Origin of the sequence: Rhodococcus sp. ZPP (assembly GCF_017656075.1) — a bacterium.
Classification (GTDB): domain Bacteria; phylum Actinomycetota; class Actinomycetes; order Mycobacteriales; family Mycobacteriaceae; genus Rhodococcus_F; species Rhodococcus_F oxybenzonivorans.
In genome coordinates this window covers 6,254,330-6,369,672 of the sequence record NZ_CP058638.1, presented here as the reverse complement: position 1 = coordinate 6,369,672, position 115,343 = coordinate 6,254,330, and the positions used below count along the sequence as shown (strand labels likewise).

The 115,343-nt window shown below is 66.1% G+C and carries 108 protein-coding genes, 2 tRNA genes and 1 pseudogene (2 of these 111 running past the window's edge); 25 read left to right on the top strand and 86 right to left on the bottom strand.

Annotated elements, in window-relative coordinates; genetic code table 11:
- From HYG77_RS29345 to HYG77_RS29330, 4 genes are all read right to left on the bottom strand, one after another.
- A protein-coding gene (locus tag HYG77_RS29345; protein ID WP_208961358.1) for an alpha/beta hydrolase crosses the window boundary here: on the bottom strand, window positions 1–354 show its beginning. Its footprint begins 609 nt before the window's first position; 354 of the gene's 963 nt are visible here — the first part of the coding sequence; it begins with the start codon at window positions 352–354; its stop codon lies beyond the left edge, outside the window.
- Between the two features lie 213 nt (window positions 355–567).
- A complete protein-coding gene (locus HYG77_RS29340; RefSeq protein ID WP_109330849.1) occupies window positions 568–1,029 on the bottom strand; it encodes an Hsp20/alpha crystallin family protein in 462 nt (153 codons plus the stop codon).
- A gap of 334 nt (window positions 1,030–1,363) precedes the next feature.
- Window positions 1,364–3,091, bottom strand: coding sequence for an acyl-CoA dehydrogenase family protein (locus tag HYG77_RS29335; protein ID WP_208961357.1), 1,728 nt, complete (start codon window positions 3,089–3,091; stop codon window positions 1,364–1,366).
- A 68-nt stretch (window positions 3,092–3,159) separates the two neighbouring features.
- On the bottom strand, window positions 3,160–4,905 hold the full coding sequence (locus tag HYG77_RS29330; protein ID WP_208961356.1) for a proline--tRNA ligase: 1,746 nt from the start codon (window positions 4,903–4,905) through the stop codon (window positions 3,160–3,162).
- A gap of 89 nt (window positions 4,906–4,994) precedes the next feature.
- On the opposite strand from HYG77_RS29330, the gene yaaA reads away from it, so the two are divergent.
- Window positions 4,995–5,738, top strand: coding sequence for a peroxide stress protein YaaA (gene yaaA / locus HYG77_RS29325; RefSeq protein ID WP_109330855.1), 744 nt, complete (start codon window positions 4,995–4,997; stop codon window positions 5,736–5,738).
- Window positions 5,739–5,790: 52 nt separating this feature from the next.
- On the opposite strand, the gene HYG77_RS29320 is transcribed toward yaaA, so the two are convergent.
- Genes HYG77_RS29320 through HYG77_RS29305 form a run of 4 tightly spaced genes read right to left on the bottom strand, consistent with a single transcriptional unit; the run spans window position 5,791 to window position 9,260 of the window.
- Window positions 5,791–6,177: a universal stress protein gene (locus HYG77_RS29320; protein WP_159926230.1), complete on the bottom strand. Its 387-nt coding sequence runs from the start codon at window positions 6,175–6,177 to the stop codon at window positions 5,791–5,793.
- Window positions 6,174–7,733: a tripartite tricarboxylate transporter permease gene (locus HYG77_RS29315; protein WP_208961355.1), complete on the bottom strand. Its 1,560-nt coding sequence runs from the start codon at window positions 7,731–7,733 to the stop codon at window positions 6,174–6,176. The genes HYG77_RS29320 and HYG77_RS29315 overlap by 4 nt, the downstream gene beginning before the upstream one ends.
- A 1-nt stretch (window position 7,734) precedes the next feature.
- Entirely contained in the window at window positions 7,735–8,274 is a 540-nt protein-coding gene (locus HYG77_RS29310; protein ID WP_208961354.1) for a tripartite tricarboxylate transporter TctB family protein, read from the bottom strand.
- Window positions 8,271–9,260, bottom strand: coding sequence for a tripartite tricarboxylate transporter substrate-binding protein (locus tag HYG77_RS29305; RefSeq protein ID WP_208963563.1), 990 nt, complete (start codon window positions 9,258–9,260; stop codon window positions 8,271–8,273). The genes HYG77_RS29310 and HYG77_RS29305 overlap by 4 nt, the downstream gene beginning before the upstream one ends.
- 66 nt (window positions 9,261–9,326) lie before the next feature.
- Here HYG77_RS29305 and HYG77_RS29300 point away from each other — a divergent pair, with 66 nt between their 5' ends.
- Both HYG77_RS29300 and HYG77_RS29295 read left to right on the top strand, forming a co-directional pair.
- On the top strand, window positions 9,327–10,943 hold the full coding sequence (locus tag HYG77_RS29300) for an ATP-binding protein (protein ID WP_208961353.1): 1,617 nt from the start codon (window positions 9,327–9,329) through the stop codon (window positions 10,941–10,943).
- A 30-nt stretch (window positions 10,944–10,973) separates the two neighbouring features.
- Window positions 10,974–11,648: a response regulator gene (locus tag HYG77_RS29295; protein WP_109330864.1), complete on the top strand. Its 675-nt coding sequence runs from the start codon at window positions 10,974–10,976 to the stop codon at window positions 11,646–11,648.
- A gap of 48 nt (window positions 11,649–11,696) precedes the next feature.
- Here HYG77_RS29295 and HYG77_RS29290 read toward each other — a convergent pair whose 3' ends face one another.
- From HYG77_RS29290 to mqo, 9 genes are all read right to left on the bottom strand, one after another.
- Window positions 11,697–13,229: an NAD(P)/FAD-dependent oxidoreductase gene (locus tag HYG77_RS29290; RefSeq protein WP_109330866.1), complete on the bottom strand. Its 1,533-nt coding sequence runs from the start codon at window positions 13,227–13,229 to the stop codon at window positions 11,697–11,699.
- Between the two features lie 80 nt (window positions 13,230–13,309).
- Window positions 13,310–14,707, bottom strand: a complete 1,398-nt coding sequence (locus tag HYG77_RS29285; protein WP_230990244.1) for an MFS transporter — start codon at window positions 14,705–14,707, stop codon at window positions 13,310–13,312.
- A gap of 131 nt (window positions 14,708–14,838) precedes the next feature.
- Window positions 14,839–16,065: a uroporphyrinogen-III C-methyltransferase gene (gene cobA, locus HYG77_RS29280; RefSeq protein ID WP_109330870.1), complete on the bottom strand. Its 1,227-nt coding sequence runs from the start codon at window positions 16,063–16,065 to the stop codon at window positions 14,839–14,841.
- A gap of 47 nt (window positions 16,066–16,112) precedes the next feature.
- Window positions 16,113–16,478 (bottom strand): cobalamin biosynthesis protein, encoded by a 366-nt coding sequence (locus HYG77_RS29275; protein ID WP_244373300.1) that lies wholly within the window; start codon window positions 16,476–16,478, stop codon window positions 16,113–16,115.
- Window positions 16,479–16,485: 7 nt separating this feature from the next.
- Entirely contained in the window at window positions 16,486–17,886 is a 1,401-nt protein-coding gene (locus tag HYG77_RS29270; protein ID WP_208961351.1) for a cobyrinate a,c-diamide synthase, read from the bottom strand.
- A complete protein-coding gene (gene cobO / locus HYG77_RS29265) occupies window positions 17,880–18,494 on the bottom strand; it encodes a cob(I)yrinic acid a,c-diamide adenosyltransferase (RefSeq protein ID WP_109330876.1) in 615 nt (204 codons plus the stop codon). The genes HYG77_RS29270 and cobO overlap by 7 nt, the downstream gene beginning before the upstream one ends.
- A 67-nt stretch (window positions 18,495–18,561) precedes the next feature.
- A complete protein-coding gene (locus tag HYG77_RS29260; protein WP_109335173.1) occupies window positions 18,562–20,469 on the bottom strand; it encodes a magnesium chelatase subunit D family protein in 1,908 nt (635 codons plus the stop codon).
- Between the two features lie 212 nt (window positions 20,470–20,681).
- Window positions 20,682–21,206 carry a GNAT family N-acetyltransferase gene (locus tag HYG77_RS29255; protein ID WP_109330878.1) on the bottom strand — a complete coding sequence of 175 codons (525 nt, stop codon included), beginning with the start codon at window positions 21,204–21,206 and terminating at the stop codon, window positions 20,682–20,684.
- Window positions 21,207–21,268: 62 nt separating this feature from the next.
- Window positions 21,269–22,816 (bottom strand): malate dehydrogenase (quinone), encoded by a 1,548-nt coding sequence (gene mqo / locus HYG77_RS29250; RefSeq protein WP_208963562.1) that lies wholly within the window; start codon window positions 22,814–22,816, stop codon window positions 21,269–21,271.
- Between the two features lie 122 nt (window positions 22,817–22,938).
- Between mqo and HYG77_RS29245 the strand changes: the two genes are divergently transcribed.
- Together HYG77_RS29245 and mtr are read left to right on the top strand one after the other, a co-directional pair.
- Window positions 22,939–23,949: an alpha/beta hydrolase gene (locus HYG77_RS29245; RefSeq protein WP_208961350.1), complete on the top strand. Its 1,011-nt coding sequence runs from the start codon at window positions 22,939–22,941 to the stop codon at window positions 23,947–23,949.
- On the top strand, window positions 23,946–25,334 hold the full coding sequence (gene mtr / locus HYG77_RS29240) for a mycothione reductase (RefSeq protein WP_109330884.1): 1,389 nt from the start codon (window positions 23,946–23,948) through the stop codon (window positions 25,332–25,334). Before HYG77_RS29245 ends, mtr begins: the two co-directional genes overlap by 4 nt.
- A gap of 15 nt (window positions 25,335–25,349) precedes the next feature.
- On the opposite strand, the gene HYG77_RS29235 is transcribed toward mtr, so the two are convergent.
- From HYG77_RS29235 to HYG77_RS29220, 4 genes are all read right to left on the bottom strand, one after another.
- Window positions 25,350–25,916, bottom strand: coding sequence for an alpha/beta hydrolase (locus tag HYG77_RS29235; RefSeq protein WP_109330887.1), 567 nt, complete (start codon window positions 25,914–25,916; stop codon window positions 25,350–25,352).
- Window positions 25,917–26,027: 111 nt separating this feature from the next.
- Window positions 26,028–27,566, bottom strand: coding sequence for a cobyric acid synthase (locus HYG77_RS29230; protein WP_208961349.1), 1,539 nt, complete (start codon window positions 27,564–27,566; stop codon window positions 26,028–26,030).
- The gene (map, locus tag HYG77_RS29225) at window positions 27,563–28,420 is read right to left on the bottom strand and encodes a type I methionyl aminopeptidase (RefSeq protein ID WP_109330891.1); all 858 of its coding nucleotides are present in this window, start codon (window positions 28,418–28,420) and stop codon (window positions 27,563–27,565) included. Before map ends, HYG77_RS29230 begins: the two co-directional genes overlap by 4 nt.
- 81 nt (window positions 28,421–28,501) lie before the next feature.
- The gene (locus HYG77_RS29220; RefSeq protein WP_208961348.1) at window positions 28,502–30,124 is read right to left on the bottom strand and encodes an AMP-binding protein; all 1,623 of its coding nucleotides are present in this window, start codon (window positions 30,122–30,124) and stop codon (window positions 28,502–28,504) included.
- A gap of 140 nt (window positions 30,125–30,264) precedes the next feature.
- Between HYG77_RS29220 and HYG77_RS29215 the strand changes: the two genes are divergently transcribed.
- A complete protein-coding gene (locus HYG77_RS29215) occupies window positions 30,265–31,143 on the top strand; it encodes a LuxR C-terminal-related transcriptional regulator (RefSeq protein WP_109330895.1) in 879 nt (292 codons plus the stop codon).
- A 51-nt stretch (window positions 31,144–31,194) separates the two neighbouring features.
- Entirely contained in the window at window positions 31,195–32,622 is a 1,428-nt protein-coding gene (locus tag HYG77_RS29210; RefSeq protein ID WP_208961347.1) for an APC family permease, read from the top strand.
- Between the two features lie 4 nt (window positions 32,623–32,626).
- Here the strand turns inward: HYG77_RS29210 and HYG77_RS29205 are convergent, their stop codons facing one another.
- From HYG77_RS29205 to dxr, 6 genes are all read right to left on the bottom strand, one after another.
- Window positions 32,627–32,932, bottom strand: a complete 306-nt coding sequence (locus HYG77_RS29205; protein ID WP_208961346.1) for a hypothetical protein — start codon at window positions 32,930–32,932, stop codon at window positions 32,627–32,629.
- 171 nt (window positions 32,933–33,103) lie between these two features.
- A complete protein-coding gene (locus HYG77_RS29200) occupies window positions 33,104–34,918 on the bottom strand; it encodes a penicillin-binding transpeptidase domain-containing protein (RefSeq protein WP_208961345.1) in 1,815 nt (604 codons plus the stop codon).
- A gap of 53 nt (window positions 34,919–34,971) precedes the next feature.
- The gene (locus HYG77_RS29195) at window positions 34,972–35,808 is read right to left on the bottom strand and encodes a GNAT family N-acetyltransferase (RefSeq protein WP_109330903.1); all 837 of its coding nucleotides are present in this window, start codon (window positions 35,806–35,808) and stop codon (window positions 34,972–34,974) included.
- A gap of 93 nt (window positions 35,809–35,901) precedes the next feature.
- Window positions 35,902–37,059, bottom strand: a complete 1,158-nt coding sequence (gene ispG / locus HYG77_RS29190; RefSeq protein WP_109330905.1) for a flavodoxin-dependent (E)-4-hydroxy-3-methylbut-2-enyl-diphosphate synthase — start codon at window positions 37,057–37,059, stop codon at window positions 35,902–35,904.
- A gap of 41 nt (window positions 37,060–37,100) precedes the next feature.
- The gene (locus HYG77_RS29185) at window positions 37,101–38,321 is read right to left on the bottom strand and encodes a site-2 protease family protein (protein WP_208961344.1); all 1,221 of its coding nucleotides are present in this window, start codon (window positions 38,319–38,321) and stop codon (window positions 37,101–37,103) included.
- A gap of 6 nt (window positions 38,322–38,327) precedes the next feature.
- Complete coding sequence (gene dxr / locus HYG77_RS29180; RefSeq protein ID WP_109330909.1) at window positions 38,328–39,485, bottom strand: 1-deoxy-D-xylulose-5-phosphate reductoisomerase; 1,158 nt, start codon at window positions 39,483–39,485, stop codon at window positions 38,328–38,330.
- Window positions 39,486–39,605: 120 nt separating this feature from the next.
- On the opposite strand from dxr, the gene HYG77_RS29175 reads away from it, so the two are divergent.
- On the top strand, window positions 39,606–39,875 hold the full coding sequence (locus tag HYG77_RS29175) for a DUF2631 domain-containing protein (RefSeq protein ID WP_201453466.1): 270 nt from the start codon (window positions 39,606–39,608) through the stop codon (window positions 39,873–39,875).
- Between the two features lie 84 nt (window positions 39,876–39,959).
- Here the strand turns inward: HYG77_RS29175 and rlmN are convergent, their stop codons facing one another.
- Window positions 39,960–41,069: a 23S rRNA (adenine(2503)-C(2))-methyltransferase RlmN gene (rlmN, locus tag HYG77_RS29170; RefSeq protein ID WP_109330913.1), complete on the bottom strand. Its 1,110-nt coding sequence runs from the start codon at window positions 41,067–41,069 to the stop codon at window positions 39,960–39,962.
- A 114-nt stretch (window positions 41,070–41,183) separates the two neighbouring features.
- On the opposite strand from rlmN, the gene HYG77_RS29165 reads away from it, so the two are divergent.
- The gene (locus HYG77_RS29165; protein WP_109335174.1) at window positions 41,184–41,597 is read left to right on the top strand and encodes a lipopolysaccharide assembly protein LapA domain-containing protein; all 414 of its coding nucleotides are present in this window, start codon (window positions 41,184–41,186) and stop codon (window positions 41,595–41,597) included.
- An 83-nt stretch (window positions 41,598–41,680) separates the two neighbouring features.
- Window positions 41,681–42,535, top strand: a complete 855-nt coding sequence (locus tag HYG77_RS29160) for an aldolase/citrate lyase family protein (RefSeq protein WP_204164767.1) — start codon at window positions 41,681–41,683, stop codon at window positions 42,533–42,535.
- On the opposite strand, the gene HYG77_RS29155 is transcribed toward HYG77_RS29160, so the two are convergent.
- The 6 genes from HYG77_RS29155 to rpsB form a co-directional block, all read right to left on the bottom strand.
- Window positions 42,536–43,246: a class I SAM-dependent methyltransferase gene (locus HYG77_RS29155; RefSeq protein ID WP_208961343.1), complete on the bottom strand. Its 711-nt coding sequence runs from the start codon at window positions 43,244–43,246 to the stop codon at window positions 42,536–42,538.
- 10 nt (window positions 43,247–43,256) lie between these two features.
- Complete coding sequence (locus HYG77_RS29150) at window positions 43,257–44,180, bottom strand: phosphatidate cytidylyltransferase (RefSeq protein ID WP_208963561.1); 924 nt, start codon at window positions 44,178–44,180, stop codon at window positions 43,257–43,259.
- 34 nt (window positions 44,181–44,214) lie between these two features.
- Window positions 44,215–44,772 (bottom strand): ribosome recycling factor, encoded by a 558-nt coding sequence (gene frr / locus HYG77_RS29145; RefSeq protein WP_109330917.1) that lies wholly within the window; start codon window positions 44,770–44,772, stop codon window positions 44,215–44,217.
- Window positions 44,773–44,805: 33 nt separating this feature from the next.
- Window positions 44,806–45,534: a UMP kinase gene (gene pyrH / locus HYG77_RS29140; RefSeq protein ID WP_109330919.1), complete on the bottom strand. Its 729-nt coding sequence runs from the start codon at window positions 45,532–45,534 to the stop codon at window positions 44,806–44,808.
- A gap of 173 nt (window positions 45,535–45,707) precedes the next feature.
- On the bottom strand, window positions 45,708–46,535 hold the full coding sequence (gene tsf, locus HYG77_RS29135) for a translation elongation factor Ts (RefSeq protein WP_208961342.1): 828 nt from the start codon (window positions 46,533–46,535) through the stop codon (window positions 45,708–45,710).
- Between the two features lie 113 nt (window positions 46,536–46,648).
- The gene (gene rpsB, locus HYG77_RS29130) at window positions 46,649–47,527 is read right to left on the bottom strand and encodes a 30S ribosomal protein S2 (protein ID WP_208961341.1); all 879 of its coding nucleotides are present in this window, start codon (window positions 47,525–47,527) and stop codon (window positions 46,649–46,651) included.
- Window positions 47,528–47,909: 382 nt separating this feature from the next.
- Here rpsB and HYG77_RS29125 point away from each other — a divergent pair, with 382 nt between their 5' ends.
- Window positions 47,910–48,383: a M23 family metallopeptidase gene (locus HYG77_RS29125; protein WP_230990245.1), complete on the top strand. Its 474-nt coding sequence runs from the start codon at window positions 47,910–47,912 to the stop codon at window positions 48,381–48,383.
- 9 nt (window positions 48,384–48,392) lie between these two features.
- Here the strand turns inward: HYG77_RS29125 and HYG77_RS29120 are convergent, their stop codons facing one another.
- Complete coding sequence (locus tag HYG77_RS29120) at window positions 48,393–49,466, bottom strand: MinD/ParA family protein (protein ID WP_244373296.1); 1,074 nt, start codon at window positions 49,464–49,466, stop codon at window positions 48,393–48,395.
- Window positions 49,467–49,541: 75 nt separating this feature from the next.
- Window positions 49,542–50,468 (bottom strand): tyrosine recombinase XerC, encoded by a 927-nt coding sequence (locus HYG77_RS29115; protein ID WP_109335179.1) that lies wholly within the window; start codon window positions 50,466–50,468, stop codon window positions 49,542–49,544.
- Between the two features lie 85 nt (window positions 50,469–50,553).
- On the opposite strand from HYG77_RS29115, the gene HYG77_RS29110 reads away from it, so the two are divergent.
- Complete coding sequence (locus HYG77_RS29110) at window positions 50,554–51,723, top strand: multidrug effflux MFS transporter (RefSeq protein WP_109330925.1); 1,170 nt, start codon at window positions 50,554–50,556, stop codon at window positions 51,721–51,723.
- Window positions 51,724–51,738: 15 nt separating this feature from the next.
- Here HYG77_RS29110 and HYG77_RS29105 read toward each other — a convergent pair.
- From HYG77_RS29105 to HYG77_RS29090, 4 genes and pseudogenes are all read right to left on the bottom strand, one after another.
- Window positions 51,739–52,522, bottom strand: a pseudogene (locus HYG77_RS29105) (siderophore-interacting protein).
- 348 nt (window positions 52,523–52,870) lie between these two features.
- Window positions 52,871–54,049, bottom strand: a complete 1,179-nt coding sequence (gene dprA / locus HYG77_RS29100) for a DNA-processing protein DprA (RefSeq protein WP_109330931.1) — start codon at window positions 54,047–54,049, stop codon at window positions 52,871–52,873.
- A complete protein-coding gene (locus tag HYG77_RS29095) occupies window positions 54,046–55,554 on the bottom strand; it encodes a YifB family Mg chelatase-like AAA ATPase (RefSeq protein ID WP_208961340.1) in 1,509 nt (502 codons plus the stop codon). The genes dprA and HYG77_RS29095 overlap by 4 nt, the downstream gene beginning before the upstream one ends.
- Complete coding sequence (locus HYG77_RS29090; protein WP_109330951.1) at window positions 55,554–55,910, bottom strand: YraN family protein; 357 nt, start codon at window positions 55,908–55,910, stop codon at window positions 55,554–55,556. Before HYG77_RS29090 ends, HYG77_RS29095 begins: the two co-directional genes overlap by 1 nt.
- A 299-nt stretch (window positions 55,911–56,209) precedes the next feature.
- Here HYG77_RS29090 and HYG77_RS29085 point away from each other — a divergent pair, with 299 nt between their 5' ends.
- Window positions 56,210–56,584 (top strand): hypothetical protein, encoded by a 375-nt coding sequence (locus HYG77_RS29085; RefSeq protein ID WP_109330953.1) that lies wholly within the window; start codon window positions 56,210–56,212, stop codon window positions 56,582–56,584.
- Here HYG77_RS29085 and HYG77_RS29080 read toward each other — a convergent pair.
- The 21 genes from HYG77_RS29080 to HYG77_RS28980 form a co-directional block, all read right to left on the bottom strand.
- Window positions 56,581–57,630, bottom strand: coding sequence for a patatin-like phospholipase family protein (locus tag HYG77_RS29080; RefSeq protein ID WP_109330955.1), 1,050 nt, complete (start codon window positions 57,628–57,630; stop codon window positions 56,581–56,583). The two genes, HYG77_RS29085 and HYG77_RS29080, sit on opposite strands and share 4 nt — an antisense overlap.
- A gap of 25 nt (window positions 57,631–57,655) precedes the next feature.
- Window positions 57,656–57,973: a DUF2469 domain-containing protein gene (locus tag HYG77_RS29075; protein WP_005240496.1), complete on the bottom strand. Its 318-nt coding sequence runs from the start codon at window positions 57,971–57,973 to the stop codon at window positions 57,656–57,658.
- 59 nt (window positions 57,974–58,032) lie between these two features.
- Window positions 58,033–58,713: a ribonuclease HII gene (locus HYG77_RS29070; protein WP_208961339.1), complete on the bottom strand. Its 681-nt coding sequence runs from the start codon at window positions 58,711–58,713 to the stop codon at window positions 58,033–58,035.
- Entirely contained in the window at window positions 58,710–59,489 is a 780-nt protein-coding gene (gene lepB, locus HYG77_RS29065) for a signal peptidase I (protein ID WP_109330959.1), read from the bottom strand. The genes HYG77_RS29070 and lepB overlap by 4 nt, the downstream gene beginning before the upstream one ends.
- A gap of 81 nt (window positions 59,490–59,570) precedes the next feature.
- Complete coding sequence (gene rplS, locus HYG77_RS29060; protein ID WP_072687550.1) at window positions 59,571–59,912, bottom strand: 50S ribosomal protein L19; 342 nt, start codon at window positions 59,910–59,912, stop codon at window positions 59,571–59,573.
- Between the two features lie 94 nt (window positions 59,913–60,006).
- On the bottom strand, window positions 60,007–60,912 hold the full coding sequence (locus HYG77_RS29055; protein ID WP_208963558.1) for a hypothetical protein: 906 nt from the start codon (window positions 60,910–60,912) through the stop codon (window positions 60,007–60,009).
- Between the two features lie 121 nt (window positions 60,913–61,033).
- Window positions 61,034–63,349, bottom strand: coding sequence for a Tex family protein (locus HYG77_RS29050; protein ID WP_208961338.1), 2,316 nt, complete (start codon window positions 63,347–63,349; stop codon window positions 61,034–61,036).
- A gap of 149 nt (window positions 63,350–63,498) precedes the next feature.
- Window positions 63,499–64,191, bottom strand: coding sequence for a tRNA (guanosine(37)-N1)-methyltransferase TrmD (gene trmD / locus HYG77_RS29045; RefSeq protein ID WP_208963557.1), 693 nt, complete (start codon window positions 64,189–64,191; stop codon window positions 63,499–63,501).
- A 10-nt stretch (window positions 64,192–64,201) separates the two neighbouring features.
- Entirely contained in the window at window positions 64,202–64,747 is a 546-nt protein-coding gene (gene rimM, locus HYG77_RS29040; protein WP_208963556.1) for a ribosome maturation factor RimM, read from the bottom strand.
- Window positions 64,748–64,760: 13 nt separating this feature from the next.
- Window positions 64,761–65,003 carry an RNA-binding protein gene (locus HYG77_RS29035; protein WP_005240479.1) on the bottom strand — a complete coding sequence of 81 codons (243 nt, stop codon included), beginning with the start codon at window positions 65,001–65,003 and terminating at the stop codon, window positions 64,761–64,763.
- Window positions 65,000–65,461, bottom strand: a complete 462-nt coding sequence (gene rpsP, locus HYG77_RS29030) for a 30S ribosomal protein S16 (protein ID WP_159926140.1) — start codon at window positions 65,459–65,461, stop codon at window positions 65,000–65,002. The genes HYG77_RS29035 and rpsP overlap by 4 nt, the downstream gene beginning before the upstream one ends.
- Before the next feature lie 179 nt (window positions 65,462–65,640).
- Complete coding sequence (locus tag HYG77_RS29025) at window positions 65,641–66,726, bottom strand: amidohydrolase family protein (RefSeq protein WP_208961337.1); 1,086 nt, start codon at window positions 66,724–66,726, stop codon at window positions 65,641–65,643.
- Between the two features lie 4 nt (window positions 66,727–66,730).
- Complete coding sequence (gene ffh / locus HYG77_RS29020) at window positions 66,731–68,314, bottom strand: signal recognition particle protein (RefSeq protein WP_159926136.1); 1,584 nt, start codon at window positions 68,312–68,314, stop codon at window positions 66,731–66,733.
- A 76-nt stretch (window positions 68,315–68,390) separates the two neighbouring features.
- On the bottom strand, window positions 68,391–70,934 hold the full coding sequence (locus tag HYG77_RS29015; protein ID WP_208961336.1) for a [protein-PII] uridylyltransferase: 2,544 nt from the start codon (window positions 70,932–70,934) through the stop codon (window positions 68,391–68,393).
- Entirely contained in the window at window positions 70,924–71,262 is a 339-nt protein-coding gene (locus HYG77_RS29010) for a P-II family nitrogen regulator (RefSeq protein ID WP_005240467.1), read from the bottom strand. The genes HYG77_RS29015 and HYG77_RS29010 overlap by 11 nt, the downstream gene beginning before the upstream one ends.
- 4 nt (window positions 71,263–71,266) lie before the next feature.
- Window positions 71,267–72,634 (bottom strand): ammonium transporter, encoded by a 1,368-nt coding sequence (locus HYG77_RS29005; protein WP_208961335.1) that lies wholly within the window; start codon window positions 72,632–72,634, stop codon window positions 71,267–71,269.
- Between the two features lie 177 nt (window positions 72,635–72,811).
- Window positions 72,812–74,227 (bottom strand): signal recognition particle-docking protein FtsY, encoded by a 1,416-nt coding sequence (gene ftsY / locus HYG77_RS29000; protein WP_208961334.1) that lies wholly within the window; start codon window positions 74,225–74,227, stop codon window positions 72,812–72,814.
- Window positions 74,228–74,293: 66 nt separating this feature from the next.
- A complete protein-coding gene (smc, locus tag HYG77_RS28995; protein ID WP_208961333.1) occupies window positions 74,294–77,899 on the bottom strand; it encodes a chromosome segregation protein SMC in 3,606 nt (1,201 codons plus the stop codon).
- Between the two features lie 22 nt (window positions 77,900–77,921).
- Window positions 77,922–78,197 carry an acylphosphatase gene (locus tag HYG77_RS28990; RefSeq protein ID WP_109330975.1) on the bottom strand — a complete coding sequence of 92 codons (276 nt, stop codon included), beginning with the start codon at window positions 78,195–78,197 and terminating at the stop codon, window positions 77,922–77,924.
- A gap of 1 nt (window position 78,198) precedes the next feature.
- Entirely contained in the window at window positions 78,199–79,128 is a 930-nt protein-coding gene (locus HYG77_RS28985; RefSeq protein ID WP_208963555.1) for a hypothetical protein, read from the bottom strand.
- Window positions 79,128–79,568: an OsmC family protein gene (locus HYG77_RS28980; protein ID WP_109330977.1), complete on the bottom strand. Its 441-nt coding sequence runs from the start codon at window positions 79,566–79,568 to the stop codon at window positions 79,128–79,130. Before HYG77_RS28980 ends, HYG77_RS28985 begins: the two co-directional genes overlap by 1 nt.
- A 166-nt stretch (window positions 79,569–79,734) precedes the next feature.
- Here HYG77_RS28980 and HYG77_RS28975 point away from each other — a divergent pair, with 166 nt between their 5' ends.
- Window positions 79,735–80,406, top strand: a complete 672-nt coding sequence (locus HYG77_RS28975) for a pyridoxamine 5'-phosphate oxidase family protein (RefSeq protein WP_208961332.1) — start codon at window positions 79,735–79,737, stop codon at window positions 80,404–80,406.
- Here HYG77_RS28975 and mutM read toward each other — a convergent pair.
- The 10 genes from mutM to HYG77_RS28925 form a co-directional block, all read right to left on the bottom strand.
- Entirely contained in the window at window positions 80,348–81,226 is an 879-nt protein-coding gene (mutM, locus tag HYG77_RS28970; protein ID WP_208961331.1) for a bifunctional DNA-formamidopyrimidine glycosylase/DNA-(apurinic or apyrimidinic site) lyase, read from the bottom strand. The genes HYG77_RS28975 and mutM overlap by 59 nt on opposite strands.
- Complete coding sequence (gene rnc, locus HYG77_RS28965) at window positions 81,219–81,977, bottom strand: ribonuclease III (protein WP_109330983.1); 759 nt, start codon at window positions 81,975–81,977, stop codon at window positions 81,219–81,221. The genes mutM and rnc overlap by 8 nt, the downstream gene beginning before the upstream one ends.
- A 19-nt stretch (window positions 81,978–81,996) precedes the next feature.
- Window positions 81,997–82,179 carry a 50S ribosomal protein L32 gene (gene rpmF, locus HYG77_RS28960; RefSeq protein ID WP_109330985.1) on the bottom strand — a complete coding sequence of 61 codons (183 nt, stop codon included), beginning with the start codon at window positions 82,177–82,179 and terminating at the stop codon, window positions 81,997–81,999.
- Between the two features lie 2 nt (window positions 82,180–82,181).
- The gene (locus HYG77_RS28955) at window positions 82,182–82,742 is read right to left on the bottom strand and encodes a DUF177 domain-containing protein (protein WP_208961330.1); all 561 of its coding nucleotides are present in this window, start codon (window positions 82,740–82,742) and stop codon (window positions 82,182–82,184) included.
- 134 nt (window positions 82,743–82,876) lie between these two features.
- Window positions 82,877–83,650 (bottom strand): DivIVA domain-containing protein, encoded by a 774-nt coding sequence (locus HYG77_RS28950; protein ID WP_109335185.1) that lies wholly within the window; start codon window positions 83,648–83,650, stop codon window positions 82,877–82,879.
- A gap of 108 nt (window positions 83,651–83,758) precedes the next feature.
- A complete protein-coding gene (gene coaD, locus HYG77_RS28945; protein ID WP_109330989.1) occupies window positions 83,759–84,250 on the bottom strand; it encodes a pantetheine-phosphate adenylyltransferase in 492 nt (163 codons plus the stop codon).
- Window positions 84,247–84,813, bottom strand: a complete 567-nt coding sequence (gene rsmD / locus HYG77_RS28940; protein ID WP_109330991.1) for a 16S rRNA (guanine(966)-N(2))-methyltransferase RsmD — start codon at window positions 84,811–84,813, stop codon at window positions 84,247–84,249. Before rsmD ends, coaD begins: the two co-directional genes overlap by 4 nt.
- A gap of 10 nt (window positions 84,814–84,823) precedes the next feature.
- Window positions 84,824–88,228, bottom strand: a complete 3,405-nt coding sequence (locus HYG77_RS28935; protein ID WP_208961329.1) for a pyruvate carboxylase — start codon at window positions 88,226–88,228, stop codon at window positions 84,824–84,826.
- A gap of 176 nt (window positions 88,229–88,404) precedes the next feature.
- Window positions 88,405–90,663: an ATP-dependent DNA helicase RecG gene (gene recG, locus HYG77_RS28930; protein WP_208961328.1), complete on the bottom strand. Its 2,259-nt coding sequence runs from the start codon at window positions 90,661–90,663 to the stop codon at window positions 88,405–88,407.
- 8 nt (window positions 90,664–90,671) lie between these two features.
- On the bottom strand, window positions 90,672–92,363 hold the full coding sequence (locus tag HYG77_RS28925) for a DAK2 domain-containing protein (protein WP_208963554.1): 1,692 nt from the start codon (window positions 92,361–92,363) through the stop codon (window positions 90,672–90,674).
- A gap of 235 nt (window positions 92,364–92,598) precedes the next feature.
- Between HYG77_RS28925 and rpmB the strand changes: the two genes are divergently transcribed.
- Both rpmB and HYG77_RS28915 read left to right on the top strand, forming a co-directional pair.
- Window positions 92,599–92,790, top strand: coding sequence for a 50S ribosomal protein L28 (rpmB, locus tag HYG77_RS28920; RefSeq protein ID WP_109330998.1), 192 nt, complete (start codon window positions 92,599–92,601; stop codon window positions 92,788–92,790).
- A gap of 122 nt (window positions 92,791–92,912) precedes the next feature.
- Complete coding sequence (locus HYG77_RS28915; RefSeq protein WP_208961327.1) at window positions 92,913–93,713, top strand: enoyl-CoA hydratase-related protein; 801 nt, start codon at window positions 92,913–92,915, stop codon at window positions 93,711–93,713.
- Between the two features lie 3 nt (window positions 93,714–93,716).
- Here HYG77_RS28915 and HYG77_RS28910 read toward each other — a convergent pair whose 3' ends face one another.
- The 3 genes from HYG77_RS28910 to HYG77_RS28900 are packed head-to-tail and all read right to left on the bottom strand — an operon-like array spanning window position 93,717 to window position 95,899.
- Window positions 93,717–94,394, bottom strand: a complete 678-nt coding sequence (locus tag HYG77_RS28910) for a uracil-DNA glycosylase (RefSeq protein ID WP_204164974.1) — start codon at window positions 94,392–94,394, stop codon at window positions 93,717–93,719.
- Window positions 94,391–94,912: a gamma carbonic anhydrase family protein gene (locus tag HYG77_RS28905; protein WP_208961326.1), complete on the bottom strand. Its 522-nt coding sequence runs from the start codon at window positions 94,910–94,912 to the stop codon at window positions 94,391–94,393. Before HYG77_RS28905 ends, HYG77_RS28910 begins: the two co-directional genes overlap by 4 nt.
- 9 nt (window positions 94,913–94,921) lie before the next feature.
- A complete protein-coding gene (locus tag HYG77_RS28900; RefSeq protein WP_109331005.1) occupies window positions 94,922–95,899 on the bottom strand; it encodes a thiamine-phosphate kinase in 978 nt (325 codons plus the stop codon).
- 193 nt (window positions 95,900–96,092) lie between these two features.
- On the opposite strand from HYG77_RS28900, the gene HYG77_RS28895 reads away from it, so the two are divergent.
- Both HYG77_RS28895 and HYG77_RS28890 read left to right on the top strand, forming a co-directional pair.
- Window positions 96,093–96,323, top strand: a complete 231-nt coding sequence (locus tag HYG77_RS28895; protein ID WP_109331007.1) for an Lrp/AsnC ligand binding domain-containing protein — start codon at window positions 96,093–96,095, stop codon at window positions 96,321–96,323.
- 2 nt (window positions 96,324–96,325) lie between these two features.
- Window positions 96,326–96,916: a DUF3515 domain-containing protein gene (locus HYG77_RS28890; protein ID WP_208961325.1), complete on the top strand. Its 591-nt coding sequence runs from the start codon at window positions 96,326–96,328 to the stop codon at window positions 96,914–96,916.
- A 37-nt stretch (window positions 96,917–96,953) separates the two neighbouring features.
- Here HYG77_RS28890 and HYG77_RS28885 read toward each other — a convergent pair whose 3' ends face one another.
- The 3 genes from HYG77_RS28885 to HYG77_RS28875 form a co-directional block, all read right to left on the bottom strand.
- On the bottom strand, window positions 96,954–98,060 hold the full coding sequence (locus tag HYG77_RS28885; protein WP_109335186.1) for a D-alanine--D-alanine ligase family protein: 1,107 nt from the start codon (window positions 98,058–98,060) through the stop codon (window positions 96,954–96,956).
- 94 nt (window positions 98,061–98,154) lie between these two features.
- Window positions 98,155–99,279 carry a cystathionine gamma-lyase gene (locus HYG77_RS28880; protein WP_208961324.1) on the bottom strand — a complete coding sequence of 375 codons (1,125 nt, stop codon included), beginning with the start codon at window positions 99,277–99,279 and terminating at the stop codon, window positions 98,155–98,157.
- A 4-nt stretch (window positions 99,280–99,283) separates the two neighbouring features.
- Window positions 99,284–100,282: an NAD(P)H-dependent glycerol-3-phosphate dehydrogenase gene (locus HYG77_RS28875; protein WP_109331013.1), complete on the bottom strand. Its 999-nt coding sequence runs from the start codon at window positions 100,280–100,282 to the stop codon at window positions 99,284–99,286.
- A 123-nt stretch (window positions 100,283–100,405) separates the two neighbouring features.
- On the opposite strand from HYG77_RS28875, the gene cofC reads away from it, so the two are divergent.
- From cofC to HYG77_RS28860, 3 genes are all read left to right on the top strand, one after another.
- The gene (gene cofC, locus HYG77_RS28870) at window positions 100,406–101,122 is read left to right on the top strand and encodes a 2-phospho-L-lactate guanylyltransferase (protein ID WP_348273591.1); all 717 of its coding nucleotides are present in this window, start codon (window positions 100,406–100,408) and stop codon (window positions 101,120–101,122) included.
- A 66-nt stretch (window positions 101,123–101,188) separates the two neighbouring features.
- Window positions 101,189–103,393, top strand: a complete 2,205-nt coding sequence (locus tag HYG77_RS28865; protein ID WP_109331017.1) for an RNA degradosome polyphosphate kinase — start codon at window positions 101,189–101,191, stop codon at window positions 103,391–103,393.
- Window positions 103,394–103,427: 34 nt separating this feature from the next.
- On the top strand, window positions 103,428–104,363 hold the full coding sequence (locus HYG77_RS28860) for an NUDIX hydrolase (RefSeq protein ID WP_109335187.1): 936 nt from the start codon (window positions 103,428–103,430) through the stop codon (window positions 104,361–104,363).
- A gap of 95 nt (window positions 104,364–104,458) precedes the next feature.
- On the opposite strand, the gene HYG77_RS28855 is transcribed toward HYG77_RS28860, so the two are convergent.
- From HYG77_RS28855 to leuC, 3 genes are all read right to left on the bottom strand, one after another.
- Window positions 104,459–105,133, bottom strand: a complete 675-nt coding sequence (locus HYG77_RS28855) for an HU family DNA-binding protein (protein ID WP_208961322.1) — start codon at window positions 105,131–105,133, stop codon at window positions 104,459–104,461.
- Window positions 105,134–105,290: 157 nt separating this feature from the next.
- Entirely contained in the window at window positions 105,291–105,899 is a 609-nt protein-coding gene (gene leuD / locus HYG77_RS28850; protein ID WP_109331021.1) for a 3-isopropylmalate dehydratase small subunit, read from the bottom strand.
- A gap of 27 nt (window positions 105,900–105,926) precedes the next feature.
- Entirely contained in the window at window positions 105,927–107,348 is a 1,422-nt protein-coding gene (gene leuC / locus HYG77_RS28845) for a 3-isopropylmalate dehydratase large subunit (protein WP_208961321.1), read from the bottom strand.
- A gap of 138 nt (window positions 107,349–107,486) precedes the next feature.
- Between leuC and HYG77_RS28840 the strand changes: the two genes are divergently transcribed.
- From HYG77_RS28840 to HYG77_RS28830, 3 genes are all read left to right on the top strand, one after another.
- Entirely contained in the window at window positions 107,487–108,188 is a 702-nt protein-coding gene (locus tag HYG77_RS28840; protein WP_109331025.1) for an IclR family transcriptional regulator, read from the top strand.
- A gap of 40 nt (window positions 108,189–108,228) precedes the next feature.
- Window positions 108,229–108,747, top strand: coding sequence for a PPOX class F420-dependent oxidoreductase (locus tag HYG77_RS28835; protein ID WP_109335188.1), 519 nt, complete (start codon window positions 108,229–108,231; stop codon window positions 108,745–108,747).
- 136 nt (window positions 108,748–108,883) lie between these two features.
- Window positions 108,884–109,027 (top strand): DUF5302 domain-containing protein, encoded by a 144-nt coding sequence (locus HYG77_RS28830; RefSeq protein WP_201453660.1) that lies wholly within the window; start codon window positions 108,884–108,886, stop codon window positions 109,025–109,027.
- A 59-nt stretch (window positions 109,028–109,086) separates the two neighbouring features.
- Here HYG77_RS28830 and HYG77_RS28825 read toward each other — a convergent pair.
- The 4 genes from HYG77_RS28825 to HYG77_RS28810 form a co-directional block, all read right to left on the bottom strand.
- Window positions 109,087–109,159: transfer RNA gene (locus tag HYG77_RS28825), tRNA-Glu, on the bottom strand.
- 92 nt (window positions 109,160–109,251) lie between these two features.
- A tRNA-Gln gene (locus tag HYG77_RS28820) sits at window positions 109,252–109,323 on the bottom strand.
- Window positions 109,324–109,460: 137 nt separating this feature from the next.
- Entirely contained in the window at window positions 109,461–110,936 is a 1,476-nt protein-coding gene (gene gltX / locus HYG77_RS28815) for a glutamate--tRNA ligase (protein WP_208961320.1), read from the bottom strand.
- Between the two features lie 73 nt (window positions 110,937–111,009).
- On the bottom strand, window positions 111,010–111,783 hold the full coding sequence (locus HYG77_RS28810; protein WP_109331029.1) for a fumarylacetoacetate hydrolase family protein: 774 nt from the start codon (window positions 111,781–111,783) through the stop codon (window positions 111,010–111,012).
- A 114-nt stretch (window positions 111,784–111,897) separates the two neighbouring features.
- On the opposite strand from HYG77_RS28810, the gene HYG77_RS28805 reads away from it, so the two are divergent.
- The gene (locus HYG77_RS28805) at window positions 111,898–113,124 is read left to right on the top strand and encodes an MFS transporter (RefSeq protein WP_208961319.1); all 1,227 of its coding nucleotides are present in this window, start codon (window positions 111,898–111,900) and stop codon (window positions 113,122–113,124) included.
- A 14-nt stretch (window positions 113,125–113,138) separates the two neighbouring features.
- On the opposite strand, the gene HYG77_RS28800 is transcribed toward HYG77_RS28805, so the two are convergent.
- Together HYG77_RS28800 and serA are read right to left on the bottom strand one after the other, a co-directional pair.
- Window positions 113,139–114,149, bottom strand: coding sequence for a 3-isopropylmalate dehydrogenase (locus tag HYG77_RS28800; RefSeq protein ID WP_109331032.1), 1,011 nt, complete (start codon window positions 114,147–114,149; stop codon window positions 113,139–113,141).
- Between the two features lie 73 nt (window positions 114,150–114,222).
- Window positions 114,223–115,343 carry the 3' portion of a phosphoglycerate dehydrogenase gene (gene serA / locus HYG77_RS28795; protein ID WP_109331034.1) on the bottom strand. It continues 475 nt past the right edge of the window, so 1,121 of the gene's 1,596 nt are visible here — the last part of the coding sequence; its start codon lies off the right edge, out of view; the stop codon is at window positions 114,223–114,225.

Sequence of the window (115,343 nt, the reverse complement as noted above, 5' to 3'; positions counted from 1 at the left end):
GCCCATCGAGTGTCCGACGAGAACGATCGGACCCCGGGGCGCCACCGCGTTCAGCACCGAACCGAGATCGCGACCGAGTTGGTCGATGGTATACGTCGACGCAGGGGCTTCTCCGGACTCGCCGTGCCCGCGATGATCGTAGAAGACCATGCGCACCTCGTTGCGCCAGAAGCGGACCAACTGCTTGCGCAGCGCCCACCAGGATTCGGTGCGGAGGCAATGCCCGTGGACGAACACCACCGTGGTCGGCGCATCGGGTGACCCGAACTCTCGCACCGCAAGAGGAATCCCGTCTTCGGTCCGGACCGTGAGCCGGCGACCATCGTGCTCGGATGAAACCGGGGTGTTCGACATGAGGGCCTCCTCGGTATCTTCGCTCGGGACGGGTGGAGTGTTACCGCTCCTCGACTGATGTCCACCTTGCCGTCCGGCAACCGAACCCTCCAGCACCCTCAGAGGTGGCGCTCGCCCCCGAAGGTGTCGTCATTTACACCCTTGGTGGGGATGACGACATGGCGAAGCCCCCTCGGAGAGGGGGCTTCCGGGACAATCGTCCACGCCGCTCGATCAGCTCGAGTCACCACCCGCGGGACCGGCTTCGATCGTCCGATGCTCACCGGCACCGAGGCTGGATACTTCGATCCGGCGCGGCTTCGCCCGTTCGGCGACCGGGATGGTCACACTCAGCACCCCGTTCTCGTACGACGCCGAAATCTTTTCGGAGTCGATACCTTCGCCGAGCGAAAGTTGCCTCCGGAATGTACCGGTGAACCGTTCCGAGGCGATCCACTGCACGTTCTCCTCGGATTGAGCGCTCCGATGAGCCGTCAGCGTGAGCGTCCCGTTGTCGACACTGACGTCGACCGATCCCGGATCGACACCGGGCAGGTCGGCGTGCAGAACATAGTGGTCGTCGACCTTGTACAGATCCATCGGCATGAATCGCGGCACCCGGGCGGAACCGACCGGAGAGCCGAGCATGCTCTTCGTCATGGATTCGAGATCACTGAAGGGGTCGAAGCGAAGCACAGCAACACACCTCCCACGTCTCCAACGGTGCCCGCCACCGCGGCGGACATCCACCATCACTGTGCACTTGAAATTTAGCACTCGTCACCCGAGAGTGCCAAGCATGAATCTGTGCGGAAAATCGGCACCCGCCGGTGGCGGTCCACCGCGAAAAAGGCACCCGCCGAGCGCAACCCGCGTCTGCGGCATTCCACGTGAATATCGGCGAGTGTCTCTGCCACACCAGAATGCACTGCCTACACCACCGAGGCCAGCCACCCTGGGATGGCCATTCCCACACCCCTGCCGCGCGACCGACGTCGCCACCACCGACCGTCGAAGGCCGCGACCAACCCTACGGGCTCATCTCGTAGGCGCCGTCGTAACTCTCCACCTGCGTCCACACTCGCGAGAATCGCTCCGCGTGTACGACCGGACGCCGGATCGCTCCGAGCGCCCACTTTTGCTGCCCTTCGGTTGCGGACGACTTTCCGTGCAGCGCAACGGCGTAGCCGGAGAAGTCCCGAATCTGAAAGTGGAAGATCTGGTCGATCAGTTCGCGATCCAGGTGAAGGATGTCCGCCTGCTCGAGGATCAGCTGCCCGTAGACGACGAGCGAGAACAGGTGACCGAGGTCGAGGAGGAAATCGAGATCCTTCTGCTGCGCCGCATCGGGCGGAGCGGTGGTGAGCAGTTCCCGCAACGCCGTTGCCTGCTCGTAGAACCGGGCAACGTTGGGAATGTCCGAGTGCGCCTCGTATGCCTTCGTCCAATCGTGGAACCGGATCTTGCCCGCGCCGCGGGTCGGGCCCTGAGCCCAGAAGAAGGTGTCGTCGACGGCGTCGAGCCGGGTGCCGATCTCCGGGTACTCCGCGGGGTTGAGCAGGTAGCTCGGCATGAACTTCAGAATGAGTCCGACGTTGACGTGCACGGTGCCCTCGAGCTTCGGCAGTGTGCCGATCAGCTGAGCCGCCTCCCGGAAGTAGGTGTTCTTCTCGTACCCTTTCGCCGCGATCACGTCGTGCAGTAGCGCGATCACCTTCTCCCCTTCGGAGGTGACCTTGGCCTTCGTCATCGGGTTGAACAGCAGGTACCGGCGATCGTCGAGACTCGCGCTGCGGAAATAGTCGACTGCGCGGGCACTGAACAGCTTCATCGCGATCAACCGGCTGTAGGCGTCGACGAAGTTCCCGCGCACATGCGGAAAGTCGGTGACCGGGTTGCCGTACAGGACCCTGTTGTGGGCATGGGTGATCGACTCGTAGAACGCGTGCCCGGAGATTCCGATCGACCCGGTGCACAGATTGAACTTCCCGACATTGACGGTGTTCAGCGCCGCCTCGAACGCAGCCACGCCGGTGTGCAGGATGTCTTCCTCGCGCACCGGATACTCCTCGAGCCGGAAGGTGCTGACGTACATCTGCCCGTGCACCACGTTGCCCGCGAGGTGGTAGGCGGGATGCCTGCTGTCGGCGACGAAGAAGACGTACCCGTCGCTGCCCTCGACGTCGGTGCGGCGCCCGAACACCGACACCATGCCGGCGACGTTGCCGTTGCCGATGTAGTACTTGTCGCCGGTCGCGGTAAAGGCGAGGTCCCGGTCCGGAGAGGGTGTGAGAAGCATGTCCGTCGAGTAGACGTCGGCGCCGTGTGCCTTCTCCGACAGACCGAAACCCAGCACCCCGCCCTCGTCGAGGAGTCGGGCGGCGCGTTCCTTCGCCGCCCGGTTCGCACTCATCCAGATCGGACCGAGCCCCAGTACTGTCACCTGCCACGCGTACCAGTACGCCAGCCCGTAGAACCCGAAGATTTCGCTCAGCGCGGCGTTGCGCGCGGCGTCCCAGCGCTTGTCCGGGTTGCCGTCCGCGAGTTCGGCAGGAGTCAGAAAGGTCGCGAACAGCTTCTCCCGTTTCACGAACTCGAGGAATTCGGCCGGCCATACCGCCCCGAGATCGTCCTCGAGCAGCCTCTTCTTGCCCCGCGCTTCGAACCAGTCGATCAGCGACCGCAGTTGCCGTCGCGTCTCGGGGTCGAAATGCTCGGGGTCGTAGGAAGTCGGCTCGAACAGCAGGGAGTTCGTCACAGCGGGCCTTTCGTCCGGACGTGTCAGGCCAAGCTAACAGTCGAGACGAAAGGCGCGCGGCGATTTGATCAGCCCCTGACGGTCTGCACGATCTCGCTCAGCGCGGACTCGGCGGCAACCTCACGGCTCTCGCCGGTGAAGCGATCGCGGACCTCCACCTTTCCCTCACCCCAGCCGCGCCCGACCACCACGACCAGTGGCACGCCGAGCAGCTCGGAGTCCTTGAACTTCACGCCGGGCGAAGCCTTACGGTCGTCGAGAATGACCTCGAGTCCGGCCTTGTCGAGTTGTGCCGCGAGCCCCTCCGCGCCCTCACGCGCGGTGTCGTCCTTGTTGGCGATCACTACGTGCACGTCGGCGGGAGACACCTCCGCCGGCCAGCGCAAACCCTTGTCGTCGTGGTGCTGTTCCGCGATCACGGCGACGAGGCGGGACACGCCGACACCGTAGGAGCCCATCGTGGGCCGGACCGGCTTGCCGTTCTCGCCCAGAACGTCGACGGAGAACACATCCGTGTACTTGCGACCGAGCTGGAAAACGTGGCCGATCTCGATGCCACGGGCAGCCACCAGGGCACCGGCGCCGTCCGGCGACGGGTCCCCGTCTCGAACCTCCGCCGCCTCGATGGTGCCATCTGGGGTGAAGTCGCGGCCGGCGACGAGACCCACCACGTGCTTACCCTGCTCGTCGGCGCCGGTGATCCATCTCGTGCCGTCCACCACCCGGGGGTCCACGAGGTAGCGAACACCGTTCTCCTGCAGAGCCTTCGGTCCCATGTACCCCTTCACGAGGAACGGGTTGGCCTCGAAATCGGCCTCCGTGAGCATCTCGAACTCCGCCGGCTCCAAGGACGCACCGAGGCGCTTGTCGTCGATCTCCCGGTCACCGGGGATGCCGATTCCGAGCAACTGCCACTTGCCGCCGGGCTGCCGGGTCTTGACCAGGATGTTCTTCAACGTGTCGGCGGCCGTCACGGTCCGGCCGAGGTCGGCCCCGTTGGCCCAGTCGACGAGCGTCGCGATGGTCGGTGTGTCCGGCGTGTCGTGCACCTGCGCGGGAGGAAGCCCGTCGAAGGGAATGGGCTCGGGCGCCAGTGTCTCGACCGCTTCGACGTTGGCGGCGTAGCCCGACTCGAGGCAGCGGACGTAGGTGTCCTCGCCGATCTCGCTCTCCGCCAGGAATTCTTCGGACGCACTTCCGCCCATAGCGCCCGAAGTGGCCGACACGATCACATACTTCACACCGAGACGGGTGAAGATCTTCTCGTAGGCGTCCCGGTGGGCCTGATATGAGGCGATGAGACCGTCATCGGTGAGGTCGAAAGAGTACGAGTCCTTCATGATGAATTCGCGACCACGGAGAATCCCGGCGCGGGGGCGCTCCTCGTCGCGATATTTGGTCTGCACCTGGTAGAGGGTGACCGGGAAATCTTTGTAGGAGTTGTACTCACCCTTGACGGTGAGGGCGAACAACTCCTCGTGAGTGGGGCCCAGCAGATAGTCGCCGCCCTTGCGGTCCTTGAGGCGGAAGAGCCCGTCGCCGTACTCGGTCCAGCGGTTGGAGGCCTCGTAGGGTTCGCGCGGCAGAAGCGCAGGCAGGGAAATCTCCTGGCCGCCGATCGCGTTCATCTCTTCCCGCACCACCCGCTCGACCTCACGCAGCACGCGCAAACCCAACGGCAGCCACGAGTACACACCGGGAGCGATACGCCGTACGTAGCCGGCACGGACCAGCAGCTTGTGGCTCGGGACCTCGGCGTCGGCGGGGTCGTCACGCAAGGTGCGGAGGAACAGGTGGGAGAGGCGGGTAATCACGGGTCATCAGAATAGTCCGCTGGTAGCCGCACCACTGCGTCGGCACGGCTTCGGCATCGATGAAAGGGGCGATCGGTAGGGTCTCCACCGTGCTGGTGTTGCTTCCTCCCTCAGAAACCAAGTCCGATGGTGGCGCCGACGCCCCCCTCGACCTGGCCGAGCTGTCCATGCCGCAGCTCACCGACACTCGAGAGGTGCTGGTGTCGGCGCTGGTGGCTCTCGCCGCCGATGCGGAGGCGTCGCAGGAGGCACTGGGCCTCGGCCCGACGCAGGCCGACGAGATCGAGCGGAACGCCAAGCTGTGGGTGTCGCCGACCCGGCCGGCGTTGGAACGATATACCGGTGTCCTGTTCGACGCGCTCGACGCGAAGTCGTTCACCAAGGCACAGAAGTCGAAGGCGCTCTCGCGCCTCGCGATGGGATCGGCACTGTTCGGCGCGGTGCGCGCGGGTGACCTGATCCCCGCCTACCGGTTGTCCGGCGGGTCGAAGCTGCCCGGTCTGGGGACCCTCCGGTCGTTGTGGAAGCCGGAGTTGAGCCGGGCAATCACCGCGGAAGCGGATGGCCTCGTCGTCGATCTGCGATCCGGGACGTATCAGCAGCTCGGCCCGATTCCGGATGCGGTGATCGCCACCGTGCTCACCGAGAAGCCGGACGGCACCCGCACCGTCGTGAGCCATTTCAACAAACACCACAAGGGGCTGCTCGCCCGCGCACTCACCCTTTCCCGCGCCGAACCCCAGGACGTGCGCGGCGTCGCCCGCGTGGCGGCGAAGGCCGGACTCCGCGTCGAGGTCGCCTCGAAGCGGGAGTTGATCATCCTCACCGACTAACCCCTGTGAGTACTTGTCAACCGCGGGCGGTTAACAAGTACTCACAGGGGGTCTACTCCGGTTTGACGGCCAGGACGGGCTTGCGGCAGGACAGCAGCAGGCGTTGCGCAGTGCTCCCCATCAGCAGCTTCCCGACGGGGGTGCGGTCGCGGATACCGATGACGAGCAGCTCGGCGGTCGGTGCTGTCGTCGCCTCGATGATGACGTCGACTACCTCGTCGCCGACGATTTGCCGGACCTCGTGTTCGACACCGCTGTCGGCGAGCTTCTCTTCCAGTTTCTGCAGCTGCGTGTGGTCGGCGAACGACTGATCCGCAAGAGCGTCGCCCTTCGAGGAGTTGATCACCACCAGCGACGTCCGGCGCAGCCGTGCTTCTGCGAGGCCGTGGTCGAGGGCTGCCTCTCCGTACCGGTCCGGGGTGTAACCGACGACGATCATGCGTGCGCCTTCTCTCTGGTGTCGGGGGAGTCGTCGGCGGACGGTCCCTCCGGGAAGTCGAGTGTGGGGACGGGAAGCCGCGAACGGACGAACTTCGCGACGAGTGGGGCGAGAAGCAGAAGCGCGATGATTACGTAAACGATGATTGCCACCGGCTCGGTGAACAGACTCCCCCAGTCGCCGCCACCGAGTTGCAGACTCTGCCGCAGTTGCCGTTCGATGCGCGGACCGAGGATGACACCGATGATCAGTGGCAGCACGGGCAATCCGAATCTGCGCATCATCAGACCCATCAGGCCGAAGACCAGGAGCAGCGCCAGGTCCAGCCACTGGAGGTTCACGGCGAAGGCGCCGAGTGCAGCGAAGAACAAGATGCCCGCATACAGGTAGGGGCGCGGGGTGCGGAGCAGCTTCGCCCACAGCGGCGCGAGAGGCAGGTTCAGGACGAGCAGGAGGAAGTTGCCGATGAACAGGCTGGCGATCAACGTCCAGATGAGGAGCGGTTCCTTCTCGAACAGGGTCGGTCCCGGCTGGATCCCGTACGAGACGAAGGCGGTGAGCATGACAGCCGCGGTCGCGTTGGTGGGCAGACCGAGCGACAGCATGGGCACGAGCGTGCCCGCCGCGGAGGCGTTGTTGGCCGCCTCGGGGCCCGCGACCCCTTCGATGGCGCCCTTGCCGAATTCGTCCTTGTGCTTCGAGAGCTTCTTCTCGGTGATGTAGGACAGGAAGGTGGGGAGTTCGGCGCCACCGGCGGGGAGTGCCCCGAACGGGAATCCGTACGCGGTCCCTCGCAGCCATGGCTTCCACGACCGCTTCCAGTCCTTCTTGCCCATCCACGGCCGGCCGACCGGAATGACCTCGGCCGGCCGGCGGCGCAGGTGCGCCGCCACCCAGAGGGCTTCACCCAGCGCAAAGACTGCGACTGCCACGACGACGATATCGATGCCGTCGGACAGCTGCGGAATCCCGAATGTGGCGCGCGGTTGCCCGGTGAGGAAATCGATCCCGACCAGCCCGATCGCGAGCCCGAGCAGGAGGGAGATGCATCCACGAAGCTTCGAGCTTCCCAGCACCGCGGTGACGGCAACGAGGGCCAGCAGCATGATAGCGAGATAAGAAGGGGCGCCCAAGGTTACAGCGAAACTCGAGACCGCGGGGGCGAAAAGTACGAGCAGCATCGTGCCGATCGATCCGGCGACGAAGGAACCGATCGCCGCGGTCGCCAGAGCCTGCGCCGCTCGTCCTGCTCTGGCCATCTTGTTGCCTTCGATGGCCGTGATCACCGAGGACGACTCCCCCGGGGTGTTCAGCAGAATGGATGTGGTCGAGCCGCCGTACATTCCGCCGTAGTAGATGCCGGCGAACATGATGAAGGCGGCGCTCGGACTGACGTTGTAGGTGACGGGGAGCAGGAGCGCCACGGTCATGGCGGGGCCGATGCCGGGAAGGACGCCGACGGCGGTACCGAGCAGGACGCCCAGGCATGCGTAGAGGAGGTTCATCGGGGTGGCTGCCTGCTCGAACCCCTGCAGCAGCCAGTTCAGATTGTCCATGTCAGAGAATTCCGTCCAGAATGCCTGCGGGCAGCGGGATTCCGAGCCCGACGTAGAACGCGTAGAAGCTACCGAAGCCGAGCACCGCGCCGATGGCGATGTTGCGTACCCAGTGGCGGCTGCCGAGAATCGTTGCCGCCCCGGCGAAGAGGAACGTTCCGGTGATCGCCCATCCGAGGAAGTCGATCAGCGCGATGGTGGCGGCGAACAGACCGACGAGCAGCCCTACCGTTCGCCAGTCACTCGACGAATCGAGGTCGACGTCCTCGCCCCCGTCGGCCTCCCCCGTGGAGCCGCGCAGGATCGCGACAGCGAGGATCGCGGTGAGGACGAGCAGCCCGATGCCCACCGCCAGCGGAAACAGCCGCGGCCCGACCGGGTCCACCTCCGCGAACCCGGCGCTGAGGGTCAGTGCGTCGACGATGAGAAACACGCCCACCGTGAGCATGACCGCACACACGATGAACTGCGCCAGGTCCCGTTTGCGTGGCGCCGGGGCCACGTCGGGGGCGCCGGCGGGCGGTGGCACGGGCGTGGTCATGCCAACCCCAGTTCGGACAGGGTGGACGAGACCCGCTCGTCCTGGTCGCGTAGGAACTGCTCGAAATCCGGTCCCGTCATGAAGGCGTCACTCCAACCGTTCTTCACCAGGGCCTCCTTCCATTCGGGTGTGTCGTGCAACTTCTCCAGCGCTTCCACCATGTCGGCCCGGGCACTGCCCGAAAGGCCAGGGGGCGCAAGGACTCCACGCCAGTTGGTGAAGGTGAGATCGATTCCCGCCTCCGACAGCGTCGGCGCATCGACGCCCTCGATTCGTTCGCTACCCGACACCGCGAGCACGCGCACCTGACCGGCTTCGATCTGGTCGACGTACTCCCCCAGCCCCGAGGTGCCTGCGGTGATCTTCTGTCCGAGCAGCGCCGTCAACAGGTCACCTCCACCGTCGTAGGAGACGTAGTTCACTGCATTGGGATCCACCCCTACCGCGCGGGCGGTCTCCATCGGGAACAGGTGGTCCGGCCCGCCCGGTGACGATCCGCCGCCGATCGTGACCGAGGCCGGGTCGGCCCGCCACGCCGCGACGAAGTCGTCGATGGTGCGCAGCGGCGAATCCGCAGGAACCAGAATGCCTTCCTGCTCTTCCACCACCTTCGCCAATGCGGTCGCGTCGGACACGCGGGCGGACGACCCGTTGGTGTAACCGGCACCGACGACTCCGAGACCCATCATCATCATGAGATCGTCGTTGCCCGACTCGTTCATCAGTCGAGCCATGGCGACCGTTCCGCCTGCACCGATGACGTTGAAGACCTCGACTCGGCCGGTAATGTCCTGATCTTCCATGATCTTCACCGCAGTCCGCGCGGTGAGGTCGTAGCCGCCGCCGGGGCTGTTCGGAACCATCATCCGCACCCTGTGCAAGCCCTCGTCCTCGCCACGGGTAACTCCGCACCCGGCCACGAGAAGGCCTACGAGCGCCAGCAGGAGCACCGCGCGTACGCTGCTTCCGCCACCTGTTCTCGCCATCGTTCCCCATTTCGCCATCGATGTGATCTTCGGCAATACTGTCCCCATTGGTGACGCACGTCACCTATGCGAACGAAATGGAACTTAAGTTCATTGTGGTCACCACGTCACCCCAGAGTGCGAAGTCTTGCCGGGCAGGTCCTGCTGCTCCAGCTGGTGGTCGTCGGCGTCGTCCTTCTCGCGGTCGCTGCCGTCTCGGTTCACCAATCGACGGTGGAGTTTCGCGAATTGCAGGGCCAGCGCATGGTCGCCGTGGCCGAGAACGTCGCCTCGACCCCGGTGGTGCGTGACCGCCTCTCGGACCCGTCGGTCGAGCGGGTCCTCGCCCCTGAAGTGGATCGGGCAGTCAATCTGTCGGGCGCGACACTGGCGGAGATCGTCACACCCGAAGGGGTGACGGCAGTGTCCTCCGACCCCACCCGGATCGGGCTGCCCGCGGAACTCGGCGGCAGCGACGTGCTGACCGGCCGCGCCTGGTCGGGTGATGTCGTGGTCGACGACCGGCGCGCCATCGTCGGCCACGTTCCTATCCTCACGGCCACCGGTGATGTCCTGGCAGCAGTGTCGGTCAGCGACGACTACCCGTCGACCTGGGCCCTGCTCAGCAGTGCCGGTGCGCGCCTGCTCCTCTACCTCGGTATCGGCGCCGGGCTGGGACTTCTCGGTTCGTGGCTCCTCTCACGCAGAATCAAGACACACACCCGGGGGCTGGAGATCGCCGAGATCGCCAGTCTCGCCGACCACCGGGAGGCCCTGCTTCACAGCATCCGTGAGGGCGTAGTGGCGGTGAACACCGACGGCATCATCACGCTCCTCAACGACAGCGCCCAGGAACTACTCGACCTCAGCGGTGACGTCGTCGGCAGGCATGTCGACGACGTCCCACTCGACCCGGGCGTCCGCCGGTATCTCCTCACCGGCGAGGACGGTCGTGACGTGGTGCTCTCGACGTCCTCGCGCATGCTGGCGCTCAGCCGGCGGGCCGCTACCAGCCAGGGCCACAAGATCGGCACCGTCACCACCATGCGCGACAGCACCGAGCTCGCGTCGATGCAGAGCCAGCTGTCGTCCCACAAGAGCGTCACCGACACGCTGCGCGCGCAGACGCACGAATTCGCCAACCAGTTGCACACCATCTCGGGACTCACGCAGCTCGGTGACTACGACGCCGTCACCGAATTCGTCGGAACGCTCACTCGACGCCGCGCAGAGATCAGCGACGCTGTGACGCAAAGGATTTCCGATCCCGCCGTGGCCGCCCTCCTGATCGCGAAGACCTCGTTGGCGGCGGAGACCGGAGTGTCTCTGACACTGGAGCCCGATTCACGCCTGCACGCACTCGACCCCGAACTCGCGACCGACGTCATCACCGTGGTCGGAAATCTCATCGACAATGCCGTCGACGTGTCCGAAGGCGGACCGCACGCGACGATATCGATTCGAATCACGGACGGCGACGGCATTTTGATCGAGGTCGCCGACTCGGGCCCCGGGGTACCCGAGTCGATGCGCGAGGAAATCTTCTCCCGGGGAGTCACGTCCAAGACAGGGGTGCCAGGCGGTCGCGGGATCGGGCTGGCCCTGGTGCGACTGGTCAGCGCGCAGCACGGCGGATTCGCATCGGTGTCGGACGCGCCCGGCACCGGTGGCGCTTTGTTCACCGTCCACGTTCCCCGTAGTTAGACTCTCCGACCATGACCGTTCGGCGGAACGATGTATGAGGTGCTGGTCGTCGACGACGACTTCATGGTCGCGGAGATACACCGCCGGTTCGTCGACAAGACGCCGGGGTTCACCACCGTCGCAGTCGCGCGGACCGCGGCCGACGCCCTCGATGCCGTGCGCTCCCGTCGGCCGGATCTCGTGCTTCTCGACGTGTACTTGCCGGACATGTCCGGACTCGATGTCCTCCAGTCCCTCCGGGCGGAGGGAAATCCGGTCGGCGTGATCATGATCACGGCTGCGCGCGAGATCGACACCGTCAGCCGGGCGCTGCACGGCGGCGCCTCCGACTACCTGGTGAAACCGTTCGAGTACGCCCACCTGCAGGAGAAGCTCGAGAACTTTCGGCGACGGGCACGGGCACTCGAATCGCAATCCGGCGCGGATCAGTCGTTGATCGACTCCCTGTTCGGCAGCGCAGGCAAGAACGCCGACCCGGGCCGCCTCCCCAAGGGGCTCAGCGTCGAAACCGGCAAGTTGGTCCTCGACATCGTGCAGGAGCGGGGCGAGTTGTCGTCCATGGAATGCGCCGAGCTCGCGGGACTGTCCCGGGTGAGCGTGCGCAGGTACCTCGAGCATTACCTGGCCGAGGGTTTACTCGAAGTACGCCTCGAGTACGGGGGCGCGGGCAGACCTGTTCGCCGGTACCGGCCCGTTCGCCACTGAGGCAGTCCGGCATCAGGACGGCATCAGGACAGTGGGCCGTGGCCGCCGCTACCCCACCGGCGTGCCCGCGTCGGCGGACACCTCGTAGGCTGCGATGTCGAAACGCTGTGTCTGGCGGCGGAATTTGAAGGTGAAGTCGGGCCACAGTGTGGTGTTGTTGCCGTGCCGATCGAGGTACCAGCTGGCGCATCCGCCCGTCATCCAGACGCTGTTCGACAGCTTCTCCTGAAGGTCCCGGTTGTAATCGTCCTGAACCTCCTTGCGGACCTCGACCGTGCGAATTCCGTTCTGCTCCAACGCCGCAATAGCATCGGCGACGTAGTTGATCTGTGATTCGATCATGTACACCATCGACGTGTGGCCGAGCCCCGTGTTGGGTCCGACGAGAAAAAACATGTTGGGGAAGTTGGCGACAGTCGCGCCCTTGTAGGCCTGCATACCGGCCTCACCGAAAACCTGCGCCAGACTGCGTCCGTCCCGCCCGAAGATGACCTCGAACATCGGTGAATCCGTCACCTGGAATCCGGTCGCGATGACGATGGCATCCACCGAACGCACGGTGCCGTCCCTCGTCACCACCGCATGCTCTCGTATCTCCGCGATCGGGTCGGTGACGAGTTCGACGTCGTCCCGATCGAGGGCCGCGTAGTAATCGTTGGAAATCAGCATTCTCTTGCAGCCGATCCGGAAGTTCGGAGTGACCTTCTCACGCAGGGCCGGGTCCTTGATCTCTGTCCGGATCTTCATGCGCGCCAGCCACTCCAGCGGTTTCATGAAGACGGGCGCCTTGGCAAGACCGACCACCTGCACTTCCCGGCCTCCGTAGATTGCGGCGCGGAGCAGTCGCTGGACGCCGGGCACGTGGTGGAAGGCCCACCGCTCGATCCGGGTATAGGCCCGGTCGAATCGCGGCAGCAACCAGGGGGCGGTGCGCTGATACACGTCCAGGTGTTGCACCTGGTCGACGATGGCAGGAACGATTTGAATTGCCGATGCTCCCGTGCCGATCACTGCAACGCGTGTGCCGGTGAGGTCGGCATCGTGATTCCATTGCGCCGAGTGGAAGATCTCGCCGTCGAATACTTCGATCCCGGGAATGCTCGGCAGAGAGGGCTCGGCCAGCGCCCCGAACGCGCAGATCACGGTGTCCGCCGAGAAGTGGCCGCGGCTGGTGGTGAGCTCCCACCGCGAGACGCCGCGATTCCAGCGGGCCTCGGTCACGTCGCAATCGAAGACGTGCTTTCCGAGGACGTTGTACTGACGCGCAACCCTGCGAATGTAGTGCTGGATCTCCGGTTGTGCCGAAAACGAACGTGACCATTCGGGGTTGAGTGCGAACGAGTAGGAGTACAGGTGCGAGGGCACGTCACAGGCGGCGCCGGGATAGGTGTTGTCGCGCCACGTGCCCCCGACGTCACTGTCCCGCTCGAGGACGAGGAAATCCTCCCGCCCGTCCTTGCTCAGTCGTATAGCCGCACCGAGTCCCGCGAAACCACTGCCGATGATCACCGTGCGAACGTGCCGCACGCTGTCCTCCGGAACGACGCCGACCGCTGCAGTGTCTGTTACCCGGTCATCCATATAAATGACCCTAGACAGTTACAGAACGCCAGGCACAACGATTACGGATCTTTTCGCCCGCACGCCCCGGGGAGGGAAAGTCAGGACTGCTGCGCTGCCTTCTCGGCCGCTTGCGCCTGCGCAACCTGTTGCGGAGTGAACCGGATGAACAGTGCCGCCAGCCCGGCGATCAGGGCACAGACGGCGCTGCCTACCAGGGCGAAGGTGTAGCCCTCACCGAGCGCAGTGATCTGCGCCGGCGTCATGTCGCCGATCTTGCCCGACACCCCACCGAGGGACAGCGTGCGGGACGTCGCCATCGCCCCGATGAGAGCGAGGGCGAGCGGGCCGCCGAGCGTCTGCGCGACCTGAGCGATGGCGGCCACCGGTCCGATCTCGGTTTCCGGTACTCCCGCGATGGCGCACAGAGGAAGCGGAACAACGGCAAGTCCGACGCCGAAACCGATTCCCACGACCGGCACGAACAGGTTGGCCGGATACGTCGCCGACGCGTCCAGGGTGGAACCGTAGAGCAGGCCCACCACCATGATGGCCGCCCCAGCGATCACCAGCCAGCGCGGCTGGATGCGGACGGCGAGTTTCGACGCCACGAAGGCCGCGGCTCCCAGACCGAACGCGAACGGGATGAAGGCCAGGCCCGCTTCGAGTGGGCTGTAACCGAGGATGTCCTGGACGAACAGCGCCACGAAGGCGGCGACCGTGAACATCACGGCGCCTGCGAAGAAGATGGCGACGAAGGTGGCCACCCTGTTCTTGTCGGTGAACAGCGAGAAGGGAAGCAACGGGTTGTCGGCGGTGCGCTCGACGTATAGGAACGCGACGAACAGCAGCAGACCCGCGATGAGCGCACCGATCACGAAGGGACTGGTCCACCCCAGTTCCGGCCCCTCGGTGAGAGCGAACACCACACCGGTTGCCGCGACCGTCGCCAGAACGGCGCCCGGTACGTCGAGCGCCAGGCGCTCACCGGCCGTCTCCTTCAACGACGTGAAGGCGAACAGCACGATGACCACACCGATCGGCACGTTGATGAGGAAGATCAGCCGCCACGACACTTCGGTGAGTGCACCGCCGATGATCAGTCCCGCGATCGATCCGATCCCCGTCATTGCAGCGAAGATCGCGATGGCCTGGTTGCGCGCGGGACCGGCGGCGAACGTCGTGGCCACCAGGGCCAGCGCGGTGGGCGAGGCCACCGCAGCACCCACACCCTGCAGGAAGCGGGCACCGATCAGCATGAATTCGTTGACCGCGAGGCCGCACAACAAGGAGGCGACGGTGAAGAGCGCGACGCCGCCGATGAACATCTTCTTGCGGCCGAAGGCGTCCCCCAGCCGGCCCCCGAGGAGCATGAGCCCACCGAACGCCAAGGCATAGGAGGTCAGCACCCAGTTACGGCCGCTGTCGGTGAGACCGAGGTCTGCCTGCAGGGGAGCCAGGGCCAGGTTGGCGACGGTCCCGTCGAGGACCACCATCATCTGCAATCCACTGAGGACGATGATGGCGAGACCCAGCACACGGGTCGCCGCGGCCGGGACCGCTGGGGCATCTGCCGCAGAGTTCACTGAAGCAGATTTCGGCACTCGGGAATCAGACACGAGCGTTCACGTTACCCAGCGTCCACGCTAAACCCTGCCACCGGTCCGATGACCACGATGGCGGGCGGCCGAATCTGCTCTTCCTTCACCCGGGCCGCGACACTCTGCAGATCCGCGCGGAGCGTGCGCTGAGTACGCAGTGTGCCCTCCTGGATGACGGTGACCGGGGTGTCCACGGGCCGGCCGCCCGCCATCAGGACCGTGGCGAACGCGTCGATGCGTTCGACGGCCATCAGCAACACGATGGTGCCCTTCAGCCGCGCCAGCGCCGACCAGTCGACGAGAGAATCGGGGTGGTCGGGAGCCACATGACCGCTCACGACCACGAACTCGTGGGTGACTCCTCGGTGGGTCACCGGAATTCCGGCGGCCGACGGGACCGAGATCGCGCTGGTGATACCGGGGACGACCGTGACGGGGACGCCTGCTGCCGCGCACGCCTCGAGCTCTTCGTACCCCCGTCCGAACACGTAGGGGTCGCCGCCCTTCAGACGAACCACGAACTTGCCCGCCTTGGCGTTGTCGATCAGGGCAGCGTTGATGGCTTCCTGCGCCATCGCGCGGCCGTACGGAATCTTCGCAGCATCGATCACGTCGACATCGGGACCGAGTTCGGCCAAAAGCTCCGGCGGCGCCAGGCGATCGGCCACCACGACGTCGGCGCGCGACAGCAGTCGGCGGCCACGGACGGTGATGAGGTCGGGATCACCGGGACCTCCGCCTACCAGCGCCACACCGGCAGCGGGCGCCTCGTCGGTGTCGGGAACGACTCCGGACTGCAGGCCCTCCACCAGGGCGTTTCTCACAGCCGCGGAGCGGCGGTGATCGCCGCCCGCCAGCACACCGATGCTCAAGCCGTCGTAGCCCGCGCTGGCCGGGGTGACGGCCGTGCCGTACCGGGCGTTGTCTGCCCGGACACAGAACACCCTGTTCCGTTCGGCCTCGGCGACGATCGTCGCATTGGTGTCGGGTTCGTCCGTGCAGGCGATGGCGTACCAGGCGCCGTCGAGGTCACCGTCCCGATAGTCGCGCAATTCCAGGGTGATCTGACCGGACGTCGCCATCCCCTCGACCGCGGGAGTGACGGCGCGGCTGATCAGATGCACGCGTGCTCCCGATGCGATGAGCAGGCCCAGTCGACGCTGTGCGACGCTTCCGCCACCGATCACGACCACACGGCGATCGGTTAAATTGAGGCCGACCAGGTAGTTGGTCTCGTCTCCGGTGGCGGCAGTCACGCGCTATCCCCGTTTCTCCAGATTTTCCGGTAAGTCTTGTCTCGAACCTACGAAACTTTACGGGCTGCCGCGACGACGACGCCATTCGCGGACCGTTTGGGAATGATCAGTGGCCCGCAGCCGGCGCTCAGTACCGCCGCCGCCTCCGCGATACTCGGCGACCCGGTGTGTGCATGCACCACGCCGGACGGGTGTGGGACGACGACGCCACCGAGATCTCCGGTGTCGAATCCGAGGACCGGAACCCCGAGTACCGCGGCCGCACCCACGACGGCAGGCTCGTTCGCCTTGCGGTCGAGAGTGCCCAGGCAGATCAATGTCACGGGCGCCTCGACGTTCGCGGACTCCAACGCCGCGCGCACCGCCGAGACGATGTCGGCGCTCGACGCACTCGTGCGGAACCCGATGCCCACGCAGACCTCAACCATGGTCGGCGAAGTCGCGGGCGGCGCTCACGAACCGCGCGACAGAGGTGGGGTGTCCCGCCGGATGCGTGTGAAGGTACGACGCGTGAATGCCCCCTCCGGCGAAACCTTCGCGCGCGGGTGCACCGTCCCACGGCCGCCATCCCCACGCCGGCGCATAGCCGGGCGCCTCTGCCCGGGTGAGCGACGTTCGATGGAATTCGTGCCCCACCACCCGCTCGCCCGCAGCGAAGAGCGGCGAATCGGTCAATGCCACGGCATCGCGGTAGCCCAGAGTCAGGCGCGAGCCGAACGAGGCGTCGACATCGATGACCGATGCCATCGCTGAACCGTCGAGGCTGCGCGCGAGATACAGCAGTCCGGCGCATTCGGCGTGGATCGGTGCGCCGCCGTGGGCCAGTGCGCGTATCTGTGCGAGGAGGCGCCCGTTCCCGGCAAGCGCGGCGGCATGCTCTTCCGGGAAGCCACCCGGAAGGACGACTCCGGACGTGTCCGCGGGCAGTTCGTCGTGCAGCGGGTCGAAGGTCACGACGCGCGCTCCGGCCGCCGCGAGCAGTTCTCGATGTTCGGCGTACCCGAAAGTGAAGGCTCGGCCGCCGGCGATTGCCACCGTCGGGCGAGCACCGGCGGGCACGTCACCCACCTCGACGGTGGGATCCCACGCGGGTCCGTCGATCGCAGAGCTCGCTAGCGCCCGGATCGCCGCCAGATCGAGATGCCGGGCGGCCAGCCGAGTCATTGCCTCGACGGCCTGCATGGCAGCGGCGCCGTGTTCGGCTGCGGGAATGAGGCCCAAATGCCGGCTCGGCACTTCCAGTTCCGCCATCCGGGGAACCGCGCCCAGCACAGGGAGCCCGACGCGCTCGCTCGCCTGCCGCAGCACCTCCTCGTGCCGGGCGCTTCCGACCCGGTTGAGGATCACACCGCCGATGCGCACCGACGCGTCATACGTCGAAAATCCGTGAAGCACAGCGGCCAGAGACTGGCTGTGCCCGCGGGCATCGACCACCAGCACGACGGGAGCGCCGAGCAGTGCCGCGACCTGTGCTGTCGACCCCTCGGCCGACGGCTCCGCAGACGCGGCGTCGATCTTGCCGTCGAACAATCCCATGACACCCTCGACCACGGCGATGTCACACTCGGTGCTCCCATGACGGTAGAGCGGGCCGATTCGGTTGGCTCCCACCATCACCGGGTCGAGATTGCGTCCGGGCCGACCCGCGGCCAAGGCATGGTAGCCGGGATCGATGTAGTCGGGGCCGACCTTGAACGGCGCCACCGCATTTCCCGACTGACCCAGCGCACCCATCAGGCCCGTGGCGACTGTCGTCTTTCCGCTCCCCGAGGCGGGGGCCGCAATGACTACGGCGGGAACCGCAGAGTGCGCAGTCACCACTCGATGCCTCGCTGGCCCTTGCGGCCGGCGTCCATCGGATGGGCGATCTTCGTCATTTCCGTCACGAGGTCGGCCGCGTCGATCAACGCCTGCGGGGCATCCCTGCCTGTGATGACGACGTGCTGAGCACCCGGCCGGTCACGCAGCACCGCGACAACCTCGTCGACGTCCACCCACCCCCACTTGAGGGGATAGGTGAACTCGTCGAGCACATAGAAGCGGTGTTCCTCCGCAGCGAGCCGCCGGGCGATTTCACGCCATCCCTCGGCAGCGGCCGCGGCATGGTCTTCCTCGGAGCCGTGCTTCCGCGCCCACGACCAGCCCTCACCCATCTTGTGCCATTGGACGGCGCCGCCGACCCCGGTGTCCTCGTGGAGTTGCCCCAGGGCACGGAACGCCGCCTCCTCCCCCACCTTCCACTTGGCACTCTTCACGAACTGGAACACCCCGACGTCGAAGCCCTGGTTCCACGCACGCAACGCCATCCCGAAAGCCGCGGTGGATTTTCCCTTACCCGGGCCGGTGTGGACCGCGAGTATCGGTGCGTTCCTTCGCTGCCGCGTGGTGAGGCCGTCGTTCGGGACGTTCTCGGGAACACCCTTGGGCATGTCCTACTCTCCTACCGTTCGATAACACCCGGCTTCTTGTATGCCGGTTCCGTTACGTCGAATGTCGTTATGCCGCAGCGCGAACGACACCTGCGACGTGCTGCGCGGAGAGTTCACCGAGTCGGACGTACCCACCACGCAGGTGCCGAGCCAGTTCTGCCGCCAGACCGAGCCGGACCATTCCGGTCTCGCAATCCACCACCACCGAGGCGACTGCACTGTCGGCGAGCAACCCTGCCGCCACTCTGGCGCGGTGCAGAGCGTCCTTGCCGCCCGTGGCCCGTCCGTCAGTGAGTGTGACCACGAGCGCCCGGCGTTGCGGGTCACGGAGCCGCTCACGCAATACCACCTGCCGAGCCCGCAGAAAGCCTTCCGCCAGAGGCGATTTACCGCCGGTGCGCATCCCGCGCAGCCGACGGACCGCGATGTCCACCGACGATGTCGGTGGCAGAACCAGTTCGGCGTCTCGTCCACGCACGGTGATGACGGCCACCTTGTCCCGGCGCTGATAGGCATCGCGCAGGAGTGAGACGACGGCCCCGGTGACCGCGGACAGTCGATCCCGTGCCGCCATCGAGCCGGACGCGTCCACGACGAACACCACGAGGTTTCCCTCGCGGCCTTCTCGGACAGCGCCTCGCAGGTCGGCGGAGTCCAGAATCATCCGGCCGGCCGTGCGTCCGCGAGCGGCCTGCCGTTCCGCTGCCGCGAACAGCGTGCCCACGAGGTGCAGGCCGTGCCCTTGCTCGTTCGCTGCCCGTACCGCTCGACCGCGCGACGAGCGGGAACGTGAGCGCCGGCCGGGAGCGCCTTCGCCGACACCGGGAATCTCGAGCAGCTTGGTGGTGAACTGCGAGCCCGCAGGCCCGGCAGGCCGCTCCGGCGGCGGCGCTCCGCCCCCGGGTCCGCGCGGGTCGTCGGGTCCGTCGGGATCCTCCGCGGCCTCGCCCGCGGTCGGCTCGGACGAATCCTCGCTCGACGGTGCTTCGGCGGGCGGTTCTTCGGCCGCCCTGGTGTCCTCGTCGGCCTGACGCAACGCATCGTCGAGTTGATCCTGGTCGAGGCCCGGCTCGTCGAACGGGTCCCGCCTGCGCCGGTGCGGCAACGTCAACTCCGCAGCAACCCGCACGTCCTCAGCCGTCACGGCGTCCGCACCGCGCCAGGCGGCGTGCGCGGTGGCCGTGCGAGCGAGGACGAGATCGGCGCGCATACCGTCGACGTCGAACGAGGCGCACAGGAACGCGATCCGGCGCAGCTCGGTGTCGTCGAGCTCCACCGAATCGAGTCGATTCCGGGCTTCCAGGATGGCGGCGGCCAGAGCGTGATCCTGCTCGGCATAGCGAGCGGCGAACGTCTGCGGGTCGCGTTCGAAGTCGAGGCGCCGCCGCACCACCTCCATCCGCACATCGACGTCACGCGACGCAGCGACATCGACAGCGAGGCCGAAACGGTCCAGAAGCTGCGGCCGCAGTTCACCTTCTTCCGGATTCATGGTGCCCACCAGAACGAACCGCGCCGGATGCGAGTGGGAGATGCCGTCCCGCTCGATATGCACCCGGCCCATCGCTGCGGCGTCGAGAAGAACGTCGACCAGATGATCGTGCAGCAGATTCACTTCATCGACATAGAGAACGCCCTGATGGGCGGCGGACAGCAGGCCCGGACGAAAGGCGCGTTCACCGTCGCGCAAGACTTTCTCGAGGTCGAGTGAACCGACCACACGGTCTTCGGTGGCTCCCACCGGCAACTCGACCAGCCGCGCGGGCCGCGGGCCGTTCTCGTCACGGACCGCCGGCAACAACGTGGTGAGCGCCCGGACGACCGTCGACTTGGCCGTGCCCTTCTCGCCCCGCACCAGGACGCCGCCGATGCCCGGGTGGACGGCGCACAGGACGAGCGCCAGACGCAGCTGGTCCTGACCGACCACCGCACTGAACGGGAAACCCGTCGAGGAATCCCGTGGAGACTGGTCCACGTCACGGTTCGTGCGCACGATGCATCCCTTCACGCCCCGGTTTCCTCGCCGAGAGCTGTTGGCTGGTACGAATGCCGCGGCGATCTGGCTGGGACTTCCGATTCGCCGCGCCCGTGGCAGCAGCGAATCAGAGATCCGTCACAGTGGCGGGACCGCGCCTGATTGGAACAGGACTTCCCCGCGGACATTCCTTCGCCGACCCTAGTCGGCGCTCACCGGCCCGCCGTCGACGGGGCACCCTGCGCATCCGATACCGACGCCGTATCCCCCGCACCGCGGGGCGCCCCGCCACCACGCTTCATGGGCACGTGCGGGATACCGTCCTCGACGAACTCCTCGCCATCCGGCGTGAATCCGTGCTTCGCATACATATCCACCAGGTAGGTCTGGGCGTTGATCCGGCAGGGTGCGGACCCCACCTCTGCGAGCGCCGCCCGCAGGAGACGAGTGGTATGGCCCTGCCCACGCGCGGGCCGCGACGTGCACAGTCGCCCGATCCGGAACGAGGTGGTGCCGTCGCCGTGCTCCTCGAGCAGCCGGAGCGTGCAGACCACCTGACCGTCCTGCTCCAACCAGAAATGGCGCGTCTCCGCCAGCAGATCCTGCCCGTCCAGCTCCGGGTACGGGCAGGCCTGCTCCACGACGAACACCTCGACTCGAAGCTTCAGCAACTCATAGAGCGTCTTGTTGTCGAGATCGAGTGCCCACGCACGCTTCAGTGCTGCAGTTGCCGTCATGACAAGCAACTATGGCACAGGCCCGCTCGGCGCGCGCCCGCAGCCGAGCCCGCCCGTCGTCGTCAGACCGCGGCGACCGAGGCCTCTTCCACCGCGATGGTATCGAGCTGAAGAACCTTGGACGTGTGCTCCCAGACCTGCGCGAACAGCCCCGGTTCGTCAGTGAGCTTCACCCCGAGCGACGGCACCATTTCCTGCAGCTTCGGTTTCCAGGACTCGTACCGGTCCGGGAAGCAGCGCTCGAGTACGTCGAGCATGGCCGGCACAGCCGTGGACGCGCCGGGAGACGCACCGAGCAGACCGGCGATGCTGCCGTCCGCGGCATTGACCACGGCGGTGCCGAACTCGAGGACACCGCCCTTGCCCTTGGCCCGCCGGATCACCTGGACACGCTGGCCGGCCGTGATCAATTCCCAATCCTTGCCCACGGCCTTGGGTACGAACTCGCGCAGCGTGTCGATGCGTCCGGCCTCCGACTTCGTGAGCTCGCTGATCAGGTATTTGACCAGGCCGAGTTCACTGACACCGACGCCGAGCATCGACAGAAGGTTGTCGGGCTTGACCGAACCGGGGAGGTCGGTAATGCGACCTTCCTTGAGGAATTTGGGTGACCAGCCGGCGTAAGGGCCGAACAGCAGTCCGGGCTTGCTACCGATCACCCGGGTATCGAGGTGCGGCACCGACATGGGCGGAGCGCCCACGGCTGCCTTGCCGTATACCTTGGCGCGGTGCTGGTCGATGAGTTCCGGATTGGTGCAGCGCAGGAAGGCTCCGCTGACCGGAAATCCGCCGAAGCCCTTGGCCTCGGAGATACCCGACTTCTGCAGGAGATGCAGGGCACCGCCGCCGGCGCCGACGAAGACGAACTTGCTGCGCACCACCTTTTTGGCACCGTTGCGGCGGTTGGCGACCTTGACGACCCAGCTGCCGTCGGACTGCTTGGTGAGATCGGTGACCTCATGACCGAAATGCACGATGCCGCCGGATGCACCGACGTAGCCGAGAAGCTGCTTGGTGAGGGCACCGAAGTCGACGTCGGTGCCGTTCTCGGTCCAGTTCAGCGCGATCGGATCGCTGTAGTCGCGGCCCTTCGCCATCAACGGCAGGCGGCGGGCGAACTCGACCGGATCCTCCACGTATTCCATGCCCGCGAAGAGAGGGTGTCCGGCGAGCGCGTCGTAACGGGCGCGCAGATACTTCACGTTGGCCTCGCCGTGCACGAAGCTGACGTGGGGAATCGGGTTGATGAATTCCTTCGGCTTGGTCAGGACGCCGTTCTCCACGGCGTGCGCCCAGAACTGGCGCGACACCTGGAACTGCTCGTTGACGTTGACGGCCTTCGCGATCTCGACGGTGCCGTCGGGGTTCTCGGGTGTGTAGTTGAGTTCACACAACGCGGAGTGACCGGTGCCGGCGTTGTTCCACGGGTCGCTGCTCTCGGCCGCGACGGCGTCGAGCCGTTCGAAGGTGGTGATCGACCAGTCGGGCTGCACCTGCCGCAGGATCGCCCCCAACGTCGCGCTCATGATGCCCGCGCCCACCAGCACTACATCCGTCTTCGTCTCTACCGCGTTCTGATCTGACACTGGAGAATCGACTTCCTTGTCCATTAGCCGTGCGCGCATCCGCCTGCCGTGTTCGCCGCATAGGTTACCCGCGCGTATGAGCAGAAGTTACCTGCCCCAATTGTGCCCCTCCCCGCGGCCCGGGATCGCCCATTAGATTGTGATCTGTGACTACATGGGCTCCCGACGTCCTCGGCGACGGATATCAGCAGGTGACCATCCCCCTCGGTACCGATCCCGACGGCGAAGGTGAGGTCGAGGCAACGTTGATCCGCTACCAGCCCGCACAGGAGACGAAACGGACCGGCCGGGCCGTGCTCTACGTGCACGGGTTCACCGACTACTTTTTCCAGAAACACCTGGCCGAGCACTTCGCCGACCAGGGATACGCCTTCTTCGCCCTGGACCTGCGCAAGTGTGGTCGTTCCCTCAAACCCGGTCAGACGGCGCACTTCGTGTCGGACCTCACGCTGTACGACGCCGAACTCGACGAAGCGCTCCGCGTCGTGCGCGAGCAGACCGGCGAGGGCCAGGTCCTGCTGGTCGCACACTCCACCGGAGGACTCGTACTCCCGCTGTGGCTGCACCGACGGCAGAAGAAGGCCGGCGGCACCGCGGCCCTCGGCGTCAGCGGCGTCATCCTGAACAGCCCGTGGTTCGACCTGCAGGGGCCGTCGTACCTGCGGAATGTGGGAACGGTGGCCGTCGACGCACTGGGCCGTGTCAAGCGGAAGTCGATCGTTCCTAAGACCACCCTCGACACCTACGGGGTGAGTCTCCACGTCGACGGCAACGGAATTTGGAACTACAACCTGGACTGGAAACCGCTGGGCGGTTTTCCTGTCACCTTCGGCTGGCTCCGGGCGGTGCGCCGCGGGCATGCGCAACTGCACCGGGGTCTCGATATCGGTGTTCCTGCGCTGATTCTGCGTTCCAAGGCGTCGTACTTCGCTCCGAGATACGACCCTCAGGTCGACACAGCCGATGCAGTCCTCGATGTCCGGCAGATCGCCCGGTGGGCCGGGTGTCTCGGCGACCGCACGACGATAGTGCCCATTCCGGGCGCCCGGCACGACGTCTTCCTGTCTTCGGACGAACCTCGCGCCCAGGCGTTCGCCGAGGTGGACCTCTGGCTCGACTGGTTGCACGGCCACAATTCCGCGGAGACGCCGCGATGACCCACTTCGATCTCGCCATCATCGGCTCCGGGTCGGGCAATTCCCTTCCCGACGAACGCTTTTCGGACAAGAAGATCGCACTCCTCGAGAAGGGCACGTTCGGCGGGACGTGCCTGAACGTCGGGTGCATTCCGACCAAAATGTTCGTCTACGCCGCCGAAGTGGCCCGCACGGTCACCGATACCGCGAAATTCGGCGTCGACGCCCAGCTCGAGGGTGTGCGCTGGCCCGACATCGTCAAAAGAGTCTTCGGCCGGATCGATCCCATCTCCGCGGGCGGTGAGCGCTACCGCGCTGAAGACACCCCGAATACGACGCTCTTCCGCGGGCACGCGTCCTTCGTCGGGCCGCGGACGATCGACACCGGAGCAGGTGAGGTCATCACCGCGGATCAGGTGGTGGTCGCTGCGGGATCGCGGCCGATCATCCCGGACGTCGTGCGCAGTTCGGGGGTGCCGTATTACACCAACGACGACATCATGCGGCTAACCGAACTCCCCGAGCGCTTGGTGATCATCGGAGCCGGGTTCATTGCCGCGGAGTTCGCGCACGTGTTCTCGGCACTGGGCACGCGGGTGTCGCTGATCTCGCGGGGCGAGCACCTGTTGCGCCATCTGGACGACGACGTGGCCCGTCAGTTCACGGATCTGGCGGTCTCGAAGTGGGATGTGCACCGTGGCCGGACGGTGGCGTCGGTGCGCCCGGACGGTGCCGGGGTCGCGGTGGAACTCGACAACGGACGGGTCGTGTCGGGCGACGCCCTCCTCGTGGCCACCGGCCGTCGATCCAACGGGGATGTGATCGATGCGGCCGCCGGCGGCATCGACCTCGACCAGGGGCGCGTCGTCGTCGACGAGTTCCAGCGCACCAGCGCCGAGGGGGTGTTCGCGCTCGGCGACGTCTCTTCGCCCTATCAGCTCAAGCACGTCGCCAACCATGAAGCGCGCGTCGTCCAGCACAACCTGCTGCGGGACGCGTGGCAGGACACGTCGGGCCTGCGCCGTACCGACCATCGTGTCGTGCCCGCGGCTGTGTTCACCGACCCGCAGATCGCCCACGTCGGGCTCACCGAGCGCGAGGCTCGGGACGCGGGCTGGGACGTCACCGTGAAGATTCAGGCCTACGGGGACGTCGCCTACGGGTGGGCCATGGAAGACGACGAGGGTTTCTGCAAGATCATCGCCGAGCGTGGCACCGGGCGACTGCTGGGCGCGCATGTGATCGGCGCACAGGCCTCCACGGTGATCCAGCCCTTGATCCAGGCCATGAGTTTCGATGTGACGGCACACCGGTTGGCTCGGGGCCAGTACTGGATACACCCGGCTCTCCCCGAGGTCGTCGAGAACGCCCTGCTCGGGCTCGACGTCGACGACAGCGGCCTGTAATCGACCCGGCGCTCGCTACCAGGGGCTGGTGCGGAGAACGATCTCGGTGGCGAGCGCGGCGGCAGCCGAGGCCGGGACATTGGTGACACCGTCGAGTTCCACGACGCGGAAATCCGAGTAGACGAAGCGACCACTCGCATCGGCCTCGGCTCGCCGCGTGGAGCTTCCGACCATCACGGTGGTCGGGAGCTCCACCGGTGGGCATCCCGCTTCGCGGACCACACCTTTGTCGTCGGGCGCCGCCGGGTGACCCCGATCGGCAACGACGAGACTGGCGAAGCGCCCGAACTGGCGAGCGGCGAGCGTCCAGGCGAGCTCGGCGCCCTCGCGGCTTCCCACGAGGTTGACCCATCCCACCTTCAGCTCGTCGAGCAGCCCCATCACAGCGGAGTCGTCGAGACCTTCGATGGACTCGGGCACGATGGTGCGCAGATCCGAATTGTGCAGGCGGGCGCACACATCGTCGTAGACGTCCGGGGCGTCCCCCGCACCGGGCAGCAGCAGGACAGCGTGCCTGGTCGACGGCCCGTCGAGCCGAACAGTACAGTCTCCGTCTCCCACAGCCACGTGTGTCAGTTCCATGGCAGAAAACCTACGCGATCCGCGCCGCCTTGCGCTCGCGCCCTTATCCGGTCCGGTTCACAAGCTAGTCCGGCAGATCGGAGCATGGCCGATCGTGCGGCGGGCGACTGCCTAGAAAGAGAGGCGGGAGCCGATGGTGGCCAGCCCCTCCGGGGCACCTTCACCGAGCAAGGTGTCCAGGGCGTCCACATCCACGTGCTTCTCGACGAGATCAGCCAACAGGTCGAGCTGCGCGACCCGCACGGCGGCCACGTCGGTGTCGGGGGCGGGGACGAAGCCGGTTCGACCCGAATGCTCCGCGACATCGTCGAGGAGTAGACGGCGGAATCGATCGTTCTCGAGCAGACCGTGCCAGTGCGTTCCGTAGACAGCTCCGCGGATACTCCCCTCCGCCGCCCCGGTGCTCGCGTAGAGCAGCGGCTGATCACCGTTACGCCGGACCCGACCGTGGTGTATCTCGTAACCGTCGACCGGGACCCCGTACGCGTCACCGGTGACCCGGCCCAGCACTTTGTCTGCCGCGAACTCCACCTCGAGGTCGAGCAGTCCCAGACCCGGGGTATGGCCGCGACCGGATTCGACGTCGTCGACGATCACGGAGCCGAGCATCTGGTAGCCGCCGCAGACGCCGAGTACCGGGCGGCCGAGCTTCGCCTGCGCCGCCACGGCATCGGCAATTCCGTTGCGCCGCATCCACTCGAGGTCCGACACCGTCGACTTGCTGCCGGGCAGGACGATCAGGTCGGCATCCTGCAGGCGGGAAGGATCGTTGACCCAGCGAACCGAAACCCCGGGTTCGCACGCCAGCGCTTCCACATCCGTCGAGTTGGAAATTCGTGGCAGGCGGATCGCCGCGACCCGCAGCCATTCGCTTCCCACCGGCGGTCCGGGACGCCCGACGGGGGCGTCGCCCACGACGCCGAGCGAATCTTCCGCGTCCAGCCACAGGTCGTCCGCGAACGGAATGACACCGAGAGTCGGCCGGCCGGTCAGGGCAGTCAACTGCTCGAGGCCGGGGGTCAGCAACGACACGTCGCCGCGGAACTTGTTGACGACGAAGCCGGCGATCAACGCCTGATCTTCGGGCGAGAGCACAGCCACCGTGCCGAAGAGGTGGGCAAGCACTCCGCCGCGGTCGATGTCGCCGACCACGAGCACCGGAATCCGGGCGGCGCGGGCAAGGCCCATGTTAGCCAGATCCGTTGCGCGCAAATTGATCTCGGCAGGTGAGCCCGCGCCCTCACAAATCACCACGTCGAACTCGTTCCGCAGGGACGCCAGTTCCTCGGCCACCACCACCCGGAGATGGTCGCGGTGCTCGATGTAATCGCGGGCACCGACCGAAGTGACGGCGCGGCCACGCACAACCAGCTGGGACGTCCGATCACTCCCCGGTTTGAGTAGCACCGGGTTGAAACGCACGCTCGGTTCCAGTCCACACGCGGCGGCCTGCAGCGCCTGCGCACGTCCGATTTCGCCGCCGTCGAGAGTGACGACGGAATTGTTGGACATGTTCTGCGCTTTGAACGGCGCCACCCGGACACCGCGACGCGCCAGCATCCGGCACAAGCCGGCGACGAGCACGCTCTTCCCCGCGTCCGACGTAGTTCCGGCGACGAGCAGTGCGCCCTTCAGTTGGCCCGGGCTCAAGGCAGGGTGAGAATTTCGGCGCCGGTCTCGGTGACCACGATCGTGTGCTCGAACTGGGCAGTCCACGAGCGATCCTTGGTGACCACGGTCCAGTCGTCTTCCCAGACCTCCCAGGCGATGTCACCGAGATTGATCATCGGCTCGATCGTGAACACCATTCCCGGTTCGATCACCGTGTCGACCGACGGCTCGTCGTAGTGCAGAATGACGAGGCCGTTGTGGAACGTGGTGCCGATGCCGTGGCCGGTGAAGTCCCGGACCACGCCGTAGCCGAAGCGGTGGGCATACGATTCGATGACCCTGCCGATCACGTTGAGCGCGCGTCCGGGCTTGACCGCCTTGATGGCCCGCATCGTGGCCTCGTGCGTCCTCTCCACCAGCAAGCGGTTCTCCTCGGCGACGTCGCCTGCGAGGAAGGTCGCGTTGGTGTCTCCGTGCACCCCGCCGATGTAGGCCGTGACGTCGATGTTGACGATGTCACCGTCCTGGATGACGGTCGAATCCGGGATCCCGTGGCAGATCACCTCGTTGAGCGAGGTGCAGCAGGATTTCGGAAAACCCTTGTAACCCAGCGTCGACGGATAGGCGCCGTGGTCGATCATGTATTCATGGGCGATGCGATCGAGTTCGTCGGTGGTGACGCCGGGCGCCACCGCCTTTCCCGCCTCTTGAAGAGCGCGGGCGGCGATCTGGCTCGCCAGGCGCATGGCCTCGATCGTCTCGGGTGTCTGCACCCACGGCTCGTGGCCCTCGTTGGCCGTCGGCTTCCACGCGTACTCGGGCCGCTCGATACTCGAAGGCACGGCGAGGACGGGTGACACGGTTCCGGGGCTCAATGCTGTGCGGACAGACATGGGTATCAGGGTAGACCTGCCCTTCTCCGTGCGCCTTTCTGGTAGCGGGAACTACCGGAAAGGCGCACGAACGCGAAGCGCCTACCGCTGGCGCAGGAGGTAGCGCTGCACCTTGCCGCTGGGAGTCTTGGGAAGGTGCGGAACGAAGTGCACGGTGCGCGGATAGGCGTGTGCAGCGAACTTCTTCTTCACCAAGGTCTGCAGCTCGGCTTCGAGTGCGTCGGTGCCCTCGACTCCGTCGCGGAGGACGACGAAGGCTTCGAGTACCTCACCGCGCAGGTCGTCGGGCATTCCGACGACCGCGGCCTCGACAACGGAGTCGTGCATGACGAGCACGCTCTCCACGTCGAAGGGCCCGATCCGGTATCCGGCCATGATGATGACGTCGTCGTCGCGGGCCGAGAAGAAGTAGAAGCCGTCCTCGTCGGTCTGGCCCGCGTCACCGGTGAGGTACCAGCGGCCGTCGCCGGTGAAGCGCTGCGCGGTCTTCTCGGGGGCGTCGATATACCCGGTAAACCACAACAGCGGGCTGTTCCGGGTGTCGATGGCGACCCGGCCCGGAGTCCGGGGCGGGGCGATCGCGTCGGAGTCGTCGGCGAGTACCGCGCAGGACCAGCCTGGGAGCGGCTTGCCCATCGAGCCGTCGCGGACCTCGTCCTGCAGACCCTCCGCCCACGCATTGGCGATGAACATTCCGTGCTCGGTCTGCCCGTAGTGATCGCGCACCAGCACCCCGAGGTTGGCCTTCGACCACGAGATCACGTCCGGGGTGAGCGGTTCACCGGCAGACGACGCACGCCGCAACCGCACCGCCTCGGGGATCGGCGTCGGATCCGCCCGCAGACTCCGGTAAACGGTCGGGGCGGCCGCAAAGTTGGTGACCCCGAAGCGTTCCATGACCTTCCAGGTGAGCGGCGCCGAGAATCCCGCGTGCAGCAGGATGCTGCGCGTCCCCGCGGCGAGCGGCCCGAGCAGTGCGTAGTAGAGGCCGTACGCCCATCCTGGGTCCGCGGCGTTCCAGAAGACGTCGTCCTTGCGAACATCGAGCCCGAACTCCTGGTAGGCGTGGAACGACGCCAGCGCCCGAACCGGGACCGGCACGCCCTTGGGGGTTCCGGTAGTCCCACTGGTGAACAACTGGACGAGGGGTCCGTCACCGCCGACGGCAACGGCCGCACCCCGGGCATCGCTGGGATCGTGCGACGCTACCAGCGTCTCGAAGTCGACAGTGCCGGACTTCTCGCCGCCGACGACCACCACCTGCCAGGGCGCGTCTGCCGGAATGTCCTCACCGGGCGTCAGCTTGTGCAGCTGGTTCGCATCGGCGATCACAACCTTCGCTTTGCTCGCCTCGAGTCGGAACGCAATGGCCGGGGAGGCGAACGCCGTGAACAACGGAACGTGGACCGCCCCGCGACGCCAGATCCCGAGCAGGGCTACAACCAGTTCCGCCGACTTGCCCATCAGCGTCGCCACGTGCTCACCCGGTTCGACGCCGAGGTCCGCCAAGGCTGCCGCACACCGCGACGACTGTTCACGAAGGAATCCGTAGGTGAGGTCCGTCGAGGTCAGATCCGCTTCCACAACGGTGAACGCCACGTCGTCGGCAGGGTGTCGATCACACAGCAGCTCCGCCGCGGCGGCGGTCGGCGTGTCGTACTGATCGAGCAATTCACGCACGCGTGCGGTGGGATCGGTGGTCATGCGGTACTCCTCGTATTCTGCGGGCTGGTATATCGGGGTCCGAACGTTCGCGGGGCCGGGTCGGCGACAGCGTGGCCTCATCCGAACTCGCTACGGTTATGATCTAGCTCACAGACCGCCCTGACTACCCCCGGAAAGGGGTGACCCACTTGGTTCTCCCGTCGCTACTACGCCCCCGGGACGGCGACGCCCTGCGCGGTGAGCTGCGCACGATCGCCGCCCAGGGTGTCGTGCCGGTTCTCTTCGGCGGTGAAGTGAGCGACGACACCCTCCATCTCAGCGAGTTCTTCGGAACACGTACCAACAACCTCAAAGGGCTGGCCATCCCACCGCTGTCCGGCCTCGGCGGCCGAGTGGTGGCTCAGCGCAGGCCTGTCTCGGTCAACGACTACAGCTCCTCCCAGACCATCACGCACCACTTCGACCGCCCCGTCCTCAGCGAGGGTCTCCGCTCCATCCTGGCCGTGCCCGTCATTGTGCAGGGCAAATCCCGGGCCGTCCTCTACGCCGCCATCCGCGAGTGCGCCCCGATCGGTGATCGGACCGCGGATGTCGTCGTCGCGGCCTCGCGCCGACTCGGTACAGAGATCGCCATTCGTGACGAGGTCGACCGCCGCCTCCAGATGCTCACGACGTTGGACGCGCAGGGTGTCGACGGCGCCACCACCGAAGAGCTTCGCGACATACACGCTCAGATGCGGAGTGTGGCCCAGACGGTCACCGATCCGTCGTTGCAGGAGCAGTTGCGCGGGTTGTCCCAGCGGCTCGCGGCAGTCGTCCGCCCCGGTGGTGGCGATGGTGCCGACGCGTCTGACGACGCTGGTATCACCCTCACCCCCCGAGAGATCGACGTGCTGGCGCACGTCGCGCTGGGATGCACCAACGCCGAGGTCGCCCAGCGGCTGTCGGTGGGGGCCGAGACCGTCAAGAGTTACCTGCGCAGTGCCATGAACAAGCTGGACGCGCGGTCCCGCCACGAAGCCGTGGTCACCGCACGCCGGCTGGGTTTACTCCCCTAGCGACAAGCGTCTTCTCGGCCGGGAAGCGCGCGCAGCGAAAGGCGGTGGGTCATGGGATCGACAACGGATTCGAACGCGTCGAGCTCGAATGCGTCCGGTGCGAGTTCTTCCGAGCAGCCGAGCCTGAAGCGGGTCATGGGTCCCGGTCTGCTTCTGTTGTTCATCGTCGGCGACATCCTCGGAACCGGCATCTACGCGCTGACCGGCAAGGTGGCGAACCAGGTCGGTGGCGCGGTGTGGTTGCCCTTTCTCATCGCCTTCCTCGTCGCCATCGTCACGGCCTTCAGCTACCTCGAACTCGTCACCAAGTTCCCCAAGGCAGCGGGCGCTGCGCTGTACACACACAAGGCTTTCGGGGTGCACTTCCTGACGTACATGGTGGCTTTCGCCGTGATGTGCTCCGGCATCACGTCTGCCTCCACAGCGTCGCGTGCCTTCGCGGCCAACTTCGTCGAAGCCTTCGATCTCGATTTCACCACCGGAATCGGGATCACCCTCCTCGGTCTCGCGTTCATGACGCTGGTGGGAATCATCAACTTCCGTGGGGTCAGCGAGAGCGTCAAAACCAATGTGGTTCTCACGTGCATCGAGCTGTCCGGGCTTCTGATCATCATCATGATCGGTCTGTGGGCACTCGGCGTGGGCGACGGTGACTTCTCCCGGGTCGCCACGTTCGACACCGGTGAGCGGTCCGCGGTCGGTGCTGTGATCGCGGGTACCGCGCTCGCCTTCTTCGCGATGGTCGGTTTCGAGGATTCGGTCAACATGGCCGAGGAGTGCAAGGAACCCAGCCGGATCTTCCCCAAGGTGTTGCTGACGGGACTTCTCGTCACGGGGGCGATCTACGTGTTCGTCTCCATCACGGCTATCGCCCTGGTACCGGTGAGCGACCTCGGCGAAGGTGACACACCACTGCTCAAGGTGGTGCAGGCCGGCGCCCCCGGCTTCCCTATCGGGATCTTCGCCTTCATCACCATGTTCGCGGTCGCCAATACCGCATTGATCAACATGCTGATGGCAAGCCGGCTGCTGTACGGAATGAGCCGCGAGAAGGTACTCCCTCCTCCGTTCGGGAGAGTGCACGCCCGCCGCCGCACCCCGTACGTGGCCATCGTCTTCACCACGCTCGTCGCGTTCGGCTTGATAACGTTCGTCGGTGAGGTGCCCGAACTCGGCGGCACCACCGCCCTGCTCCTGCTGTGCGTGTTCACGATTGTGAACATCACCGTGCTGGTACTCCGGAAACAGCCCGTGGAGCACAAGCACTTCCGGGTTCCGACGATTCTCCCGATCGTCGGCACCCTGACGTGCGGGTTCCTCGTCACACCCTTCGCCGACCGTCCGATCGTGCAGTATCAGATCGCCGGCGTGCTACTCGGGATCGGCGTCGTCCTCTGGGCGGGCACAGTGCTCGTGAACAAGAGGCTCGGAAAAGGCGGCCCGGAACTCGATCCCGAAAAGCTCGCCGAACACGAGTAGCGCGTCAGAGATCATCCCTCAGAAGGCGGGCGTTGCGGACGCTGACGCAGGGCACCCCACGGGCCCTCGCCTGCTGCATCGCCATGGCTTCCACCGGGGTGCAGAGCCCGTCGAGGACGTCTTCGGTGGCGATGACGCACAGGACGTCTCCTTCGCAGGAGCTGATCGACGCGATTCCGCGGCCCGACGGCCACTCCTTCATCGCGAGCCACTGAGTCAATTCTGTGCCTGGGTCCGGATTGCCGACGAACAACACTGTGCGGACGCCATCCGATGCGTCCACCCGAGTTTCTTCCGAGACGAGTGTCATGTGTGAAAGTTCCTGTCTGCGTAGTCTCTTCGATCCCGCGGTTGCGAAAATCTTCTGCCACCCACTATGGGCGCTCCCGGCGGCGGTGTCTGTCCCCCGAACGGGTCCCTGAACCGACTACACCTGCGTCCCCCGATCGGCCGATGGCGCCTCGGCGACACCGGCGCAGGGTCAATACCCTTCGGGCAACGCTGCAAACATGTCTCGGGTGACGGCGACCGCATTGTCGGAACTCCCGCCCCGGACCACCAGCGTGGCGAAGGCGAGATCACCTCGATAACCGACGAACCAGGCGTGCGAGCCGCCCTCGACCTCGGCCTCCCCCGTCTTTCCGTATACCTCGCCCTGATCCTCGATCCGTTCAGCTGTGCCACTGGTCACCACGAGCCTCATCATCGAGCGCAGCCCCTCGACCATGTCGGGGCTGATCGGCGGATGGTCACCCTCGATGACGGTCTCGCGTCCGGCGATCAACCGCGGAACGGGAGTCGAACCGTGCGCGATCGTCGCCGCGGCCAGGGCCATTCCGAACGGACTGACCACGACCTTGCCCTGGCCGAAGCCGTCCTCTGTTCGTTGCACCAGCTCTTCGGCCGGCGGAACGGAGCCGGAATCGGTCGGCAGGCCCACGACCTGGTAGTCGGGGCCGATCCCGTATTGCGACGCCGCGACCGTCAGCGCGTCCGGCTTCATCTCACTGGCCAGTTTCGCGAACGAGGTGTTGCACGAACGGGCGAATGCCGTGGCCATCGGCACGGTGCCCAGCGCGAACTCGTTGTAGTTGGGAACGCTGCGCTCCCCGATCTCGATACGTCCCGGACACGGCACCATCGTGTCGGGGCTCGCGATCCCCGAAGAGATGGCTGCCCCGGCGGTGATGATCTTGAACGTCGATCCCGGAGGGTAGAGACCTGTCAGGGCGACCGGCCCGTCCCGGTCTGCCGCCTTGTTCTGCGCCACCGCGAGAACGTCTCCGGTCGACGGCTGGATCACCACCATCATGGCCTGGTCGGTCCTGGCGTCGACGGCGTTCTGCGCCGCAACCTGAATGGGCCGGTCGAGGCTGATCGAGAAGGACGGGGAGGTCTGCGGCGGGGTCTCGGTGAGGACATCCGTGTCGACGCCGTTCTGGTTGACGGTGACCACGCTCCACCCGGCCTTGCCGTCGACCTCGTCGATCACCGTCTTCTTCACCTGTCCGACGAGGTCCGGGGCGAAAGTGCGATCCGTGGCCACCAGGTCCGCCTCGTCCGAGACACTGACTCCGGGAAGGGCACCGAGGACGCCCGCGACCCGCTCGTAGTCTTCGGACCGCAGTCGGGTGACGAGGTAGTCACCCTCGACCGCCGTCGCGGATTCCGCGATCGACTGCGCAGTGAGCGTGTTGTCGAACGGGGAGAGCGCGGCGGCAAGCCCCTGCGCCGTGGAGATGACGTTGCCCGACTCCCCGGCGTCGAATTTGACGCGGTACACGACGCCGGGAACCAGAACATCCGAGCCGGAGTGCTCGTTGACGCGAGCGCGGGGAGCCGCAGTCGACCGGAGCGACATCGTCTGCCGGTCGCCGAGCCGAGGGTGGATGTTGGTGGAGCTCCACCGGACCGCCCACTCCCCGTTCCGGCGCCCCATATGCAGCTCACCTGAGTAGGTCCATACCCGATTCTTCGGCAGATGCCATTCGTAGGCGTAGCCGACGGTGGCCGTGTCTCCGTTGATGTCCACGTCGGTCGTCTTCGCCTCGAGCGACTCCGCCTGCAGCGACTCCCAGGCCGACTCGAGAACTCGTTGAGCATCGTCGGGCCGATCGGACAGTTGTGCGGCCTGCTCGGAATCGCGGTCGGCGAAGGCGGTGAGAAATGCCTCAGCGGCGGGCGCGGGGCCGTCGGGCTTCGGTGTGCACGCCGTCGAGCCGAGGATCAGCGCGGCCGCGCCGCCGAGGGCGATGGCCCGCACGACGCGGAATCGAGTGGTTGGCCAGAGGTTCATCGCCGCTCATGGTATGTCTCCGACCACCGTCGGCACGGTAGGCGGCCAGCGAGTCAGTCCAGGAGAATTGTGGCGAACGTCGCGACTTGGCTGAAACCGATGCGTGCGTACGCACTGCGGGCCACAGTGTTGAAGCTGTTGACATACAGACTGGCGATCCGGCCGTCGGCGATGACGGCCTCGGCCACGGTTGCCGTTCCCGCGGCTCCGAATCCTTGCCCTCGATACATCGGGTGGACCCAGACGCCCTGGATCTGTCCCACCCGCGACGACACCGACCCGACCTCGGCCTTGAAGATCACCTGTTCGTCCTCGAACCGGGCCCAGGCTCGGCCGGCGGCGATGAGATTGGCGACCCGGCGTCGGTACCCGCGACCGCCGTCATTGGCGCGGGGGTCGACGCCGACTTCCTCGATGAACATGGCCACGGCTGCGGGAAGGTACTGCTCGAGTTCGTGCATCCGGACTTGGCGGACGAGCGGATCGGGGCGGCAGTGCGGCTTGCCGGCCAACGCGAGGAGGGGCTGGTCGGCCCGGACCTCGCGAGCGGGGCCCCAGTCCATTTCCAGCATCTCCCACAACGGCAGTGTCAGCTCGGCCCGGCCCACCAGCGACGAACACATGCGGGGCGTCCGGCAGGCTCGGTCCGCGAACGCGCGCATGTCGTCGACGCTGCCGCGAAGCGGAACGAAGTTGGCACCGGAGAAACACAGAGACTCGAGCGGGCCCCCTCGACTCCACAACTCCCCGTGGATCATCCGCGGATCGACTCCGCATTCTTCGACGCGCGCGGCGACCATGCAGGCGGCGACAGGATCGGCGTCGAGAACGCGGAGCACATGTGCCGCGTCTCGACTGCTCAACTGTTTGGCACCGAGGAGCTTGAGCATCTACCCAACCTTGTCAGCTAGTGGTTCTGCCCACCAGATTGCCACGAACACGCCAGAAACGGGAGACGTTTCGATGCCCAAGGGGCGGGCGGGTCAGCTGACGGTCACGACGGGGGACCCGGCCGACGCGTCACCCTCCATCTCTTCCGCGATGCGCATCGCTTCCTCGATGAGCGTTTCGACGATCTGCGCTTCCGGCACAGTCTTGATCACTTTGCCCTTCACGAAGATCTGGCCCTTGCCGTTTCCGGAGGCCACTCCGAGGTCTGCCTCGCGGGCCTCGCCGGGACCGTTCACCACGCAGCCCATGACGGCAACGCGCAGCGGGATTTCCATGCCTTCGAGCCCGGCGGTCACTTCGTCGGCCAACGTGTAGACGTCCACCTGGGCGCGCCCACAGGAGGGGCACGACACGATTTCGAGCTTGCGCGGGCGCAGGTTCAGTGATTGCAGGATCTGCGTTCCGACCTTGATTTCCTCAGCGGGCGGCGCCGACAGCGATACCCGGATGGTGTCGCCGATGCCCTCGGAAAGGAGCGCACCGAAGGCGACGGCCGACTTGATCGTTCCCTGGAACGCCGGACCGGCCTCGGTCACGCCCAGGTGCAGGGGGTAGTCGCACTGCGCTGCCAGCTGACGGTAGGCCTCCACCATGATCACCGGGTCGTTGTGCTTCACCGATATCTTGATGTCGCCGAACCCGTGTTCCTCGAACAGCCCGGCTTCCCACAGAGCCGACTCGACGAGCGCTTCCGGCGTCGCCTTGCCATACTTCTGCATCAGCCGGGGGTCGAGCGACCCGGCGTTGACTCCGATGCGGATCGGAATGCCTGCCTCACCGGCCGCCTTGGCGACTTCCTTGACGCGTCCGTCGAACTCCTTGATGTTGCCCGGGTTCACGCGCACCGCGGCGCACCCCGCCTCGATGGCCGCGAAGATGTAGCGCGGTTGGAAGTGGATATCGGCGATAACCGGGATCTGGCTCTTCTTCGCGATAGTCGCGAGTGCGTCGGCGTCCTCCTGGCGTGGGCAAGCGACTCGGACGATGTCGCAGCCGGACGCGGTGAGTTCGGCGATCTGCTGGAGGGTCGCGTTGACGTCGTGGGTCTTCGTGGTGCACATCGACTGCACGGACACCGGAAAATCGCTGCCGACGCCGACTGTCCCGACCTGCAGTTGGCGGGTCTTGCGGCGGGGCGCGAGAACGGCGGCCGGGCCTTCGGGCATACCCAATCCGACAGGGCTGGTCACGTGGGTGCCTTCTTTCGTAGCTTCAGGTCCGAGTTTAGCGATCACTGGAAGAGCTTGATCGGGTTGACGATGTCGGCGGTGAGGGTGAGCAGCATGTATGCGCCGCCGATGACGATCACGACATAGGTCACGGGCAGCAACTTCAGGTAGTCCACGGGGCCGCCTCGGGGCAACCCTCGCCTGCTCCGGAACCAGTCGCGAATTCGCTCGTAGAGCGTCACTGCCATGTGTCCGCCGTCGAGTGGGAGCAGCGGGAGCATGTTGAACATGCCGAGGAAGAAGTTGAGGCTCGCGAGGAGGAGAACGAACGCTTCCCAGATCCCCTGTTCGGCGATCTGGCCGCCGATCACGCTCGCGCCGTACACGGAGATCGGTGTCTCCGGGTCCCGTTCCCCGCCGGTCACGGCGTGCCACAGGTCGACAGCCTTGCTCGGCATCTGCACCAGGCGTTCGGCCGTCATGACGAACATGTCACCGGTGAATCCGAAGGAGGCCGGGACCGCGGACACCGCCGAATGCTCGACGACGGCCGGGGGCGCGGCGATGCCGACAGCACCGACGGTCGCCTCGTGCGGTTGGCTCTCCCCCTCCTCCAGAACCCACCGCTGCACCTGCTGGACCGGAACGACGACGGTCTGCTCGGTGCCGTCCCGTTCGATCGTGAAGTCCACTGCACCCGACAGCGGTCGCGTTGCGGCGGCGACGTCCGCGAAGGTAGGCGTCTCCTTGCCGTCCACCGCGACGATGATGTCGCCCGCCCGGATACCTGCCTCCTCGGCGGGACCGGTACCGGTGCACGGAGACAGTGCGTAGTCGGGAGCGGGCCCCTGGGTGGCGGCCACACAGCCCACCGCACCGACCTCGGCATGGCTGGGCCGGTTGAGGTCGGGCAGACCCCACCCGACGGCAAGGACGTACACCAGGACGAGACCGAGTAGGAAGTTCATGCCGATGCCGCCGGACATCACGACGAGGCGTTTCCAGGTCGCCTTCTTGTACATCGCCCGGTCTTCTTCGTCCGGCGCGAGTTCGTCGAGGGCCGTCATTCCCGCGATGTCACAGAAGCCACCGAGCGGCAGGGCCTTGAACCCATACTCGGTTTCACCGCGGCGGAAGGAGAAGATTCTGGGGCCGAAACCGATGAAGTATCGACGGACCTTCATGCCGGTGGCCTGAGCCACCCACATGTGACCCGCTTCGTGAAGCGCGATCGACAGTGCGATTCCGAGGGCGAAGAGAACAACGCCCACTGCGAACACCATGCAGTTCTAGCCTTCCTGCTTGACGAGCTGACGTGCTCGGTCACGCGCCCAGCCGTCGGCGGCCAGTACGTCCTCCACGGTAGCCGGTGGCGCCGCCCACTCGTCCGCCTCGGACAGCACGGCGGCGACGGTGCGGACGATGGCCGGGAATCGGATGATCCCGTCCAAGAATGCCTGAGCCGCGACTTCGTTGGCAGCGTTGTAGACGGCGGTGAGGCAACCGCCACGCCTGCCGGCTTCCCGCGCGAGGTCGACAGCAGGGAAGACCGCCGAGTCGAGTGGTTCGAAGTCCCAGCGGGAGGCGCTGGCGAAATCGCACGGGGCGGCAGCTCCTGCGACCCGGTCCGGCCAGCCGAGCGCGAGCGCGATCGGCAGCTTCATATCGGGCGGGCTGGCCTGTGCGAGCGTGGAGCCGTCGGTGAAGGTGACCATCGAGTGCACGATCGACTGCGGGTGAACCGTGACGTCGATGCGGTCGTACTCGATCCCGAACAGCAGGTGGGTCTCGATCAATTCGAGTCCCTTGTTCACCAGCGTTGCGGAGTTCAACGTGTTCATCGGGCCCATCGACCAGGTGGGATGGGCGCCGGCCTGCTCGGGAGTGACCGAGTCGAGTTGCTGAGCGGACCATCCCCGGAAGGGACCACCCGAGGCCGTGAGAACGAGGCGGGACACCTCATCTGCACTGCCTCCCCGCAGGCACTGGGCGAGCGCGGAATGTTCGGAGTCCACGGGCACGATCTGGCCGGGGGCCGCGGCGGCGGTGACAAGCGGCCCGCCCGCTACGAGGGACTCCTTGTTCGCGAGCGCGAGCCGCGCGCCGGACTCCAGCGCGGCCAGGGTCGGTTCCAGACCCAGGGAGCCGACGAGGGCGTTGAGGACGACGTCCGCTTCGGTGTTCTTCACCAGTTCGGTGACCGCGCCCGGACCGCTCAACACTCCCGGCCGATCGAGTGTGGCAGCGGCCCGCGGATCGGCGACTGCGACGGATGTCACACCTGTTTCGGTGATCTGCCGTGCCAGAAGGTCGACATTCGCACCACCGGCGGCGAGGCCGACAACGGAGAACTTGCCGGGGTTGGCCTCGATCACCTCCAACGCCTGGGTGCCGATCGAACCTGTGCTGCCGAGCAGCAGGACGCGGGTGGGCCTGGTTTCATCCACCCACCCATTGTTCCTGATCGAACAGCGGTCGCCCGCCATGGATGGCCCCGGTACATACGACGGACGGTCGTATGTCACGATATGGCGAGTAGCGCAACCGAATCTGCAGGAGGATCGATCGTGGCCGGTACCCAGTTGGAGCCCTCGTCCAGCGACCCCGTCGTGGCCGCACACGTCGATACGGCCGAGGTCCCGTCGGCGGCATGGGGCTGGAGTGGTGAAGCGCCCAAGACGTTCCGCTTCCTCGGCTGGTTCTTCGCGCTGTTCCTGCTGCTGATGATCATCGGTAACCACACCGGCCGGGTCGAGGACCTGTGGCTGGTCGGCTGCGCAGGCCTCATGGTCGTCGTCCTGGTCCGCGACATTCTCCAGCGGCGCAAGCCCCGGTAAACTCCCGCTTTCCACGAAACCCCTCGCCCGAAGTCCTCGGCGAGGGGTTTTCGCGTGCCTGTTGTCGCTACTCGTGGCGGCGAATCAGTTTTCGGCGGCGAGTTGGCCGCACGCCGCGGCGATCTCCTGCCCCCGGGTGTCCCGCACCGTGCAGGACACACCTTGCGCGATGACGCGGCGAACGAATTCCTTCTCCACCGGCTTGGGGCTGGCATCCCATTCGCTGCCGGGTGTGGGGTTGAGCGGGATGAGGTTCACGTGCACGAGGGGACCGAGAGCCTTGCGCAGCTTCTTGCCCAGCAGGTCCGCTCGCCAGGGCTGGTCGTTGACGTCCCGGATCAAGGCGTACTCGATCGAGACGCGTCTGCCCGACTTGTCCGCGTAGTAGCGGGCGGCATCGAGGACCTCGGCAACCGACCACCGGTTGTTGACAGGCACCAGGGTGTCGCGCAGTTCGTCGTCGGGTGTGTGCAAGGACACCGCGAGGGTTACGCTCAAATCCTCGTCGGCGAGCTTGCGGATGGCAGGCGCCAGTCCCACCGTCGAAACCGTCACCGAACGCTGCGACAACCCGAGGCCCTCGGGGGGCGGGGCAGTGATACGACGCACTGCCGCGACGACCCGCTTGTAATTGGCGAGCGGCTCCCCCATACCCATGAACACCACATTCGACAGGCGCCCCGGACCTCCGGCAACCTCACCGTCGCGCAGGGATGCGGCCGCGGCCCGCACCTGGTCGACGATCTCGGCAGTCGACAGGTTGCGTTGCAGACCGCCCTGGCCGGTCGCGCAGAACGGACACGCCATTCCGCACCCGGCCTGACTCGAGATACACAGGGTCGCACGGTCGGGGTATCGCATCAGAACACTCTCGAGAAGTGTTCCGTCGTTCGCCTTCCACAGAGTCTTCCGGGTATCTCCACCGTCGCACGCCAGATGTTTGACGGGTGTCAGCAGCGTCGGGAAGAGGGCGGCCCCCACCTGCTCCCGGACCGCAGCCGGAAGATCGGTCATTCTCTCCGGATCCGCCTCCAAGCGCGCGTAATACTGCCGGGCCAGCTGGTCGGCACGGAAACCGGGCAGACCCAGTTCCTGGACGACCTTCCGGCGTTCGGCGGAGTCGAGGTCCGCGAGATGCCGGGGCGGCATCCCGCGCCGGGGCGCGGTGAACACGAGGGGGAGCGAGACAGCCATAGTTTTCCCATTGTCCCATTGATTCGGGGGCCGATGTCGCGCGGATACGTGATCGACGCCATTCCGCCGTCCGATGCGGGTGCAGAACCGCGCCGAGTGGGTGAAGATCGAGTTATGTCGACAACACCGGACGACCCCTCGCATTCCCCTACGGATGTCCCGGCCGGCGGTGGCCCAGTCGGCGGGCCCACGCCTGGCGATCCGCCCTACCCGGACACCACCCACCCAGGACCCCAGCATCCGGACGTCGCACGGAAGAAGGGCATCAGACACACCCGGGCGGGCGCGACCTGGACCGGCCTCGTCATCGGAATCATCGTTCTCGTACTGCTTCTCGTGTTCATCCTGCAGAACCTCGACAGCGCAACACTCGAACTGTTCGCCTGGGAGTTCACGCTTCCGCTCGGCGTGTCGTTGTTGCTGGCGTCGATCGCCGGCGCCGTGATCATGGCCCTCGCCGGGGGAATCCGGATCATCCAGATCCGGCGAGCGGCAAACCGGCAGCAACGCCTGAACACTAATTACTGACTGAACAATAGTTACGCAAGTGGATCGGCTCGGCGCCGACCGCGCATGATGGTTGTCGTGGATATCACCGGAACGGTACGACTGTGAAGGCCGACATGGAGACGACTGTGGCACCGCGCATCGCTGCCGAACAGGCGCGATCCTGGCTGCTGGTTCCCGCCGGCAAGCCCGAAGGTTTCGAGGCGGCGCATGCGAGCGCCGCGGACGCCGTCATCCTCGACCTCGAGGACGCCGTCACCCCCGACCGTAAGCCTCGCGCGCGCGCCGACGTGGTCGCCTGGCTCGGCGACAATCGGCGGGCGTGGGTCCGCATCAACGATGCAACCACCCCTTTCTGGGCCGACGACCTCGCGGCACTGAACGACGTTCCCGGCCTCGAGGGCGTCATGCTCGCCAAGACCGAGAGTGGAATGCAGGTCGACGCCACCGCCGATCGCCTTCCCGCCGGGACGAAGGTGCTCGCTCTCGTCGAATCCGCCATGGGTCTCGAGGCTGCGCCGGAGATCGCTCGCGCCGAGGCGACTTTCCGGCTCGCCTTCGGCAGCGGCGACTTCCGGCGCGACACGGGGATGGACGATTCGCCGCTGGCCATGGCCTATCCGCGCTCACGGCTGACGATCGCGAGCCGCGCCGCCCGGATCGCCGCACCGATCGACGGGCCTACCCTCGGTTCGGACGTCGAGGCGCTGGCGCGCGCGTCGGCGCTCACGCTGTCGATGGGAATGACCGGGAAGCTGTGCATGACCATCGCTCAGACGGCGTCCGTGAATGATGCGCTCAGCCCCTCCCCCGCCGAAGCCGAGTGGGCGATGGATGTGATCGCCGACCTCGGCGAAGACGGATCGCGGGTACGCGATGGTAGTGACCTGCCCAAACTCGCGAAGGCGAAGAAGATTCACGCGCTCGCGAAGCTGTTCCACATCGCGCCGCGGCGGTAATCACTCGGTGCGCGGTACTTCCAGCCCGGCCGGCTTTCGGCGAATGTGCACGCGGTAGCGCACGTCGACGGCCAGGCCGGGCGTCTGCGCATAGGCTTTCGCGGCCGTGCTTCGGGTGAACTCGATGCCCAGGACTCGGCGCAGCGACTCCCGGTCCGGGAAGAGCCACCGCGTCTGAACCCGGGTCAGGTCGAACCCCTGCGCCGCGAAGAAGGCTTCGACCGCGGCCGGTCTGTAGTGCGGCATGTCGGCACGCATCCATGCACCGTAGGGCTCCGCCGTCGCGTCGAGATCGATGACCGCGAGCACTCCTCCCGGTCGGAGCACCCGCATCGCCTCGAGTATTCCCGGTCCGCATCCTGGGCCGAAGAAGTAGGCGGTTCGGGCGTGCACCAGGTCGACGCTCGAGTCTTCGAGGGGAATCCGCTCGGCCGATCCGGCGAGTATTCGCACGTGGGACAGGCCGGAGACCCGCTGCCGGGCGAGGTCGAGTAGAGGCGGATGCGGTTCGACGCCGATCACCGTGCTCGCTGCTTCGGCAAAGACCGGAAGATGAAAACCGGAACCGCAGCCGATGTCGACGACGGTCTTGCCTTCCCAGTCCAGGGTGGACCGTAGATGCCGGAACAGCGCACCGTCGACGTCCTGCGCCCGGTTCTCGAGCTCGTAGGTGTCGGGCCAGTGCCAGATGTTGGGGCTGGGAATGGTCACGGCCGGTCGGTCACACGAGGACCGTGAGCACCAGCCACGTCACGAACGCCGACGGCAGCACGGAATCGAGACGGTCCATGATTCCGCCGTGTCCGGGAAGAAGGGTGCCCATGTCCTTGATCCGCAGTTCACGTTTCACCTGGGATTCGATGAGGTCACCGAGCGTGGCCGTGACCACCAGGACCACACCGAGCAGTACACCGATCATCGGGTTCTCGCCGAGGATGAGGGTGACCGTGAGCAGACTGCCGATCACGCAGAACAGCAGGGAACCGAAGAAACCCTCCCACGACTTCTTCGGGCTGATCGCCGGCACCATCGGATGCTTACCGAAGAGAACTCCGGCGGCGTAACCACCGACGTCGGAGCAGACCACCCCGATCATGAGGCAGAGCACCCGGCCCGCCCCGTCGTCCTGCAACACCATCAGCACCGCGAACGAGGCCAGAAGGGGAATCCACGCGGCCACGAATACGGTGATCGCCGTGTCCCGCAGGTAATTCCGAGGGGTCGCCTTGAGTCCGTGGTCGAACAGGCGCCACACCATGCACACGAGAGCGGTTCCCGCGAACGCGCTGAGCACACCCTCCGGACCGAATGGCCAGCCCAGCCACAGTACGGCTTGCCCGCCCACGAGCAACGGTATCCGAGGAGCGCTGATGTCCGCTTCCCGCAACCGCTTGGTGACCTCCCAGGTGGCCACGGCCATCGCGACGGACACGACACCGATCCACACCAGTGGTACGTACACGAGTATCAAGATCAGCGAGACACCGAGGCCGACGCCGACAGCGATCGCGGCGGGAAGATTCCTTCCCGCTTTCGATCCTGTGGCCGGGGGCACCTCCGACTGTGCGGGGCGCGTTCCCTCCGACTGCGCGGAAGGCTCGCCCTCGGACGCTGGCCCCCCTGGCGTCCCGTGTTCTGTTGGCACGGTCACTGTCCCCGATCCACTCCTCGTCCCGCGCTCAAACCTCGAGCAACTCGGCTTCCTTGTGTTTCACCAGCTCGTCGATCTGCGCGACGTAACGAGCAGTCGTCTTGTCGAGTTCCTTCTCGGCGCGCCCGACCTCGTCCTCGCCGGCTTCACCGTCCTTCTGGATGCGGGACAGTTCGTCCATCGCCTTGCGGCGGACGTTGCGCACCGACACCTTCGCATCCTCGCCCTTCGCCTTCGCCTGCTTCACGAGTTCACGGCGGCGTTCCTCCGTGAGCTGCGGCACGGAAATGCGGATCAGGTTGCCGTCGTTGGACGGGTTCACGCCCAGATCAGAGTTACGGATCGCGTTCTCGATCGGTCCGAGCTGAGAGGCCTCGTAGGGCTTGACCACCACGAGCCGCGCTTCCGGGACGTTGATGCTGGCCAGCTGCGTGATCGGGGTGAACGCACCGTAGTAGTCGATACCGATGCGCGAGAACATTCCAGGGTTCGCCCGGCCCGTCCGGATGGAACCCAGGTCATCCTTGGCCACCGTGACAGCCTTCTCCATCTTCTCCTCGGCTTCGAAGAGAGCTTCATCAATCACGGCTGTTCCTCCATGTCGTTCTGCATCGATTCGTCATGACTTGACGAGCGTTCCGATCTTCTCACCAGATACCGCCCTGGCAATATTGCCCTCGGTGAGCAGATTGAACACCATGATCGGCATTTCGTTGTCCATGCAGAGACTGAATGCGGTCGCATCGGCCACCTTGAGTCCCTGTTCGATGACCTCGCGGTGGGTGATCTGCGTGTACATCGTCGCGGTGGGGTCGAGATTGGGGTCCGCCGTGAATACGCCGTCGACCGCCTTCGCCATCAGCACCACCTCGGCGCCGATCTCGAGAGCCCGTTGAGCAGCCGTCGTGTCGGTCGAGAAATAGGGCATTCCCATCCCCGCCCCGAAGATCACGACGCGACCCTTCTCCAGATGACGCTGCGCGCGCAGCGGAATGTACGGCTCGGCCACCTGCCCCATGGTGATCGCTGTCTGCACGCGGCTGTCGACGCCTTCCTTCTCCAGGAAATCCTGAAGGGCAAGGCAATTCATCACGGTGCCGAGCATGCCCATGTAGTCGGAACGAGCACGGTCGAGTCCTCGCTGCTGCAGTTCGGCACCGCGGAAGAAGTTTCCGCCGCCTATCACTACCGCCACCTGCACGCCGGACCGCACGACTCCGGCGATTTGTTCGGCGACCTTGGTCACCACGTCAGGGTCCAGGCCGACCTTCCCACCACCGAACATTTCGCCACCGAGTTTGAGAAGGACTCGATGAAATCCTGGACGTTCGCTGGCTGGTTCGGACATTGCTCTCCTCGGTTCATCCGCACTCGTCGGTTCCACTACAGCCGAGCGGACCGACGGGCCGGCTCGACACCTACAGACGGCCATCCTCATCCTGCCTCATCGAGGCAGTGGCGGCACACGTAGACCCCGCCGGGCGAGCGCACTCGTCCGACGGGGTCATACGACTGACACGACTAGCTCGAAGAACCGACCTCGAAGCGCACGAAGCGCTTGATCGCCACGCCGGCCTCGTCGAGGATCGCCTTCACGGACTTCTTGGAATCCTGAACCGAAGACTGCTCGGTCAGCACGACGTCCTTGAAGTACCCGTTGACACGGCCTTCGATGATCTTCGGCAGCGCCTGCTCGGGCTTGCCCTCCGCGCGGGCGGTCTCTTCGGCGATGTGGCGCTCGTTGGCGACGATGTCCTCGGGGACCTCGTCGCGCGTCACGTACTTGGCCTTGAGCGCAGCAACCTGCATGGCTGCGGCGCGAGCGGCCTCGGCCGCAGCGTCGCCTTCGCCGGTGTACTCGACGAGAACGCCAACGGCGGGCGGCAAGTCGGCACTGCGCTTGTGCAGATAGACGGCAACCGGCCCGTCGAAGGACGCAATCTTGCTCAGTTCGAGCTTCTCACCGATCTTCGCGGACTGTTCCTGCACGACGGTGTCGACAGTCTTGCCGTCGAGCTCGAGCGCCTTGAGGGCGTCGATGTCAGCGGGCTTCTCCGCGGCGGCGACCGAAACGATCGACTCGGCCAACTTCAGGAAGTCTTCGTTCTTGGCGACGAAGTCCGTCTCGCAGTTGATCTCGAGCAGGACGCCGTCCTTGGCGACGACCAGGCCCTCGGCCGTGGTGCGCTCCGCACGCTTACCCACATCCTTGGCACCCTTGATGCGCAGCTGCTCGACAGCCTTGTCGAAGTCGCCGTCGGCCTCGGCGAGAGCGTTCTTACAGGCCATCATTCCGGAGCCGGTCAGCTCGCGGAGCCGCTTGACGTCAGCGGCGGTGTAGTTCGCCATGGTGAGCGAGCCTCCTCATATGTCTGTCGGGACGTAAGTCAGGGTAGTACTCGGTGCAGACCGTGAAACGGCCCTGACCACTCGAGCTTCTGGTCAGGGCCGTTGTCATCGGATCAGGCCTCGGTGGCCGGTGCCTCTGCTGCGGGAGCTTCGGCTGCGGGCGCCTCGGCTGCGGGCGCCTCGGCTGCCGGAGCGGCAGCGGCCTCGTCCGCGGGGGTCGCCTGGGACAACAGTTCCTGCTCCCACTCGGCGAGGGGCTCACCGGCGCCGGCTTCGGGCTTCGCGTCCTTGTCGGCGCTCAGTCCGGCACGGGCCTGCACACCCTCGGCCACTGCGGAAGCGACGACCTTGGTGAGGAGCGCGGCACTGCGGATGGCGTCGTCGTTACCCGGGATCGGGTAGTCGACGAGGTCGGGGTCGCAGTTCGTGTCCAGGATCGCGATGACCGGGATGTTGAGCTTGCGAGCCTCGGCAACCGCCAGGTGCTCCTTGTTGGTGTCGACGACCCACACCGCGGAAGGAACCTTGGCCATGTCGCGGATACCGCCGAGGGTGCGGTCCAGCTTGGTCATCTCACGCGTGAGCATGAGGATTTCCTTCTTGGTGCGTCCCTCGAAGCCACCGCTCTGCTCCATCGACTCGAGTTCCTTGAGGCGGAGCAGACGCTTGTGGACGGTGGTGAAGTTGGTGAGCATGCCGCCGAGCCAACGCTGGTTGACGTAGGGCATCCCGACGCGAGTGGCCTCGGCCGCGATGGACTCCTGTGCCTGCTTCTTGGTGCCGACGAAGAGAACGGTGCCACCGTGGGCAACGGTCTCCTTGACGAATTCGTACGCCTTGTCGATGTACGTCAGCGTCTGCTGCAAGTCGATGATGTAGATGCCGTTGCGGTCAGTGAAGATGAATCGCTTCATCTTCGGGTTCCAGCGACGGGTCTGGTGACCGAAGTGCGTGCCGCTGTCGAGCAGCTGCTTCATTGTTACAACAGCCATGGCTGTGTATCTCTCTTTCATTGCCGGTTGATGCACAGCACCGGTGATGCTGTGCCCTGACGCCCGTGACCACCGGAACTCACACCGAGATGCGAGACCAGCCGATGGCCGATAACCTGCGCGGGCGCGCGAAGTCGGACTGTGCGAGCACAGACCGCTCGATCAGTGTACGGCCTCGGCGGCGTTCGCCCTAACCCGCCGTCTCCCGGGCACACACGCGCCCGTCGCGCAAGTGGTGCCCGCGCATCTGTGGATCGACCCGGACCTGTCCACAGATTCCCCGGCGCCGGGTTCGGGCCCCCGGAACTGCGGCATGGTTCCAGCCGTGACGATGATCGGTGCAACCCTTCGGACGCTGGTGTCGGCGGTCGCCGTCGCCACCATGCTGTGCGGCTCGGTCGTCGCCGCCACGCCCGCCGACGCGGTTCCCACCGCGGAGTTCGATTGGCCGCTCCACCCGCGACCACGCGTCGTCCGGGTGTTCGACAATCCGGAGCACGACTGGCTTCCCGGTCACCGCGGCGTCGATCTGGGCGGCGTGCCCGATCAAGCGGTGCTCTCTGCGGGGGAAGGGGTCGTGGTATTCGCCGGCACGGTGGCCGGCAAACCCGTCGTGTCCGTCGACCACCTCGGTGGGCTACGCACCACGTACGAACCGGTCACCGCCCGCGTCACCGCCGGTCTCCGGGTAGGCAGGGGAACCGTGCTCGGCACGCTCGAACCCGGGCACCCGGGCTGCATCGCGCCTGTCGCCGCGTGCCTGCATTGGGGCCTTCGCCGCGACCGCGTCTATCTCGACCCGCTGGGTCTGGTCCGGGTGGCACCGATACGGCTGAAACCCGTCGTTCCGCGGTGATCCGGGGAGCTATCGCCATTCCGCGACGGCGTGCCGGCCAGCCGACTCGGGGAAGTCGTCGGCCACCATCGCTGCCAGTTCGACGAATGCCTGACGTGTCTGCGGTCGCACGAGGTCGAGATCGACGACGGACCCCTCGGCGAGATGCTCGTCGAAAGGCACCACCTTCACAGCCCGGCAGCGCTGCAGGAAGTGATTGGCCAGCTCTGTCAGATCGATTCCGGACGACCCCGGCCTGGCGGCACTGATCACCACGACGGTGCGGGAGACGAGGTGACCGTAACCGTGATGCCCCAGCCAGTCGAGAGTGGCCGCCGCGCTCCGCGCTCCGTCGATCGCGGGCGAGCTGACCAGAACCAACGAATTTGCCAGTTGCAGAACGCCGTTCATCGCAGAGTGCATGATGCCTGTGCCGCAGTCCGTCAAGATGATGTTGTAGTACACCTGCAGGATGTCGATCACGCGGCGGTAGTCGTCCTCGCTGAAGGCCTCGGAGATGGCCGGGTCCTGTTCGCTCGCGAGCACCTCGAGCCGACTCGGCGCCTGCGACGTGTGCGCCCGGACATCCGAATAGCGGCGGATCGTCGGCTCAGCCGCAATGAGATCGCGGACCGTCGAATGGGTCTGAAGAGGTACCCGCTGCGCCAGCGTCCCGAAGTCGGGGTTTGCGTCGACAGCGATGACGCAGTCTCCACGCAAGGACGCGAATGTCGAGCCCAGTCCGATGGTGGTCGTCGTCTTGCCGACACCGCCCTTGAGGGACAGGAACGCTATCCGGTAATCCCCCTGAATCGGTTGACGAATACGGGCGAGGAGTGCGGCGTCGCGCGCTTCCCCCGCGGACTCCCCCGGATTCAGCGTTCCGCCCGTCAGCCGGTGCAGACCCCGCCGCCACCCGCGGGCGGGGGCACGTCGCGGCCGCCTGAGCAGGGCATCCGCCACCAGGTCCTGGTTGCTGATCTGATGCTGGCTCGTCGCCGGAGGGTGTTCGTCCCACGACTGTTGCCCCCACGGATCCGTAGCCGCGGTCCCCCTCGGTGCTTCGCCGCCGTCGTTCAGCCACGCCGGCTGTGGCCCTGTCACATTTTCGCGGTCCACGATTCCCCCGGGATAGTGCAGAAAAACTGCAGATTCGTGGGGCGACGCTACCAAACGGGCTCAGGCGCGGGGATGCGCCTGATCGTGCACGGCGCGCAACCTCGCCACGGACACATGCGTATACAGCTGAGTTGTGGCCAGGCTCGCGTGACCGAGCAGTTCCTGAACCACGCGCAGATCGGCTCCACCTTCGAGCAGATGCGTTGCCGCAGTGTGCCGGAGTCCGTGCGGACCGAGGTCGGGGGCACCGGGCACGGCGGACAGAACCTCGTGAACGGCTGTCCGCGCCTGACGTTGATTCAGCCGCCTCCCGCGCTTCCCGAGCAGCAATGCCTGCCCGGACGACTCGGTCGCCAGAGCCGGACGGCCGATATGCAGCCAGACGTCCACCGCCTCGGCCGCCGGCTTGCCGTACGGCACGGACCTTTCCTTGTCGCCCTTGCCGATCACACGCAGCAGCCGCCGCTCGCGATCCACCGAGCCGAGGTCCAGCCCGCACAGTTCACCGACCCGAATACCCGTGGCGTAGAGCATTTCGACGATGAGGCGATCACGCAGGGCAAGGGGGTCCTGCTCCCGCGCACCCGTTTCTGCGGCGTCCATGGCGTCGGCGGCCTGCGACTGTCGCAGAACCGCCGGCAACGTCCGGTGCGCTTTCGCCGCGCCCAGCCTGGCGCCCGGATCGACCGGGATTCGCCTCGTACGTAACAACCAGGCTGTGAAGTTTCGCACGGACGACGTCCGCCGAGCGAGTGTCGTGCGCGCGACTCCCGCAACGGACTGGCCGGCCAGCCACGAGCGCAGCACCCGGATGTCCAATTCCGCGAGTTGTGCGCCGGGCGCTGTCGACAGCCAGTGGCGCATCAGCGATCTCGCGTCCGCGAGGTACGCCTTCACCGTGTGCGGGGAGCGTCCGCGTTCGAGCCCGAGATGCCGCGCGTACTCGTCGAGTACCGTCTCGAGATGCGGCGGCAAGGCGGTACTCATGGTGGCAAGAGTCGCCGCGCAGGGACGACGAGTCAAGCGGCCGCGCCGGTAGAGTTCATTCGTGCAGCGAACGATCTCCATTCCCATGTTGTGTGTGCTGGCATTACTGTCGGCGATCGCCCCGCTGGCCACCGACATGTATCTCCCCGGACTACCCGTCATGGCGGAGAGCCTGCGCACGTCGGCGCCCAGTGTTCAACTCACACTCACCACCTTCATGGCCGGGCTCGGCATCGGCCAATTGGTGGTGGGTCCACTGTCGGATGGTCTGGGTCGACGACGACTTCTCCTCGCGGCCACGGTAGTCACGACGATCGCAGCGATGGTGTGCGCTCTGGCACCGAGCGTCGAGACTCTGATCGCGGCACGACTTTTCCAGGGCCTCAGTGGTGGCGCCGCGATCGTGCTCGCACGTGCCTGCATTGCGGACCGCGCCCGCGGCGACAACGCCGCGCGGCTCTTCAGCATCATGATGATCATCGGCGGGGTCGCGCCCGTTATCGCTCCGCTGATCGGAGGAGCGCTACTGGGCCCGGTTGGCTGGCGGGGAATCTTCTGGGTGCTCGCCGGCGCAGGGTTCGTGATGGTGCTCGGCGTGCTCACGCTCGTGCCGGAAACACTTCCCGTCGAGAAGAGGCACGCAGGCGGTCTCGCGGCTCTCGCCCGGAATCTCCGGTATGTGGTCGGCAACCGCGTGTATCTCGGCTATGCGTTGACGTTCATCTTCGGATTCGGCGCACTCTTCGCCTATATTTCCGCTTCACCCTTCGTCGTTCAGAACGTGCTCGGGCTCAGCCCCGGCCAGTTCTCTATTGTGTTTGCGATCAATGCTTCGGGCATGGTGATTGCCGCGATCGCGAACACGCGCCTGCTCGGCACGTTCCGCGCCCGTCAGCTGCTCGGGTTCGGGGTCACGGTGCTGCTTGTCGGCGGCACGGTACTGCTCATCGCCGCGACAACGACCGATGCTCCGTCGTGGTGGATGATCCTGGTTCCGTTGTTCGTCTCGGTGGCGAGCCTCGGGTTCGTCATGGGAAATGCGACCGCGCTTGCTCAAGGCGAGGTGACCAAGGCATCGGGAACTGGTTCCGCCCTGTTGGGTGCCGGCCAGTTCGGGCTGGCGGCACTCGTCTCCCCTCTGGTCGGAGTCGCCGGCCCCGCCACCGCGGTCCCGATGGCTGTAGCGATTCCGCTCTCGGGCGCCATCGCGATGCTCGCGCTCATGCTGCTGACGCGGCGGACGCACACGGCGTAACGTCCACCGCGAAAATCAGCGTGCGGCGCCCTCGCTGGCGGCGAGTTCGGACTTCCACACGCGGAAGCCTTCCTCGGTGCGCCCGCGACGCCAGTAGCCGGAGATCGATGCGGAGGAGGCCGGCACTCCGCGCTCGTGTCGCATATAGGACCGCAGATTGTGCATGACGGCCTGGGCTTCGCCGTGGATGAAGACCTGCGGATTGCCTGCCGGACAACCAGTCGGCGTTCTTCACCGCCTCGATAAGGGGCGCGCTGTCTCCGGACGCGTCGTCACCGATTCGGTCTGCTGTGTCACCGCGGTGTATCCACGCTATGTCGACCCCTGCCGGTGCGTCGAAGCCGACCTCGTCTTCCGGTCCTGCCACCTCGAGGAAGACGTACCCCTTCGCCGCCGCGTCGAGCTTCTCGACCGCCGCCGAGATGGCGGGGATCGCGGTCTCGTCGCCGGCGAACAAGTACCAGTCGGCAGCGGTGTCCGGAGCGAAGGCGCCGCCGGGACCCCGAAGCCGCACAGTGTCACCCGCCGTGGCGGCTGCCGCCCACGGCCCTGCGACGCCGGCGTCGCCGTGGACCACGAAGTCGATGGCGATCTCGCGCTCGACAGAGTTCACCGAGCGGATCGTGTACGTGCGGAGCGTGGGCTGTTCGCTGGGGCCGAACTCGAGCTTCGCGTAGGCGTCGGTGAATGCGTTGGGCACAAAGCTGTCGAATCCCGGGTCACCCAGGAAAACGCGAACCATGTGGGGGGTAAGCCACTCGGTCCGGCGGACGGTCAATGTGGCACTCGGCTTGGCCATACGTCACCTCTACACTACACATCAAGTTGGTTAGTCTTACCTAACTACGGTACAGGAGGGGTAACCAACGGCCTCGCACAGCGGGATTCCGACCCGTTCCGAAGAGGATCGGACCCCACTGCTTTCGGCTCTACGAGCCGGACGCAATCAACAAGCTCAACACGTGTGCGACGAAGTTCCGCCACAGATCACCCGCTGATCCCATGTCTCACTCCTTACGTGATCCCGAACCTTTTCCCGGTTCGTCTGCGATTGGGAGGTGCGCACTACGAAAGTTGTACCTCAGCTCGTAGCCGATCGGGTGCTTCGACTCGCACTTCACGCCGTCGAACGAAGCGCCGACCATCTTCATCGCTGCCGCGACCACCCCGTGTCGCCGGAGTCCACGAAACCTTCCATTTCGAGCATCGGCAGCACCGCCCGCACCTTGTGAACCGCGATACCCGAGGCCTCCGACAGCTCTCGCACTCCGCTGGCACCGAGCGCCGGCAACGCCTCATACACCAGTAACGCATCCCCCGACAGTCCGTCGAGAGCACGCACGGCATCGAGATCGCGTTCGACATCACCATCGACTCCCGCACGCAACCCGATCGGACCCGCCTCGTCGACCACATCCACCGCATTCGCCACCAGACGCGCCTCCCCCTCCCGGATCATGCGATTGCACCCTGTCGAGGACACCGACGTCACCGGCCCCGGCACCGCCATCACCGGGCGCCCGAGCTTGCGCGCCCAACTCGCCGTGTTCCGGGCACCACTGCGCCACCCTGCCTCCACCACGACGACACCGTCGGACAAGCTCGCCACAAGCCGGTTCCTGGCAAGGAACCGGTACTTCGCCGGTGTCGTCCCCGGCGGATACTCACTGATCACCGCGCCGTTCTGCGCGATCTGGCGCAACAAGCGGGCATGACCGGCCGGATACGCCCTGTCCACTCCGCATGCCAGCACCGCCACGGTCAGACCACCGACACCCAATGCCGCCCGATGCGCGGCGCCATCGATCCCGAACGCCGCCCCCGACACAATGGTCCAACCGTCGACGGCGAGGTCACCCGCCAGCTCTGCAGTGACGTGTTCGCCGTAGCCACTCGCCGCGCGGGTGCCCACAACAGAGATCGCGCGTTCAGTCAGCTCGGTCAGCGAACGTGAACCCAGCACCCACAGCGCAAACGGCGCGCCGTCCTCCCGCGACGCCGACAGAGTGTCGAACCCGAGTAGCCGCCACTGTGGCCACTCGTCGTCGTCGGGAGTGATGAGCCGACCACTCATCCCGGTCACCAGATCGAGGTCATGGGCGGCAGTATCTACGTGCGCCCGCGCAACAGTCTTCTCCCCCAGCAACTCCGACAGATCCCGTTCACGCACCGCGCGCGCAGCCTCCTCCGGCCCCACCTCGTCGACAAGTCGCGACAGCGCCGGGCACGGACCTTGCACCACCTTCGACAGATAGGCCCAGGCCAACCGACGCGGATCGTGTGCACCCGGCCGATTATCGGTACCGCCGCGGATCTCCACAGTCATTGAAAACTCCGATCACGAAATCCCAAGGCGGTCACCACTTGCTCCGGTCCGGGCATCGCGAGACCGGCCAGATCGCCTACCGTCCATGCCACCCGCAGTGCCCGATCGGCGCCACGCGCGGTGATCATTCCCTTCTGCAGCGCACGCTCCACCGGTGCGAGTGCGGGCCGGGACAAGCGGAACTTCTGGCGCAGAGCCGGCCCCGGCACCTCCGCGTTGGTACGCCAACCGTGGTCGTACCAGCGCTCCCCAGCCGCGGCGCGGGCAGCGGCCACCCGCCGGCGGACGTTCTCGGTGCTCTCACCGATCTCATCGATGAACGCGCCGGTCGCCACCGCCTGCATCCGCACACGCAGGTCCACACGATCGAGGAGCGGCCCCGACAGTTTCCCCAGATACCGCCTCCTCGCCGTCGGAGCGCAGATGCAGTCGGCCTCACGGGCCGGGGCACACGGACACGGGTTCGCGGCGAGGATCAACTGGAAACGAGCGGGGTAGCGCGCCACACCGTCCCGGCGGGCGATCCGCACCTCGCCGTCCTCCAGGGGCGTGCGAAGGGCCTCGAGTACCTTGGTGCCGATTTCGGCGAATTCGTCGAGAAACAGCACGCCCCGGTGTGCACGACTCACGGCGCCCGGCCTCGCGACGCCACTGCCCCCGCCGACGAGAGCGCTGACCGTAGCCGTGTGGTGTGGCGCGATGAAGGGTGGGACGTCGATCAGCGGCCTATCCGGTGGCAGCAGGCCCGCCACCGAGTGAATCGCGGTCACCTCGAGCGACTCGCCTTCGGTCAGCGGTGGCAGTATGCCCGGAAGCCGCTGTGCGAGCATCGTTTTGCCGACACCGGGTGGACCGGTGAGCATGAGGTGGTGCGCACCCGCCGCAGCAACTTCGATGGCCCAGCGCGCCTCCGCTTGACCGACAACCTCGCTGAGGTCACCGCGCACAGGCTGAATCAGACGCTCCGTCGGTTCGGGATACTCGAGTTCGTACTCGCCGCGCATCCATGCAACAGCGGACCGCAGATCACGCGCGCCCAGGACCTCGATCCCGCTGACGAGTCCGGCCTCGGGCAAGGTCTGCACGGGTACCACGACCGTCGACCATCCCGCGTTCTTGGCCGCGAGAACCGCAGGGAGCACACCGCGCACCGCACGAAGCCGGCCGTCGAGCGCGAGTTCGCCGAGCAACACCGTCTCACGGAGCCGATCACGCTTGACCTGCTTTGCCGCATCGAGCACCGCCGCCACCAGTGCGAGGTCGTATACGGACCCGACTTTCGGCAAGGTCGCCGGCGACAAGGCCAGGATGACCTTCGAATCCGGCCACTGCTCGCCCGAATTGGTCACGGCGGCGCGAATTCGGTCGCGCGCCTCCTGTAGCGCCGTGTCCGGCAATCCCACGAGGTGCACGGCCGGAAGACCGCGCCCGATGTCCGCCTCGATTTCCACCAGCTGACCGTCCACCCCCGTCACCGCTACCGAATGCGCGCGCCCCAGCGCCATCAAAACGCGTCCCGGACATGCTCGATCTGTGGTTCCCCGGCACGGTTCACCATGATCGCAACGACATCGAAACGCACCCGGGACCAGTGCCGGCCCGAGTCGCGCAGCCATTCCACCGCCAGCAATCGGATCCTTCGCTGCTTGGAGAACGTCACCGCCTCGGCCGGGCTACCGAAACCGAGACCGCGGCGTGTCTTCACCTCGACGAATACGAGCCAGTCAGCCTCTGCTGCAATGAGATCGACCTCCCCGTACCGCGACCGCCAGTTGCGGTCGACGATCTCCATACCCGCATCGGTGAGATACCGGGCCGCCAGATCTTCCCCATGTGCGCCGAGCGCAAGATTGTGCGCCATCGCAGCCTCCGTCGACTCCCCCGGCGGTCCACCGATGCGGACCGCGCCCCTCCATCACTGTGCCGCAGGGCGAATCGTGCGAGACCCTGCGAGCTGGTCGAAAAAATTGACCTGTGGAGCAACCACAGGTTGTGGACAACTAGGCGATCTACGCCTCGGATCAGCACTCGAACCGCTGGTCAATCGTGTCAAGCTCGGAAAACACGCCCACGATTCGAACTTCGCTGGCGGCCGACCGCACCGGGCGGAATGCTGGACGAAAGAACGTGCACCGGACAACGAGAAGGAGAGTCGGCGCCATGGTGGTCGGATTCGACTATTGGCAGGTCATCAGCCACTATCCCGAGTATTTTCGCGAGCTCGCCGACATGCATCGGTCGGCCGGCCACGACGTGGTCATCATCTCCGCCGTCGGGGATCGCACCGCAGGCACCGTCGAACGTGACGTCCGGACACTGGGATTCAGTACCGCCATACCGGTGTACGAGGTCAGGTTCGACCATCCGCGCCAAGCACCCGAACTGAAACTCGACAAGTGCCGGGAGCTACGGGTGAGCGTCTTCTACGACGATCGCGACGACGTGTGCCGGCTGATGAACGCCCACGGTATCCTTGCTCTGCGTGTGACTCGCCGAGACGGCTCGACGTACGACCTCGGTTCGGAGCGGGGCTAGGTCCCCGACATGCCGGTGTCCGATCCAGTGAAGCCGGCAGAGTCCTTGACCGTGGCAGTCAGTCCGGCGTCAGCAAGAGCACTTTCGGTGCGGGCGCGACCCAGTTCGATCATCTCCGCCGCGCGATGGAAGTCAAGACTGCGACATGCGGTGCGCGGAATGCGGACGAGGACGTCCGGTGGGTACGCAGCGAGCTGGTATCGAGCCAGTGTTGCCTGCATCATGTCCAGCGAGCGGTTCATCACTGCGAATCGGCTGAACTTGGGAACAGCCATCGCCCCGTCCGCATTCACGCTGTCCCCGCCCGGCACCTCGACCGTGTCGTCCAGCGAATCGAGCTCCGCATGGGCAGTACCGAATCGGCCGACGACCGATCGCACGATATCCAGTTCACGGAGCTGGGCAGTACTGCGGCGGAACCTCGCGAGCCACTCGTCGACAGGTCGCGAGTCCGCGCTCGCGTTCTCGGGAGCCTGAGACCGGTTTTCCCTGTCGTCGGCACCCAGACTGACCGCGATTCTGAGCGCCGGCCCCGCAGCCACGAGGGGGGCCAACGGCAACGGATCGAGCACCCCGCCGTCGGCAAGTACGCGACCATTGAGCACGGAGGGCGTGATAACTCCGGGGATGGCGATCGATGCTCGGATCGCGGCGTCGACAGGCCCCCGCTGGAACCAGACCGATCGTCCCGCTGCCAGATCGGTCGCGACCGCGGTATACGGAATAGGAAGGTCCTCGATCCGGACCTCGCCCAGTACCTCACGAACTCTGTGGAGAATTCTCTCCGCGTGAATGGCACCGGGAGCCGAGACCGACAGATCCAGCAGGCGCATCACATCGAGCTGAGTCAGGCTCAACGCCCAGCGCGTGAAGTCGTCGAGCTTTCCGGCCGCGTAGACACCCCCGACAAGAGCGCCCATGGACGACCCTGCAATCCCGACGATCTCGAAACCGTGCTCCTCGAGCACCTGAATCGCTCCGATGTGCGCATAACCGCGCGCTCCCCCGCTGCCCAGAGCGAGCGCAACGCGCCTCTGTTCGGCCATCGGCTGATCGTACGTGGACGAAACCTCAGGACAACCCGTTGTCGGGCAGCCGCAGGTCGGGTTTGTCCAGTTCCTCGATGTTCACATCCTTGAAGGTGATGACCCGGACATACTTCACGAACCGCGCGGGCCGATACATGTCCCAGACCCACGCGTCGGACATGCGCAGCTCGAAGTAGATTTCACCGTCCGCGTTGTGCGGCAGCAACTCCACCGAGTTGGCCAGATAGAACCGGCGCTCGGTCTCCACGACATAAGAAAACTGACCGACGATGTCCCGGTACTCGCGGTAGAGCGACAGCTCCATCTCGGTTTCGTACTTCTCGAGATCCTCGGCACTCATCGGTCTCGGAGTCCTCCTGCTCTGGTGTGAATAGTCATCATCTCGCACTTTCCGAACGGTTATCCACTCGGTGCCGCGGTGCCCTGCACTCGGTTCCGTACCGCGGCGACGTTCGCCCACGACCGGCGGTGCTCGCGACAGGGGCCCAACGCCTCGAGCGCGCTCGTGTGTGCGGATGTGCAATAGCCTTTGTGGATCGCGAACCCGTAACCCGGATACTCGTCGTCCATCTCCACCATGACGCGGTCGCGGGTGACCTTCGCCAGGATGCTCGCGGCCGCGATGCATGCCGCCGCGCCGTCACCACCGATGACCGGCAAGGAGGGAGCGGGGATGCCCGGCACGCGGAAACCGTCGGTGAGGACGTAACCCGGCGTGGTGGACAACCCGGCAACCGCCCGACGCATGCCCTCGATGTTGGCCACGTGTACTCCGATGCGGTCGACCTCCTCGGCCGTAATCGACACGACACTCCATGCCAGGGCAAGCCGGGTGATAGCTGGGTAGAGCTCCTCACGCGTCCGCTCGGTGAGCTTCTTGGAGTCGTCGAGCCGAGCCAGGGCGGGATAGGGCTTGGGGGCCAGGACGCAGGCCGCTACGACGAGTGGACCCGCACATGCCCCCCGGCCGGCCTCGTCCACGCCCGCCACCGGCCCCAGCCCGCTACGAATGAGGGCCGATTCCATCGTCCGCAGACCAGCCGACCTGCGGATGACGATACGTGGCGGCCAGGAAGTCACTTGCCCTGAATATCGGGGGAGCTGATGGTGCCCATCCGCGACGGTGGCAATGCGATGACGACCGCCTTGCCGATGACGTTGTCGAGCGGAATGGTGCCCTGCATGTCGTCGCCGACGTGATACCGCGAGTCCGCCGAATTGCTGCGGTTGTCACCCATCACCCACACGTGCCCCTCCGGGACGGTAACGGGACCGAAGCAGCGCGCCGATTTCAGAGCGGTGTCGCAGGCCTGCGAACCGGGCACGAACGGGAAATCCGTCACGACGTACGGCTCGTCGAGGGGTTTGCCGTCGACGAGGATGCGTCCCTGTTCGTCGCAGCATTCGACGGTTTGGCCGCCGGTGGCAATTACTCGCTTGACCAGGTCGTTCTCGTCCGGCGGCACGAGGCCGACCAATGAACCGAGTTCCTGGGCGCCGCGAACCACCACATTCGAGGAACGAATGGAGACGAAATCCTGCGACCAGGAGTCGGGACCACGAAAAACGATGACGTCACCCGGCTGAGGTTCGCCGAAGTGGTAACCGACCTTTTCGACGACGATGCGGTCGCCGGTGCACCCGGCACATCCGTGAAGGGTGGGTTCCATCGACTCCGACGGGATGAGATAGACGCGGGCGATGAAGGTCTGCAGAAGAAAACTCAGCACGAGCGCGACCAGAATGAGGATCGGCAACTCGCGCAGGAAAGAGCGGGGCTTCTTCTCCGGCTTGGTCGCACCTGCAGGGGCGGATGCGACCGCGGGATCGCCGGTGGTATCGGATTCCGACGACAATGCCCGCTCCTTCGAAGAATCTGTCACGAAATCAGATTAGCCCGGCACTGCGCGAACGCAGTGCCGGGCTTCTGGGAAAGCTCAGCGCTTTTCCTTGATCTTGGCAGCCTTGCCACGGAGATCGCGGAGGTAGTACAGCTTGGCGCGACGGACGTCACCGCGGGTGACGACCTCGATCTGGGCCAGGTTGGGGCTGTGCACGGGGAAGGTGCGCTCGACGCCGACGCCGAAGGACACCTTGCGGACGGTGAAGGTCTCGCGGACGCCGCCGCCCTGGCGGCGAATGACGACACCCTTGAAGACCTGCACACGCTCCTTGGAGCCTTCGATGACCTTGACGTGCACGTTCAGGGTGTCACCGGGACGGAAGTCGGGGATGTCGTCGCGGAGGGACTTCTTGTCCAGGAAATCGAGCGTGTTCATCGGTGTTCCATCCTTGCGTATTCGCAGGAGCAGAGGAACCGAGCGGCACCCGGACGTTCGTGAAACGCCGTTGCTCGTCTGGTTCGTGCCCAGTTCACGTAATGCTGCCTGGTCCAGGCAACCCGTCCATTGTGCCAGACGCGACCGCGCGGGACGAAATCGGCGGGGGCGCCGGATGCACCACCTCGTCGAGTTCCGCCTCCGCGGCCACCTTGGCGTGCTCGGCAGCCTCCTTCACGTGCTCGGCGCTCGGAGTCCCCGCGATGAAGTCCTGCACGAAGATCTTGGCTCGGATCACCGGCCGGCGCAATCTCCGCTCGCGCTCGAGCGCGCGAAGCATCCGCTTGGGCTTGCTGGTGTATCGCCAGCGGGCCCACGGCGCGCTCGGCCTGCTCAACCGGATGGCACCGACCAGCAGGATCGGAAAAATGAACAGACCCAGCAGCCCAGTCCAAATCTTCCCTTTGAGCAGCACCACGCCGGCGATGAGCAGATTGACCACGGAGAGCACGCCGATCGCCACCCGAACCCACGGATCGGGTGAGTCGCGGAAGCTGGTGACGTCCATCAACTCGAGCGGTCTGAGTCCGAGCAGCAGCAGGCCTGTGACGGCGATCGCCACGAAGACGGCGTCCACCGACGCCCTCCCCTCGTCGGCCCAGTACACGTCCTGCAGATAGAAGATCAGTGCGAACTCGTCGAGCACCAGGGCGGCGCCGATTCCGAAGAAGGTGGCGAGCACCGCGCCGGTGGTCTGTGTCCCGTCCACGTAGACGGCGATGAGCGCGACACCCGAGATCAGCATGGTGACTACACCGAAGACGACGTGGTGCACATGGTGCCCGCCGGGCTTGACATTCCCCGGCCACCACGACACCTCCGCGCGGATCATCCGGACGCTCAGTCGAATGAACAGGAAGGCCCCGAGAAACCCCAGCAGGAAGAAGAGCAGGGGCAGGCGCCCGTGCCCGACGATCTCCCGATCCAGCCATTCGTACATGGACATCCACTATCCCAGCAAAAAACTGGTCACTCCATCGAAAAGCGAATGCTCGTGCCCGACCCGATGCTGATTAGACACGGTGCCGATTAGACACGGTGCTGATTAGACACGGTGCTGATTACTTGCCGAAGCCTGCCTTCCGCAAAGCATCCGCCATCGAGCCACCGGCGGGGGCCGGGCGCGCATCCCGACCGCCGCGTTCGCGGCCACCTTGCTGGGGCTTACCGCCCCCGCGGCGATCCTGCCGTTGTCCCCCGCCGCGTGGGCCCTCGCTCTTGCGCGCCGCCGCGCCCACCTCGTCATCGAGCCGCAGGGTCAGCCCGATCCGCTGGCGCGCCTCGTCCACCTCGAGCACCTTCACTTTCACCACGTCGCCCGACTTCACGACGTCGCGCGGGTCCTTCACGAAGTTGTGAGACATGGCGGAGACATGGACGAGACCGTCCTGGTGCACGCCGATGTCGACGAAGGCGCCGAACGCTGCCACGTTGGTGACCACGCCTTCGAGTGTCATCCCGGGCTTCAGGTGCGCCACTTTTTCGATGCCCGCGGCGAACGTCGCCGTCTTGAACTCCGGCCTCGGGTCGCGCCCGGGCTTCTCCAGCTCACTGATGATGTCGGTGACCGTGGGCAGTCCGAAGCGGTCGTCGACGAAGTCTGCGGGATTGAGGCGGCGGAGAACCGCCGTGTTGCCGATGACGTCGCGCACACCGCTGCCGCTGGCGCCGACGATCTTGCGCACCACCGGGTACGCCTCCGGGTGCACGCTGGATGCATCGAGCGGATCGTCGCCGTTGGGAATGCGGAGGAAGCCGGCGCACTGTTCGAACGCCTTGGGCCCGAGTCGAGCTACATCCTTGAGTCCCTTGCGGCTCCGGAACGGGCCATTCTGGTCCCGGTGCGCGACGATGCTCTCTGCCAGGGAGCCTGCGATACCGGACACGCGGGACAACAACGGCACGGACGCCGTGTTCACATCGACACCGACCGCGTTCACCGCGTCCTCGACCACAGCGCCGAGGGACCGGGCGAGCAGCGTCTCCGAAATGTCGTGCTGGTACTGCCCCACACCGATCGACTTGGGGTCGATCTTCACCAGCTCCGCGAGGGGGTCCTGCAGTCGACGGGCGATCGACACGGCGCCGCGGATGGAGACGTCGAGGTCAGGTAGTTCCTGCGACGCGTATGCGGATGCCGAGTACACCGACGCGCCGGCCTCGGACACCACGATCTTGGTGAGGTTGGTAGCACCGGACTTCGCGATCAGTTCGGTGGCGAGCGCATCGGTCTCACGCGAGGCGGTGCCGTTTCCGATAGCGATCAACTCCACACCGTGGCGAGCCACCAGGTCGGCGAGGGTGGCGAGCGCGGCGTCCCACTTGTTGTGGGGCTGGTGCGGGTAGATGGTGTCGTGCGCAACTACCTTGCCGGTCGCGTCGACGACGGCCACCTTCGTTCCGGTGCGGAAACCCGGGTCGAGACCCATCGTGGCGCGGGTGCCTGCCGGCGCCGCGAGCAACAGGTCGCGGAGATTGTTGGCAAAGACGTCGACAGCGTCCTTCTCTGCCGACTGACGCAACCTCATCCGGACGTCGATGCCCAGCGTGATGAGCAGCTTCGTCTTCCACGCCCACCGCACCGTGTCGAGCAACCACTTGTCGGCCGGCCGGCCACGGTCGGCGATCCCGAACCGGCTCGCGATTCGGCCCTCGTAGACGGTCGGTTCACCGGGAACCGGCTCGTCCCTGTCCGGTGCCAGCGTGAGCGTCAGTACCTCTTCCTTCTCACCACGCAGCACGGCAAGGATTCGGTGCGAGGGGAGGGTGGTGAACGGCTCGGAGAACTCGAAGTAGTCGGCGAACTTCGCGCCTTCTGTCTCTTTGCCCTTGCGGACGACGGAAACCAGCTTCCCGCGCGTCCACATCAGCTCGCGCAGATCGCCCACCAGGTCGGCGTCCTCGGCGAAACGCTCGACGAGAATCGCTCGCGCACCCTCGAGTTGCTCGGCCGTATAGGACGCGGGGTCGGTAGCGGGGTCCGTGATCAGCGCATCGGCGACAGGCTCGTGACCCGCCTCGCGGGCGATCTGCGCCTTGGTGCGCCGCTTCGGCTTGAAGGGCAGATAGATGTCTTCGAGCCGGGCCTTGGTCTCGGCCGTCATGATCTGTCCGCGCAACTGGTCGTCGAGCTTGCCCTGCGATTCGATCGATTCGAGTACCGCGACACGCCGTTCGTCGAGCTCACGCAGGTAGCGGAGCCGCTCTTCGAGCTGGCGAAGCTGAGCGTCGTCGAGGGTTCCGGTGACTTCCTTGCGGTAACGGGCAATGAAGGGAACGGTGGCCCCGCCGTCGAGGAGGTCCACAGCGGCCGCGACCTGTCCCTCCCGGACGTCGAGCTCCTCGGCAATGCGTTGGTTCACGGTCTTCAGAGTCACAAAAATGGACCCTACCGCTACCGGGGGACACCCTCGTCGGCGGAGAGGCGGTCGGGAGTGCGAAAGCGGCGTTTCGTGCCGGCCGTCGCCTCCGGGGAGCAGATCCGGTGCGCGGGGCATCGACGACCGGGTACAGCCGCTGGGCTGACTCAGGGCAACAGGTCCGGCCGGCGCTCCGCGGTGCGCTCCAACGATTGCTCGTGGCGCCACTGGGCGATCTTGGCGTGGTCACCCGACAAGAGCACCGGTGGGACGTCGAGTCCTCGCCACGTGGCAGGCCGGGTGTAGCTCGGGCCTTCGAGGAGCCCGTCGCTGAACGAATCTTCCTGGTGTGACAGCTGATTGCCCAGGACACCGGGAATCAGCCGGACGAAGGCCTCGACCATGACGAGCACTGCCGCCTCACCCCCGATGAGGACGTAGTCGCCGATGCTGACTTCTTCGACCCGCACGCGCCGGGCAGCGTCGTCGATGACTCGTTGGTCGATGCCCTCGTATCGCCCACAAGCGAAAACGATGTGGTGCTCCCCTGCCCAGCGTTCCGCCGTCGCCTGGGTGAAGGGGACGCCCGCCGGTGTGGGGACCACCAGAAGTGTGTCGCCATCGTCCCCGCCCCTGGCGAGGACGTCATCCAGGGCCGGTCCCCACACACTGGGTTTCATGACCATTCCGGGGCCACCGCCATAGGGCGAGTCGTCGACAGCTTTGTGGACGTCGTGCGTCCAGTTCCTCAGATCGTGCACGTCTACCGAGAGGAGTCCCTTGTCGATCGCCTTGCCGAGCAGGGCAGCGCGAAGGGGCTCGAGATACTCCGGGAAGATGGTGACCACGTCGAGACGCATGTTTACCGGCTCATTCACCGACAGGAGATTCACCGAAGTCAGGGTCGAGCAACCCTTCCGGTGGGTCGATCTCGACGACACCGTCCGCAACGGACACCGAGGTCACGATCGCGGCGACGAACGGAACGAGTAATTCCGGCGCCCCCTCACGACGGACGGACAGGAGTTCGCCTGCCGCCGAATGCAGTACCTCGACGACGGTACCCACCGGAGTGCCGTCCGCCAGCCGAACGGCAAGGCCCTCGAGTTCGTGATCGTAAAACTCGTCCGGGTCCTCGGACGGTTCGAGTTCCGCGCTGTCGATGACGAAGAGCGTGCCGCGCAACGCATCGGCGGCAGCACGATCTGCTACACCCTCGAGGCGCAGCAGAAGCCGCCCGGAATGCTCCCGGGCGGCTTCTACCGTGTACGTGGTGAGCTTCTGCTCGCGCGGCTTCCGTCCCCGCAGCACGGCACCGAGAGCGAAACGCTGTTCGGGTTCGTCGGTGCGAACCTCGACGACGACTTCCCCTTTGATGCCGTGTGACTTGGCGACACGGCCGACGACGAGCTCCACTGCTGTGCGGCCGCTACTGATCGGTGTCGACGACGTCGACACGGATCCCGCGGCCACCGATACCGGAGACCAACGTGCGCAGCGCTGTCGCTGTGCGACCGCCACGTCCGATGACCTTGCCGAGGTCGTCAGGATTGACGTGAACCTCGACAGTGCGCCCCCGACGCCCGGTGATCAGCTCGACACGAACGTCGTCGGGATTGGCGACGATGCCACGAACGAGGTGCTCCACGGCATCGGCGACGACGGCACTCACTTGTCAGCAGCCTCGGAGTTCTCGGCCTCTGCACCCGACGCGTCGGCAGCAGCCTCGGCGTCGTCGGCCTTGGCCTTCTTCTTCTTCGGGGTGATGGCCTCGGACACCGGCTCGTTCTCGGCCTGCGCCAGCGCAGCCTGGAACAGCTCCAGCTTGGACGGCTTGGCTTCCTTGACGCGGAGAGTGCCCTCGGTACCCGGCAGGCCCTTGAACTTCTGCCAGTCGCCCGTGATCTTCAGGAGTGCCTCGACGGGCTCGGTGGGCTGCGCGCCCACGCCCAGCCAGTACTGCGCCCGCTCGGAATCGATGTCGATCAGCGAGGGCTCTTCCTTGGGGTGGTACTTGCCGATGGTCTCGATCGCGCGGCCGTTGCGACGGGTGCGGGCGTCGGCAACGACGATGCGGTACTGCGGGTTCCGGATCTTGCCGAGCCGGGTGAGCTTGATCTTGACAGCCACTGCTGTACTTCTCCTTCGGTGCGCACACCAAGTGCACACATTGTCACGTGCAATTCAGCGACGCACAGGAATAGTGCGTCCGGTTTTGCCTCTCACCTGTGACCGCCGCGCGGTACGGAACCGGATGCGACGAACAGCGGATCATTCTGCCAGACGAGCACCGTCAGGGTAAAACCAGGTCATCGCGTCTTGACGACATTTCCGCGCAACACCACGATGGCGGGTGCGGCGAGGGCATCGCTTCCGGTACGTGGGTCGTCCCGGTAGACGAGCAGATCCGCGGGTGCGCCCGGTTCCAGCCCGGGATGCCGCAGCCAGGTCCGGGCGTTCCAGCACGCAGCGCCGAGCGCGTCGGTCGGCGACAGCCCGACGGCTTTGAGCTCCTCGACCTCGTCGGCGATCCGGCCGTGCACGATGGATCCGCCGGCATCGGTGCCCGCGTAAATCGGAATTCCGGCCTCGTGGGCCGCGCCGATCGTGTCTTTCACCCCCGAGTGCAGGTCCCGCATATGAGCCGCGTACACCGGGTACCGCGTCGCAGAGTCGGCGATCTCGGGGAAGGTGGCGATGTTGATGAGCGTCGGGACGAGGGCAGTACCGTGCGCCACCATGAGCTCGATCGTCTCGTCGGTGAGCCCCGTACCGTGCTCGATGCAGTCGATACCGGCGTTGATCAGACCGGGAAGCGCGTCCTCGGCGAAGACGTGGGCCGTGACCCGTGCGCCTTCTCGGTGGGCGGCGGCGATGGCTTCCACCAGAATGTCGTCGCTCCACAAGGGTGCGAGGTCACCGATCGACCTGTCGATCCAGTCACCGACCAGCTTGACCCAGCCGTCACCGGCGCGCGCCTGCCGCGCAACCTCGGCCGGCAACTGCTCCTCGTCCTCGAGGTCTACCGGCAGCCCCGGTATGTATCGCTTGGGTGCGGCAATGTGCTGACCTGCCCTGACGATCCGCGGCAGGTCGACCCGCTCGTCGAGGAATCGGGTGTCCACGGGAGACCCGGCGTCGCGGATCAGGAGGACACCGGCATCGCGCTCGGTCTCCGCCTGCGCGATCAGCCCCTCGATGCTCTCACCACCGCCGCCGCCGAACTTGATCCCGACGTGGCAGTGCGCATCGACCAGTCCGGGAACGATCCACCCCGAATCACAGATGGTCTCGGCACCGGCGATCGGCTCGGTGGAAACGACCCCTTGATCCACCCAGTATTCGACGGGCTGTTCGCCGGGCAGGCCGATACCCCGCAAGTGCAGTGCGCTCATCGCTCTACTTCTTCGGCAGCTTCAACTGCGACAGGTCGATGCCTTCGAGACCGGGCGGTAGCTCGTCCAGCCCCTTCGGCATGCTCGACAAATCCGGCATGCCCGCCGGAAGGCCACCGGGCATTCCGGGGAAACCACCCGGCATGCCCCCGGGGAATCCTCCGCGCACCTTCGGCGGCGTCGGACCCTTCCCGCCCTTCTTGCCTTTCTTGCCCTTCTTGCTGCGCTGCGGCTTGCGGGATCCGGGCATGCCCATCCGACCGGCCATCGCCGCCATCATCTTGCGGGCTTCGAAGAAGCGGTCGACGAGCTGATTGACGTCGGACACCTTGACACCCGAGCCGTTGGCGATCCGCAGCCTGCGCGAAGCGTTGATGATCTTGGGGTCTTCGCGCTCCGCCGGCGTCATGCCCCGGATGATGGCCTGCACCCGGTCGAGTTGCTTCTCGTCGACGTTGGCGAGGGCGTCCTTCATCTGTCCAGCGCCGGGAAGCATCCCCAGGAGGTTGCCGATGGGCCCCATCTTGCGGACGGCCATCATCTGTTCGAGGAAGTCCTCGAGGGTCAGCTGCCCCGAGCCGATCTTCTGCGCGGTGGCCTCCGCCTGCTCGGCATCGAAGTGCTGCTCGGCCGCCTCGATGAGGCTGAGGACGTCACCCATGCCGAGGATACGGCTGGCCATCCGGTCGGGGTGGAAGACGTCGAAGTCCTCGAGCTTCTCACCCGTGGAGGCGAAGAGGATGGGCTGTCCGGTGACCTCACGGACGCTCAGAGCCGCGCCACCGCGGGCGTCACCGTCGAGCTTGGTGAGCACGACACCCGTGAATCCGACGCCTTCACGGAAGGCTTCGGCGGTACTGACCGCGTCCTGGCCGATCATCGCGTCGAGAACGAAGAGAGTTTCGTCCGGATCGACAGCATCACGGATGCCCGCGGCCTGCGCCATCAGATCGGCATCGATACCCAGGCGGCCCGCGGTGTCGACGATGACGACGTCGTACTGCTTGTTGCGGGCCTCGTCGATACCGGACCGCGCGACTTCGACCGGGTCTGCCGCGGTGATCCCGAGCGGGTTGTCACCGCCGCCGATCGACGTGCCCGGGTGGGGCGCGAACACGGCGGCGCCTGCGCGTTCACCGACGATCTGCAGCTGGGTGACGGCACCCGGACGCTGCAGGTCACACGCCACCAGCAGCGGGGTGTGCCCCTGATCGCGCAGCCACTTGGCGAGCTTGCCGGCGAGAGTGGTCTTACCGGAACCCTGCAGACCGGCGAGCATGATCACGGTCGGCGGTGTCTTGGCGAACGCGAGTCGACGGGTCTCACCGCCGAGAATCCCGACGAGTTCCTCGTTGACGATCTTGACGACCTGCTGCGCCGGATTGAGCGCCGCGGACACCTCGACGCCCTTGGCCCGCTCCTTGATCCTCGCGATGAACGCGCGCACCACGGGCAGCGCGACGTCCGCCTCGAGCAGAGCCAACCGGATCTCACGACACGTGGCGTCGATGTCGGCCCCGGAAAGGCGACCCTTGCCACGCAGATCCTTGAGGGCTCCGGTCAACCTGTCGGAAAGGGATTCGAACACCGAGTGCGCTCCTGAAGTCGTGCGAGTATGCGGTGGATATTCTCGGGCACCAGCGTAACCGCTCCGGTCCGGCCGATCACTCCCGCCCGCTGCCCGCCTGCTTCTTCGGCTTCGGCAGCGGAACGACGGCGAGGATGGCCCGCTCGACCTCTTCCCTGCTCGCCCGCGTGTCGTGATCACCGAGATCGAGGCAGAACGAGTCGACGACCGATGATCCCAGCGTCGTCACCTTCGCCCACCGGACGTCCGCGCCGCAACTGTCGAACGCGGCGGCCAGCCGGCACAGGAGACCCAGCCTGTCTTCCGCGCGCAGTTCGAGAATCACCTCGCCGGGGGCCGCGGTGTCGAACCAGATGACCCGCGGCGGGGCCTGCGCGTACAACACGGGAACGGCGTCTCCCCGCTCTTCCTCCGCCGCGACGCGCTGGCTCTCGCGGGCCTCGTCCTCCTTGGCCGTGAGCATGTCCAGCAGATCCAGTTCGCCGGCCAGCGCCCGGATCAACTCCTGCCGGAGCAGCCCTGCCTGCGGCGGTGCTCCGAAGCGCGGCGACACGACGAAGGAATTGACGGCCGAATCGCCGGAGCTGCCCAACGAGGCCGAATAGACCCGAAGGGAATGCAGCGCAAGCACTCCGGCGGCTTTCGACAACAGTCCGCGCTCGTCGGGGGCGATCACGGTGACCACGTAGGTGTGGGGACTGTCGGCCGGGTTCAGCGCGACATGGACCCCACCGCCCGCCGCCAGCGCGACATGTTCCGGATCGAGCGGATCCGGCGCGGGAAGATCCTCACCCGCCATGACCATGCGGCACCTGCGGACCAGCTCCCCGATGAGCGACGACTTCCAGTCGCCCCACACGCCGGGACCCGTCGCGAGCGAATCGGCCTCGGCCAACGCGTGCAGCAGCTCCAGGAGTACCCCGTCCCCGCCGAGCGCCTCCACGACCCGTTCCACCGTTTCCGGATCGTCGAGGTCGCGTCGGGTCGCGGTCTGCGGCAACAGCAGGTGATGACGCACCATCGCCGTCAACGTCGCGATGTCCGACGGCCACAGCCCGAGCCGCTTACCGATCTGGATCGCCAGTTCGGCTCCCACGACGCTGTGGTCACCTCCCCGCCCCTTCCCGATGTCGTGGAGCAGAGCGCCGAGCATCAGCAGGTCGGGCCGGGCGACACGCGTCGTGAAACCGCTCGCGTACGCCGCGGTTTCGACGAGATGACGATCCACCGTCCACGTGTGCACGGCGTCCCTCGGCGGTAGGTCGCGGACGGCTCCCCACTCCGGCAGAAGCCGCCCCCACAGTCCCGTACGGTCGAGCGCTTCGATCGCGGCGACGGCCCTGCTTCCCGAGCCGAGGAGGACCAGAAGGTCGTTGACCGCCTCCTTGGGCCATGGTTCCCGCAGTTCCGGCGCGTGGTCGGCCAGGCGGTTCAGCGTCGAAGCGGACATCGGCATGCCCGTGGTGGCCGACGCTGCCGCCACCCGCATGACGAGACAGGGATCCTTGCCGGGCCGGGCATCGCGCGCCAGAACCACTTCGCCGGCATGCTCGACCACACCCTCGTCGAGAGGTCGCCGCACAGGCGGCCTTCGCAGTCGCGCGAGACCACGGCGGGGCAGGGCATTTCCCGCCGTCCGCACCCCGACATCCACCGAGTAGCTGATGGTGCGGGCGGCGTCGCTGAGCATGCGGGCCAGATCGAAGCGATCCCCGATCCGCAGTGCCGCGCCGATCTCGTCGGCGTCCTGGGCCCGCAGCTGGTCACGGGGGCGTCCCGCAACCCGGTGCAGCTCGGTACGCACGTCGAGGAGACGACGATGCGCCAATGCGAGTCCGCCACCGGGCGATTCGGGTCCGAGTCCGGGCATGCCGTCGGTGAGCTGCGCGATGGACAGCGCGTTGAGCAGCTGTACGTCCCGCAGTCCACCGCGACCGCTCTTGAGGTCCGGTTCGGCGCGATGGGCGATTTCACCGCTACGTTCCCACCGCGACCTGGTCTGGGCGATCAGCTCGTCGAAGCGGTTGCGGATGTCGGTGCGCCATTGGCGCCGGACTCCGCTGATGAGAAGGTTGCTCAATTCGACGTCGCCGACGATGTGCCGCGCCTCGAGCATTCCCAGTGCGGCAGTGATATCCGTGGATGCGACCTGCAATGCCTGCGGGATGGTGCGGACACTGTGGTCGAGTTTGATGTGCGCGTCCCACAGCGGATACCAGAGCTGGTCCGCAACCCGCGACACCACGGCGGGATCCATGTCGTCGTGGAGGAGCACGAGATCGAGGTCCGAGTACGGCAGCAGCTCGCGGCGGCCGAGCCCGCCGACCGCGACGAGCGCGAACCCGCAGTCGGGCTTGATACCGAGCTCGGCGCCTTTCGTGGTCAGCCAGAATTCGTGCAGGTCGACGAGGGCGTGCCGGAGCGCGGGCGCGTCCAGCCTTCGGCCGTGTCCTCCCCTTGCACCCGGAGTGCTCTCCGAACCGCCGCTGAGGAGCTGTCGGCGTGCGCGGGCCAGGTCCGCAGCTTCGTTCGATCCGCCTGACGCAACCGGCCCTGGTTCCGTCGCCTTCGCGACGGGACCAGGGCCGGTCTTACCGGACCCGTTGGGGTCAGAGCGCATCCGCGCCGCGTTCCCCGGTGCGTACCCGGATGACCGACTCGACGGGTGACACCCACACCTTGCCGTCACCGATCTTTCCGGTGCGGGCTGCTTCGACGATCACCTCGACGACCTTGTCCACTGCCGCATCGTCCACGACGACCTCGACTCGAACCTTCGGTACGAAATCGACCGAGTACTCGGCCCCGCGGTAGACCTCGGTGTGACCCTTCTGGCGGCCGTAACCCTGGACCTCGCTGACGGTCATTCCGAGGACGCCCGCCTGCTCGAGTCCCGTCTTGACGTCCTCGAGAGTGAACGGCTTGACAATTGCGGTGATCAGCTTCATTTCCTCATCCCTCCTTGCCGGACACGCGAGCGGTTGACGAATTTCCGCCGAGTGCAGCGAAATCGTAAGCCGTTTCTGCGTGTTCCGACTCATCCACTCCCAGTGATTCACCCTCGTCGCTGACCCGCAGACCGATGGTGAACTTCACGATCAACGCAACGATGGCCGTACCGACGAGCGAGTAAAGCAGTACTGCTCCGGCGCCCACTGCCTGACGCCAGAGTTGATCGAAACCTCCACCATAGAACAGTCCGTCGACGCCCGCGGGTGCCTCCGTGGTTGCGACGAGTCCGACCATCAGCGTTCCGACGATGCCGCCGACGAGGTGCACTCCCACCACGTCGAGTGAATCGTCGAAGCCGAGGCGGTACTTGAGCCCGACGGCGAGTGCGCAGAGGGCACCGGCGACAACACCGATCGCCAACGCACCGAGGACGTTCACGGACGAGCAGGAGGGGGTGATGGCAACCAGACCGGCCACGATTCCGGACGCGGCACCGAGGGTGGTCGCATGCCCGTCGCGGATGCGTTCGACGAGAAGCCACGCGAGCATCGCTGCACACGTTCCGACGACGGTCGTGATGAAGGTCGCTCCGGCAATTCCGTTGGCGCCGACGGCAGAACCTGCGTTGAAGCCGAACCAGCCGAACCACAGCAGGCCTGCGCCGAGCATCACGAAGGTCAGGTTGTGCGGGCGGAAAGGCGTGCCCGGCCAGCCCTGGCGCTTCCCGAGGATGATGCAGAGGACGAGTCCGGCGGCGCCGGCGTTGATGTGCACGGCCGTACCACCGGCGAAGTCGATGGCGGCGAGTTTGTTGGCGATCCAGCCACCGGTCTCGGCGGTGACGCCGTCGAAGGCGAAGACCCAGTGCGCTACCGGGAAGTACACGACCGTCGCCCAGAGGCCGGCGAACAGCAGCCAGGGACCGAAGCGCAGGCGATCTGCGACGGCACCCGAGATCAGTGCAACGGTGATGATGGCGAACATGGCCTGGAAGGCCACGAAGACCGTCGCGGGAATCGTCCCGACGAGGGGGATCGCCGAGTCGGCGACGACCGAACCGGCGTCATCGGTTTCCGCGAGGTACGAGCCGCCGATCAGCCCCTTCAAGCCGAAGTACTGGAACGGGTCACCGAAGAGGTTCGACTGGTCTTCACCGAACGCGATGGAATAGCCGTAGAGCACCCAGAGGATGCCGACGACGCCCATGGCGCTGACGCTCATCATGACCATGTTGAGCACGCTCTTGGCACGAACCATGCCGCCGTAGAAGAACGCAAGACCCGGAGTCATGAGCAACACGAGCGCGGCGCTGGTCAGCATCCACGCTGTGTCCCCGGTGTCCGGTGCACCGATAGTGGGGAAATCCACCTTGAGCCTCCTCCTTCTCAGCCCAGCCCGTTGCTGGCTGACGACCTGAGAAGAAGGGTGCTCATGCGGTGTTTCAGCCGTGCCACTGCACTGTTTCGCGCAGGTGAACGCATCACCCATTTGTGTTGCGTACAGGTTTCGTCACGGCAGTTCCATGTTTTTTCGGGGTCGTTCCGCTCAGCCCAACAGGGCGTCGACGAATGCACCCGGCTCGAACGGGGCGAGATCGTCGGCGCCTTCACCGAGTCCGACGAGCTTCACCGGAACACCGAGTTCGTGTTGCACCTGAAAGACGATGCCACCCTTGGCCGTGCCGTCGAGCTTGGTGAGCACCACTCCGGTGATGTCGACGACCTCGGCGAACACGCGTGCCTGCGCCAGACCGTTCTGGCCGATCGTCGCATCGAGAACCAGAAGCACGTCGTCGACCGACGCCTTCTTCTCGATCACCCGCTTCACCTTGCCGAGCTCGTCCATCAATCCTGTCTTGGTGTGAAGGCGGCCCGCTGTGTCGATCAGCACGGCGTCGACGCCGTTCTCGATGCCCCTTGATACGGCGTCGAAGGCGACGGCAGCCGGATCCGCTGCTTCCTTACCCCGAACCACCTCGGCACCCACCCGTTCCGCCCACGTCTGGAGCTGGTCCGCGGCCGCGGCGCGGAACGTGTCCGCTGCCCCGAGCAGGACGCGTCTGCCGTCGGCAACGAGCACACGCGCGAGCTTGCCGGTGGTGGTCGTCTTGCCGGTGCCGTTGACGCCGACGACCAAGAGGACCGCAGGGTGATCATCGTGCGGCAGCGCACGAATCGACCGATCGAGCTCGGGCCGCAGCTCGGCGATCAACACTTCGCGCAACAGTGCCCGGGCGTCCGCCTCGGTACGGACGCTCCGCGCCGCCATCTGCTCACGCAGCGCGGTGACCACCTTCGTGGTGGTCGCCGAGCCGAGGTCCGCGATCAGAAGAGTGTCCTCGACCTCCTCCCACGAATCCTCGTCGAGGTCGCCGCCACCGAGCAGGCCCAGCAAGCTCTTCCCGACAGCAGACTGGGAGCGGGACAGCCGACCACGCAGGCGGTCGAGTCGGCCCTCGGTCGGGGCGATCTCGTCGAGCGCGGGCACGGGCGGCGCTGCCGGTTCCGGCGTGACCACCGGCTCGGGTGCGACCACGGTTTCGGGTGCGACCACCGGCTCGTATGCGACCACGGGCTCCGGCGCGACCACGGGCTCGGGTGTGATCACGGAATCCGTGTCCGCGGGCTTTTCGGGAGCCGGAATCACCTCGTCCGGCGTCGTCGTCGGCTTCGCGGGCGTGACCACCTCGGGAGTGGGCGCCGGTGTGGGGGCCTGGGGGCGTGGCGCCGGCGCGGGTTCGCGCGGCGGAGCGGTCGCCGTCGACCCCTCACTGAAACTGAAACCGGTGCCTGCGCGATAGCCGCCCGACCGGTCCTTCTCCGCGGCGATCTGTGGAGTGTCGGGCGCCTTCAGGGAGACCCGGCGTCGCCGGTACAGCACTGATCCGACAACGAGAACGACGAGAAGAACGGCCAATGCGGCCGCGATGGCAATCCAGGCTCCGGTAGTCACGTCGCCCATTGTTTCAGGCTCCGGTTTCGCCCGCGCAGTGCCTTCCCACGTGCGAGGGCTCCCACCGCAGCCGGATCAGGCCCCGGCGGCGGCCATGTCCTGACCCCGCAGACGCTGGGAGATGACGGTGGTGATGCCGTCACCGCGCATGCTCACACCGTAGAGAGCGTCCGCAACTTCCATCGTCGGCTTCTGGTGGGTGATGACGATCAGCTGCGACTTCTCCCGCAGCTGCTCGAACAAGCCGATGAGACGACGCAGGTTCGTGTCGTCCAGCGCAGCCTCGACCTCGTCCATCACATAGAAGGGTGACGGCCGGGCCCGGAAGATCGCGACCAGCATGGCGACCGCGGTCAGTGACTTCTCGCCACCCGACAGCAACGACAGTCGTTTGACCTTCTTTCCGGGAGGACGGGCCTCGACCTCGATGCCGGTCGTCAGCATGTCGGACGGGTCGGTGAGCACCAACCGTCCTTCACCACCGGGGAACAATTTCGCGAACACCTGCACGAACTCCCGTTCGACGTCGGCGTACGCCTCGGTGAACACCTGCAAGATCCGGGCGTCCACATCGGCGACGACACCGAGCAGGTCCTTGCGGGCTGTCTTGACGTCTTCGAGCTGAGTCGACAGGAAGTTGTACCGCTCCTCGAGTGCCGCGAACTCCTCGAGGGCCAGCGGGTTGACCTTGCCGAGTGTCGCCAGATCTTTCTCCGCACGTTTCGCTCGACGCTCCTGCGCAGCCCGGTCGTAGGGGATCGGCGCAGGCATCGTGACCTGCTCCCCCCGCTCCTTCGCCTGCTCGTACTCCTCCATCTCCAGCGGCGAGGGCGGCAACGGCACATCCGGCCCGTATTCTGCGATCAGGTCGTCCAACCCGATGCCGTGCTGTTCGAGGATCGATTCCTCGAGCTGCTCGATGCGCGTCGCGGCCTGGGCGCGGGCCACCTCGTCGCGGTGGACGGCGTCGGTCAGTGAAGCCAGCTGTGCAGTCAACTGACGCACCTTCTCCTTGACCTGCTCGAGCTGCTCGGTCCGCTCGGTGCGCGACCTGGCGAGTTCGTCGCGGTGCGCCATCGCCGCTGCGACCACCTCACCGAGATGGTCGGCCACCCGCTGTCCCGATTCGGCCACCGCAGCCGCGACCGCGGCAGCGTTCTGCCGTGCCTTCATCGCACGTTCCGCACGCGCCCGGGCGTCGCGTTCCACCTGCGCTGCCCGGCGCAGCGAATCCGCCTTTCCGCGCACCGACTCCGCCCGCTCCTCGGCTGTGCGAACCGCGAGCCGGGCCTCCACCTCGACGGCGCGCACTTCGGCGAGCGCCGCGGCCGCCATCTCGCGCTCGTAGCTCGTGGAGTCTGACCCACCAGATTCGGTGCCGCCGGGCGTGGCGTCCTGCTCGGCCAGGCGCAGCCGCTCTTCGAGTTCGGCGAGAGCCGCCAGGGTCTCCTCGCGCCCGCTTTCCGCCTTCTCCCGCTGCCGGGTGAGGCGATCGGATTCGGCATGTGCCGCGCGTGCCGCCTGCCCGAGGCGGCCGAGTCGCTCGTAGATGGCGGACATCGCGGCGTCGGACTCGTTGAGGGCGGCGAGGGTCTGCTCGGCGTTCTCCTGTCGGGCGACCTGTTCGGCAAGCGCTCCCGACAACGCCGCGGACAATTCCTCGGCACGCCGTTCGGCGTGCGCCAGATCGCTCACCGAGTTGTCGATCGCGGCCTGAACCTCGAGAGTGCTGGGCTGCCTGTCCGAACCGCCACTGATCCACCCGGCACCGAGCAAGTCTCCGTCTCGGGTGACGGCGCGCAGTTCCGGTGCCGAGTCGACAATCTCGACGGCGTCGTCGATCGAGTCGACCACCACTACACCGGCGAGGAGCGCGAACAAGCCTGTTCGGAGCTCTGCCGGGCACTCGATGACGTCGGCCGCCCAACGAGCGCCGAGGGTGAGCGCGGCACCGGACGAGGGAATCCGGTCACTTCCGATCACCAGAGCGGCCCGTCCGCTGTCGGTATCTTTCAGCGCGCCGACCGCTGCGCGGGCCGCATCGAGTGAGTCGGCGACGACGGCATCGGCTGCCGGACCCAACGCCGCTGCGACCGCGCCTTCGTACCCCTTCTCTACGGTGATGAGGCCACCGAGCGTTCCCGCAATGCCGTCATCGCGGCGATTCTCGACGAGCCAGCCTGCCCCGTCTTTGCGTTCGAGTCCCATAGACAGGGCGTCGATCCGGGCGCGAAGCGATGCCACTTCCTGACCTGCCGCGCGTTCGGCGCTCTGCAGTTCGGTGACACGCTCGGTGACCAGGCGCAGCGCTTCGACGGCTCGCTCGTGGTGGGAGTCGAGTCCGACCTCCCCCGCGTCGAGGTCACCGATCTCGTCCTGGACCACTTCGAACTCGGCTTGCGCGGCGTCGCCGCGCGCCCTGGCTTCCTCGATCGCCACCGTCAACCGCGACACCTCGGCGTCCACCGAGTCGGCGCGCGTCCGCAGGGTGTCGACCTGGCCCGACAGCCGGGCAAGCCCCTCGCGGCGGTCGGCGATGGCACGGACGGCGGCCATGTGCGCGCGTTCCGCTTCTGCGGCCGCCTCCTCCCCCGCGGCGAGCTGCTCCTTGGCCGCGTCGAGTGCCGCGCGCGCCATCTCGACAGCCTCGGCCAGTTCTTGTTCCTCCGCCGCGAGCCGATCGGCACGCGCCTCCATCTCGTCGGGATCCTGACCGCGATGCGCCGAAGGCTCCGAATCGAGATGCCGAGCCCGTTCGCGGGCGATCCGAATAGTGGCATTGACGCGCTCCGCGAGGGCAGACAGCCGAAACCACGTCTGGGCTGCCGCCTCGGCGCCCGGCGTCAACCGCGACAGCTCCTGCTCGTGACGGCCGAGCTCGAGAGTGGCCTCGTCGAGTGCCTCGGTGACGGCATCGTGCTGCTCACGGGCTCTCTTCTCGTCCTGCGCCTGATTCGCCAGCTCCGCCCGGCGGGTCACCAGGTCATCGGCAGCGAGCCGCAGCTTGGCATCGCGAAGGTCGGCTTGCACGGTCTGCGCGCGCCGAGCCACCTCCGCCTGCCGCCCCAGTGGCTTGAGCTGACGACGCAACTCGGCCGTCAGATCGTTGAGCCGGGCGAGGTTGGCCTGCATGGAGTCGAGCTTGCGGACGGCCTTCTCTTTACGTTTGCGGTGCTTGAGCACCCCCGCTGCTTCTTCGATGAACGCACGCCGGTCCTCGGGCCGCGACTCGAGGATGGCCGCCAGACGCCCCTGCCCGACGATGACGTGCATTTCCCGTCCGATGCCGGAGTCGCTGAGCAGTTCCTGCACATCCATCAGTCGGCAGGAGCTGCCGTTGATCTCGTATTCGCCCGCACCGTCGCGGAACATTCGACGGGTGATCGAGACCTCGGAGTAGTCGATGGGGAGTGCGCCGTCGGAGTTGTCGATGGTGAGCGTGACCTCGGCGCGGCCCAGCGGCGCCCTGCCCGCCGTGCCCGCGAAGATGACGTCCTCCATCTTGCCGCCGCGCAGGGCTTTCGCGCCCTGCTCCCCCATCACCCAGGTGAGGGCATCGACCACATTGGACTTTCCCGATCCATTGGGTCCCACGACGCACGTGATACCGGGTTCGAATCGCAGAGTCGTTGCGGACGCAAAGGATTTGAATCCCTTCAGCGTCAGACTCTTCAGATGCATGACGGACGACTTTACCTTCGGTTCACCGTTCGACGAACCCGGTGACGTCTCCGCGAGCGGAATCCCATTGCTCGACCACCAGGTCCACGGTGCCCGGTGTGTTGCCCGAACGCAGGAGTGCGAGCAGCGCGTCCAGCTTGTCGCGCGGGCCCTCGGCGATCACCAGCACCCGGCCGTCCGCCTGGTTGGCCGCATAACCGACGAGACCGAGTTCCAGCGCCCGCGCGCGCGTCCACCACCGGAACCCCACGCCCTGCACGTATCCGTGAACCCATGCTGTCAGTCGTTCCGTCGTCATGTCACGGCCGTTCCAGTCGGTAAATGGTCCCGGTGAAACTCGTCACGTACAGCGCGTCCGCGTTCCAGCCCGGTCCGGCGCCGAACCGCACCGACGACACCAGCGGGAGCCCGGACGCGAGTGCACAACTCTCCCCGGTCGCCGGATCGACGCGCACCACCTTGCCACCGCCGTTGTACGCGACGTACACGATGCCGTCCGGTCCTACGGTGAGGTCGTCAGCGGCATTGAGCGGACCGGCCCCTGGCAACGGTATCGACACCACCGCCCCGGTCAGGTCGTCCTCTCGCAGAATGCGCAACGTGGTGGTCGTATCGAACGTCGTCACCGTGTAGATGTTCCCGTCGTGGGCAGCGAGGCCGTCGACGGTTCCCAAGTCGGTACGCACCACTTCGGGTGTGTGTGGATCCGCGGCCGGAACACGGGTCACTCCTGCGCCCGACCCCAGATTCCGCGCGGTGAGGAGGTCGCCGTTCCCGAGCCGCACCAGCCCGTTCGGCATGACGAGTCCCTTGGCCACCGTGTGCGTATCCCCGGTGTCGAGATCCACGACGTCTATCGTTCCACTTTGCGTCCCGGCAACTCCGGCGGAGAACGAATTTCCGGTGGCGAAGTAGGCGTCGGAGCCGTGCATCGCGATTCCGCCCGGCGCGTCGACATCGGGCACGATCGAGCGGACCGTTCCGTCCGGCTCCACGCCGTCCAGGGCGCCGCCGCCGACGAGACCGGTCCGGGACACCAGCATCGTTCCCGCCCCGTCGAATGCGAGGTTCTCGAGGATGCCCGCGCCGGAGATCACTTCGGACACCGACCAGGGCGTGCACGCTCCGACCGGCGGCGCGAACGCCGGTCCGGCAGCGGCGGGCGCGGCCGCGAGAAGGCCGGCGCTCACTACCAACCCTCCGGCGAGGGCGGTCAGCTCACGCCGCATCATGCGTCGCTTTCGATGGTCAGTGTGACTTTCGTTCCCGTCTTCAGAGTCCGGCCCACGGTGCATACCTTGTCGATCGAGCGCTCCACCAGCGCGACGAGACGCTCCTGCGCGGCAGCGTCGAGCTCGCTCAGGTCCAGTTCGAGGACCTCGTCCAACTGCGGGTACACCTCGTTCTCCCGGTCGGCCGCACCCGACACCCGGATCGTGGCGTCGTAGTTGTCACCCAGCCGTCGAGAGAGAGGGAAATCAGAGCTCATCCCGCTGCACGCCGCGAGCGCGATCTTCAGCAGTTCACCCGGAGTGAATACACCTTCGACGCCCTCCGAGCCGATCAGGACCTCGGCGCCGCGTGAGCTGCGTCCCGTGTAGCGGCGGGTGCCCGTTCGCTCGACCCACAACGAGGTAGTGGCCGGCGTGTCGGAAGTCTGTTCTGCCATGCGCACAATCCTGCCACTCGGGGCCGACGGACCTGCACCGTGGGCGTCCATCCTCCCGACGGGCAGTCGGGGGGGCGGCTGTGGATTGCAGGCACCGAAGCACGGCACGGTCGTTCGGTGCACCGTAGGGTGAACCGACCAATGACGCCGACACGTAAGCGGGGCAATGCAGATGGGCCAGATCGGTAGCGCGGGTGAGCGAACCCTTCAAGTCGAGTACGGCACCGAGGATCGCGCCGCGAAATTCTACTCTGACCAGGTGCTCGACCACCTCAATCCGACGATGATCGATTTCGTCGGCCGCCAGGAACTCGCGTTCGTCGCTACCGCCGACGCGTCCGGCGAATGTGACAACAGCTTGCGCGCCGGCGCACCCGGTTTCATGCATGTCATCGATCCGAAGACGGTGGCGTATCCGGAATATCGTGGCAACGGAGTGATGGCGAGTCTCGGCAACATCCGGGAAAATCCCCACGTGGGAATCATGCTCGTGGACTTCGTCCACGACCTGATCGGCTTGCACGTCAACGGTTCCGCCCGGATCGTGGAAGACGCGGACCTGCGTTCCGAAATCCCGGATCTACCAGCAGATCACACCAAGGGCCGGGTGCCAGAGCGATGGGTCGTGGTCGACGTGGAGGAGGCGTATATCCACTGCCGCAAGCACATTCCACGAATGGCGCCCGTACCGCACCACCGGGAGTGGGGCACGGACGACGTCAAGCGCAAAGGCGGCGACTATTTCGAGGCCAAATCGACCCTGCGACACGATGAAGAGCTCAGGCCGGGCGTTTCGGCGGACTTCGCCGCGGCGCAGGCTGGCACCTCGGGCAGCTGAACGACGAGCGATTCATGAACTTCTCACGACGAATTGCAGTGCCGCACCGCGGGCAGGGACGATCCTCCTGCCCGTATGCGGACAGCGATCGATCGAAGTAACCGGACTCGCCGTTCACGTTCACGTACAAGGCATCGAAGGACGTACCGCCCTGATCCAAGGCTTCGCGCATGACCTCCTGAGCGGCCCCGAGCAGCTGGCGGAGGGTCGCAGCAGTCAATCGATCGGTGAGGCGGGTCCCGTGGATCTGCGCGCGCCACAGGGCCTCGTCGGCGTAGATGTTCCCGATCCCCGACACCACCGTCTGATCGAGAAGAGCACGTTTGATCTCGGTGTGCTTGCGGCGCATCACCGTAACGGTCGCCGCAGAATCGAATCTCGTGTCCAGTGGATCCCGGGCGATGTGCGCAACCGAATCAGGGACGAGCGAGCCGTCGACATCGACCAGAGGCGCGAGCGCCCATCCGCCGAAGGTGCGTTGATCCACGAACCGCAGATCGAGTCCGGAATCGAGCCGCGCCCGAATGCGCAGATGTTTCTCGGTGACGGCCTCGGGTGGCTGCACGAGCATCTGCCCGCTCATCCCCAGGTGGACCACGAGCGCGACGGCACTGGGCTCGAGGACCAGCCACAAGTACTTTCCGCGGCGGTCAGCTCGCGCGATTCGTTCGCCCGTGAGCTGTCCGGCGAGATCCTCTGCGCCGAGGATATGCCTCCGGATCGCGCGGGGATGCAGGACGTCGACCGAATCGATGGAAGCTCCGACAATGTGCCGTTCGAGTCCGCGGCGAACTACCTCGACCTCGGGAAGTTCAGGCACTGACGCCGTCGGCCGCTACGTCCGGGCCACCGTCGGACAGAGCGTTCCACGCAGTACTCGCGGCCTTCTGCTCGGCTTCCTTCTTGGATCTGCCGATTCCGACACCGAACGCCTTGCCGCCCACTACGACGGTGGCGGTGAATTCCTTGTCGTGGTCCGGTCCCGTTGCGGTGATCTCGTACGAGGGGACCCCGACACCACGTTCGGCAGTGAGTTCCTGCAGGCTCGTCTTCCAGTCGAGCCCTGCGCCGAGACGCGGAGCCCGTTGGAGTAGGTCGCTGAACAGGTCGAGTACCACTCGCCGCGCTGTCTCGATCCCGTGCTGCAGATGGATCGCCCCGAGTATCGACTCCATGCCGTCCGCCAGGATGCTCGGCTTGTCGCGCCCGCCGGTCATCTCCTCGCCCTTGCCGAGGAGCAGATGCGCTCCCAGGCCGCCGTCACCGAGTGCACGAGCCACCTCGGCGAGCGCGTGCATGTTGACGATGCTCGCGCGGATCTTCGCGAGGTCGCCCTCGGATTTCTGCGGATGCGCAAGGTACAGCTGCTCGGTGATGGTGACTCCGAGCACGGAGTCACCGAGGAACTCGAGTCGCTCGTTGGTGGGAAGGCCACCGTTCTCGTAGGCATACGAGCGGTGGGTCAACGCCAACGTGAGCAGCGAAGGTTCAATTTCTACGCCGAGAGCGGCGAGGAGGGAAGCATGATCCTCCTCGCCGCCGGCGGGTGTATTACTGATGTCGCTCGTCACGACGCCTCTCCGTGGCGAACTAGACGGCGGCAGTGACCTGGCGGCCCTTGTATGTGCCGCAGGACGGGCACGCGATGTGGGGCAGCGTCTTCTCGCCGCAGCCACGGTTGGGGCAGGTAACGAGGGTGGGCACAGTGGTCTTCCACTGGCTGCGACGCGACCTCGTGTTGGATCGCGACATTCTGCGCTTGGGGACAGCCACTTCTAGTTCTCCTCGGCTTCGTTGTTCACAAGATTCTTGCTGGGATCTGATTCCACGCCAAATTTGGCTGCAAGACCAGCCCAGCGAGGATCAAGTATGTCATGCCCATGACCAGATTCGGCAATCGCCAGGCGAACGCCACATTCTGGGCACAGTCCTTGGCAGTCGTCGCTGCAGAGCGGCTGCAGAGGAAGCGCGAGTCCGACCGCGTCGATGATGACGGGCTCGAGGTCGATCTCGTCGTCCTCGACGCGGTAGATCTCATCCTCGTCCGTGGTCTCCTCGGTGGCGCTGTCCGGGTAGGCGAACAGCTCGGTGAGGCTGAGATCGACAGATCCGCTGAACGGCTCGAGGCATCTCGAGCACTCGCCGACGGTGTCGGCGCTGACGGAACCGGTGACCAGGACGCCTTCGGACACGGCTTCCAGACGGAGATCGAGATCAATCTCCGATCCCTCCTCGATTGCAATCATGTCGAGTCCGATGCGCCGCGGCGCCGTCACCACCCGTTCGACGGTGCGCATCGAACCAGGACGACGGCCTAGCTTGACCGTGTCCAGCACGAAATCCGCGTCCCTACGGGAACGCGATGAGCTGCGGCGATGGGTTGACAAGACACTTCACTTTCGAGATGAGGAGAACGACTTTGGGCAACCACTCCACGATACGCAATCGGCGTGGATGATCCAAATGCCGGTCAGCGGCGGCGCTCGGCCCGCCGGTCGTCTGCGTCGTAGTCGGAAGCGTAGTCGGGCACGCCCGAACCCGTCCGCAGCTGCTGGCGTCCCCGTCCGACGGAGCGAATAGTGCCGGACAGGAACTCCTCGAACTCGGCGAGTTTCGTGTCGACATACAGGTCACAGTCCGATCGGAGCCGGTCGGATTCGGCGTGTGCTGCGTCGATCACCCTGGCGGATTCGGCATGCGCCTGCTGCACGACCTCGGTCTGCGATACCAGGCGTTCCTGCTCGGCGGTACCTTCCGCGACCGAGCGCTCGTACGACGCCTTCCCTGCCTCGATCATGCGATCGGCTTCGGACCGGGCGCGGGTGGTGAGAGTGTCGTACTCGCGCTGCCCCTCGGCGATGGTCGCCTCGGATTCTGCCTCTGCGTCGGCGACCAGCTGCTCGGCGTGCGCACGCGCCTCGGCGACCATCCTGTCGGCCTGAGCTTTTGCGTCCGCGAGGATGCGATCGGCGTCGTCCCGTGCATTCTCGATCGTCGACGTAGCTTCGGCGTTGGCGCTGGCGACTGTCTTTTCAGCGTTGGACCTGGCGTCACCGACCAGCTTGTCGCGGTGGTCCAGCACGTCCTGGGCGTCGTCGAGTTCACCGGGAATGGCGTCGCGCACATCGTCGAGCAATTCGAGAACATCGCCGCGTGGGACCACACAGCCGGCGGTCATGGGCACACCGCGTGCCTCTTCGACAATCGCGACAAGTTCGTCGAGCGCCTCGAAAACCCGGTACACGAGCAACCCCAATCTTTCATGACCTCAGCAGGTCGGCGCAGCCTTCTTCGTGCAAGTCTGCCGGATGGGGACGCCAGGGGTGTGCCGCGACGGCCGGTGTGTCGGGTATCAGCTCTCGGCGGCCCGCTCGGCGATCCTCGTCAGCAGACGGGCGTGCACCTTCTCGGGCAGCATTCCCGTGACGTCGCCGCCGAAGGTGGCCACCTCCTTGACCAGTGAGCTGGAGAGGTAGCTGTAGGCAGGGTTGGTGGGAATGAACAACGTGTCGACGCCAGTGAGTTTCTGGTTCATCTGCGCCATCTGCAGTTCGTAGTCGAAGTCGTTGGCGCCACGTAGACCCTTGACGATCGCTGTGATCCCTTGCTGCTTCGCGTAATCCACGAGCAGGCCGTGCCAGGAACTGACTCGCACGTTCGGCAGTGCACTGATGGCATCCTCGAGCATCTCGATCCGCTCTTCCACCGTGAAGAGGCCACGCTTGCTCTTGTTGATCATCACCGTGACGATGACCTCGTCGAACTGCGCGGCAGCTCTGCCGATTACGTCGAGATGACCATTGGTTACAGGGTCGAAGGATCCGGGGCAGACAGCGCCAGTCATGAGTCCAGACCGTAGCAGGTCGCCAGCTCGATCCGAGCCTCACCGTACTTCTTCGCCTTGACGGGCGCGTAACCCTCCGGCCACGACGTCTCCGGTGACCGCGACGAGCGCTCCAGGACCACGAGCGACCCGTCCGCCACCCAGCCGTGCCCCCGCAGATCACTCAGAACCGTCTGAACCGCGCCGTCATCCACCGCATACGGCGGATCCGCGAGAACCAGGTCGTACACGCGGTCGGCGGTGCCGGCCAGCACCGCGGACACCGGAGCCGTCCGCACCGCTGCACCCGGCAATCCCACCGCACCCACATTCTGCGAGATGATCCCCGCAGCTTTCGCATCCGATTCGACGAGCAGGACACGATCGGCGCCCCGCGAGAGCGCCTCGAGCCCCAGGGCCCCAGAACCTGCGTACAGGTCGAGAACCGAGGCGCCCTCGAGATCCATCCGGCTGTGCAGGGCGCTGAACAACGCCTCACGGACCCGGTCCGAAGTGGGCCGGGTTCCGCTCGGCGGGACCCGCAGGCGTCGGCCGCCCGCGAGCCCCGCGATGATGCGGGTCATCGAACGTCCGTCACTCGCTTGCGGACTCCTTCGTCGAGACGACGGCGAGGAGGTCGCCGCCCTCGACTTGCTGGACGGAGCCGATGGCCAGGCGGGTGACGGTTCCGCCGCGAGGCGCGGTGATGGCCGCTTCCATCTTCATCGCCTCGATCGTGGCGAGAGTATCGCCGGCCTCGATGTGCTGCCCCTCGGTGACGGCGAGGGTGACGACGCCGGCGAACGGGGCGGCGACGTGGCCGGGATTGCTCTTGTCGGCCTTCTCCGTGGCGGGGATTTCGCTGGCGATGGAACGGTCACGCACCGACACCGGACGCAACTGGCCGTTGAGAATGCACATGACGGTGCGGTAGCCGCGCTCGTCGGGCTCGGAGATCGCCTCGAGACCGATGATCAGCTCGACACCCGGGGCGAGCCGCACCCGATGCTCGTCGCCGCTCCGAAGGCCGTAGAAGAACTGGTTGGCCGACAGCTGGGAGGTGTCGCCGTACTTGTCGCGGTGCTCGAGGAATTCCTTGGTCGGACCGGGGAAGAGCAGCCGGTTGAGCGTCGCCCGGCGTTCGGCGGAGGTACCCGACAGCGCCTTCTCGTCCTCCACCGACAGGGCGACTTCGGGTTTGGCCGGCCCGCGGCCCTCGAGGGCCCGGGTACGGAACGGTTCGGGCCACCCGCCGGGCGGGGTGCCCAGCTCGCCGCGCAGGAACCCGATGACCGAATCGGGAATGTCGAAGCGGGCGGGGTTCTCCGCGAACTCGTCGGTGGAGGCACCGGATCCGACGAGGTGCAGGGCGAGGTCGCCGACCACCTTCGACGACGGCGTCACCTTGACCAGGCGTCCGAGCATGCGGTCGGCGGCGGCGTAGTTGGCTTCGACGTCCTCGAAACGGTCGCCGAGACCCAGGGCGACAGCCTGGGTACGCAGATTCGACAACTGCCCACCGGGGATCTCATGGGTGTAGACGCGGCCGGTCGGGGCCGGCAGCCCGGACTCGAACGGCTTGTACACCTTGCGCAGTGCCTCCCAGTACGGCTCGAGGTCGCACACCGCTTGCAGGTCGAGCCCGGTGTCGTGCTCCGAGTGCGCGGCCGCCGCCACGATCGCCGACAACGCCGGCTGGCTGGTGGTGCCGGCCATCGCCGCGGAGGCGCCGTCCACGGCGTCCGCACCCGCCTGCCAGGCGGCCAGATAAGTAGCGAGCTGGCCACCGGGGGTGTCGTGGGTATGCACGTGCACCGGCAGGTCGAAGTTCTGGCGCAGCGCCGTGACCAGGGTGGTCGCGGCCGGGGCGCGGAGCAGCCCGGCCATGTCCTTGATCGCGATGATGTGCGCTCCGGCCTCGGCGATTTCCTCGGCCAGGCGGAGGTAGTAGTCGAGGGTGTAGAGCTTCTCGTTCGGGTTCGACAGGTCGCCGGTGTAGGACAGGGCGACCTCGGCGAGTGTGGTACCGGTCTCGCGGACGGCGTCGATGGCCGGCCGCATCTGGTCGACATTGTTGAGGGCATCGAAGATGCGGAAGATGTCGATACCGGTGGCCGCGGCCTCGTCGACGAACGCGCGCGTCACCTTCTCCGGGTACGGGGTGTAGCCGACGGTGTTACGGCCACGCAGCAGCATCTGCAGGCAGATGTTCGGTACGGCCTCCCGCAGCGCCGACAGCCGGTACCAGGGATCCTCGTGCAGGAACCGCAGTGCCACGTCGTACGTCGCGCCGCCCCACGCCTCGATCGAGAGCAGTTCGGGGGTCATCCGGGCCACGTGCCCGGCGACGTCGAGCAGACCGCTGGTCCGCACCCGGGTCGCGAGCAGCGACTGGTGGGCGTCGCGGAACGTGGTCTCGGTGACGGCGAGGGCCTTCTGCTCCCGCAACGCCCTGGCGAATCCCTCCGGCCCCAGAGCGAGCAGCTTCTGGCGGCTGCCGTCCGGCGGCGGGGTGGACAGGTCGATCTGGGGCAGCTTGTCCCGCGGGTACACCGCGGACGGCCGTTCCCCGTGCGGCTTGTTCACCGTCACGTCGGCGAGGTAGGTAAGGATCTTGGTGCCGCGGTCGGCGGAGCTGCGCAGCGTGAGCAGCTGGGGGCGTTCCTCGATGAACGAGGTGGTGACCCGGCCCGCCTTGAAATCGGGGTCGTCGAGAACCGCCTGCAGGAACGGAATGTTCGTCGAGACCCCTCGGATGCGGAACTCGGTGACCGCCCGGCGCGCCCGGGCGACGGCGGTGTCGAAGTCGCGGCCGCGGCAGGTGAGCTTGACGAGCATCGAATCGAAATACGCCGAAACCTCGGCCCCGACCGACGTACCGCCGTCGAGGCGGATACCGGCACCGCCCGGGGTGCGGTAGCCGGTGATTCGACCGGTGTCCGGGCGGAACCCGTTGGCCGGGTCCTCGGTGGTGATCCGGCACTGCAGCGCCGCACCACGCAACGTGATGTTGTCCTGACTCAGGCCCAGATCGGCGAGGGTCTCCCCCGAGGCGATCCGCAACTGCGACTGCACCAGGTCGACGTCCGTGACCTCCTCGGTCACCGTGTGCTCGACCTGGATCCGTGGATTCATCTCGATGAACACATGATTGCCGCGGGTATCGAGGAGGAACTCGACAGTGCCCGCGCAGGAATAATTGATCTCCTTCGCGAACGCCACCGCGTCCGCGCAAATCCTCGCCCGCACCTCGTCCGGCAGGTTCGGCGCCGGCGCCAGCTCGATCACCTTCTGGTGACGGCGCTGCAGCGAACAATCCCGCTCGAACAGGTGGATGACGTTGCCCTGACCGTCGGCCAGGATCTGGACCTCGATGTGACGCGGATCGATGACCGCCTGCTCGAGGAACACCGTCGGATCGCCGAACGCGGACTCCGCCTCCCGCGCGGCCGCCTCGATCGATTCCCGCAACTGGGACCGCTCGGCCACCCGGCGCATGCCGCGGCCACCGCCGCCGGCGACCGCCTTCACGAAGATCGGGAACTGCATCGACTCCGCCGCCGCGAGCAACTCGTCCACATCCGCCGACGGCTCCGACGACGCCAGCACCGGCAGGCCGGCCGCCTTCGCGGCCGCGATCGCACGGGCCTTGTTACCGGTCAGCTCGAGGACCTCCGCGGACGGGCCCACAAAGGTGATGCCCGCCTCCGCGCACGCCGCAGCCAGATCCGGATTCTCGGACAGGAACCCGTAACCGGGATAGACCGCATCGGCACCCGCCTGCTTCGCGGCGGCGACGATCTCCTCGACCGAGAGATACGCCCGAACCGGGTGCCCCTCCTGACCGATCTGATAACTCTCATCGGCCTTCAGACGGTGGATCGAGTTCCGATCCTCGTACGGAAACACCGCAACAGTTCCAGCACCTAGTTCGTAGGCGGCACGGAAAGCGCGGATCGCAATTTCGCCACGGTTGGCGACCAGGACTTTGGAGAACATTTGAGCAAACTACCCCGCCAACTCCGGCAGCGGAGAAACGGTATCCCATTATGCAGGATCGTCCGCAATCTTCACAAAGCAGCCCCTGACGTGTGCGAATTCTGCAATGGGCCCGAAACAGAGCAGTGAAGAATTACGTGACCGGAAGTAACTGCTTCACCCTGATCGTCGACTTTTCACGTTTTCTCGAGGAACTCGATCCGGTCCGCATCGAGCGCCGAAGTGACCATCGCAGAGAGGCCCGGGTGGTTTTCCAGGCGCGGATCGTCGGCAGTCACCGACCGGGCGAACTCGGCAGCCGCGGCGATCACGTCCTCGTGGCCGAGAAGTGAGAGCAACCGCAGCGTCGAGGTGGTACCCGATTGCGCTGCCCCGAGAATGTCACCCTCCCGCCGGGTCGCCAGGTCGAGTTGCGCGAGTTCGAAGCCGTCGTTGGTGGACGCCACGTTCTGCAGGCGCCCGAAGGCAGGCGCACCCGGATTCATCTCCGTGACGAGAATGCACAGACCCTGGTGGGCACCCCGGCCGACCCGGCCGCGGAGCTGATGGAGCTGGCTGACCCCGAAGCGGTCGGCATCCAGGATCACCATGATCGTGGCGTTCGGGACGTCGACGCCCACCTCGACCACCGTGGTGCAGACGAGGACGTCGATGTCGCCGGCCGTGAAGTCCCGCATCACGGCGTCCTTCTCGTCCGTGGGCAGCCTGCCGTGCAGCAGCCCGACACGGAGGTCGGGCAGGATGGTGCCGCCCAGTTCCTCGAAGACCTCCACGGCCGACTTGGTGTCGGGCTGCTTGTCGTCGACAGTATCCTCGCCGTCGCCCTTCTCACCGTCACCGATCCGCGAGCAGACGACGTATGCCTGCCGTCCCTCGGCCACGTCCTCGCGGATCCGTTCCCACGCGCGTGCGACCCACTGCGGTTTCTGGGACGCTGGTACCACACTGCTCTTGATCGGCGAACGGCCCTTCGGAAGCTGGCGCAAGGTGGATACGTCGAGGTCACCGAGCACCGTCATCGCGATTGTGCGGGGTATGGGCGTCGCCGTCATGACCAGAAGATGCGGGCTCAGGCCTTCGCGCGCCCGCGACCGGAGCCGGTCGCGCTGTTCGACGCCGAACCGATGCTGTTCGTCGACCACCACCATGCCGAGGTTGAAGAACTCGACGTTGTCCTGGATGAGGGCGTGCGTGCCGATGACGATCCCTGTGTCGCCGGTCACCACCTCGAGGAGCGCGGCCCGTTTCGCAGCGACCGGCATCGACCCGGTCAGCAGCGCTACGCGGGTCGCCTTCTCGTCCGCGCCGAGTTCGCCCGCCGTCGCCAGTGAGCCCAGCAGAGCCCGCAGCGAACGCGCATGCTGAGTCGCGAGCACTTCGGTGGGGGCGAGCAAGGCGCACTGATACCCCGCATCGACAACCTGCAGCATGGCCCGCAGGGCAACGATGGTCTTACCGGACCCCACCTCACCCTGCAGGAGCCTGCTCATCGGATGCGGCTGGGACAGATCCGCGGAGATCTCCTCGGCCACGGCGTGCTGGCCGTCGGTCAGCTGGAAGGGAAGTCTGCGCTCGAACTCGTCCGCGATTCCACCCGGTACCGGCGGGCACTCGGGCGCCACCCGCTCGGCGTTGTCGTGCCGGCGTCGAGCAAGCACCAGCTGCAGGGCCGCCGCCTCGTCGAAGCGGAGCCGGTCGTGCGCATTCTCGATGTCGTCACGAGTGTCGGGGAGGTGGACGAGGCGGAGCGCCTCGTCCAGACCGATGAGGTTGCGCTCTCGACGGATCCGTTCGGGGAGCGGGTCGTCGATCCGGTCGAGTTGGTCGAGGACCTGCCGAACACACTTCATGATCGTCCAGCTCTCCACCTCCCGCGTCGCCGGATACAGCGGGATCAGGGCGCGGTCGAACACGGACATGTCGACGCCCGCGCCCGGCTCCTGGGCAGCCCGTGCGATACCCGCGAGATCCCCCGCCCCGCGAATCCGCCCGACGTTCACCACCGGGTCGTCGCTGCCCGCACGAGGCTCCGGGAGGATCAGGTAACTCGGATGAGTGAGGCTCCACTTGCTGCGGAAATACTTCACGGTGCCGGAGAACATCGCGCGCACACCGGGTTTGATGACGTGTTTGACCTTCTGCGGACTGAAGAAGGTGACGTCGACGTTCTGCGTATCGGTCGCGAGAACCACCTTCAGCATGCTGCCCGGACGGTTCTTCATCTTCACGACTGCCGCCGACGACACCCGCGCGATGATGGTGATGTGCTCACCCTCCGGCGGATCCTTCTCGGCAAGTTCACGGCCCTGGGAGGCGTACCGGTGCGGGTAGTGCCGCAACAGGTCCTCGACGGTGCGAATGTCGAACGCCGTGTCCAGCGCATCGGCGGTCTTGCGACCCAGCAGGTGATCGAGCCTGTCAGCGAGTGTGGCCATCGAATTCCTCATTCCACCCCGAGTTGCAAGAGATCTCCCGGTTGTCCGCCGTGGTAGACCATCACCTCGACGCCGGGATGCCGCTGGGAGATGTGATCGGCCAATTCCGTGTCGAGCCCGGCCGGTGCTTCCGCGCCCATCAGGAGCGTGACCAGTTCGCCGCCTGCCCCGAGGACGACGTCGACCAGACGCTTTCCGGCGGCGACCGCGTCCGGTTCGATCACGATCACCTCGTGCCCCATCAGACCGATACCGTCTCCCGGTTCGCAGGTGCCCACGTAGGTCAGGGCCCGCTCCCGGGCGATGCGCAACGAACCCCACCGGGTGGCGGCCGCGGCCTCGGACATCGCGAAAGCGTCGTCGACCGCTTCGCGTTCCGGATCGTGCACTGCGAGGGATGCCAGCCCCTGCACCATGGACGAGGTTGCGAGGAGAAGCACCTCGTGCCGGGAATCGCGGGCTGCGGCACTCACCGCGACGAGTTCCTGGGCCGACAGCGCCCCGTTGGGAAGGACCAGCACCTCTCGGCGTCCCAACTGGCGGATGATGCCGAGCAACTGCGCGCGGGTGACGGGGGCGGCGTCGCATCGGAGCACGGTCGCACCCTCCCCGGAGAAGAGGTCGGCCGCACCGTCGCCCGCCACGACCGCGACGATGCCCCGGTCGTCCTGATCGGGGCGAGTGCGGACGGGAGGTAGGAGCCTGCCCTGTTCGCGCGCGTCGACGAGAAAACTGCTGACGCGAATCCTGTGTAAACGTCCGGCATCGAGACCCGCCTCCACAGCAGCCCCGGCATCCGCACAGTGCACGTGCACCGACCATCCCCCGTCGCCGTCACCGACGATCACCGTGGAATCCCCCAGCTCGTCGAGTGCGTTCCGCAGTTCTGCCATCCGGGCTTCGTCTGTGTCGGCCACCAGATACATGACCTCGAAATCCTGATGCGAGCTTTCACAAGCGGAATGGTGGCCCCGATGCGCAAGGTCGTCGCTCGTATCCGGCAACTCGACGTCCGACGACTCCGTGCCTGAATCCGGAGACGGCTGGCGGCGTGGCACTCGCAGCGCGATCGGGGCACGGTCCGGCCGCTCACCGGTGACCGCCGCGACGAAGGCATCGAGAATGACGACGAGCCCCAGCCCGCCGGCGTCGACCACACCGGCGGTCCCGAGCGCGTCGAGCTGGCCGGGTGTGCGGGCAAGTGCGGCGGCCGCGGCATCTGCCGCGGAGCGCGCTGTGTCGGCGACAGGCGCATCGTCCGGGAATTCCGCTGCCGCGTCCGCAGCGCAGCGCAGGACCGTGACAATCGTTCCTTCGACCAGGTAGCTGACCGCGTCGGTCACCAGGTTGGTAGCCATCAACAGTCCGGTCCGGACAGTTCTGGTGTCGACGACGCCGGTGACCGCTGCCTCGGCGACACCGCGCAACACCTGGGAAAGGATGACCCCCGAGTTGCCCCGGGCACCCGCCACAGCGCCGCGGGCCAGCGCGATGGCCACTTGACGCACGTCCGTTTGGTGGCCGTCGTTCCCGGCATACTTGTCGATTGCCTCGAGGGCAGCACGCATGGTGAACAGCAGATTGGTTCCCGTGTCGGCGTCCGGAATCGGGAACACGTTGAGACTGTTGATCTCCTCGCACCGTGCCTCGAGTCCCGCGACCGCCGTCCTCGCCCACGACGTCAGGACTCGGCCGTCCATCGGGCGCTCAGGAACCACTGGCATCCTCTCTCACGGGTTCAATCGAAGGTGCCGTCAGACTAGTCGCGGGACGCCGATCGAGTCTGACGTGCTCGGCCATCCGGCCGAGTTTGGCCAATCAGCACTCGAGCGGCTACTCTTGCACGGTTGCCTCGTAAGGGCCGCGATCACTGCGGCCTGCCTACGTGGGGCCAGTTAAATTTCACAGTTCACTATCTTGAAGGAGTTCGCGACTATGGCTGCCGTCTGCGACGTATGCGCCAAGGGGCCCGGCTTCGGTAAGTCGGTCTCGCACTCGCACCGGCGTACCAATCGTCGCTGGAACCCGAACATTCAGACTGTTCGTGCCGAAGTTGCCCCCGGAAACACCCGGAAGCTCAACGTCTGCACGTCCTGCCTGAAGGCTGGAAAGGTTGCTCGGGGCTGACCCCGACGCTGCGTGTGTTCCGAAGCCCCCGACACCTCGGTGCCGGGGGCTTCGTCATATCGCATCCATGCAGCACATCGGGTCGTGGTGATGGCGGGTCGGGCGCCACGTAGGGTGCAACCGTGACTTCTCTCGATGGACTCAGCAAAGTACAGCTCGACGAGGGCGTGCTCCGCATCACGATTTCGACCGCCGACAACGGCACATCGCTGGACGGCGAAGGCCTCGATCAGGGCACACGTGCCCTCGACGCCGTGGGCGATCGGATCGGCAGCGTTCTCCTCGTCGGCGAGGGGCCGAACTTCTGTGCCGGCGGTAATGTCCGCGCCTTCGCCGCCGCACCCGTGCGCAGCGAGTACGTCGCCGAGATCGCGCGCGTCTTCCACGCCTTCGTGCGCGCTCTCGACGCGGTGACCGTTCCGGTGATCGCCGGTGTGCATGGGTGGGCTGCGGGCGCGGGAATGAGCCTCGTCTGCCTCGCCGATGTCGCGATCGGCGGGCCCGGCACCAAGATGCGGCCGGCGTACCCCTCGATCGGTTACACACCGGACGGCGGCATGTCGTGGACTCTTCCGCGGATCGTCGGCATCGCCCGTGCTCGCGAAATCCTGCTGACCGATGCGGTTCTCAGCGGCGACGAGGCAGTGCGCCTCGGAATTCTCAGCCGCTTGGTCGGTGACGACGTGGTACAGGACGAGGCGCTTCGACTCGCGCGAACCCTGGCTGCGGGTCCGACCTCCTCGTACTCCGGGATCAAGACTCTGCTCTCCGCATCGACGACACGCACTCTGGCAGAGCAACTCGACGTGGAGGCCGCCTCGATCGCCGTCGCAGCCGACAGCCCGATCGGACGTGAAGGCGTCGATGCCTTCGTCGAGAAGAGACGCGCAGACTTCGCATCGATCAAGGAAGTGCGGGCGTAAACGCTAGGGCAGTTCCCAATTCACGGGTTCGGCGCCGAGGCTGTCGAGCAGTTCGTTCGCTCTGCTGAACGGACGTGAACCGAAGAATCCTCGCGACGCGGACAGCGGTGAAGGGTGAGCGCTCTCGATCGTCGGCACGTCTGCAAGCATCGGCTTCAAGGTGGACGCGTCCCGGCCCCAGAGAATGGCGACGAGGGGTTCGGTTCGCTCCACCAACGCGCGAATTGCCTGTTCCGTGACAGCTTCCCACCCCTTCCGCCGATGGGAGGCAGGAAGTCCGGGCTGGACGGTCAGGACCCTGTTCAACAGCAACACGCCCTGACGAGACCACGGTGTCAGATCTCCCGTGGACGGCGTCGGAAAACCGAGGTCCTTGCTGTACTCGGCGAAGATGTTGCCGAGACTGCGGGGAACGGGTCGCACGTCGGGCGCCACCGAGAAGCTGAGCCCCACGGCGTGCCCGGGAGTTGGATACGGGTCCTGACCGACGATCAGCACCTTCACCTCGGCGAAGGGGTGCGTGAACGCGCGCAACACGTTGTCGCCGGACGGAAGATACTCCCTGCCCTCGGCAATCTCCGCGCGGAGGAATGCACCCATCTCGGTGATGCGATCGGCTGCCGGAGCGAGAGCCTCGGCCCAGCCGGCCTCGACCAGATCGGATAGCGGCGCAGCCATCAGTCGAGCCTACGCAGGGCGTCGCGGTAGTACGCCGCGTTGGCCGAGTACATCTTCACGTTCATTTCCACGTGCCCCTCGGGAACCTCATAGCCTTCTCGGATTTTCGCGGGCACGCCGAGTGCCATCCGTCTCGGCGGCACCTCGAACTTGAACGGAATGACAGCGCCCGCCCCGACCACGGAACCGGCCCCGATCACCGAACCGTTCAACACCACCGAACCCGACGCGATGAGGCAATTGTCCCCGATCGTGGAACCCTCGATGTGTGCCGCGTGTCCGACGACGCATCCGGACCCGATGACGGTGGGGTCGATCGGCGTGCAATGGATGACGGTGCCGTCCTGGATGTTGGTCCCGGCACCGATGGAGATGGTGCCGTAGTCGGCGCGGAGCACGGCCTGCGGCCACACCGATGCGCCCGTCGCGAGCGTGACGTTCCCGATCACCACCGCGTCGGGGTGGACGTAAGCGTCCGGGGAAATGTCCGGTTCCTGCTCGCCGAGTGCGTAGATAGCCATGGGTGCAACCTATACCGAGAAACTCTGCCAGCCGGAGGCCCCCGGCCACCGCCGGCCGTCGACCGTGATGCCCGTCCCGTCATGGACCGTTCCGATGCGAACCCAGCCCTCGGGTAGTGGCACGCCGGATGGGAAGGTGGCGGCGAAACCGTGGTCTTCTCCCCCGGTCAGTACCCACTCCCAGTAGTCGGTCCCCAGGATCGCAGCTGCGGACACCAGGTCCGGCGACACGGCGATGTCGTCCCGCGCGAGCGCCATCCCGACTCCCGACGCGGCGCCGATGTGCCCGAGATCGGCGAGCAGCCCGTCGGAGATGTCGGTCATCGAGTGTGCGCCCGCCTCGGCGGCGGTCCACGCCGCTGCATACGGTGGGTGCGGTACGCGGTGGGCGGCGAGAAGTCCGGGAAACCGAGTCGATTCCGCGAGGAAGAGGGCCAGACCACAGGCGGATGCACCCAGCGTGCCTGCGACAGCGACGACATCGCCCGCCTGGGCGCCCGAGCGAAGGACGGCGCGCTGCCCAGCGAGGTCACCGAGCACCGTGACGGAGATCACGACGGAATCCGCCTGAACCAGATCGCCGCCGACCACGCCCGCACCGAGTTCCTCGGCAGAATCCCAGATTCCCGCGGAGATACCGTCCGCCACCTCCACCGGGGTATCCGGCGGCAGACCGAGCGACACGAGAAACGCGGTGGGCCGCGCCCCCATCGCCGCGACATCGGCCGCGTTCTGGGCCACCGCCTTGCGCCCGACCTCACGCGGAGACGACCAGTCGAGCCGGAAGTGCCTGCCTTGCACCAGCATGTCGGTGGACACGACGACGCGGCCGTCTCCCGCCCGGACGAGCGCGGCATCGTCGCCGGGGCCGAGAAGTGTGGTGGGCGGCTGGACGCGACCCTCCACGGCGCGGTCGATCACGGCGAACTCCCCGACATCCGCGACGGTGCGGGGAACGGGGGAACCCGGGGTATCCGTTGGTGTGATGGTGTGCCTCCACGAGCGCCGTTGTGTCGGATCACCCGGCGCAGCGCCAGTGTGGCCGGTCGACGGAATGTGCGACTGCGGTACCTTTTAGCTGTTGCCGGGACTCTCCGGCACGTGACCGATCAGCGCGCCGAAGCACCCGCGACTCTACCGAGATCCATGCGGGGCGGAGCAGGGAAGGGCCGGAGCGAGAGTGCAAGCGTTCATCCTGATCCAAACCGAGGTCGGACGAGCTTCGGCCATCGCGGCGCAGATCGCGCAGATCACCGGGGTGCAATCAGCGCAGGACGTGATCGGGCCGTACGACGTGATCGCGCGGGTCAGCGCCGACGACATCGCGCCGGTGACGCAGGAGATCCGCCGAGTCCCCGGTATCACCCGCACCCTCACCTGCGACATTCCCGAGAAGCCGAAGACGATCTGAGCATGCCCGAACGTGAATCGCACCCGACCGACGCAGCTACCGATACCGAACCCGTCGAGCGGCGTAATCCTGCTCTCATCGCCACTGCGGTGGCGCTTCCGGTCGCGTTGGTGATCGGCATCGTCGTCGCCGCGGTCATTGCCGGGCGCAACCCTGCGAAATCCCCCGTGTCGCTGGGTCCGGTGCCCGCTCCCGCGGCTGCCTCCGCGGAGTGCACGGCGTTGATGGCCGTTCTCCCGGACGCATTGGGCGAGTACACGCGAGCCGAACTCACTCCACCGGCACCCGCGGCGACCGCGGCGTGGCAACCGGCCGAGGGTGAACCACTCGTTCTACGATGCGGCCTCGACCGTCCGGCAGAGTTCGACCAGGCGTCGTCATTGCAGGTGATCAACGGGGTGCAGTGGTTCGAGATCTCCGGGGAGAGCGCAGGAATCGACGCGAGCAGCTGGTTCACCGTGGACCGCGGGATCTACGTGGGACTTACCGTTCCCCGGGGCGTCGGACCCACGCCGCTGCAGGAAATGTCGGATGCGGTGTCGAAGGTTCTGCCACAGAAGCCGCTGGACCCCGCACCCGTCCCCAATCCGTGAACCACAGCGCGCGCAGCAAGCCGGGCGCGCACATCGTCTAGCGCAGCCCGGTGCCCCGGGCGAGCGCAGTATCGACCAGGGTGGACACGAGGGTGCCGTAGTCAACTCCGATCGCTCCCCACATGCGCGGATACATCGAGATCGAGGTGAACCCGGGCATGGTGTTGATCTCGTTGATGACCGGACCGTCTTCGGTGACGAAGAAGTCGACACGCGCGAGACCCTGGCAGTCGAGGGCGGCGAAGGCGCGCACCGCGAGAGCGCGAATGTCTTCGCTCACCGATTCGTCGAGTTTCGCGGGCACATCGAACTCGCACACATCATCGAGGTACTTGCTGTCGAAGTCGTAGAACGCCTCGTCGCTGCCCGACGCAGCCGGCATCCGGATCTCGGCGACGACGCTGGCCCGGACTTCGCCGTCCGGGAATTCGAGAACCCCGCACTCCACCTCACGTCCACTGATCCCCGATTCGACGATCACCTTGGGATCGTGCTCACGGGCGTGGGCGATGGCATCGTCGAGGGCGGCCCAGTCGGCGACCCGGGTGATACCGATGGACGAGCCCCCTCGCGCGGGCTTCACGAACACCGGCAGATCCAGGCGGGACTTCTGCTCCTCGGTGAGATTGTCGGTGCCCGGCCGCAGCACCACCTGAAATCCGATGGGCAACCCCTCGGCCGCAAGCAACTTCTTGGTGAACTCCTTGTCCATTCCGGCAGCGCTCGCGAGGACGCCCGGGCCGACGTACGGAATTCCGGCGAGCTCGAGCAGACCCTGGATCGTGCCGTCCTCGCCGTAGGCGCCGTGCAGGACGGGGAATACCACGTCCACCGAGGCGAGGATCTTCCCTGCTTCACCGTCGTCGAGAGCAACGAGATCGCCCGAGCGGGTGGGGTCGGCAGTCAGGGCCAACGCGGAACCCCCGGCATCGACGCTGGGCAGCGACCGGCCGCGGATGGACAGGGAGGCGGGATCGGTGGAGCCGAGAACCCACGACCCTTCGGTCGTGATACCGATCGGCACCACCTCGTACCGTTCGGGGTCGAGGTTCCTCAGGACGCTCCCGGCGGAGACGCAGGAAACGGAATGCTCGTTGCTACGGCCACCGAAGATGACGGCTACCCGGGTACGCGGTGTGCTCACGAACAAACCGTACCGCCGCCCCGCCGTGATTACCGCACCCACCTCCGATCGCCGATACTTCGCCGACCTCACGACTTCGAGCCGACAACCGCGGTCACACTCCCGACAGTGCCCGTTCGACGTCGGCAAGGAGATCGTCGGTGTCCTCGATCCCGCAGGACAGTCGTACGAACCCGTCGGGAACCGCATCTCCCCATCTCGCCCGGCGATCGGCCGTGGTGTGGAGGCCACCGAAGCTCGTCGCCGAAACGAGCAGTTCACTGCCTGCCACGAAGCGATGGAACTGCTCGGCGGAGCCGAGTTCGAAACTCACCAGTCCACCGAATCGGCGCATCTGCCCCGACGCGACAGCGTGGGAAGGATCACTCGCCAGGCCCGGATAGCGCACCCGTTGCGCCGCGGGGTGCGCGGCCACAAGGTCTGCGACAGCCGACGCGTTGGCGCACTGCCGCTCGAAACGCAGCCCCGCAGTTCCGAGACTTCGGTGTGCAAGCCATGTCTCGAAGGGTCCGAGCACCGTTCCCGACAAAGCTCTTTCCCGCTCCATCCCGGCGAGGAATTCGGCGTCCGATACCGCGATGTAGCCCATGAGGAGGTCGCTGTGCCCACTCAATGCCTTTGTGCCACTGGCAACAACGACGTCTGCGCCGAGTTCCAGAGGTTGCTGGCCGAGTGGGGTCGCCGTCGTGTTGTCGACGACGAGCACGGCCCCGGCATCCCGGCACCGCTGCGACAGCGCGCGTAGGTCGACGACGTCGAGGGACGGGTTGGCGGGAGTTTCGGCGACGACAACCGTCGTTCCTTCCGCCGACGCCAACAGCGCCGCGGTGCTCTCGCTCGCCATGTCCGAGGTCGTCACTTCGTGCACGGTGATGCCCAGCGGCTCCCACCGCTCCCGCGCGTAGGCACGGACTTGGTAGTACCCGTCCGCGGGAACGATCACCGTGTCCCCTGCCGTGAGAAGAGTGCGCACTGCGACGGTGACGGCAGACATCCCGGAGCCGACCACCAGTGCCCCGGAGGCGCCTTCGAGCATGGCGAGCGCCGATTCGAGATCGCGCCAGCCAGGATTCGATGCCCGGGCATACGTGTCCGACTCGGTTCCTTCGTCGGCGCTCAGCTGGTACGGGGCGGCAAACACCGGACCCCGCTGCATCGGAGACCCTGGATGCGCTTCTACCGCAACAGCTTTGACACAACGGGTGGAATCTCCGCTCACCCGGTCACTCCGACTTCGTACGACGGCCGAGCAACTGGCCGATCGCGTCCTGCACGACGAGACCTTCATGACACACGCGGTGCACGGCGTCGGTGAGCGGCATTTCGACGTCGTAGCTGGATGCGAGCGCCCGAACCGACGAGCAGGATTTCACGCCCTCGGCCACCTGTCCGTGAGTGGCCTCCTGCGCGGTCTCCATGGACCCGCCCTGCCCCAGCCGCTCACCGAAGGACCGGTTCCGCGACAGCGGTGACGAGCACGTGGCTACCAGGTCGCCCACGCCGGCGAGCCCTGCAAGGGTGGTCGGTTTTGCGCCCAAGGCAACACCCAGACGAATGATCTCCGCCAGGCCGCGCGTAATGATGCTCGCAATTGTGTTGTCGCCCAATCCACTTCCGGCTGCCATGCCGCACGCGAGGGCGATCACGTTCTTGCATGCGCCACCGATCTCGCAGCCGATCACGTCGGAGTTCGTGTACGGACGGAAGTACCCCGTGGCCGACGCCTTCTGCAGCGCAAGCGCGCGCGTCGAGTCGGTGCACGCGATCACTGTCGCCGCCGGTTGTTCGATCGCGATCTCGCGGGCCAGATTGGGTCCGGACAGGACGGCGACACGCCCCGGATCGGCGCCCGTGACCTGGACGATGACCTGACTCATCCGCATCAGTGTGCCGGTCTCGATCCCCTTCGCCAGGCTGAGGAGGGTGGCATCCTCGCCGATCATCGGACTCCACTCCGCCAGATTGCTTCGCAACGACTGGGAGGGAACGGCGAGAACGACGAAGTCTGCACCGTCCAGCGCAGCCGCCGCATCGTCGGTGGCAGTCAGCGTCGACGGAAGCGCGACGCCGGGTAGATAGTCGACGTTTTCGTGCCGCCCGGCGATCGATTCGGCGACCTCGGCGCGGCGCGCCCACATGGTGACATCGGTTCCGGCATCGGCCAGGACCTTCGCAAAAGCCGTCCCCCACGAGCCTGCCCCCAGTACAGCTGCCTTGCTCACACAGCCCCCTCATCATCGATTCTCTTCGTATCCCGCTCACAGTAGCGCCGATACCGGGGCACGACACCGCAGCGTCTGGACTGGACTGGCAAGATATCGGGCATGAGCACCGCGACTCCACCCGTGACGCCCCGCGCGCACGTACTGGTCGCGGTCAAAGAACTTCACGTGGCCAAGACCCGCCTGTCCGGAGTGTTCGACGTCGCCGACCGCACCGGCCTGGTGCTGTCGATGCTGCGCGACACCCTGACGGTGGTCCGTGACGTCGACTCCGTGGTGGGTGTCACGGTGGTCACGCCCGATGCGGCGGTCGCGCGTCTCGCGCGCAGCGTCGGCGCCCACGTCTATGCCGATCCCACATCGACGCCGGTCGAGGGCAGTGTGGACGAGCAGGGTAGCGAGGGAGACCAGGGCGAGCACGGACTCAATGCGGCGCTGGCAGCCGCGGCCGACCATGTTCGAAAGAATGAGCAGGGTGTGGATGTCGTCGCCCTGCAGGCCGATCTCCCGTCGCTGCGCAGTGACGAATTCGGCGAAGCTCTCGCTGCGGCCAGAACCGGCGGCCGATCGGTGGTCGTCGACCATCACGGAACCGGCACCGCGGCACTGTTCTCGTGCGACCCTTCCGTTCCGCTCGATCCGCAGTTCGGGCCAGGATCGGCCCGGCGACACCTCGAGTCGGGGGCCCGCCCGTTGCACGGGCACTGGCCGGGTTTGCGAACCGATGTAGACACCGCCGACGACCTGGATACCGCTCGCGCACTCGGAGTCGGGCCTGCCACGCGCGCCGCACTCGACGCTGCAACCCCTATCGCCGCTTCCCCGGGCGGAAAGTCGTAGCCGACGACCAGTGTGAATTTGCCCCATCGATTGTCCGCAGGAGTTTCCTCGAGGGATGATCGTGATGTGAGTAATGGCGAAGCACTCGACCGGCAGACCGACGTCGACGACAAGAACGGATCGCGCGACGGCACCCTCGTGGTGAACTCGACGAGCATCCCGATGGCGCCTCCTGCGGCTACGAATGCTCCCGCGAGCGTCCTCACCGAGGGACTGCCCGAAGATCGTTATCTCAATCGGGAACTCAGTTGGCTCGACTTCAATTCGCGTGTTCTCGCGCTTGCCGAGGACACGTCACTGCCGCTCCTCGAGCGTGCAAAGTTCCTCGCGATCTTCGCGTCCAACCTGGACGAGTTCTTCATGGTGCGGGTCGCGGGCTTGAAACGCCGGGACGAGACCGGTCTGTCCGTGCGTTCCGCGGACGGTCTCTCCCCCCGGGAACAGCTCTCGCTGATCGCAAAGCGCACCCAGGAAATCTCCGACAAGCATGCTCGGGTGTTCCTCGACTCCGTGCGTCCGGCGCTTGCCGCGGAAGGGATCTCCATCATCGGGTGGTCCGATCTCACCGACGACGACCGGGTACGCCTGTCGGTGCATTTCCAGGAGCAGGTCTTTCCGGTGCTCACTCCCCTCGCTGTGGACCATGCGCACCCGTTCCCCTACATCAGCGGGCTCAGTCTCAACCTCGCGGTGACGGTGAAGGACGCGGCCACCGGCGGCGAACACTTTGCTCGCGTCAAGGTTCCGGACAACGTGGGTCGGTTCGTCCGCGTCAACCGCAACGAGACCCCGTCTTCGATCGACGCCTTCCTCCCCATGGAGGACCTCATCTCGGCCCACCTCGACGTGTTGTTCCCCGGTATGGAGATCGTGGAGCACCACGCTTTCCGCATCACGCGCAACGCCGATTTCGAAGTCGAGGAAGATCGCGACGAAGACCTCCTGCAGGCGTTGGAACGGGAACTGGCCCGTCGGCGCTTCGGATCACCGGTGCGTCTCGAAGTAGCCGACGACATGACCGAGCACATGCTCGAATTGCTGCTGCGCGAACTCGACGTCGACCCGGGTGACGTCATTCAGGTACCCGGACTCCTGGACTTGTCGTGCTTGTGGCAGGTGTACGCGGTCGACAGGCCGGCCCTCAAGGACCGGCCGTTCGTGCCTGCGACCCATCCGGCTTTCGGCGAGCGGGAGACTCCCAAGAGTGTCTTCTCCACACTTCGCGACGGCGACGTGTTGGTGCACCACCCCTACGACTCCTTCTCTACGAGCGTGCAACGTTTCATCGAGCAGGCGGCGGCCGATCCGCAGGTTCTGGCGATCAAGCAGACCCTGTACCGGACTTCCGGTGATTCACCGATCGTCAACGCGCTGATCGCCGCCGCCGAGGCAGGCAAACAGGTTGTGGCTCTAGTCGAAATCAAGGCCCGGTTCGACGAGCAGGCCAACATCAAGTGGGCCCGCAAACTCGAACACGCAGGCGTTCACGTGGTGTACGGACTCGTCGGACTCAAGACGCACTGCAAGACCTGCCTCGTCGTCCGGCGTGAAGGTTCGGCGATCCGCCGCTACTGCCACATCGGTACCGGCAACTACAACCCGAAGACGGCCCGGCTCTACGAAGACGTGGGGCTGCTGACAGCCGCTCCCGAGATCGGCGCGGACCTCACCGATCTGTTCAACTCGTTGACGGGCTATTCCCGCAAGACCCACTACCGCAATCTCCTCGTTGCGCCCTACGGAGTCCGCCGGGGAATCATCGAGCGGATCGACGCCGAGGTGGCCCGCAAACTGCAGGGCCATGAAGCCGGAATTCGCATGAAGGCCAACGCGCTGGTCGACGAACAGGTGATCGACGCGCTCTATCGTGCGTCCAAGGCCGGCGTTCCGGTGGACATCGTCGTCCGGGGAATTTGCGCTCTGAAACCGGGAGTTCCGGGAATGAGCGAAAACATCGTGGTTCGCTCCATCCTCGGCCGATTCCTCGAACATTCCCGAATCTTCCATTTCCGCGGCGCCGACGAGTTCTGGATCGGCAGCGCCGACATGATGCACCGCAATCTCGACCGGCGCGTGGAAGTGATGGCGCAGGTGAAAGATCCCCGCCTCACAGCGCAGATGGCGGACATTCTCGATTCTTCCCTCGACCCCACCACTCGGTGCTGGTTGCTGCAGCCGGACGGACGTTGGGCGGCGGCACCGGCGGACGGTGAGGATGTGCGCGAGCACCAGGAGGCCATGATGCGGACGCGGATGGGTGGCGGATCCTGAACGCGACGACGGCGCGGCAGAAGGAAGGAACCCGTTGAGCATCTCAGGTGACAAGCCCGTCAGAGCCAACATCTTCGCCGCCGGTGCGGTGTTGTGGCGAAAATCTCCCGACAATCCCGACGAGACGGAGGTCGCGCTCGTTCACCGGCCGAAATACGAGGATTGGTCTTTCCCGAAGGGCAAGCTCGATCCCGGGGAGACCGCGGTCGTTGCCGCGGTGCGCGAGGTAGAGGAAGAAACGGGCCTCCGAGGACGTCTCGGTCGCCACCTCGGGGCATTGACCTACCCCATCCCCGGACACCGGCGATTGAAGCGCGTCGAATACTGGGCAGCCGAGGCGCGGGAAGGCGTTTTCGAGGCCAATGACGAAGTAGACGAATTGCGCTGGCTTCCCGTCCCCCAGGTCGCCGATCAATTGTCGTATCCGATGGATCGCAAAATTCTGCGCCGATTCAGTGCCTTACCTCCCGACACCGCAACAGTGTTGCTGGTACGCCATGCGAAGGCAGGGAGTCGGAAACGGTACAAGGGTGACGACAACACCCGACCGCTTGATCCGACCGGCGAATTGCAGGCAGACGCACTCGTCACGCAGCTCCGGGCTTTCGGAGCCACCGAGATTTCTTCTGCGGATCGCACGCGGTGCACACAGACCATGGAACCGCTGGCGCTCTCGCTGGACACCACGATCCGGGTCGAGCCGCTGCTGTCCGAGGAGAGCTACAAGGCCGATCCCGCCGCCGCACGGACCCTGGTGCGCAAAATCGCCGCACGCGGTGGAGTGCAGGTGATCTGCAGTCAGGGCGGGGTCATTCCCGATCTGCTCGAGTGGTGGGCGAAGACTGATGGTGTCTCACTACCGCCGGCGCGCAACCGGAAAGCGAGCACGTGGGTGCTCTCGCTCTCAGGCGGCAAGCTGATCGCAGCCGACCACATCGACAGCCCCCTCCCACTGTCTCGTCAAGACTGAGCTGCCCGAAGCTTCGACCGGGCAGCACACACAGGCGCCGACCACGAGATCGTGGTCGGCGCCTGCTGTCACGCGGAGCGCTGCGTGCGCGAGCTCTACTTGCTGCGCTTGGCCGGAGCCTTCTTGGCGGCGGTCTTCTTCGCCGTCGTCTTCGCCGGAGCCTTCTTGGCGGCGGTCTTCTTCGCCGTCGTCTTCGCGGGCGCCTTCTTGGCGGCGGTCTTGGTGGCCGTCGTCTTGGCCGGAGCCTTCTTGGCGGCGGTCTTGGTGGCCGTCGTCTTGGCCGGAGCCTTCTTGGCGGCGGTCTTGGTGGCCGTCGCCTTCGCCGGCGCCTTCTTCGCGGCGGTCTTGGTGGCCGTCGCCTTCGCCGGCGCCTTCTTCGCGGCCGTCTTCTTGGCGGCGGCCGACTTCTTCGCCGCTGCCTTCTTGGCCGCAGCCTTCGTGGCGGTTGCCGATGCACCGCGCTTGACCGCGGGACCCGTGGCCGGAAGCTTCTGGCCGCCAGCGATAACCGCCTTGAACTGGGCGCCCGGGCGGAATGCCGGCACCGACGTGGGCTTGACCTTCACGGTCTCACCCGTGCGGGGGTTACGTGCGACACGGGCCGCACGGCGGCGCTGCTCGAAAACGCCGAATCCGGTGATGGTCACACTGTCGCCGCGGTGCACTGCCCGAACAATGGTGTCCACAACATGCTCGACAGCTTCAGTTGCCGTGCGCCTGTCCGAACCCAGCTTCTCGGTCAGAACATCGATGAGCTCTGCCTTATTCATTGAAAATCCTCCGCGAACTAATGGCCCACCATTGGACCGACTACGAACTACGGTAAACCCGAATACCGCAGGAGTCTATGTGCCACGCCAATTCTCATACAACGCGGCACCATTCTCAGGGAATTGTTATCTGGCGGAGAGACTCGGATTTGCTCTGTCAGTCGGTCGAAACAGGCTCCGGAAGCGTCGTTGGTTTCCAAGAAGGCCTTGACTTTTCGAACTCAGAAATGGCCTCTACCTGCCGTAATGTCAATCCGATGTCGTCCAGACCCTCAATCAGGCGCCAACGGGTGTAGTCATCAATCTCAAAGGGCACCACAGTGGTTCCGGCCGTGACCGTCTTGTTTTCGAGATCGACAGTCAATTCGAGACCCGGCTGCTCGTCGAGCAACTTCCAGAGCAGTTCCACGTCAGACTGGGCCACCTGAGCGGCCAGCAGGCCGGCCTTGCCGGCGTTCCCACGGAAGATGTCGGCGAACCGCGACGCGATCACGACCCGAAAGCCGTAGTCGGATAGCGCCCACACCGCGTGCTCCCGGGACGACCCCGTGCCGAAGTCGGGACCAGCGACCAGAACGCTGCCCTTGTCGTACGGTGCGACGTTGAGAACGAAGGAAGGGTCGCCCCGCCACGCGGCGAAGAGGCCGTCCTCGAAACCTGTGCGCGTCACTCGCTTCAGATAGACGGCCGGAATGATCTGGTCCGTGTCCACGTTGGATCGCCGCAGCGGAACGCCGATACCTTTGTGTGTGCTAAAGGATTCCATCGAAAAATCTCCTAAATTCCTTGAGTCCTAGGCCAGATCTGCCGGAGCGGACAACGTTCCCCGGACCGCGGTCGCGGCGGCCACGAGCGGCGAGACGAGATGCGTCCGACCTCCCTTGCCTTGACGTCCCTCGAAGTTTCGGTTGGACGTGGAGGCCGAACGTTCCCCCGGCGCCAGCTGATCCGGGTTCATTCCGAGGCACATCGAGCACCCGGCCTGACGCCACTCGGCACCCGCAGCGGTGAAGATCTCGCCGAGTCCTTCCTTTTCCGCCTGCGCGCGAACCCGCATCGAGCCGGGCACAACGAGCATCCGGACGCCTTCCGCGACGTGGCGGCCACGCAGAACCTCGGCAACGGCACGAAGATCCTCGATCCGGCCGTTGGTGCACGAGCCGACGAAGACGGTGTCGATCGCAACCTCACGCAACGGGGTCCCGGCTTCGAGTCCCATGTAGGTCAACGCTTTCTCGGCCGCCTGCCGTTCGCTCTCGTCGGCGATGTTTGCCGGATCGGGAACGGCCTCACCGAGCGGCAGACCCTGCCCGGGGTTGGTGCCCCACGTCACGAACGGCGTCAAAGTGCTCGCGTCGATGTGGACTTCGTTGTCGAAAACGGCGCCCTCGTCAGTCTTCAGCTGTTCCCACGCCGCCACTGCGGCGTCCCAGTCGGCGCCCTGGGGAGCATGCGGACGACCCTTGATGAATTCGTAGGTGGTCTCGTCGGGTGCGATCATCCCGGCGCGGGCACCCGCCTCGATCGACATGTTGCAGATGGTCATCCGCGCTTCCATCGACAGCTTCCGAATCGCCTCGCCGCGATATTCCAGAACGTAGCCCTGACCGCCGCCGGTTCCGATCTGCGCGATGACGGCGAGAATGAGGTCTTTACTCGTGACACCGTCGGGCAATTCGCCGTCGACGGTGACGGCCATCGTCTTGAAGGGCCGCAGCGACAGCGTCTGGGTCGCCATGACGTGCTCGACCTCGCTCGTGCCGATTCCCATCGCGAGTGCGCCGAAGGCGCCGTGCGTGGAGGTGTGGCTGTCACCGCACACCACCGTCATGCCCGGCTGTGTCAGACCCAGCTGAGGGCCGACCACGTGCACGATGCCCTGATCGATGTTTCCCATCGGATGAAGACGGACACCGAACTCCTCGCAGTTCCGCCGGAGCGTGTCGACCTGAGTCCGGGAGATGGGGTCTGCGATCGGCTTGTCGATGTCCACGGTGGGAACGTTGTGGTCCTCGGTGGCGATCGTGAGATCCGGCCGGCGCAGGGGCCTGCCGGCGAGCCGCAATCCGTCGAACGCCTGCGGGCTCGTCACTTCGTGAACGAGATGCAGGTCGATGTAGATGAGATCGGGATTGTTCCCCTCACCCCGAACGACGACATGGTCGTCCCACACCTTCTCTGCCATGGTGCGTGCTTTCTCCGCCATCTTCTCCACCTCTGTGTGTCACTTCGCACAGCGGGCTTCGGGCCGGTCCGCGGTGCGCTTGATGTCGTCAGTCTCATCCCGGGCACGCACTCGACGGAAGCCGTCTGTGCGCTATGATCCCACCATGCGAGAAACTGGTATCGACCTATGAGACAGCATAGCGGCATCGGAGTGCTGGACAAAGCGGTAGGCGTGCTACATGCCGTGGCCGAGAAGCCCTGCAGCCTCACCGAACTGTGCTCGCGCACCGGACTACCCCGTGCCACCGCACACCGGCTGGCCGTAGGTCTCGAAGTGCACCGCCTCCTCACCCGGGACACGGACGGACTCTGGTGCCCCGGCCCAGGCCTTGCCGAACTCGCTGCCACAGCCAATGATCCGCTCGTGTCGGCAGCAGCGCTCGTGCTTCCGCGGCTGCGCGAGATCACCGGGGAGAGCGTGCAGTTGTACCGCCGGGAAGGCACCCAGCGCATCTGTGTGGCGGCCATGGAACCGCCGACCGGCCTGCGCGACACCGTCCTCGTCGGTGCCCGGCTTCCGATGAGCGCGGGCTCGGGCGCCAAGGTGCTACTCGCGTGGGCGGATCCCCAGACTCAGCGCGCCGTTCTTCCCGACGCCGCGTTCGGCGAACGCGTCCTCCTGGAAGTCCGTCGGCGAGGCTGGGCGCAGAGCGCCGCCGAACGGGAACCGGGCGTCGCCAGCGTCGCCGCGCCCGTTCGCGACGGGAACGGTTCTGTCATCGCCGCCATTTCGGTGTCGGGGCCCATCGACAGGATGGGTAGACGGCCCGGAGCCCGATGGGCGGCTGATCTCCTCGCCGCTGCGGAAGCGTTGCACAAGCGACTGTGAATATGCTCGGCCTCATCCGTACCGCGACAGGAGAGACATGATGGGCAGCAATCAGCGAGCACAGATCACGATGACGGATTCGGAGATCACCGAATTCGTCGACCACAGTAGGGTCGCGACTCTCGCAACGGTGGGTGCGGACGGCCGACCGCACCTCGTGGCCATGTGGTACGCCGTGATCGACGGCGAGATCTGGTTCGAGACCAAGGCGAAGTCGCAGAAGGCAGTCAATCTGCGGCGAGACGACCGTGTCACGATCCTCATCGAGGACGGTGACACCTACGACACCCTGCGGGGTGTGTCGATCGACGGACGGGCCGAGGTCGTCGACGATCCGGACGCGCTGTTTGCCGTCGGCGTCAGCGTCTGGGAGCGGTACACGGGCCCCTATTCCGACGAACTCCGGCCCGCGGTCGACCAGATGATGCACAAGCGGATCGCTGTTCGTGTGGTTCCCGACCGTGTCCGGAGCTGGGACCACGCAAAGCTCGGTCTCCCGGCCATGCCCGTCGCCGGGACCACCGCCGCCTACCTGACGCAGCCCGCTCGCCGACAGTGACGCGCGACGGCTGATTCTTCTGCCACTGCCGCGCCCCCGGGAAAAATGAGGGGCATTCTCCATTCCACCGGCGTAACTTCACACAGTGAACCATCTACCGAGGGAGTTCGCCGTGGCCGAAGCGAGTAACGAAGAAATGCGAAAGAAATTCCGTGAGGCACTCGAACGGAAGAATCATCAGGCCGGAATGTCCACTCAGCACAAGGACGGCAATTCCAAAGTGCATCACGTGCACGGCCCGGCCGATCACAAACGCGAATTCCGCCGCAAGAGTGGATAAGCGAGCACACTGACAGAAAAGAGAAACACCCTCCACCGAAGTGGAGGGTGTTTCTTGTGTAGCCCCGACGGGATTCGAACCCGCGCTACCGCCTTGAGAGGGCGGCGTCCTAGGCCGCTAGACGACGGGGCCAAGAACTTGGTATTGCACTAACCAGGTGTTGCTCTGGAAGCTCAGCAAGCATAACTTGCTGAAGTTCGGTAACAAAATCGGCCGAACTTCCGCTGGGGTACCAGGACTCGAACCTAGAATGGCGGTACCAGAAACCGCTGTGTTGCCAATTACACCATACCCCAATGGCCTGTTCGGACCGCTGAGCCGGAGGGCTCCGCGGGCCGCTCGGGCCGAAGAAGAGATTACCAGCCTAGTGGCGGGATTTACCAAATCGCCTGGTCAAAGGCGGTTTTTCTCATCCTTCGGCCGTCGGCCACTCTCAGTCGGCAATACTCGCGCGAGCTGAACGCAACCGGGACAGTGACACGTCGCGCCCGAGCAGTTCCATCGACTCGTAGAGGGGCGGGCTGATGTGCGAGCCGGTGATGCCGACTCGGACAGGGGCGAACGCCTTCCGCGGCTTGAGACCCAGTCCGTCGACGAGCGACGCCTTCAGGGCCTCCTCCAGCGACGCTGCATTCCACACCGCGAGAGCTTCCAACGAGGCCAGGGCGGCGTCGAGGACGGGCGCAGCGTCGGCACCCAGGGTTTTGGCTGCGGCGGCGGGATCGATGGTGAAATCGTCCCCGTCCACGAACAAGAATTTCAGCAGTCCCCAGGCGTCGGACAGCACCACGATCCGCGTTTGGACGAGTTCTGCTGCCGTCGCGAACACCGCCTCGTCGACCGTCTCCCCCAGATGTCCGTGCACGGTGAGGAAGGCGCGCAACCGCGCCGCGAAATCGGCGGGCTCGAGGAGCCGGATGTGCTCGGCGTTGATGGCGTCGGCCTTCTTCTGGTCGAACCGCGCGGGATTGGAGTTGACCTTCGTGATGTCGAAGGCTGCGACCATCTCGTCGAGCGAGAACACGTCGTGATCGTCGGAAATGCCCCAGCCGAGGAGGGCGAGGTAGTTCAGCAGACCCTCGGGCACGAAGCCGCGGTCGCGGTGAATGAACAGATTCGACTCGGGATCCCGCTTGGACAGCTTCTTGTTGCCCTGACCCATGACGAACGGGAGGTGGCCGAATTGCGGCGTGAAATCCGCCACACCGATGCGCTGCATAGCCTCGTAGAGGGCCAGCTGCCGGGGCGTCGACGAGAGGAGATCCTCGCCGCGCAACACGTGGGTGATCTTCATCAGGGCGTCGTCGACCGGATTGACCAGGGTATACAGAGGAATGCCGTTTCCACGGGTGAGCGCGAAGTCGGGCACCGTACCGGCCTTGAACGTGGTGTCACCACGGACGAGGTCGACCCAGCCGAGGTCGTGATCGGGCATACGCAACCGGACGACGGGCTTGCGCCCCTCGTCCAGATAGGCCTGGCGCTGCTCCGGGGTGAGATCTCGGTCGAAGTTGTCATATCCCAGCTTGGGATCGCGGCCGGCGGCTTTGTGCCGCTCCTCGACCTCTTCCGGCGTGGAGAACGACTCGTAGGCTTCACCCGCCGCCAGAAGCTTCCCGACCACGTCCAGGTGGAGTTCGCGTCGCTGGGACTGCCGGTAGGGCTCGTAGGGCCCACCGATCTCCGGGCCCTCGTCCCAATCCAAGCCGAGCCAGCGCAGCGCATCCAGGATCGCCTGGTACGACTCCTCACTGTCACGAGCAGCATCGGTGTCCTCGATACGGAACACGAACGACCCGCCGTTGTGGCGGGCGAAGGCCCAGTTGAACAGGGCGGTACGGACGAGCCCCACGTGCGGGGTTCCGGTGGGCGACGGGCAGAAACGGACGCGAACTTCGCTTGTGGTCATGGCTCACTTGGGTCGACGCTGGGAAAACGGACCTCTACAGGCTAGTCCGCCCCCCAGGTCGACACGAGAGCCGTCAGCGCTTTGCGGTCACGGGGTTGGTGAGTGTCCCGATACCACCGATGGTCACACTGACACTCTGACCCTCGACGATCGGCCCGACGCCTTCCGGCGTGCCCGTGAGGATGACGTCGCCCGGCAGGAGAGTCATGACCGCGGACACCCATTCGATGATCTTCGGAATGTCATGGAGCAGAAGCGAAGTGTTGCTGCTCTGCTTCACCTCTCCGTCCACCTCGGTCGTGATGTCGACATCCGACGCATCGAGCTGCGTTTCGATCCAGGGCCCGAGGGGGCAGAAGGTGTCGTGGCTCTTCGCTCGAGTCCACTGAACGTCCTGGCGCTGATGATCACGCGCCGACACGTCGTTGGCGGCCGTGTAGCCGAGAACGACATCGAGGGCCTTGGCCGCCGGGACGTCCTTGCACGGCCGGCCGATCACCACGGCCAACTCCCCCTCGTAATGAACCTCGTTCGAGGATTTCGGCAGCACGATCGCCGCGTCCGGGCCCACGATCGACGTATTGGGCTTGAGGAAGATCACCGGATCCGCAGGCGCTTCCCCACCCATTTCCGCGGCGTGGGCGGCGTAGTTCTTGCCGACACAGATCACTTTGCTGGCGAGTATCGGGGCGAGCAGGCGAACGTCGTCCAGTGGCCAGCTACGACCGGTGAAAGTAGGAGTGCCGAAAGGGTGCTCGGCGATTTCCCGGGCCGTCAGGGAGCCGTCCTCCCCCTCGATACTCACGAACGCAACACCATCGGGACTTGCCACTCGACCAAGACGCATGCCCGAGAGTCTATCGCCCGGCATCGGGCGGCCTCCGGCATTCCCACCCGGGAGGGTATAGACTCCGACCGTTCGCCAATATATGGGACCTTAATCCTAGATACTGAGATTGACATGACTGCAACGAACGTCGAGACCACCGCCGTCGGATCGGCGCGCAAGTGGTGGATGCTGGCACTCGGGATGTTTGCGCAGGCGGCACAGGCGGTCTTCGTCAACGGCGTGGCCTTCCTCATCCCGGAACTGCAGGCGAGCCACGGCCTGAGTTTGGCCCGCACCGGACTTCTCGTCGCCGCGCCCACCGTCGGCGTGATGCTGACGTTGATTGCGTGGGGCGCGCTGGCCGACCGGTACGGCGAACGCACCGTGCTCGCCATCGGAATGGCGGTGACCGCGGCCGCCGGACTCGGAGCCGCCTCGTCCGGATCACTCTCCGCCACGGGAGTGTCCCTCGTCCTCGGCGGTATGGCCGCAGCCTCCGCGAACGCGGCGAGTGGACGAGTCGTGGTCGGCTGGTTCCCACCCGAACGGCGGGGTCTGGCCATGGGAATCAGGCAGATGTCCCTCCCCCTCGGGATCGCGTGTGCTGCGCTCACCATGCCCTCCCTCGCACACGAACACGGCATCGGCTGGGCCCTGGCCTTGCCGACCGCCCTGTGCGCGGCCGCAGCACTCGCCTGCGCAATCGGAGTCGTCGACCCACCACGACCGAGTCGCACGTCGGCCGCGGGTCTCGAGATGCTGGCGAATCCGTACCGGAACAGCAGTACTCTGTGGCGAATCCACGCCGTATCGGTGCTACTCGTCGTCCCGCAATACACGGTATGGACCTACGCCCTCGTCTGGCTCATCTCCGAAAGGCATTGGGAGGCAACCGCTGCAGGCCTACTGGTGACCGTCGCTCAGGTTCTCGGCGCACTCGGACGGATGGCAGTCGGCGTCTGGTCGGACGCCGTCGGTAGCCGATTGAGGCCACTTCGCTGGGTGGCCGCCGCCGGTGGACTGTCGATGGCGGCGCTGGCCCTGTCGGATTCGGCCCCGTCCCTACTGGCGATACCGGCGCTCGTCGCCGCTTCCGTTGCCACCGTGGCTCCCAACGGCCTCGCATTCACGGCCGTCGCCGAGATCGCCGGTCCGTTCTGGGGCGGACGCGCACTCGGAGTCCAGAACACGGGACAATTCGTCGCTGCGTCACTGGTCCCGCCCACCTTCGGGGCGCTGATCGGAATACTCGGCTTCCCACTGACCTTCGCTATCGCGGCAGCCTTTCCGGTGATTTCCATACCGATGATCCCCCTGGCCGGGTCCGCAGACCCTGCCAGGGGGACCGGAGAAGACTAGAGACCACCGCGTTTCTAGAGCGCTGCGGCAATCCGGTCGCCCACCTCTGCGGTCACGACCGCAGCGTCACCCCGCGAAGCCAGATCCGCTTCGACAGCGGTCTCGATACGGACGGCATCCTCGTCACGCCCGAGATGGCGCAGCAGCAGGGCCGCAGACAAGATGGCCGCGGTGGGGTCGGCGATGCCACGGCCGGCGATGTCCGGGGCACTACCGTGAACCGGTTCGAACATCGAGGGATTGGTGCCGGACGCATCGATGTTGCCCGACGCCGCCAGACCGATACCACCGGTCACCGCACCCGCGAGATCGGTGATGATGTCACCGAACAGGTTGTCGGTGACGATGACATCGAAGCGCGACGGATCGGTCACCATGTAAATGGTGGCCGCGTCGATGTGGCAGTACGCCGTCTCGACGTCCGGGTACTCGGCCGAGACGGTCTCGACCGCACGGGTCCAGATTGCACCGGCGTTGGAGAGCACGTTCGTCTTGTGGATCAGGGTGACGTGTTTGCGTCGAGTCTGCGCGAGCGCGAAGGCGTAGCGCACCACCCGCTCCGCGCCGAACCACGTATTGACCGACACCTCGGTGGCAATCTCGTGGGGAGTACCGACTCGGATTGCGCCACCGTTACCCGTGTACGGACCCTCGGTCCCCTCGCGCACCACCACGAAGTCGATGTCCGGTTGTGCCGCGAGCGGCGACTTCGTTCCCGGATAGAGCTGGGAGGGACGGAGATTCACGTGGTGGTCGAGCGCGAACCGCATGGTGAGCAGGAGTCCTCGCTCGAGGATGCCCGGTGTCACGGACGGGTCGCCGATGGCACCCAGCAGGATCGCGTCGTGGGTGCGGATCGCCGCCAGATCAGCGTCCGGCAGAAGTTCACCGGTGGCGTTGTATCGACGGGCGCCGAGGTCGTACTCGGTGGTTTCCAGGTCGGGTACGAGCTTCCGCAGCACCTTCAGCGCCTCGGCAGTGACCTCGACACCGATTCCGTCACCGGGAATGACCGCAAGCTTCATGAACGCCTCACTTCATCAGAGAACTGTGCGCGTGTTCCGGCACGAGGTACCGGAACACGCGCACGAAAGGATTTCAGGCCAGGTCGACGAGTTCGATCTTGGTGGCGCCCACTGCGGTGGAGATCGCGTCACGCACGTCGGCAGGAACCTCGCGGTCGACCCTCAGGAGAATGGTGGCACCCTCACCCTCGGCGTCCTGGCTGAGCTGTGCGGCCTGGATATCGATGCCGGCGTTGCCCAGCTGGGTGCCGATCTTACCGAGCGCACCCGGCTGGTCGGTGTAGTTGATCACCAGGTTCAGGCCTTCGGCGCGCAGTTCGAAGTTGCGTCCGTTGATGTTGACGATCTTCTCGACCTGCTGAGGACCGGTCAGGGTACCCGACACGCTGATGACGCTGCCGTCACCGAAGACGCCGCGAAGGTCGACGACACTCCGGTGGTTGGGGCTCTCGGCGGCCTTGGTGACCTCGGCCGTCACGCCACGCTCTTCCGCGAGGGCAGGCGCGTTGACGAACGTCACGGCGTCCTCGATCACCGCCGAGAACACGCCACGCAGAGCCGACAGTGCCAGCACCTCGACGTCCTCGGAGGCGAGCTCGCCGCGCACATCGACGGACAGATTGACGGGGACCTCGCCCGACAGCGCCCCGAGGAGCACACCCTGCTTGCGAACGATTTCGAGCCACGGGGCGACTTCCTCACCCACGGCGCCACCGGACACGTTGACGGCGTCGGGAACGAAATCGCCTGCAAGAGCCAGCAATACGGACTTCGCGACATCGGTGCCGGCGCGGTCCTGAGCCTCACTCGTGGAGGCGCCGAGGTGCGGCGTCACGACGACCTCGGGAAGGTCGAACAACGGGCTGTCCGTGCAGGGCTCGGTCTCGAACACGTCGAGGCCCGCAGCACGCACGTGACCCGACTTGATGGCCTCGGCCAGCGCCGCCTCGTCGATCAGGCCACCGCGGGCGGCGTTGACGATGACGACACCCTTCTTGGTCTTGGCCAGGTTTTCCGTACCGATCAGGCCCTTGGTCTCCGGAGTCTTGGGAAGGTGGACCGAGATCAGATCGGCGCGCTGCAGCAACTCGTCGAGCGAAACCAGCTCGATGCCCAACTGGGCGGCACGGGCCGCGGACACGTAGGGGTCGTAGGCGACGACGTGCGTCTCGAACGCCGCAAGACGCTGAGCGA

Bases quoted from the DNA above. Each gene is read 5' to 3' on its own strand.
- trmD (WP_208963557.1), bottom strand. From the start codon at position 64,191: ATGCGTCTCGACGTGGTCACCATCTTCCCGGAGTATCTCGAGCCCCTT.
- HYG77_RS29055 (WP_208963558.1), bottom strand. From the start codon at position 60,912: ATGTACGAATGGCTGGATCGGGAGATCGTCGGGCACGGGCGCCTGCCC.
- ftsY (WP_208961334.1), bottom strand. From the start codon at position 74,227: ATGGGCGACGTGACTACCGGAGCCTGGATTGCCATCGCGGCCGCATTG.
- HYG77_RS29090 (WP_109330951.1), bottom strand. From the start codon at position 55,910: ATGGCGCACAATCTTGCGCTCGGCGCACATGGGGAAGATCTGGCGGCC.
- HYG77_RS29200 (WP_208961345.1), bottom strand. From the start codon at position 34,918: ATGAACCTCTGGCCAACCACTCGATTCCGCGTCGTGCGGGCCATCGCC.
- HYG77_RS28840 (WP_109331025.1), top strand. From the start codon at position 107,487: ATGAGACAGCATAGCGGCATCGGAGTGCTGGACAAAGCGGTAGGCGTG.
- HYG77_RS29025 (WP_208961337.1), bottom strand. From the start codon at position 66,726: ATGAGCGCACTGCACTTGCGGGGTATCGGCCTGCCCGGCGAACAGCCC.
- HYG77_RS28805 (WP_208961319.1), top strand. From the start codon at position 111,898: ATGACTGCAACGAACGTCGAGACCACCGCCGTCGGATCGGCGCGCAAG.
- HYG77_RS28925 (WP_208963554.1), bottom strand. From the start codon at position 92,363: ATGGACGGCCGAGTCCTGACGTCGTGGGCGAGGACGGCGGTCGCGGGA.
- dprA (WP_109330931.1), bottom strand. From the start codon at position 54,049: ATGACTGTGGAGATCCGCGGCGGTACCGATAATCGGCCGGGTGCACAC.
- HYG77_RS29115 (WP_109335179.1), bottom strand. From the start codon at position 50,468: ATGAGTACCGCCTTGCCGCCGCATCTCGAGACGGTACTCGACGAGTAC.
- HYG77_RS28855 (WP_208961322.1), bottom strand. From the start codon at position 105,133: ATGAATAAGGCAGAGCTCATCGATGTTCTGACCGAGAAGCTGGGTTCG.
- HYG77_RS28890 (WP_208961325.1), top strand. From the start codon at position 96,326: ATGCCCGAACGTGAATCGCACCCGACCGACGCAGCTACCGATACCGAA.
- pyrH (WP_109330919.1), bottom strand. From the start codon at position 45,534: ATGTCCGAACCAGCCAGCGAACGTCCAGGATTTCATCGAGTCCTTCTC.
- HYG77_RS29210 (WP_208961347.1), top strand. From the start codon at position 31,195: ATGGGATCGACAACGGATTCGAACGCGTCGAGCTCGAATGCGTCCGGT.
- HYG77_RS29165 (WP_109335174.1), top strand. From the start codon at position 41,184: ATGTCGACAACACCGGACGACCCCTCGCATTCCCCTACGGATGTCCCG.
- HYG77_RS29255 (WP_109330878.1), bottom strand. From the start codon at position 21,206: ATGACGGCAACTGCAGCACTGAAGCGTGCGTGGGCACTCGATCTCGAC.
- rpmB (WP_109330998.1), top strand. From the start codon at position 92,599: ATGGCTGCCGTCTGCGACGTATGCGCCAAGGGGCCCGGCTTCGGTAAG.
- HYG77_RS29300 (WP_208961353.1), top strand. From the start codon at position 9,327: ATGCGAACGAAATGGAACTTAAGTTCATTGTGGTCACCACGTCACCCC.
- HYG77_RS28800 (WP_109331032.1), bottom strand. From the start codon at position 114,149: ATGAAGCTTGCGGTCATTCCCGGTGACGGAATCGGTGTCGAGGTCACT.
- HYG77_RS29290 (WP_109330866.1), bottom strand. From the start codon at position 13,229: ATGGATGACCGGGTAACAGACACTGCAGCGGTCGGCGTCGTTCCGGAG.
- HYG77_RS28985 (WP_208963555.1), bottom strand. From the start codon at position 79,128: ATGCGGCGTGAGCTGACCGCCCTCGCCGGAGGGTTGGTAGTGAGCGCC.
- HYG77_RS28990 (WP_109330975.1), bottom strand. From the start codon at position 78,197: ATGACGACGGAACGACTGACAGCATGGGTTCACGGATACGTGCAGGGC.
- HYG77_RS29185 (WP_208961344.1), bottom strand. From the start codon at position 38,321: ATGGTGTTCGCAGTGGGCGTTGTTCTCTTCGCCCTCGGAATCGCACTG.
- HYG77_RS29075 (WP_005240496.1), bottom strand. From the start codon at position 57,973: ATGAGTGCCGAGGATCTCGAGAAGTACGAAACCGAGATGGAGCTGTCG.
- HYG77_RS28980 (WP_109330977.1), bottom strand. From the start codon at position 79,568: ATGGCAGAACAGACTTCCGACACGCCGGCCACTACCTCGTTGTGGGTC.
- HYG77_RS29125 (WP_230990245.1), top strand. From the start codon at position 47,910: ATGCTGTGCGGCTCGGTCGTCGCCGCCACGCCCGCCGACGCGGTTCCC.
- rsmD (WP_109330991.1), bottom strand. From the start codon at position 84,813: ATGACCCGCATCATCGCGGGGCTCGCGGGCGGCCGACGCCTGCGGGTC.
- recG (WP_208961328.1), bottom strand. From the start codon at position 90,663: ATGGCCACACTCGCTGACAGGCTCGATCACCTGCTGGGTCGCAAGACC.
- tsf (WP_208961342.1), bottom strand. From the start codon at position 46,535: ATGGCGAACTACACCGCCGCTGACGTCAAGCGGCTCCGCGAGCTGACC.
- gltX (WP_208961320.1), bottom strand. From the start codon at position 110,936: ATGACCACAAGCGAAGTTCGCGTCCGTTTCTGCCCGTCGCCCACCGGA.
- rpsB (WP_208961341.1), bottom strand. From the start codon at position 47,527: ATGGCTGTTGTAACAATGAAGCAGCTGCTCGACAGCGGCACGCACTTC.
- HYG77_RS29205 (WP_208961346.1), bottom strand. From the start codon at position 32,932: ATGACACTCGTCTCGGAAGAAACTCGGGTGGACGCATCGGATGGCGTC.
- HYG77_RS29320 (WP_159926230.1), bottom strand. From the start codon at position 6,177: ATGATCGTCGTCGGTTACACCCCGGACCGGTACGGAGAGGCAGCCCTC.
- rplS (WP_072687550.1), bottom strand. From the start codon at position 59,912: ATGAACACGCTCGATTTCCTGGACAAGAAGTCCCTCCGCGACGACATC.
- HYG77_RS28905 (WP_208961326.1), bottom strand. From the start codon at position 94,912: ATGGCTATCTACGCACTCGGCGAGCAGGAACCGGACATTTCCCCGGAC.
- HYG77_RS29015 (WP_208961336.1), bottom strand. From the start codon at position 70,934: ATGCGCTCTGACCCCAACGGGTCCGGTAAGACCGGCCCTGGTCCCGTC.
- smc (WP_208961333.1), bottom strand. From the start codon at position 77,899: ATGCATCTGAAGAGTCTGACGCTGAAGGGATTCAAATCCTTTGCGTCC.
- HYG77_RS29315 (WP_208961355.1), bottom strand. From the start codon at position 7,733: ATGGACAATCTGAACTGGCTGCTGCAGGGGTTCGAGCAGGCAGCCACC.
- HYG77_RS29235 (WP_109330887.1), bottom strand. From the start codon at position 25,916: ATGGAACTGACACACGTGGCTGTGGGAGACGGAGACTGTACTGTTCGG.
- HYG77_RS29010 (WP_005240467.1), bottom strand. From the start codon at position 71,262: ATGAAGCTGATCACCGCAATTGTCAAGCCGTTCACTCTCGAGGACGTC.
- coaD (WP_109330989.1), bottom strand. From the start codon at position 84,250: ATGACTGGCGCTGTCTGCCCCGGATCCTTCGACCCTGTAACCAATGGT.
- HYG77_RS29085 (WP_109330953.1), top strand. From the start codon at position 56,210: ATGGTGGTCGGATTCGACTATTGGCAGGTCATCAGCCACTATCCCGAG.
- mtr (WP_109330884.1), top strand. From the start codon at position 23,946: ATGACCCACTTCGATCTCGCCATCATCGGCTCCGGGTCGGGCAATTCC.
- map (WP_109330891.1), bottom strand. From the start codon at position 28,420: ATGTCTGTCCGCACAGCATTGAGCCCCGGAACCGTGTCACCCGTCCTC.
- HYG77_RS29080 (WP_109330955.1), bottom strand. From the start codon at position 57,630: ATGGCCGAACAGAGGCGCGTTGCGCTCGCTCTGGGCAGCGGGGGAGCG.
- HYG77_RS29305 (WP_208963563.1), bottom strand. From the start codon at position 9,260: ATGGCGAGAACAGGTGGCGGAAGCAGCGTACGCGCGGTGCTCCTGCTG.
- HYG77_RS28975 (WP_208961332.1), top strand. From the start codon at position 79,735: ATGCAGATGGGCCAGATCGGTAGCGCGGGTGAGCGAACCCTTCAAGTC.
- leuD (WP_109331021.1), bottom strand. From the start codon at position 105,899: ATGGAATCCTTTAGCACACACAAAGGTATCGGCGTTCCGCTGCGGCGA.
- cobO (WP_109330876.1), bottom strand. From the start codon at position 18,494: ATGCCCAAGGGTGTTCCCGAGAACGTCCCGAACGACGGCCTCACCACG.
- HYG77_RS29095 (WP_208961340.1), bottom strand. From the start codon at position 55,554: ATGGCGCTGGGGCGCGCGCATTCGGTAGCGGTGACGGGGGTGGACGGT.
- HYG77_RS29110 (WP_109330925.1), top strand. From the start codon at position 50,554: ATGTTGTGTGTGCTGGCATTACTGTCGGCGATCGCCCCGCTGGCCACC.
- rlmN (WP_109330913.1), bottom strand. From the start codon at position 41,069: ATGGCTGTCTCGCTCCCCCTCGTGTTCACCGCGCCCCGGCGCGGGATG.
- HYG77_RS29285 (WP_230990244.1), bottom strand. From the start codon at position 14,707: ATGATGGTGGTCCTCGACGGGACCGTCGCCAACCTGGCCCTGGCTCCC.
- mqo (WP_208963562.1), bottom strand. From the start codon at position 22,816: ATGGACAAGGAAGTCGATTCTCCAGTGTCAGATCAGAACGCGGTAGAG.
- HYG77_RS29295 (WP_109330864.1), top strand. From the start codon at position 10,974: ATGTATGAGGTGCTGGTCGTCGACGACGACTTCATGGTCGCGGAGATA.
- HYG77_RS29195 (WP_109330903.1), bottom strand. From the start codon at position 35,808: ATGCTCAAGCTCCTCGGTGCCAAACAGTTGAGCAGTCGAGACGCGGCA.
- HYG77_RS28935 (WP_208961329.1), bottom strand. From the start codon at position 88,228: ATGTTCTCCAAAGTCCTGGTCGCCAACCGTGGCGAAATTGCGATCCGC.
- HYG77_RS29220 (WP_208961348.1), bottom strand. From the start codon at position 30,124: ATGACCACCGATCCCACCGCACGCGTGCGTGAATTGCTCGATCAGTAC.
- HYG77_RS28830 (WP_201453660.1), top strand. From the start codon at position 108,884: ATGCGAAAGAAATTCCGTGAGGCACTCGAACGGAAGAATCATCAGGCC.
- HYG77_RS28835 (WP_109335188.1), top strand. From the start codon at position 108,229: ATGGGCAGCAATCAGCGAGCACAGATCACGATGACGGATTCGGAGATC.
- HYG77_RS29310 (WP_208961354.1), bottom strand. From the start codon at position 8,274: ATGACCACGCCCGTGCCACCGCCCGCCGGCGCCCCCGACGTGGCCCCG.
- HYG77_RS28810 (WP_109331029.1), bottom strand. From the start codon at position 111,783: ATGCGTCTTGGTCGAGTGGCAAGTCCCGATGGTGTTGCGTTCGTGAGT.